The sequence below is a fragment of the Methyloversatilis sp. RAC08 genome (genome assembly GCF_001713355.1).
GTDB lineage: Bacteria > Pseudomonadota > Gammaproteobacteria > Burkholderiales > Rhodocyclaceae > Methyloversatilis.
In genome coordinates this window covers 2206944-2322286 of sequence record NZ_CP016448.1, presented here as the reverse complement: position 1 = coordinate 2322286, position 115343 = coordinate 2206944, and the positions used below count along the sequence as shown (strand labels likewise).

The 115343-nt window shown below is 65.2% G+C and carries 99 protein-coding genes, 3 tRNA genes and 4 pseudogenes (2 of these 106 cut by a window edge); 45 read left to right on the top strand and 61 right to left on the bottom strand.

What is annotated here, in order from left to right; all coding sequences use genetic code 11:
- The 4 genes in view from BSY238_RS10755 to BSY238_RS10740 are tightly spaced (at most 17 nt apart) and all read left to right on the top strand, a layout consistent with a single transcriptional unit that may run on beyond the window.
- Positions 1-2489, top strand: partial view of an efflux RND transporter permease subunit gene (locus tag BSY238_RS10755; RefSeq protein ID WP_069039140.1) — the 3' portion only. Its footprint begins 640 nt before the window's first position; 2489 of the gene's 3129 nt are visible here — the last part of the coding sequence; its start codon lies off the left edge, out of view; the stop codon is at positions 2487-2489.
- 17 nt (positions 2490-2506) lie between these two features.
- Entirely contained in the window at positions 2507-3160 is a 654-nt protein-coding gene (locus tag BSY238_RS10750) for a protein-L-isoaspartate O-methyltransferase family protein (protein ID WP_069039139.1), read from the top strand.
- Between the two features lie 10 nt (positions 3161-3170).
- On the top strand, positions 3171-3494 hold the full coding sequence (locus BSY238_RS10745; RefSeq protein ID WP_069039138.1) for a rhodanese-like domain-containing protein: 324 nt from the start codon (positions 3171-3173) through the stop codon (positions 3492-3494).
- Positions 3495-3498: 4 nt separating this feature from the next.
- Positions 3499-4842, top strand: a complete 1344-nt coding sequence (locus tag BSY238_RS10740; RefSeq protein WP_190295009.1) for a TolC family outer membrane protein — start codon at positions 3499-3501, stop codon at positions 4840-4842.
- Positions 4843-4858: 16 nt separating this feature from the next.
- Here the strand turns inward: BSY238_RS10740 and BSY238_RS10735 are convergent, their stop codons facing one another.
- The 13 genes from BSY238_RS10735 to BSY238_RS10675 all read right to left on the bottom strand — a co-directional run bounded on the left by BSY238_RS10735 (position 4859) and on the right by BSY238_RS10675 (position 15684).
- A complete protein-coding gene (locus BSY238_RS10735; RefSeq protein ID WP_069039137.1) occupies positions 4859-5245 on the bottom strand; it encodes a hypothetical protein in 387 nt (128 codons plus the stop codon).
- A gap of 2 nt (positions 5246-5247) precedes the next feature.
- A complete protein-coding gene (locus BSY238_RS10730; RefSeq protein WP_069039136.1) occupies positions 5248-7377 on the bottom strand; it encodes a protein kinase domain-containing protein in 2130 nt (709 codons plus the stop codon).
- A gap of 2 nt (positions 7378-7379) precedes the next feature.
- Complete coding sequence (locus tag BSY238_RS10725) at positions 7380-8252, bottom strand: Tll0287-like domain-containing protein (RefSeq protein ID WP_069039135.1); 873 nt, start codon at positions 8250-8252, stop codon at positions 7380-7382.
- Between the two features lie 191 nt (positions 8253-8443).
- Positions 8444-8830 (bottom strand): DUF1232 domain-containing protein, encoded by a 387-nt coding sequence (locus BSY238_RS10720; RefSeq protein WP_069039134.1) that lies wholly within the window; start codon positions 8828-8830, stop codon positions 8444-8446.
- A gap of 140 nt (positions 8831-8970) precedes the next feature.
- Entirely contained in the window at positions 8971-10425 is a 1455-nt protein-coding gene (gene rng / locus BSY238_RS10715) for a ribonuclease G (protein WP_069039133.1), read from the bottom strand.
- A gap of 52 nt (positions 10426-10477) precedes the next feature.
- On the bottom strand, positions 10478-11104 hold the full coding sequence (locus BSY238_RS10710) for a Maf family protein (protein ID WP_069039132.1): 627 nt from the start codon (positions 11102-11104) through the stop codon (positions 10478-10480).
- On the bottom strand, positions 11101-11571 hold the full coding sequence (rlmH, locus tag BSY238_RS10705) for a 23S rRNA (pseudouridine(1915)-N(3))-methyltransferase RlmH (RefSeq protein ID WP_069039131.1): 471 nt from the start codon (positions 11569-11571) through the stop codon (positions 11101-11103). Before rlmH ends, BSY238_RS10710 begins: the two co-directional genes overlap by 4 nt.
- Positions 11568-11963: a ribosome silencing factor gene (gene rsfS / locus BSY238_RS10700; protein ID WP_069039130.1), complete on the bottom strand. Its 396-nt coding sequence runs from the start codon at positions 11961-11963 to the stop codon at positions 11568-11570. Before rsfS ends, rlmH begins: the two co-directional genes overlap by 4 nt.
- 8 nt (positions 11964-11971) lie before the next feature.
- Positions 11972-12610, bottom strand: a complete 639-nt coding sequence (gene nadD, locus BSY238_RS10695; protein WP_223300096.1) for a nicotinate-nucleotide adenylyltransferase — start codon at positions 12608-12610, stop codon at positions 11972-11974.
- Positions 12611-12638: 28 nt separating this feature from the next.
- Positions 12639-13499, bottom strand: a complete 861-nt coding sequence (locus BSY238_RS10690) for a BPSS1780 family membrane protein (RefSeq protein WP_223300095.1) — start codon at positions 13497-13499, stop codon at positions 12639-12641.
- A complete protein-coding gene (locus BSY238_RS10685) occupies positions 13490-14446 on the bottom strand; it encodes a homoserine kinase (RefSeq protein ID WP_069039128.1) in 957 nt (318 codons plus the stop codon). The genes BSY238_RS10690 and BSY238_RS10685 overlap by 10 nt, the downstream gene beginning before the upstream one ends.
- Before the next feature lie 44 nt (positions 14447-14490).
- Complete coding sequence (locus BSY238_RS10680; RefSeq protein ID WP_069039127.1) at positions 14491-14850, bottom strand: DUF2782 domain-containing protein; 360 nt, start codon at positions 14848-14850, stop codon at positions 14491-14493.
- A gap of 105 nt (positions 14851-14955) precedes the next feature.
- Positions 14956-15684, bottom strand: coding sequence for a TIGR00730 family Rossman fold protein (locus BSY238_RS10675; RefSeq protein WP_069039126.1), 729 nt, complete (start codon positions 15682-15684; stop codon positions 14956-14958).
- Between the two features lie 53 nt (positions 15685-15737).
- Between BSY238_RS10675 and polA the strand changes: the two genes are divergently transcribed.
- The gene (gene polA / locus BSY238_RS10670) at positions 15738-18461 is read left to right on the top strand and encodes a DNA polymerase I (protein ID WP_069039125.1); all 2724 of its coding nucleotides are present in this window, start codon (positions 15738-15740) and stop codon (positions 18459-18461) included.
- A 108-nt stretch (positions 18462-18569) separates the two neighbouring features.
- On the opposite strand, the pseudogene BSY238_RS19070 reads toward polA, so the two are convergent.
- A pseudogene (locus BSY238_RS19070) lies at positions 18570-19389 on the bottom strand (IS110 family transposase).
- A gap of 400 nt (positions 19390-19789) precedes the next feature.
- Positions 19790-20680 (bottom strand): dienelactone hydrolase family protein, encoded by an 891-nt coding sequence (locus tag BSY238_RS10660; RefSeq protein ID WP_069039124.1) that lies wholly within the window; start codon positions 20678-20680, stop codon positions 19790-19792.
- A 204-nt stretch (positions 20681-20884) separates the two neighbouring features.
- Here BSY238_RS10660 and BSY238_RS10655 point away from each other — a divergent pair, with 204 nt between their 5' ends.
- Both BSY238_RS10655 and BSY238_RS10650 read left to right on the top strand, forming a co-directional pair.
- Positions 20885-21511: an outer membrane beta-barrel protein gene (locus BSY238_RS10655; RefSeq protein ID WP_069039123.1), complete on the top strand. Its 627-nt coding sequence runs from the start codon at positions 20885-20887 to the stop codon at positions 21509-21511.
- Positions 21512-21657: 146 nt separating this feature from the next.
- Positions 21658-22311, top strand: coding sequence for a pyridoxamine 5'-phosphate oxidase family protein (locus tag BSY238_RS10650; protein WP_069039122.1), 654 nt, complete (start codon positions 21658-21660; stop codon positions 22309-22311).
- 27 nt (positions 22312-22338) lie between these two features.
- On the opposite strand, the gene BSY238_RS10645 is transcribed toward BSY238_RS10650, so the two are convergent.
- From BSY238_RS10645 to BSY238_RS10635, 3 genes are all read right to left on the bottom strand, one after another.
- Positions 22339-22974 carry a hypothetical protein gene (locus tag BSY238_RS10645; RefSeq protein ID WP_069039121.1) on the bottom strand — a complete coding sequence of 212 codons (636 nt, stop codon included), beginning with the start codon at positions 22972-22974 and terminating at the stop codon, positions 22339-22341.
- A 66-nt stretch (positions 22975-23040) separates the two neighbouring features.
- A complete protein-coding gene (locus tag BSY238_RS10640) occupies positions 23041-24186 on the bottom strand; it encodes a hypothetical protein (protein WP_069039120.1) in 1146 nt (381 codons plus the stop codon).
- A 181-nt stretch (positions 24187-24367) separates the two neighbouring features.
- A tRNA-Arg gene (locus BSY238_RS10635) sits at positions 24368-24444 on the bottom strand.
- Positions 24445-24633: 189 nt separating this feature from the next.
- Between BSY238_RS10635 and BSY238_RS10630 the strand changes: the two genes are divergently transcribed.
- Positions 24634-25518: a c-type cytochrome gene (locus BSY238_RS10630; RefSeq protein ID WP_069040611.1), complete on the top strand. Its 885-nt coding sequence runs from the start codon at positions 24634-24636 to the stop codon at positions 25516-25518.
- Between the two features lie 87 nt (positions 25519-25605).
- Here BSY238_RS10630 and BSY238_RS10625 read toward each other — a convergent pair whose 3' ends face one another.
- The gene (locus BSY238_RS10625) at positions 25606-27612 is read right to left on the bottom strand and encodes a UvrD-helicase domain-containing protein (RefSeq protein ID WP_069039119.1); all 2007 of its coding nucleotides are present in this window, start codon (positions 27610-27612) and stop codon (positions 25606-25608) included.
- A 211-nt stretch (positions 27613-27823) separates the two neighbouring features.
- Between BSY238_RS10625 and BSY238_RS10620 the strand changes: the two are divergent.
- The 6 genes and pseudogenes from BSY238_RS10620 to BSY238_RS10600 form a co-directional block, all read left to right on the top strand.
- Positions 27824-28267: pseudogene (locus BSY238_RS10620) on the top strand (CHRD domain-containing protein); the annotation flags it as partial.
- A 54-nt stretch (positions 28268-28321) separates the two neighbouring features.
- Positions 28322-28423, top strand: a pseudogene (locus tag BSY238_RS19065) (PEP-CTERM sorting domain-containing protein); the annotation flags it as partial.
- Positions 28424-28539: 116 nt separating this feature from the next.
- Positions 28540-30867: a Tex family protein gene (locus BSY238_RS10615; protein ID WP_069039117.1), complete on the top strand. Its 2328-nt coding sequence runs from the start codon at positions 28540-28542 to the stop codon at positions 30865-30867.
- Between the two features lie 340 nt (positions 30868-31207).
- Entirely contained in the window at positions 31208-33808 is a 2601-nt protein-coding gene (locus tag BSY238_RS10610) for a TonB-dependent receptor (protein ID WP_069039116.1), read from the top strand.
- A 122-nt stretch (positions 33809-33930) separates the two neighbouring features.
- The gene (locus BSY238_RS10605; protein ID WP_069039115.1) at positions 33931-34794 is read left to right on the top strand and encodes a PEP-CTERM sorting domain-containing protein; all 864 of its coding nucleotides are present in this window, start codon (positions 33931-33933) and stop codon (positions 34792-34794) included.
- Between the two features lie 42 nt (positions 34795-34836).
- Entirely contained in the window at positions 34837-35610 is a 774-nt protein-coding gene (locus BSY238_RS10600; RefSeq protein ID WP_069039114.1) for an FxDxF family PEP-CTERM protein, read from the top strand.
- A gap of 120 nt (positions 35611-35730) precedes the next feature.
- Here BSY238_RS10600 and pqqE read toward each other — a convergent pair whose 3' ends face one another.
- The 7 genes from pqqE to BSY238_RS10570 form a co-directional block, all read right to left on the bottom strand.
- Entirely contained in the window at positions 35731-36888 is a 1158-nt protein-coding gene (pqqE, locus tag BSY238_RS10595; RefSeq protein WP_069039113.1) for a pyrroloquinoline quinone biosynthesis protein PqqE, read from the bottom strand.
- Entirely contained in the window at positions 36885-37157 is a 273-nt protein-coding gene (pqqD, locus tag BSY238_RS10590; protein ID WP_069040610.1) for a pyrroloquinoline quinone biosynthesis peptide chaperone PqqD, read from the bottom strand. Before pqqD ends, pqqE begins: the two co-directional genes overlap by 4 nt.
- Before the next feature lie 18 nt (positions 37158-37175).
- Positions 37176-37904: a pyrroloquinoline-quinone synthase PqqC gene (gene pqqC / locus BSY238_RS10585; RefSeq protein ID WP_069039112.1), complete on the bottom strand. Its 729-nt coding sequence runs from the start codon at positions 37902-37904 to the stop codon at positions 37176-37178.
- The gene (pqqB, locus tag BSY238_RS10580; RefSeq protein WP_069039111.1) at positions 37901-38818 is read right to left on the bottom strand and encodes a pyrroloquinoline quinone biosynthesis protein PqqB; all 918 of its coding nucleotides are present in this window, start codon (positions 38816-38818) and stop codon (positions 37901-37903) included. Before pqqB ends, pqqC begins: the two co-directional genes overlap by 4 nt.
- A gap of 163 nt (positions 38819-38981) precedes the next feature.
- Positions 38982-39056, bottom strand: a complete 75-nt coding sequence (pqqA, locus tag BSY238_RS18120; RefSeq protein WP_083224124.1) for a pyrroloquinoline quinone precursor peptide PqqA — start codon at positions 39054-39056, stop codon at positions 38982-38984.
- A gap of 123 nt (positions 39057-39179) precedes the next feature.
- The gene (locus BSY238_RS10575) at positions 39180-40049 is read right to left on the bottom strand and encodes a hypothetical protein (RefSeq protein ID WP_223300094.1); all 870 of its coding nucleotides are present in this window, start codon (positions 40047-40049) and stop codon (positions 39180-39182) included.
- Between the two features lie 12 nt (positions 40050-40061).
- On the bottom strand, positions 40062-40745 hold the full coding sequence (locus BSY238_RS10570) for a DUF4197 domain-containing protein (RefSeq protein ID WP_069040608.1): 684 nt from the start codon (positions 40743-40745) through the stop codon (positions 40062-40064).
- Between the two features lie 72 nt (positions 40746-40817).
- Between BSY238_RS10570 and BSY238_RS10565 the strand changes: the two genes are divergently transcribed.
- The 5 genes from BSY238_RS10565 to BSY238_RS10545 all read left to right on the top strand — a co-directional run bounded on the left by BSY238_RS10565 (position 40818) and on the right by BSY238_RS10545 (position 46676).
- Positions 40818-41306, top strand: a complete 489-nt coding sequence (locus BSY238_RS10565) for a TlpA family protein disulfide reductase (protein ID WP_223300093.1) — start codon at positions 40818-40820, stop codon at positions 41304-41306.
- 55 nt (positions 41307-41361) lie between these two features.
- Entirely contained in the window at positions 41362-42564 is a 1203-nt protein-coding gene (locus tag BSY238_RS10560; protein WP_069039109.1) for an efflux RND transporter periplasmic adaptor subunit, read from the top strand.
- Between the two features lie 64 nt (positions 42565-42628).
- The gene (locus BSY238_RS10555) at positions 42629-43852 is read left to right on the top strand and encodes an ABC transporter permease (RefSeq protein WP_069039108.1); all 1224 of its coding nucleotides are present in this window, start codon (positions 42629-42631) and stop codon (positions 43850-43852) included.
- Entirely contained in the window at positions 43849-44583 is a 735-nt protein-coding gene (locus tag BSY238_RS10550) for an ABC transporter ATP-binding protein (protein WP_069039107.1), read from the top strand. The genes BSY238_RS10555 and BSY238_RS10550 overlap by 4 nt, the downstream gene beginning before the upstream one ends.
- A 50-nt stretch (positions 44584-44633) precedes the next feature.
- On the top strand, positions 44634-46676 hold the full coding sequence (locus BSY238_RS10545; RefSeq protein ID WP_069039106.1) for a site-specific recombinase: 2043 nt from the start codon (positions 44634-44636) through the stop codon (positions 46674-46676).
- Positions 46677-46877: 201 nt separating this feature from the next.
- On the opposite strand, the gene BSY238_RS10540 is transcribed toward BSY238_RS10545, so the two are convergent.
- From BSY238_RS10540 to BSY238_RS10475, 13 genes are all read right to left on the bottom strand, one after another.
- Entirely contained in the window at positions 46878-49049 is a 2172-nt protein-coding gene (locus tag BSY238_RS10540) for a primosomal protein N' (RefSeq protein WP_223300092.1), read from the bottom strand.
- A gap of 363 nt (positions 49050-49412) precedes the next feature.
- Positions 49413-50489, bottom strand: coding sequence for a uroporphyrinogen decarboxylase (gene hemE, locus BSY238_RS10535; protein ID WP_069039104.1), 1077 nt, complete (start codon positions 50487-50489; stop codon positions 49413-49415).
- An 81-nt stretch (positions 50490-50570) separates the two neighbouring features.
- Positions 50571-52019 (bottom strand): TrkH family potassium uptake protein, encoded by a 1449-nt coding sequence (locus BSY238_RS10530; RefSeq protein WP_069039103.1) that lies wholly within the window; start codon positions 52017-52019, stop codon positions 50571-50573.
- Complete coding sequence (trkA, locus tag BSY238_RS10525) at positions 52019-53446, bottom strand: Trk system potassium transporter TrkA (protein ID WP_069039102.1); 1428 nt, start codon at positions 53444-53446, stop codon at positions 52019-52021. Before trkA ends, BSY238_RS10530 begins: the two co-directional genes overlap by 1 nt.
- 114 nt (positions 53447-53560) lie before the next feature.
- Positions 53561-54187 (bottom strand): urease accessory protein UreG, encoded by a 627-nt coding sequence (gene ureG, locus BSY238_RS10520; RefSeq protein WP_069039101.1) that lies wholly within the window; start codon positions 54185-54187, stop codon positions 53561-53563.
- Between the two features lie 230 nt (positions 54188-54417).
- The gene (locus BSY238_RS10510; RefSeq protein WP_069039099.1) at positions 54418-55095 is read right to left on the bottom strand and encodes an urease accessory protein UreF; all 678 of its coding nucleotides are present in this window, start codon (positions 55093-55095) and stop codon (positions 54418-54420) included.
- Positions 55092-55586 carry an urease accessory protein UreE gene (gene ureE / locus BSY238_RS10505; protein WP_069039098.1) on the bottom strand — a complete coding sequence of 165 codons (495 nt, stop codon included), beginning with the start codon at positions 55584-55586 and terminating at the stop codon, positions 55092-55094. The genes BSY238_RS10510 and ureE overlap by 4 nt, the downstream gene beginning before the upstream one ends.
- Before the next feature lie 43 nt (positions 55587-55629).
- Entirely contained in the window at positions 55630-57342 is a 1713-nt protein-coding gene (ureC, locus tag BSY238_RS10500; RefSeq protein ID WP_069039097.1) for an urease subunit alpha, read from the bottom strand.
- Positions 57343-57360: 18 nt separating this feature from the next.
- Positions 57361-57579, bottom strand: a complete 219-nt coding sequence (locus tag BSY238_RS10495; protein ID WP_069039096.1) for a hypothetical protein — start codon at positions 57577-57579, stop codon at positions 57361-57363.
- Positions 57576-57902: an urease subunit beta gene (locus BSY238_RS10490; RefSeq protein ID WP_069039095.1), complete on the bottom strand. Its 327-nt coding sequence runs from the start codon at positions 57900-57902 to the stop codon at positions 57576-57578. The genes BSY238_RS10495 and BSY238_RS10490 overlap by 4 nt, the downstream gene beginning before the upstream one ends.
- A gap of 187 nt (positions 57903-58089) precedes the next feature.
- Entirely contained in the window at positions 58090-58368 is a 279-nt protein-coding gene (locus tag BSY238_RS10485; RefSeq protein ID WP_069039094.1) for a hypothetical protein, read from the bottom strand.
- 9 nt (positions 58369-58377) lie between these two features.
- Entirely contained in the window at positions 58378-58680 is a 303-nt protein-coding gene (locus tag BSY238_RS10480; RefSeq protein WP_069039093.1) for an urease subunit gamma, read from the bottom strand.
- Between the two features lie 53 nt (positions 58681-58733).
- A complete protein-coding gene (locus tag BSY238_RS10475) occupies positions 58734-59579 on the bottom strand; it encodes an urease accessory protein UreD (protein WP_069040607.1) in 846 nt (281 codons plus the stop codon).
- Positions 59580-59767: 188 nt separating this feature from the next.
- Between BSY238_RS10475 and BSY238_RS10470 the strand changes: the two genes are divergently transcribed.
- A complete protein-coding gene (locus BSY238_RS10470) occupies positions 59768-60526 on the top strand; it encodes a S1 family peptidase (RefSeq protein ID WP_223300091.1) in 759 nt (252 codons plus the stop codon).
- A 128-nt stretch (positions 60527-60654) separates the two neighbouring features.
- Positions 60655-60981, top strand: coding sequence for a hypothetical protein (locus BSY238_RS10465; protein WP_150123935.1), 327 nt, complete (start codon positions 60655-60657; stop codon positions 60979-60981).
- 13 nt (positions 60982-60994) lie between these two features.
- On the opposite strand, the gene BSY238_RS10460 is transcribed toward BSY238_RS10465, so the two are convergent.
- The 6 genes from BSY238_RS10460 to BSY238_RS10435 form a co-directional block, all read right to left on the bottom strand.
- Positions 60995-62122, bottom strand: coding sequence for an HD-GYP domain-containing protein (locus BSY238_RS10460; protein ID WP_069039090.1), 1128 nt, complete (start codon positions 62120-62122; stop codon positions 60995-60997).
- A 362-nt stretch (positions 62123-62484) separates the two neighbouring features.
- Complete coding sequence (locus tag BSY238_RS10455) at positions 62485-63612, bottom strand: HD domain-containing phosphohydrolase (RefSeq protein WP_069039089.1); 1128 nt, start codon at positions 63610-63612, stop codon at positions 62485-62487.
- 177 nt (positions 63613-63789) lie between these two features.
- A complete protein-coding gene (locus BSY238_RS10450) occupies positions 63790-64362 on the bottom strand; it encodes a nucleotidyltransferase family protein (RefSeq protein WP_069039088.1) in 573 nt (190 codons plus the stop codon).
- 130 nt (positions 64363-64492) lie between these two features.
- Complete coding sequence (locus BSY238_RS10445; RefSeq protein WP_069039087.1) at positions 64493-65521, bottom strand: XdhC family protein; 1029 nt, start codon at positions 65519-65521, stop codon at positions 64493-64495.
- A gap of 253 nt (positions 65522-65774) precedes the next feature.
- Positions 65775-67991 (bottom strand): xanthine dehydrogenase family protein molybdopterin-binding subunit, encoded by a 2217-nt coding sequence (locus BSY238_RS10440; RefSeq protein ID WP_069039086.1) that lies wholly within the window; start codon positions 67989-67991, stop codon positions 65775-65777.
- Between the two features lie 11 nt (positions 67992-68002).
- Positions 68003-68461 carry a (2Fe-2S)-binding protein gene (locus BSY238_RS10435; protein ID WP_069039085.1) on the bottom strand — a complete coding sequence of 153 codons (459 nt, stop codon included), beginning with the start codon at positions 68459-68461 and terminating at the stop codon, positions 68003-68005.
- Between the two features lie 134 nt (positions 68462-68595).
- Between BSY238_RS10435 and BSY238_RS10430 the strand changes: the two genes are divergently transcribed.
- Complete coding sequence (locus BSY238_RS10430) at positions 68596-69510, top strand: LysR family transcriptional regulator (RefSeq protein ID WP_069039084.1); 915 nt, start codon at positions 68596-68598, stop codon at positions 69508-69510.
- Positions 69511-69528: 18 nt separating this feature from the next.
- On the opposite strand, the gene BSY238_RS10425 is transcribed toward BSY238_RS10430, so the two are convergent.
- From BSY238_RS10425 to BSY238_RS10415, 3 genes are read right to left on the bottom strand one after another with little or no spacing between them, the layout of a single operon-like run.
- On the bottom strand, positions 69529-71235 hold the full coding sequence (locus BSY238_RS10425; protein ID WP_069039083.1) for a nitric oxide reductase activation protein NorD: 1707 nt from the start codon (positions 71233-71235) through the stop codon (positions 69529-69531).
- Entirely contained in the window at positions 71219-72073 is an 855-nt protein-coding gene (locus BSY238_RS10420) for a CbbQ/NirQ/NorQ/GpvN family protein (RefSeq protein WP_442922948.1), read from the bottom strand. The genes BSY238_RS10425 and BSY238_RS10420 overlap by 17 nt, the downstream gene beginning before the upstream one ends.
- Positions 72070-73110, bottom strand: a complete 1041-nt coding sequence (locus BSY238_RS10415; protein WP_069039081.1) for an aliphatic amidase — start codon at positions 73108-73110, stop codon at positions 72070-72072. The genes BSY238_RS10420 and BSY238_RS10415 overlap by 4 nt, the downstream gene beginning before the upstream one ends.
- Positions 73111-73412: 302 nt before the next feature.
- Between BSY238_RS10415 and BSY238_RS10410 the strand changes: the two genes are divergently transcribed.
- Together BSY238_RS10410 and BSY238_RS10405 are read left to right on the top strand one after the other, a co-directional pair.
- Complete coding sequence (locus BSY238_RS10410; RefSeq protein ID WP_069039080.1) at positions 73413-75533, top strand: type IV secretory system conjugative DNA transfer family protein; 2121 nt, start codon at positions 73413-73415, stop codon at positions 75531-75533.
- A 37-nt stretch (positions 75534-75570) separates the two neighbouring features.
- On the top strand, positions 75571-76488 hold the full coding sequence (locus BSY238_RS10405; RefSeq protein ID WP_069039079.1) for a hypothetical protein: 918 nt from the start codon (positions 75571-75573) through the stop codon (positions 76486-76488).
- A 30-nt stretch (positions 76489-76518) separates the two neighbouring features.
- On the opposite strand, the gene BSY238_RS10400 is transcribed toward BSY238_RS10405, so the two are convergent.
- The 4 genes from BSY238_RS10400 to BSY238_RS10385 form a co-directional block, all read right to left on the bottom strand.
- A complete protein-coding gene (locus BSY238_RS10400; RefSeq protein ID WP_069039078.1) occupies positions 76519-78210 on the bottom strand; it encodes a SulP family inorganic anion transporter in 1692 nt (563 codons plus the stop codon).
- 175 nt (positions 78211-78385) lie between these two features.
- Positions 78386-79204, bottom strand: coding sequence for a spherulation-specific family 4 protein (locus BSY238_RS10395; protein WP_069039077.1), 819 nt, complete (start codon positions 79202-79204; stop codon positions 78386-78388).
- Between the two features lie 56 nt (positions 79205-79260).
- Positions 79261-82224 (bottom strand): bifunctional diguanylate cyclase/phosphodiesterase, encoded by a 2964-nt coding sequence (locus BSY238_RS10390; protein ID WP_083224013.1) that lies wholly within the window; start codon positions 82222-82224, stop codon positions 79261-79263.
- Between the two features lie 225 nt (positions 82225-82449).
- Positions 82450-83025, bottom strand: coding sequence for a TMEM165/GDT1 family protein (locus BSY238_RS10385; RefSeq protein WP_069039076.1), 576 nt, complete (start codon positions 83023-83025; stop codon positions 82450-82452).
- A gap of 110 nt (positions 83026-83135) precedes the next feature.
- Between BSY238_RS10385 and BSY238_RS10380 the strand changes: the two genes are divergently transcribed.
- Positions 83136-84074, top strand: coding sequence for a demethoxyubiquinone hydroxylase family protein (locus BSY238_RS10380; protein WP_223300090.1), 939 nt, complete (start codon positions 83136-83138; stop codon positions 84072-84074).
- Between the two features lie 18 nt (positions 84075-84092).
- Here BSY238_RS10380 and BSY238_RS10375 read toward each other — a convergent pair whose 3' ends face one another.
- Together BSY238_RS10375 and BSY238_RS10370 are read right to left on the bottom strand one after the other, a co-directional pair.
- Positions 84093-85187 carry a lipocalin-like domain-containing protein gene (locus BSY238_RS10375; protein ID WP_069039074.1) on the bottom strand — a complete coding sequence of 365 codons (1095 nt, stop codon included), beginning with the start codon at positions 85185-85187 and terminating at the stop codon, positions 84093-84095.
- Between the two features lie 40 nt (positions 85188-85227).
- Positions 85228-86469 carry a glycosyltransferase gene (locus BSY238_RS10370; protein ID WP_190295007.1) on the bottom strand — a complete coding sequence of 414 codons (1242 nt, stop codon included), beginning with the start codon at positions 86467-86469 and terminating at the stop codon, positions 85228-85230.
- 128 nt (positions 86470-86597) lie between these two features.
- On the opposite strand from BSY238_RS10370, the gene BSY238_RS10365 reads away from it, so the two are divergent.
- The 4 genes from BSY238_RS10365 to BSY238_RS10350 all read left to right on the top strand — a co-directional run bounded on the left by BSY238_RS10365 (position 86598) and on the right by BSY238_RS10350 (position 91826).
- Complete coding sequence (locus BSY238_RS10365) at positions 86598-87674, top strand: glycosyltransferase (RefSeq protein ID WP_069039073.1); 1077 nt, start codon at positions 86598-86600, stop codon at positions 87672-87674.
- A 124-nt stretch (positions 87675-87798) separates the two neighbouring features.
- Complete coding sequence (locus tag BSY238_RS18760) at positions 87799-88836, top strand: PEP-CTERM sorting domain-containing protein (RefSeq protein WP_069039072.1); 1038 nt, start codon at positions 87799-87801, stop codon at positions 88834-88836.
- Positions 88837-88908: 72 nt separating this feature from the next.
- Positions 88909-90105, top strand: coding sequence for a glycosyltransferase (locus BSY238_RS10355; RefSeq protein WP_069039071.1), 1197 nt, complete (start codon positions 88909-88911; stop codon positions 90103-90105).
- On the top strand, positions 90102-91826 hold the full coding sequence (locus tag BSY238_RS10350; protein WP_069039070.1) for a glycosyltransferase family 2 protein: 1725 nt from the start codon (positions 90102-90104) through the stop codon (positions 91824-91826). The genes BSY238_RS10355 and BSY238_RS10350 overlap by 4 nt, the downstream gene beginning before the upstream one ends.
- Here BSY238_RS10350 and BSY238_RS10345 read toward each other — a convergent pair whose 3' ends face one another.
- The 3 genes from BSY238_RS10345 to BSY238_RS10335 all read right to left on the bottom strand — a co-directional run bounded on the left by BSY238_RS10345 (position 91827) and on the right by BSY238_RS10335 (position 94560).
- The gene (locus tag BSY238_RS10345) at positions 91827-92603 is read right to left on the bottom strand and encodes a ferredoxin--NADP reductase (RefSeq protein ID WP_069039069.1); all 777 of its coding nucleotides are present in this window, start codon (positions 92601-92603) and stop codon (positions 91827-91829) included. It abuts the gene before it with no gap.
- 121 nt (positions 92604-92724) lie between these two features.
- On the bottom strand, positions 92725-93315 hold the full coding sequence (locus BSY238_RS10340) for a CBS domain-containing protein (protein WP_069039068.1): 591 nt from the start codon (positions 93313-93315) through the stop codon (positions 92725-92727).
- A 165-nt stretch (positions 93316-93480) separates the two neighbouring features.
- Positions 93481-94560 (bottom strand): glycosyltransferase family 4 protein, encoded by a 1080-nt coding sequence (locus tag BSY238_RS10335; protein WP_069039067.1) that lies wholly within the window; start codon positions 94558-94560, stop codon positions 93481-93483.
- A 70-nt stretch (positions 94561-94630) separates the two neighbouring features.
- Here BSY238_RS10335 and ilvD point away from each other — a divergent pair, with 70 nt between their 5' ends.
- The 13 genes from ilvD (at position 94631) to BSY238_RS10270 (ending at position 104744) form a co-directional block, all read left to right on the top strand.
- Complete coding sequence (ilvD, locus tag BSY238_RS10330; protein ID WP_069039066.1) at positions 94631-96496, top strand: dihydroxy-acid dehydratase; 1866 nt, start codon at positions 94631-94633, stop codon at positions 96494-96496.
- A gap of 75 nt (positions 96497-96571) precedes the next feature.
- Entirely contained in the window at positions 96572-97369 is a 798-nt protein-coding gene (locus BSY238_RS10325) for a DMT family transporter (RefSeq protein ID WP_069040604.1), read from the top strand.
- Positions 97370-97481: 112 nt separating this feature from the next.
- Positions 97482-97949: a tol-pal system-associated acyl-CoA thioesterase gene (ybgC, locus tag BSY238_RS10320; RefSeq protein WP_069039065.1), complete on the top strand. Its 468-nt coding sequence runs from the start codon at positions 97482-97484 to the stop codon at positions 97947-97949.
- A gap of 2 nt (positions 97950-97951) precedes the next feature.
- The gene (gene tolQ, locus BSY238_RS10315; RefSeq protein WP_069039064.1) at positions 97952-98641 is read left to right on the top strand and encodes a protein TolQ; all 690 of its coding nucleotides are present in this window, start codon (positions 97952-97954) and stop codon (positions 98639-98641) included.
- A gap of 14 nt (positions 98642-98655) precedes the next feature.
- Positions 98656-99066 carry an ExbD/TolR family protein gene (locus BSY238_RS10310; protein ID WP_083224143.1) on the top strand — a complete coding sequence of 137 codons (411 nt, stop codon included), beginning with the start codon at positions 98656-98658 and terminating at the stop codon, positions 99064-99066.
- On the top strand, positions 99066-99896 hold the full coding sequence (locus BSY238_RS10305) for an energy transducer TonB (RefSeq protein WP_069039062.1): 831 nt from the start codon (positions 99066-99068) through the stop codon (positions 99894-99896). Before BSY238_RS10310 ends, BSY238_RS10305 begins: the two co-directional genes overlap by 1 nt.
- Before the next feature lie 34 nt (positions 99897-99930).
- Positions 99931-101205, top strand: a complete 1275-nt coding sequence (gene tolB / locus BSY238_RS10300; RefSeq protein ID WP_069039061.1) for a Tol-Pal system beta propeller repeat protein TolB — start codon at positions 99931-99933, stop codon at positions 101203-101205.
- Positions 101206-101272: 67 nt separating this feature from the next.
- Positions 101273-101836 (top strand): peptidoglycan-associated lipoprotein Pal, encoded by a 564-nt coding sequence (gene pal, locus BSY238_RS10295; protein ID WP_069039060.1) that lies wholly within the window; start codon positions 101273-101275, stop codon positions 101834-101836.
- Entirely contained in the window at positions 101836-102600 is a 765-nt protein-coding gene (gene ybgF, locus BSY238_RS10290; RefSeq protein ID WP_069039059.1) for a tol-pal system protein YbgF, read from the top strand. The genes pal and ybgF overlap by 1 nt, the downstream gene beginning before the upstream one ends.
- A 23-nt stretch (positions 102601-102623) precedes the next feature.
- Complete coding sequence (gene queC, locus BSY238_RS10285; RefSeq protein ID WP_069039058.1) at positions 102624-103313, top strand: 7-cyano-7-deazaguanine synthase QueC; 690 nt, start codon at positions 102624-102626, stop codon at positions 103311-103313.
- A gap of 39 nt (positions 103314-103352) precedes the next feature.
- Positions 103353-104468, top strand: coding sequence for a YeeE/YedE family protein (locus BSY238_RS10280; RefSeq protein ID WP_069039057.1), 1116 nt, complete (start codon positions 103353-103355; stop codon positions 104466-104468).
- Between the two features lie 86 nt (positions 104469-104554).
- Positions 104555-104630, top strand: a tRNA-Lys gene (locus BSY238_RS10275).
- A gap of 38 nt (positions 104631-104668) precedes the next feature.
- Positions 104669-104744 (top strand) — tRNA-Lys (locus tag BSY238_RS10270).
- Between the two features lie 323 nt (positions 104745-105067).
- On the opposite strand, the pseudogene BSY238_RS18115 reads toward BSY238_RS10270, so the two are convergent.
- Positions 105068-105199, bottom strand: a pseudogene (locus BSY238_RS18115) (ATP-binding protein); the annotation flags it as partial.
- A 373-nt stretch (positions 105200-105572) separates the two neighbouring features.
- Here BSY238_RS18115 and BSY238_RS18110 point away from each other — a divergent pair.
- Genes BSY238_RS18110 through BSY238_RS10260 form a run of 3 tightly spaced genes read left to right on the top strand, consistent with a single transcriptional unit; the run spans position 105573 to position 110641 of the window.
- Positions 105573-106484 (top strand): DUF4007 family protein, encoded by a 912-nt coding sequence (locus BSY238_RS18110; protein WP_223300088.1) that lies wholly within the window; start codon positions 105573-105575, stop codon positions 106482-106484.
- Positions 106477-109806, top strand: a complete 3330-nt coding sequence (locus BSY238_RS10265; protein WP_069039056.1) for an ATP-binding protein — start codon at positions 106477-106479, stop codon at positions 109804-109806. Before BSY238_RS18110 ends, BSY238_RS10265 begins: the two co-directional genes overlap by 8 nt.
- Positions 109799-110641: a phosphoadenosine phosphosulfate reductase domain-containing protein gene (locus tag BSY238_RS10260; protein ID WP_069039055.1), complete on the top strand. Its 843-nt coding sequence runs from the start codon at positions 109799-109801 to the stop codon at positions 110639-110641. Before BSY238_RS10265 ends, BSY238_RS10260 begins: the two co-directional genes overlap by 8 nt.
- A gap of 9 nt (positions 110642-110650) precedes the next feature.
- On the opposite strand, the gene BSY238_RS10255 is transcribed toward BSY238_RS10260, so the two are convergent.
- The 3 genes in view from BSY238_RS10255 to BSY238_RS10245 are tightly spaced (at most 32 nt apart) and all read right to left on the bottom strand, a layout consistent with a single transcriptional unit that may run on beyond the window.
- On the bottom strand, positions 110651-112669 hold the full coding sequence (locus BSY238_RS10255; RefSeq protein WP_069039054.1) for a hypothetical protein: 2019 nt from the start codon (positions 112667-112669) through the stop codon (positions 110651-110653).
- A gap of 2 nt (positions 112670-112671) precedes the next feature.
- On the bottom strand, positions 112672-115035 hold the full coding sequence (locus tag BSY238_RS10250) for a sensor histidine kinase (protein WP_069039053.1): 2364 nt from the start codon (positions 115033-115035) through the stop codon (positions 112672-112674).
- A gap of 32 nt (positions 115036-115067) precedes the next feature.
- Positions 115068-115343, bottom strand: partial view of an FtsK/SpoIIIE domain-containing protein gene (locus BSY238_RS10245; protein ID WP_069039052.1) — the 3' portion only. It continues 5130 nt past the right edge of the window; the window shows 276 of its 5406 coding nt (coding positions 5131-5406); the start codon falls outside the window, past its right edge — the gene reads right to left on this strand; it ends in the stop codon at positions 115068-115070.

Genomic DNA, 115343 nt, shown 5'->3' with positions numbered 1-115343 from the left:
GCGACGTGTTTGCCGGCCGGCAGCGCGCCGGCGAGCAGGAATGGCTGGTGCGCGTGGTCGGCCAGGACGCCGATCCGGCCTGGCTGGCCGACGTCGGCGTCGCCGCGTCGACCCGGGGCGGCGCGATGGTGAAGCTCGACGAGGTGGCGGGCGTCGTGCGGGCGCGGGCGCGCCCGACCCAGATGGTGTCATCCGGCGGTCAGGCCAGCGTGCTTTTTTCGGTCAGCAAGAAGGCGGGCGTGAATACGCTGGCCATGGTCGAGCGCATCAACGACTACGTCGAACGCAAGAATGCGGTGCTGACTCCGCAGGGCCTGAAGCTCGAACTGATGGACGACCAGACCGTGCCGACGCGCGAAGCCATTTCCATCATGGAGTGGAATGCGCTGTTCGGCCTGATGTGCGTCATCGGCCTGTGCTGGATTTTTCTCGGCACGCGCATCGCGCTGCTGGTCGGTCTCGGCGTGCCGTTCTCGCTCGCCGGCACCTTTGCCGTGCTGTCGGCCACCGGCGACACGCTGAACATATCCGTGCTGCTGGGCGTGGTGATCGCGCTCGGCATGCTGGTGGACGATGCCGTGGTGGTGGTCGAGGCGATCTACTACCGGCTGCAGCGCGGCGCCTCGCCGATCGAAGCGGTCGCCGACGGCGTGCGCGAGGTGTGGACGCCGGTCGTCGCCTCCGTCGCCACGACGATGGCCGCCTTCCTGCCGCTGATGCTGCTGCCCGGCATCGTCGGCGACTTCATGTTCGTCATTCCATTCGTCGTGACCCTGGCGCTTGCGATCAGCCTGATCGAGGCGTTCTGGATGCTGCCGGCGCATGTGCTGTCGCTCGGCCCGGTGGCACGGGCGCCCGGCCGCGAACAGCGCGCGCGCATCGCCTTCACGCGCGTGCTGCGCCACCGCTACGCGCAGGCGCTGGCCTGGGCGGTGCGCCACTGGATCGTGCTGTGCCTGATCGTTGCCTCGCTGATCGCCGGCGCCATCGGCGCGGCCGCGACCGGCCTGATCAGGGTGCAGTTCTTCGCCTTCGACCCGATGCGCATCTTCTACGTCAATGTCGACATGCCGGCCGGCAGCCCGATCAGCGCCACGCTGGCGCGGGTCGAACAGCTCGAAACCGAAGTACGCCGGCAGATGCAGGACGGCGAGGCACGGCGCATCGCATCGATCGCCGGCGCCAAGTTCACCGACGCCGAAGCCCTGTTCGGCGATTCCTACGGTCAGGTGGTGGTCGCACTGCTGCCGCGTGCCGGGGACGGACGCGAAGTCGGCGACATGGTCGAAGGCATGCGCGCCGCCGTCACCGCCCTGCCCGGCCCCGGCACGATCAGCTTCACCCAGCTGTCGGGCGGGCCGCCGGTGCAGAAGCCGGTCAAGATCCGTGTGCGGGGCGACGACCTGGCCGAGTTGCGCGCCGCCACCGCCGAGGTGCGGCGCATCCTGGAATCAATGGATGGCACGCGCGACATCACCGACGACGACACGCCGGGCCGCCCGCAGCTGGCACTGCGGCTGGACCGCGATGCGCTGCGCGACGCGGGGCTCAGCGCGTCGCAGGTGGCGCGCGCGGTGCGCCTGCAGGTCGAAGGCGAAATCGTCGCCATCACCCGCGATCAGGGTGCAAAACTGGAGGTGCGCGTGGCAGCGGCCGGCGTGACCGACGACGACGTGATGCGGGTGCTCGACGCACCGATCGCACTGCCGAATGGGGGGGCCACCACGCTGCGCGCGCTGGTCGGCAGCGAATCGACGCGGGGCCCCGGCGTCATCAAGCACTACAACCTGCGCCGCACCATCACGCTGGAAGCCAACCTCGATACCGAAAAGCTCAATTCGATCGGCGTCGCCGAGTCGGTGCGCGTCGCGTGGGAAGCCCAGCGCACGCGCTTCCCGCGCACCGATCTCGACTTTTCCGGCGAACTGGAAGACGTGCAGGAAAGCCTGGACGCGATGAAGGTGCTGTTCCTGCTCGGCCTCGGCCTGATCTATCTGATCCTCGCCGCGCAGTTCCGCAGCTACTGGCAGCCGATGATGATTCTGGCCACCGTGCCGCTGGCGTTCACCGGCGTGGCGGTCGGCCTGCTGGTCAGCGGGTCGCCGCTGTCGCTCTACACGCTGTACGGCGTGATCGCGCTGACCGGCATCGTCGTCAATTCGGCCATCGTGCTGATCGACGCCGCCAACGAGCGCCTGAAGGCCGGCATGAGCGTGATGCACGCGGCGATCTACGCGGCGCGCCGGCGCGTCGTGCCCATCATCATCACGACCAGCACGACGGTCGGCGGCCTGTTTTCGCTGGCGGCCGGCATCGGCGGCTATTCGATGCTATGGGGGCCGGTGGCGGGCGCCATCGTGTGGGGACTGGGCGTGGCAACCGTGCTCACGCTGTTCGTGATGCCGGCGCTGTACATCGCCTGCATGCGGCGCAGCGTGCTGCTGCGCCGGGTCGCTGACGCAGCGCAGCAGGCTACAATCACGGCTTGACCGAGGGGATGGAAACAATGGATATCGAGCAGGCTCGCTTCAATATGGTGGAACAGCAGATCCGGCCGTGGGACGTGCTGGATCAGGACATTCTCGACCTGCTGTTCGTCGTCAGACGTGAAAACTTCGTGCCGGCCGCGTTGCGCGATCTGGCCTTCGTCGATACGCCGATTCCGCTCGGCCACGGCGCGGAAATGCTGGAACCCAAGATCGAAGCCCGCGTGCTGCAGGAACTGCACGTGCGCAGCACCGATACGGCGCTTGAGATCGGCACCGGCTCCGGCTACATGGCGGCACTGCTCGGCGCACGCGCCAGTCAGGTGACGACGGTCGAAATCGAACCGGCGCTGGCCGAGCGTGCGCGCGAAAACCTGATCGCCGCCGGCGCGCTGAACGTGCGTGTCGAAGTCGGCGATGCGGCGCAGGGCTGGCCGGTGCATGCGCCGTACGACGTGATCCTGGTGTCAGGCGGCCTGCCGGTGCTGCCGCAGGAACTGGTCGCGCAACTGCGTCCGGGCGGCCGGCTGATCGCTTTCATCGGCGAAGCACCGCTGATGAATGCCACGCTGGTGACGCTGAACGCCGACGGCAGCCAGACGCAGGAAATCCTGTTCGAAACGCTGTTGCCGACGCTGCGCAATGCGCGCGGCGCCCAGCGTTTCGTGTTCTGAGACGCCGTCGATGAAGCAGATGACGGTGGCCGAGCTGGCGGCGTGGCTGGCAGAACCGCAGGGCGAGAAGCCGCAGTTGCTCGATGTGCGCGAAGCGCACGAGTGGGCGATCTGCCGGGTCGAAGGCAGCCAGCACATTCCGATGGGCACCATCCCGTCGCGCCTCGATGCGCTCGATCCGGCGCGACCGCTGGTGTGCATCTGCCACCACGGCGGGCGGTCGATGCAGGTGGCGATCTTTCTTGAGCGCAACGGCTTCGGCGAGGTGTACAACCTGGCCGGGGGCGTCGACGCCTGGGCGCTGCAGGTCGATCCGTCGATGGCGCGGTACTGATGCAATGACCCTGTTGCGACGTCTGTCGCTGTACGCCGTGCTGTCGGCCGCGTTTCCAGCCAGTTTCGCAGTCATGCCGGCGGCGCACGCGGCCGACGATCTGGTCGCGATCGCGCGGGCGGCGCTCGCCAACGATGCGCAATACCAGTCGGCGCGCTCGCAAAGCCTGGCGACCTCCGAGAAGCTGCCGCAGGCGCGCGCCGGCCTGCTGCCCAGCCTGACCGTAAGCGGCACCACGCAATGGAACGACGTGACCGTGAAGCAGCCGGTCAATGCCGCCTCGCAGCACAACTCGCACAACTTCAACTTCCAGTTGACGCAACCGCTGTTCCGCTGGGCCAACTGGGTGCAGTTCGAACAGGGCAAGCTGCAGGTCGCGGCGGCCGAGGCGCAGCTGGCGCAGGCGCGGCAGGACGTGCTGCTGCGTGCTGCACAGGCCTACTTCGATCTGCTGTACGCGCACGACGTGCTGGCGTCGATCGAAGCCCAGAAGGACGCCGCATCGCAGCAGCTCGCACTGGCGCGCAAGAGCTTCGAAGTGGGCACCGTCACCATCACCGACGTGCATGAAGCGCAGTCGCGCTTCGATCTGGCGAACGCGCAGGGCATCGCGGCAGCGAGCGACATCGAAGTGAAGCGCCACGCGCTGTCGCTGATCACCGGTGGCGCACCGGCCGAGCTGCGCCGCATGCGGCGCGACGTCGCGTTCGCGATGCCGGAGCCGGCGCGCATGGACGACTGGGTGGAACGTGCGCAGACCGACGGACTGGCGGTGCTGACCCAGCTGGCGAATCAGGAGATCGCGGCGCGCGAAATCGAGCGCCAGCGTGCCGGCCACTATCCGAGCGTCGATCTGGTGGCGACCTATGGCCAGAACAAGAACGTGGTCACCTTCGCCGGCAACCCGATCTCGAACCAGACCGAAACCGCCACCGTTGGCGTGCAGGTGTCGGTGCCGATCTTCCAGGGTTTCGGGCAGGAATCGCGCGTGCGCGAGTCGGCCTACCTGCTCGACCGGGCGCGCGCCGAGGTCGATCTGGCGCGGCGCAACGCCGCTCTGCAGGCACGTCAGGCCTATCTGGGCGTGGCCAACGGCATCGCGCAGACAGCGGCCCTGCGCGCCGCGCAGGTGTCGTCGCAGTCCGCACTGGATTCGAACAAGCTGGGTTACGAGGTCGGCGTGCGCATCAATATCGATGTGCTCAACGCACAGCAGCAGTTGTTCGCCACGCGGCGCGACATGGCGAAGGCGCAATACGACACGATGCTTGCGCAGCTCAGGCTGAAAGCCGCCGCCGGCCAGCTCGGCGAAGAGGAAATCGCCGTGGTGAATGCGTTGCTCGAGTAGCGCGCGCCCGCGGCCTTCAGCTTGCGGTGCCGCGACTGAACCACCACCACGAAAAGCCGATCGCCATCAGCGCCACGACAGCGATGGCGATATTGCGCTGCATCGGGTAGCGCTCCAGCTTCACCAGCCCGGTGTGAAAGCTGATGTACAGAAAGCCGCCGACGAACAGCGCCAGCACGCCCAGCAGCGTCCACCGGTTGCCCAGACGGCCGGCCGCACGCAGCAGGGTGCCGCACACCAGAATCAGCACGAAGAACGACAGCAGCGACAGCGGCGTGATGCCGGTGCATGAGCGCCCGCCGCAGGCCGGGCAGATCGCCGGCGCCCTGGCGCGCGCCATCAGCTTGACCAGACGCGCAATCGTGTCCTGTCCGCAGTGCGGACAGCGCGAAAGTTTGGCCACCGCTATTTGCCCGCGACGAACGCGGCGCGCTGCACCGGATCGGGAATGTCGCGCGCCAGCTCTTCCAGCAGTGCCTGTTCGGTGCCGGTGCGCTTGAGCGCGCGACCCACCAGAATGCGCGCCACCGGACCGATCAGCCGCGCCAGACGGCGCTCGATGTCGGCGATCACCGCGTCGTCGAGCGGCCGCGGCGCGGACGATACGTAGCGGCTCGACGTGGCGGTCGACGGCAGGCTGCTGCGCGAGGTCGATATGGCACCGGAAGCCGCGGCACCGGACATCGACTGCGATGAGCGCGACGTCGTCGCGCCGGTCTGCACGACGTGGCGCTTCGCCTCGATCAGGAAGCCGGCGCGCTGCGCGTCGTTCGGAATGTGCGCCGCCAGCTGTTCGATCAACTGCGGCGCCGATGTTGCCTGCGGCGCGATGCGCGTCACCAGCACGCGTGCCATCGGCCCGATGTGGCGTGCCAGCAGCGATTCGAGCAGCGGCGTCAGCGCGTCCGGCGCCAGTACAGGTTGCGCGACGTCAGTGCGCCGTGTGATGCCGCTGCGGCTGTCGAGTTCGAACACCTCCTGGCTGCGCGACGCAATCTCGACCCGCTGGCCGGTGATGTGCAGGCCTTCCGGCGCACCGCTGCCCAGCGCCGACACGGTTTCGTAGTAAGCGCGCGACACCAGCACCTGGCCGGCATGCGCCAGACTGGCCAGCGCGCGAGCGGCGTCCAGACCGTCGCCATGCAGGTCGAGCGCACCGCTGCCGGAGCGCGACACGCGCACCGGGCCCAGATTGATGCCCTGCTTCAGACCCTGGCCCGTCGGGCCGCCGTCATCGGCGAAGTCGAGCTTGCGCAGATGCTGGGCGACGACGCAGGCGTCTTCCGGCTGGCCGAGCAGGCACAGCGCGGTGCCGTCCGGCGTGTCGAGAATGAGCCGGCTGTCGGCGTCGACCGAGCGCGCGGCACGCGCCAGCGCATCGTCGAGCTCCGACTTGCAGGCCAGCCGCTGCGCCGTGTCCAGCCGCTGGCTGTCTCCGATCTGCGCATACAGCACGCTGCACACGATGGTGCGCCGCTCTTCCGACGCGCCGATCGCGCGGACCGGCGCAGCGACGGGTGCCGATGCAGCGCCCGCCGCCAGCGGGCCGCGGGCGGTTGCCGGCGCGGCGGTAAACACCCGGCGGAAATCGGCGATGCTGCGCGGTCGCTTGGAATCGTGCGGCTCCAGCCCCCAGTCGATGGCGCGCAGCAGCGAGGCGCCGAACACCGAAGCGTCGGCCAGCCGCGACGCAGGAATCAGCGGGTCGTTCTGGATGCGCGCAGCCGATTCGATCGGACGCTGGCCGGTGACCAGCCAGTACATGACGGCCGACAGCGAATAGATGTCGGTCCACGGCCCCTGATTGCCGTGCGAGTGGTACTGCTCGAATGGCGCGAAGCCGGGCGTGACGATGGCCGTCAGTGTGTGCTCGGTGTCGTGATAGCGGCGGGCGGCGCCGAAATCGAGCAGCACCGGCGTACCGTCGTCGCGGATGCAGATATTGGGCGGCTTGATGTCGCGATGCAGGAAGCCGCCGTCGTGGATCACCTGCAGACCTTCGAGCAGCGGCCGTACGATGGCCAGCAGCGTGACGCGGTCGATGCGCGCGCCACGCTCGCGCACCCACTGGTTCAACGGCCGGCCCCGCTCGTAGTCCATCACCATGTAGGCGCTGCCATTCGCCTCGAAAAAACGGCTGACGCGCACGATGTGCGGATGACGGAAATTGGCCAGCGCGCGCGATTCATCGAGAAAGCGGCGCAGCCCCTGCTCGAACATTTCGACCGCCGGACCGCTGCGCGGCAGCACGCGCTGGCCGTCGCCGCGGATCGCGATGTCGGTCGGCAGGAATTCCTTGATGGCGACCTTGCAGTCGAGCAGCGTGTCGTGCGCCAGATAGGTCAGACCGAAGCCGCCGCCGCCGAGCAGCGATTCGATGCGGTATTCGTTCAGCGCCCAGCCGGCCGGCAGCGCGCCGGGGCTGGCGTTGGCAGTCGGCAGGAAGCCGCTGCCCGCCAGCACCTCGGCGTTCACGCTGTCTTCTGTGAACGACTCGTCCCCGTCACCCGACGGCGGCTGCAGACCGGTCGTCACGGTCAGCTGTCTATCATGCGCATCGCCGTTTCAAGGCTGCGCCGCATGCGGTTGAAGGACGCTCCGAGCACCGACACTTCGTCCTTGCCGGAATCGCGGAACTCGGGCACCGAAAAGTCGCCGGTGCTGATCTGGTCGGCCGCGGCCGACAGGCGCGCCACCGGACGGATGATCAGCCATTCGAGCATCAGGTTGAGCGCCACCATGACGAACACGAACACGCCGAGCAGCGACAGCATGAAGGTGTTGAAGGCACGGTCGGCGTTGGTTACCGGCAGCGTCATCGGCACCGACACCACCTGCGCGCCTATGATTTCATTCAGCTTCCAGCCGAAGCCATTCGCCTCGCCATACACCTTCACCATCGTCGGCGGCGCCGTGGCGGCCGTGTTGTGACAGGCCAGGCAGGCCGGATTGGTGATCTTGATCGGCCGTGCGATATACATGTGGCGGCCGGTCGGTGTTTCGCGCACGCCGGTCAGTTCCTTCGTGTCCTCGGCGTTGCGGAAGCTGGTGACGATGTCCGTTTCCCAGTCCGACGCGCGATCGCGCGGATTGGTCGGGTTCAGCGTCGCCTCCTTGTAGGCGTACTCGGGGTGGTTCTTGCGCAGCTCGTTGATCGTTTCGGTCGCGGCATAGGCCGGCACGGTCTGCGGCAGGAACTGCTCGGACAGCAGCGGATCGAGGTGCGGCTTGATCTGGCTGACCGTGTAGGCGCGAATGGCGAGCGCGGTTTCCATCATCAACCGCGCATTGCGCTCGACCTCGGCGCGCGCATTGTCGTGCAGCAACTGGTGCGACAACGCGGCGCAGGCCGCCAGACCGATAGCGAACACGCCGATCAGCACCAGGTTGAACTTGAGTCTGAGTCCCATCTTCGCAAGGCCTTTCGGTCAGGTGTGGGTGATTCGCAGCGCGTTCCCGGCACGCGCATCACCCACCCGCATTCGACCCGCGGACATGGCGACGCCGGATTGTAAAAGATTGACACCCGGGGAGTAAGGCCGCCGCCCGTCGATGGGCCACGGCAGGAAACAGAAGGCGGGCAGCGCCGCCCGGCTGCCGCTCAGCTATCTGCTTGACCGGCGCCCTGATGATTCATCCACCACCACACGATGGCCGCGATGCTGGCTGCCCACAGCAGCAGCACGATCACGCCGGCGATCCAGTTCGCCGGCAGCTTGCCTTCGCGTGCCCGCGCCCGCGCCGCCTCCATTACATCCGGCGGAATCATGCCGACCACGATCCAGACACCGATCGGCAGCAGGACGACCTCGTCGAGCAGACCGAGCACCGGGATGAAGTCAGGAATAAGGTCGATCGGGCTGGCCGCGTAGGCGAGCAGGAAAAGCAGAAGTATTTTCGCTCGCCGCGGCGTGCGCGTGTCCTGCGCTGCAATCGCAAGCGCCATCAATTCGAGCTTAATAGCGCGGATGCGGTCCTTGAGTCCCATGGCAACCAGGTTTTGTCAGTGTTTTGAGCCCGAATACGATCAAACCACAAAACACGCCCCGGCGTCAGCCATTGCGAGGTGGAATCGGTGACCGTCTGTCACGCATCGGGGCGATGGAGCGGCCGGAGACGTCCGGGGCCCTAGAGCAGCACGATGTCGAACTGCTCCTGCGAATAGCTCGATTCGGCGTGCAGCGAGATCGGCTTGCCGATGAAGTCCGACAGCATGGCCAGTGCCTGCGACTCTTCTTCCAGGAAGAGGTCGACCACCTTGGGGTGGGCGAGGATGCGGAATTCGCGGGCGCTGAACTGGCGCGCTTCGCGCAGCAGCTCGCGCAGGATGTCGAAACTCATGGTCTGCGCGGTCTTCACTTCGCCGCGGCCGCCGCAGGTCGGACAGGCTTCGCACAGCACATGGGCGATCGATTCGCGGGTGCGCTTGCGGGTCATTTCGACCAGACCGAGCGAGGTGAAGCCGCTGACCGAAATCTTGGTGTGGTCGCGCGACAGCGCCTTGTTCAGTTCGGCCAGCACCTGGGTGCGGTGCTCGTCGTTTTCCATGTCGATGAAATCGATCAGGATGATGCCGCCCAGATTGCGCAGCCGCAGGTGGCGCGCGATCTGATGCGCCGCTTCGAGGTTGGTCTTGAAGATGGTTTCGTCGAAGTTGCGCGAGCCGACGAAGCCGCCGGTGTTCACGTCGATGGTGGTCATCGCTTCGGTCTGATCGAAGATCAGGTAACCGCCCGACTTCAGGTCGACGCGGCGCGCCAGCGCCTTTTCGATTTCCTCTTCGACGCTGTGCAGTTCGAACAGCGGCCGCTCGCCGGTGTAGTGCTCCAGCAGCTTGGTCAGCTGCGGCATGTATTCCTCGGCGAAGGCGCGCAGCTTGACGTAGTTTTCGCGCGAGTCGACCTGGATGCTCTGCGTGTCGGCGCACACCAGGTCGCGCAGCACGCGCTGGCCCAGCGTCAGGTCTTCGAACACCAGTGACGGCGGCTTGGCGGTCTTGGCGCGGTTGCGGATTTCCTGCCATATCTTGCGCAGGTAGGCGATGTCGGCCGACAGCTCTTCATCACTTGCGCATTCGGCCATGGTGCGCACGATGTACCCGCCCGGATCTTCCTGTGGCAGCAGCGCCTGGATGCGCGTGCGCAGCGCCTCGCGCTCTTCGGTCACCTCGATGCGCTGCGAAATGCCGATGTGGCGGTCCTGCGGCAGATGCACAAGCAGCCGGCCGGCGATGCTGATCTGGGTCGACATGCGCGCGCCCTTGGTGCCGATCGGGTCTTTCAGCGCCTGCACCAGCACGCTCTGGCCTTCGGTCAGCAGGCGCTCGATCGGTTTCGGCGCGTCACCGTTCTGGCGCGCTTCCCAGATGTCGGCCACATGCAGGAAGGCGGTGCGTTCGAGCCCGACGTCGATGAAGGCCGACTGCATGCCGGGCAGCACGCGCACCACGCGGCCGAGATAGATATTGCCGACGATGCCGCGCGCGCTGCTGCGCTCGATGTGCAGCTCCTGCACGGCACCCTGCTGCAGCAGCGCCACCCGCGTTTCCTGCGGCGTGAAGTTGATGAGGAATTGATCGTTCATGACTGCACGGACCGGGAAGGGTGGGATGGCGGAATCTCGCTCGAAAATTCAGTCAGAAATGGAGGCCGAAGCGGCGCAGCAGCTGCCAGGTTTCATTCAGCGGCAGGCCGACGATGCCGGTGTAGGAGCCGTCGATGTGTTCGACGAACGCACCGGCGCGGCCCTGAATGCCATAGGCACCGGCCTTGTCCATCGGTTCGCCGGACGCGACATAACGTTCGATGTCGCGCGCGTCGAGCGCAGAAAATCGCACGGTGGAGATCGACAGCACGTGTTCGAGCCGGCGTCCGTCGCTGACCGCGACCGCGGTCAGCACGCGGTGACTGCGGCCCGACAGCAGCCCGAGCATGCGGGTGGCGTCGGCCGCGTCGGCCGGCTTGCCCAGTATTTCGCCATCGACTTCGACCGTGGTGTCGGCCGACAGCACCAGCCCGGAAGACAGACGCCGCCAGGACAGGCGCTGCTCGCCGCCAAGGGCCTTGGCGCGCGCCACGCGCACGACGTAGCCTTCCGCGTCTTCGCCGTCGCGCACATCTTCCAGTACGTCGATGTCTTCGCGCGGCAGGCCACGAAAGGGCAGTACGAGGAAGGGTGCGCCGATCTGGGTCAGCAATTCACGCCGGCGCGGGCTGCGCGATGCCAGATAAAGCGCGGGCGGTACGGTGGTCGACAGACTCATTCTCTGTGATACGGATGGTTGGATTCGAGGCTGGCTGCACGATACAACGCTTCCGCGAGCAACAGGCGGGCGAGTGCGTGCGGCAGGGTGAGGCTGGACAGGCGGATCAGCTCGTGGGCACGCGCCTTGAGCGCTGGCGCGAGGCCGTCCGGACCGCCGATCAGCAACGCCACGTCGTCACCGCCGTCACGCCAGCTGCGCAGCCGCTCGGCCAGCGCCACGGTGGTCAGGTCGTCGCCGCGTTCGTCGAGAGCGACGATGCGGGCGCGCGGCGGAATCGCCTGTTCGATGCGCACGCGCTCGGCGTCGAGGAGGGCCTCGACCGGCTTGCCCTGCGTTCTCGGCTCGGCCTTGATTTCGGTGACGACGAATGGCGACTCGCGCGGCATGCGGCGGGCAAATTCTTCGACGCCGGCATCGACCCAGCCGGGCATGCGGTGCCCGACACAGATCACCCGCAGCTTCAACGCGCGTCCGGTCCGCGACCGCGTACGCCCGGGCTGCGCGCGGCAGCGGCCGAACGATCGGACGGCTTGGCCGAGCCCGACCACAATTCTTCCAGGTTGTAATAGGCACGCACCGCCGGCTGCATGACATGCACCACCAGATCGCCCAGATCGACCAGCACCCACTCGCCGGTTTCTTCGCCTTCGACGCTGATCACGTGCGCGCCGGCTTCCCGGGCCTTGTCCTGCACGTGGCGCGCCAGTGCGCGCGTCTGCCGATTCGAGTCACCGCTGGCGATGACCAGCCGGTCGAACAGGGCATTGAAGTTCGAGGTATCGATCACTTCGATGTCCTTGCCCTTGATGTCTTCCAGCGCGTCGACCACCAGCGCCTGCAATGCATTGATTTCCATGAATTCTCTCAGTAAAGCCGGTGATGGCGGATGTAATCGAGCACGCCTGTCGGGGCAAGATAGCGGCAGCTGGCGCCGCGCGCCAGTCGTGCCCGCAGATCGGTGGCCGAAATGGCCAGTGCGGTCATGTCGAACGGTATAACGGCGCCGGCCGGTGCCGCGCACAGCGCCGCCGGGTCGCGCTGCAGACGGGCGGAAAGTTCGGTCGCCAGCGCGCCGTCGAGCGCGGCCGGATCGACCGCCTGCCCGGCACGCGTCGCCAGTCCGATGTGCGCCAGTTCGAACAGCGACTTCCAGCGCTGCCAGGTATGCAGCTGGCTGAACGCGTCGGCACCCAGGATGAGCACCAGCGGACGCTCAAGGCCCAGCTCGGCGCGCAGCGCCTGCAGCGTATCGGCCGTGTAGCCCGGTGCGCCAGCCTCCGCTTCGCGCGCATCGACCTCGAACGCGGGGTTGGACGCGGTGGCCAGTCGCACCATGGCGAGCCGATGCGCCGCGTCGGTGCGCAACGCATCGCGGTGCCAGGGCTGACCGGCCGGAATCCAGCGCACACGCTCGAGCTGCAGTGTTTCAAGCGCTTCTTCGGCCAGCCGCAGATGGCCCAGGTGCACCGGGTCGAACGACCCGCCGAAAATACCCAGAGGCATGCCGGAGCCTGCACCGGCCGGCCGTGGCTCACTCATCGGCGGCGTCTTTGCGCGGTCCGGAATCCGGCCCGGATCGGGCGTCGGGCTCGAGATCGGGCTCGGAATCGGCTTCTGCTTCTGCTTCGGGCTCAGGCTCCGGTTCGGGCAATTGCGCGAACACCTGCTGGAAGCTCACGTACAGGCTGGCTGCCAGCGTCGGCACCAGCACGAACAGCAACGTCATGCGCACGCCGATGCGCAACAGGCTGGCGATGCCTTCGTCGTTGCCGATCAGCTGGATCACCAGCACCGGCAGGCCGACGCCGAGAACCGCCGCGCCGGCGAAATACACGATGAAGGCACCGGCATTGCGCAGCACCGCAACTGCGCCGAAAAACAGCGCCTTGCCGAGCTTGATGCCCTGGGTCGCGATCAGATAGGGCGGAAACCACATGATCAGGATCAGCGGCAGCACCAGCGGCAGCAGTTGCATCAGCGTGCGCGTGAACGCCTCCTCGTCGGCTTCGGCCAGCGGCACGTCGGGCGCGGCGAACAACAGGGTATGGATCAGCACCACGACCAGCGAACCCGCCAGATGCACGAAGCCGAGCTGGACCAGCGGCCGTAGGTTCTCGGCCAGTCCGGTCTTGAGCACTTCGGTCGATACATCGAGCTGCTTGTCGAGCAGGCGGGCGCCGTTGAATACGATGACCGACATGACCGGCAGGCAGACAGCGACCAGCACCGGGCCGATCAACGGCACGATGTTCAGGAACACCATCACCAGCAGATAGCCCATGGTGAGCGCGGTCATCAGCGGCGGATTGCGGCGGAACAGCGCGAAGCCACCGCTGATCCAGGACCAGCCGGCCAGCGCCGGCAGCGCGCGTGCCTGCAGATTCACTGCCATGGCAGGGCGTCGCCGGCATGGATGCGGGCGCGCAGGATGTCGCGGAAGCGCTTCGGGTCGTGCTTGTGCACCATCTCTCCATCACGCGGCAGGTGGAAGTCATAAAGGCGCGACAGCCAGAAGCGCAGCGCGGCGGCGCGCAGCATCAGCGGCCACGCACCGTGTTCGGCGTCGGTCAGCGGACGCTCGTCGCGGTAGGCTTCAAGCATCGCTTCGGCGCGGTCGGCCACCAGTTCGCCGGACTCATCGGAGCACCAGTCATTCATCGTCACCGCGAGATCGAACAGCAGGAAGTCATCGCCGGCGAAGTAGAAATCGATGATGCCGCCGATGCGCTCGCCGTCCATCAGGCAGTTGTCGCGAAACAGGTCGGCGTGCACCACGCCGGCCGGCAGCCCGGCGCAGGCGCCCCCCTCGCGCGCCGCGATCTGGAACGCCATCTCGGATTCGAGCAGTGCGCGGTCATCGGCGTCGAGGAAACCCAGCAGCTGCGGCGCGGCGGCGCGCCACCAGTCGTAGCCGCGCGGATTGGCGAAGCGCCGCCCGTAGCTCTGGCCGGCCACATGCATCGTCGCCAGCATGCCGCCGACCGCAGCGCAGTGCGGCGCCTGCGGTGCCATCTGCGATTTCCCGGCCAGTCTTGTGGCGAGCATCGCCGGCTTGCCGTTGAGCGTGCCGAGGTATTCGTTGTCGCGATCGGCGATCGGCGCGGGGCACGGAATGCCGTGGCGCGACAGGTGCGCCATCAGGTGCACGTAGAACGGCAGTTCGGCGCGCGTCAGCTTTTCGAACAGCGTCAGCACGTAGCGACCGTTCGAAGTGTCGACGAAGTAATTGGTGTTTTCGATGCCGGCCGGAATTCCCTCCAGCGACAGCAGATGGCCGATGGAGTAATTCTTCAGCCAGTCGCGCATCTCGTCTGCGGTGACGGTGGTGAAGACAGACACGTATCAGTTTCGGAAGTTGGGCACGCGCCGACGGCGCATGCAGGTCAGTCGAACGAGAAAATGACCCATTTCGGGACGCGCAGACCCTGATCGAGATCGTCGTAGCGTGTCATCACGCCGCCACCGTTCTCGTCCATCAGGTAGTAGGGCACGCCGTGCGACGGCGTCACCTTGATCATGTAGAGCTTGCCGTTCATGCGGTACTCCTCGACCCGCTCGTCCGCCTTCTGGATGATGGTCACCTGCGGCTCGGTCGTCACGTCGCCGCCCTCGAGCGGCAGCGGCGGCGGCGGTGGTTCCGGAATGGGCTGCAGATCTGCCGGCCGGTCGGCCTGGGCGAAAACCGGCGGGGCAGCAAGCGCCAGCGAGGCGGCGATCAGGGCGGCAGATAGGAGCAGTCGCATCGAAAATCCTTTGTGATTCGGCAGTTTAACAGAGGCCCCCGCGCTTCCCGGTGACGCATGGACCGGCCCGTTGTTTCCTTGCATCTTTGATCCTGCGTCCTGAACCTACAGATTCAGCATGGCTTCATGCTCCTCAGGCAACGGCAGGAAGCTGCGGTTCTCGTAATGACGGAAGATCGCCTCGACCACCTCGGCCGGATCGTCGATCAGCTGCACCAGATCGATGTCGGACGCGGAAATCATGCCTTCGGTCACCAGCGTGCTGCGGAACCAGTCGATCAGCCCCTGCCAGAACGGTGTATGCACCAGGATGATGGGAATGCTGCGGCTCTTGCGGGTCTGGATCAGCGTCAGCGCTTCCATCAGCTCGTCCAGCGTGCCGAAACCGCCGGGCATCACGACATAGGCGGCGGCGAAGCGCACGAACATGTACTTGCGGGCAAAGAAGTGCTCGAAGGAATGCGAAATGTCCTGATAGACGTTCGCGCTCTGTTCCATCGGCAGCTGGATGTTCAGCCCGACACTGGGCGATTTGCCGTGGAAGGCGCCCTTGTTGGCGGCTTCCATGATGCCCGGGCCGCCACCGGAAATGACCGAAAAGCCGGCGTCCGACAACTGGCGCGCGATGCGCTCGGTCAGGTCGTAGTAGGGGTGCTCGCGCGGCGTGCGAGCGCTGCCGAAAATGCTGACCGCCGGGCGGATGGCCTGCAGCCTTTCGGTCGCCTCGACGAATTCGGCCATGATGCCGAAGATGCGCCAGGCCTCGCGCGCACTGCTGGCGCGTGCCGCGTCACCGGGGTCGATCATGCCGGGAAGTTTGTCTTTCGCGCTCATGGGGAGGGGGTCCGGGGTTGATAATGGCGCGCTGAGCAATCACGGAATCCGCCATGCCCACGCTGCTGCTTGTCGATGGTTCGTCCTACCTGTACCGCGCCTTCCACGCCATGCCCGACCTGCGCAATGCCCAGGGCGAGCCGACCGGCGCACTGCGCGGAGTCATCAACATGCTAAGGCGGCTGGCAAGCGACTACAAGGCGGACTACCGCGCCTGTGTGTTCGACGCCAAGGGTCCGACCTTCCGCGACGACTGGTATCCGGACTACAAGAGCCACCGCCCGCCGATGCCGGAAGAACTCGCGGCACAGATTGCACCCATCCACGACGCGGTGCGCGCGCTCGGCTGGCCGCTGCTGATGATCGACGGCGTGGAAGCCGACGACGTGATCGGCACCTTGTCGGCCCAGGCCACCACACGCGGCATCGACTGCGTCATTTCCACCGGCGACAAGGATCTGGCGCAGCTGGTGAACCGGCACGTGACGCTGGTGAACACGATGAGCGAGGAAAAGCTGGACGAAGCCGGCGTGCTGGCCAAGTTCGGCGTGACGCCGGCCGGCATCGTCGACTACCTCGCGCTGATCGGCGACAGCGTGGACAACGTGCCCGGCGTAGACAAGTGCGGTCCGAAGACCGCCGTGAAGTGGATGCAGCAGTACGGCTCGCTCGACGACATCGTCGCGCATGCCGACGAAATCAGCGGCAAGGTGGGCGAAAACCTGCGCGCCCACCTGGGCTTCCTGCCGCTGGCGCGCCGCCTGCTGACGGTGAAGTGCGACGTCGAACTGCCGCAGCCGCTCGAATCGCTGACCTCGGACGGCGAAAACGCCGACGCGCTGAGGCCGATCTACGAGCGCTACGGTTTCCGCGGCCTGCTGGAAGAACTGGCGAAGGGACCGAAGAAGACGATCAACGCGCCGGCGCCGGCCGCGGACGCCACGCCGTCCACCGAACCGGAAGGCAGCCACCGTACGCACTACGAAACGCTGCTCGACTGGCCGGCGCTCGAGCGCTGGCTGGCGCTGCTCGACGCTGCCGCGGTGGTGTCGCTGGACACCGAAACCACCAGCCTGGAGCCGATGGAGGCGCAACTGGTCGGCATGAGCTTCGCGCTGGAAGCAGGCGTCGCGGCCTATCTGCCGCTGGCGCACTGCTATCCGGACGCGCCGGAACAGCTGCCGCGCGACGAGGTGCTGGCAAAGCTCAAGCCCTGGCTGGAATCGGCTGCACACGGCAAGCTCGGACAGAACCTCAAGTACGACCGCCACGTATTCGCCAACCATGGCATCCGGCTGGCCGGCGTGGTCGATGACACGCTGCTGGAAAGCTATGTGCTCGATGCCGACCGCAGCCACAGCCTGGATGCGCTGGTCACCCGCCACCTCGGCATCAAGGTGATCAGCTACGACGAGGTGACCGGCAAGGGCGCGTCGCGCATCGGCTTCGATCAGGTCGCGGTCGACCGCGCCACCGACTATGCGGCCGAAGACGCCGACGTAACGCTGCGCGTGCACGCGGTGCTCGCGCCGCGCATCCAGTCCGACCCCAAGCTTGCCTATATATATAGAGACATCGAACTGCCGGTGTCGCAGATCCTGTTCGACATGGAGCGCACCGGCGTGCTGCTTGACGTCGGCTCGCTGGCCGCGCAGAGCAACGAGCTGGGTCAGAAGATGATCGATCTGGAAGCGCGCGCCCACGCGGCAGCGAAGCAGCCGTTCAACATCAACTCGCCGAAGCAGCTGGCGGAAATCCTGTTCGAGCGCGAAAAGCTGCCGGTGATCAAGAAGACGCCGAGCGGCACACCCTCGACCGACGAAGAAGTGCTGTCGCAACTGGCGCTCGACTACCCGCTGCCGGCGCTCATCCTCGAATACCGCAGCCTGGCCAAGCTCAAGGGTACTTACACCGACAAGCTGCCGCGCATGGTGCGCGCCGACACCGGCCGCGTGCACACCAGCTTCAGCCAGGCGGTCGCGGTGACCGGTCGGCTGTCGTCGGTCGACCCCAATCTGCAGAACATTCCGGTACGCACCGCGGAAGGCCGGCGCATCCGCTCCGCATTCATTGCGCCGCCCGGCCATGTACTGGTGAGCGCCGACTATTCGCAGATCGAGCTGCGCATCATGGCCCACCTGTCGCAGGACGCACGCCTGCTGCAGGCCTTCGCCGATGGCGAAGACGTGCACCGCGCGACCGCGTCGGAAGTGTTCGGCGTACCGCCGGGCGAGGTCAGCAGTGAACAGCGCCGCTACGCCAAGGTGATCAATTTCGGCCTGATCTACGGCATGAGCGCGCACGGGCTGGCGAAGAACCTGGGCATCGAACGCGCCGCGGCTGCGGGCTGGATCGACCGCTATTTCGCGCGCTACCCCGGCGTCGCACGCTACATGGACGAAACCCGTGCGCTGGCGCGGGAGCAGGGCTGGGTCGAAACGGTGTTCGGCCGCCGGCTGCAGCTGCCGGAAATCCGCGCCGCCCAGGTCGCCCGCCGACAGGGCGCCGAGCGGGCCGCGATCAATGCGCCGATGCAGGGTACGGCCGCCGACCTGATCAAGCTGGCGATGATCGCGGTATCAGGCTGGCTCGACCGCGAACAGCTCGGCACGCGGCTGGTGCTGCAGGTGCATGACGAACTGGTGCTCGAAGTGCCGGACGTCGAAATCGACCTCGTGCGCGAGCGCGTGCCGGCGCTGATGGAAGGCGTGGCCCAGCTGTCGGTGCCGCTGAAGGTCGAAGCCGGTGTCGGCCTGAACTGGGACGAGGCGCACTGAAGGGACCCGCCTGGCAGCAGCCAAGGAAGCCGCTGTCGTGACCGCAGAGGCGTTGAGCATAGCTCCGGCCATGGGAGCTCTTCTGTGGGAGCTCTTCTGTGGGAGATTCTATGTCTGAGCACAAGTGTTTTTGAGCCCTCCGGGTTGGTATTGAGTGCCGGTTTTCATCAGAGAGAAGGCAACGCGAGCGATCTTTCGTGCCAGGGCGACAAGGGCCTGGGTGCGGGAGAAGCCGCGGGCGATGAAGGCTTGGTAGGTAGGCTTCCAGGTGTCGGATCGGCTGGCTGCCATGGCGGCGTTGTGCAGGAGTCGGCGTAGCTCCGGGTCGCCCTTTTTGCTCAGGGTGCCGCGGGCGTGCTGGTTGCCCGATTGGCGCACGCACACATCGAGGCCGAGATAGGCGATGAAGGCGTCTGCACGGGTGAAGGCGCCCCGATGGAAGGTCGCGCACCTCGCGCTTGAAGCCGGGCAGATCGGACAGGCTCTGGCGCAAGATGACGGCGGTCCGGACCAGGGTGGCGCGACGACGCAGCAGTTGCTGCACGCGTTGCGTGGCCTCGGGCGGCAGCGTGTAGGGGCGCAGGTGCGTGCCCTCTTTGGCGACGTAGCGGGCGATGAGCCGGGCGTCGATCGGGTCGGTCTTGGCCCGCACGCTGGTGGCGCCGCGGTAGCGCGAGAGGCGGTAGCCGTCGATCAGGTAGAGCGGGTGCCCGGCCTTGATCACGGCGTCGCGCAGCGCGAGGTGGTAGGTGCCGGTGGCCTCGCAGCCGATGTGCAGCGGGCCGCTGGGCAAGGTGCGCAGCCAGGCCCGGATGGCTAGAGGGGTGTTGTCGATGCGCTGCACCGGGCCGTGCTCGCCCAGTGCGATATCGAGGCTGGCTTTGGATACGTCGATGCCGATGTGAATCGGCGAAGGCTGACTTGTCATGAACAGGCGCTCCCGACTAAGGTTTAGGGACTTGTCGGGACTCACCAGGCAATCGCTTGCAGGATATGGTCGATCAGGGCCGGCGAGGGCCGCGTCGATGGATTCCTCATGGGTGCTCGATGGTGAGGGGCGGGACGATATCTCCCACGGTCTGTGCAAAAGCCAGAAGCGGCGTTAGTCCCTCCACCCCGACAAGTTCTCACTACAACTTGCCGAGGCAGAACATACAAGCGGCGCCTGTGGGAGCGGCGGCCTCGCCGCGATTGATGCCGCGATGATCGTTGATCAACGCGCCGATCGCGGCGAGGCCGCCGCTCCCACAGGCCGCCGCTCCCACAGGCCGCCGCTCCCATAGGCCGCCGCTTCCGCAGTTGCCCACAGCCTCTGCATCCAGCCCTTTTCAGGTGCGCAAATGCTGCGCGAAGAAATCCAGCGTGCGCTGCCAGGCCAGTCTGGCGGCGCGCTCGTCGTAGCGGGGCGTGGTGTCGTTGTGGAAGCCGTGCAGCGTGCCCGGATAGACATAGGTCTGATACGCCTTGCCGGCAGTGACCAGCGCAGCGTCGTAGCGGGTGGCGCCGGCATTCACCTTTTCGTCCTGGTCGGCGTAGTGGATCAACAGCGGCGAACCAATCGCCGGCACGTCTTCCAGCGGGGGCTGGCTGCCGTAGAACGGCACCGCGGCATTCAGGTCGGGCAGTTTCGTCGCGAGGAAATTGGCGATGGCGCCGCCATAGCAGAAGCCGACCACCCCCAGCCTGCCGTTGCCGAGATCGTGCGCACGGAAGGCGAGCGCCAGTGACACGAAGTCTTCGCGCGTCTTCTTCTGGTCCAGCTGCTGGAACAGTTCGCGCGCCATGTCTTCATTGCCCGGATATCCCCCGAGCGGATGCAGCGCGTCGGGTGCCAGCGCGAGATAGCCCTCCAGCGCGAGCCGGCGCGTAACGTCTTCGATGTGCGGGTTCAGGCCGCGGTTTTCGTGCACCACGAGAACCGCCGGCAGCGGGCCGGTCGCCTGCGCCGGTTGTGCGAGGTAACCGCGCACCTTGCCGTAGCCGCCACGCGTGGCGTACTCGACGTAGTCGGTCTTCAGCGCCGGGTCGTCCGGTTTCACCTGCTGCGCCTGCGCGAAGTTCGGACTGAGCGCCTCGAGCAGCATCGACGCCGTCACGCCACCCACCGCGAAGCGCGCGGCGGCATCGAGAAAGCCGCGCCGGTCGATGGCGCCGTGCACATAGTGATCGAACAGCGCCATCACTTCGGGCGCGAAATCCTTGGCTGTCTTGCGTTTCATGCTGAATCTCCTGCGTAGCCGTGCGGTGTGGCCGGGGCACGATGCACCGGGCCGCCCGCGGGTGCAAGCGGGTATCGCGCTGATCGACATCGATGTGCCGCCGGAATTCCCCGGTGTTGCAGCAGCGACACATATTGTTATGCCGAAGTCATTTCTCATTGTCATATGTATATACTCCGCCGCTCCATTCCAAAGGAGTATTCGATGATGACCAAACCTTCGCTGCTGTGTGGTGCCCTGCTGTCGCTCGCCGCGTCGTCCACGCTGGCGGGCGACTTCTATGTCGGCGCCTCGATCGGCCGCTCGAACGTCGACATGGGTCGCAGCGAGACCGATGCAGCACTGGTATCGGCCGGTGCCACCGGTCTGCGTTCCAGCGTGGATGAGCACGACACGCACTACGGCGTGTCGCTCGGCTATCAGCTCAACCCCTATCTGGCATTCGAACTTGGTTACGCCGACTTCGGCAGCGCGCGCTACCGGGCCGGCTTCACCGGTGGCAGTGCGCGTGCGCAGATCGATGCCCATGGCTGGACCGCATCGGTACTGGGCATCCTGCCGGTGGGCGAGAAGTTTTCGGTATTCGGCCGGCTCGGCGGCATCCACGCCAAGGTCGAAGCCGATGTCGACGTAACCGGCCCCGGCGGTGCGGCCGCCGGCACGGGACAGGACCGCGACTGGAGCGGCCTGTATGGCCTGGGCGTGGGTTATGCGCTGACGCCATCGATCGGGCTGCGCGGCGAATTCACCCGCTACGACAGCCTTGGCGGCAGCAACACCGGCAGCGGTGACGTGGACACCTGGTCACTCGGCGCGCTCTTCCGCTTCTGATCCGCCCACCTTCCGGCAGCCAGCCCGCTCCCGCACCCGGCCCGCACGGCCGGGTGTTCCGCTGGGGTATCCTCCACCGGCGCCCGGGCACCGGATGCGCGCGACGGCTGACGCCGTACGCCGGAACACAGACCTCAGGAGGAGACATGGCTTCAATCTACGCCGACGAACACCGCGCGCTGCAGCAGGAATTCGGCACCACGAAACTGGCCGACATGCTGGACCAGAACTGGATCCACGAAACGATCACCGACGAGGAAAAAGCCTTCATCGAGGGGCGCGACATGTTTTTTCTGTCGACCGTCGATCCCGAAGGCAACCCGACCGTGTCGTACAAGGGCGGGCCGACCGGCGTCGTGAAGGTGATCGACGCACAGACACTGGTGTTCCCCGGCTACGACGGCAACGGCATGTTTTACTCGATGGGCAATATCGTCGGCCAGGCGCGCGTCGGCCTGCTGTTCATCGACTTCGAAACGCCGCACCGCGTGCGTGTTCAAGGCACCGCCGAATTTCTGCGTGACCATCCGCTGATGGCCGAATACACCGAAGCGAAGTATCTGGTGCGGGTGACCGTCACGAAGGTGTGGGTGAATTGCCCGCGCTACATTCATCGCTACAGGAAGCTGGATCAGTCGAAGTACGTGCCCAGGGCCGCCTGCGAAACGCCGCTCGCGCTGTGGAAGCGGCTCGACATGGTGCAGGACGTGCTGCCCGGACACGAGGTCGCGCGCGCTGAAAAGGAAGGCGTCATCACGCTTGAAGACTACGAAGCGAAGGTGGCGCGCGGCGACGGTTGAAAGGCCACCCGCCCGCACCGGGCGGCGTCACCGTGCGGGCGTGATCCGGGGCGTCGCACCCGGTGCGTCCGTGGCCCCGACCTCGGGCCTGAGCCACGCCGGCAACTGACCGTAACGCCGAATGAAGGCGTCGCGCTGTTCGTCTTCGGAAAACACGAAGTCCAGCATCAGCACCGACTGTTCGTCTTCCGACAGCAGCACCGTGATGCCCCGGGCGTCCCAGCTCCGGTAGAGTCTGACGCCGTCGTCCGACAACCCGCTCGCGTCCCACCGGCCGTATTTCGCGACCACGTCCTGCACCCGCAGCGGCGTGGCTGGCACCCATCTCACCCATCTCACGCGCAGCGCCTGGTCGTCGCGCTCGGCCGCGAGCAACTTCAGCGCATCGAGATCGTCGGCGAAGCCATCCGCGATTTCACGCCGGTAGTCCGGGCGCCCATCGATGAACAGCACGAGGAGCTGGCCCTGAAGCGCACCGCCGGTGAGCGAGAACAGCACCTGCGACTCGTCGGCCCAGTCTGGCGCCATACGCACGAACTGCGCATCCGGGAAACGCGCCCGTACCTCGCCCAGCGAATCGAGCGGCCGGATGCCCAGATGGGTTTCGGCCAGCACGCCGGTGCAGATGACACAGGCAACAGCGAAGTAAAGAAGTGACTTCACGGACTTGAATGATGAAGCGGCAAATTGCGGATTATCGATCACCGGGTCCGGCGCCCGCCGACGCTGTCAGAAGCGCTGCGTGAACCGGACGTAGACATCGTCGTCGACACGCTTCCGGGCCGCATCGGTTCGCTGCTCCAGATCGCGCCGCTGGCGCACCCGTGTCTCGATCGACTGCGTGGCGGACAGTTTCCACTGGTAGCGCAGTTCCAGCAGTTCCTGATTGTTGCCGAAATCGGGTGACAGCAGCCAGCCTCCGCCCGCCTGACCATAGACGAGCCCGACACCATGGCCGGGTGCGAAATCCACGAGATTGACCGAGGTCTGGAAAGCCAGCCCGCTCGCATCTCCGGAGCCCGACAGACGCAGCGCCGCTTCGGTCGATGTATTGGGCGCGAAGCCGGCTTCACCTGCCCAGACGAACCGCATCCCACCGGCGAGCCGCCATTGCAGCGCCATGCGGCCGGCGATGCCCAGATAATCGTCGATGCGACCGGCTGCGGTGCCGTCCGTGCGCAGCGCGCTGGGTATGTAGGTGATATCCCATCCGAGCTGCAGGAAGCGACCGTTCGGGTCCTTCCGTTCCATGCCGAAATAGTAAGTGGCGTGGCTGGCCGACTCCGTGAACGCCAGCGGACTGCGCCGAACGGTGGTGGGGCCGTCGTCCTCGCTGCGCTGGAGGATGACGTGGTAGTTCCAGCCTGCGGCGTCGACGTAGCGGGCGTGAATGCCGTCTGTCCACGTGATGTCGGTGTTGGGCGAATCGTTGCGGCTCAGCGATTTCTTCGCGATGCCCTCCAGTTCGAAGCTGGTCTGCATGCGACCCACCTTCACGTCCCAGTTGCCGGGCTTGTAACGCAGATGGAGCTCGTCGATGGTCGAATCGCCGAAGCCCAGGCCGTCGCTCTGCGGGATCGCGGTGAAGAATTCGTAGTGGTTGTCGTTGCTGTCGTCGGTCGAGTAGCGCCCCGCGAAGCGGGCCTTGGCGCTCAGTTCCGTGGTCACCTGCCAGAGGACACCGGGGCGAACCCGGATACGCCAGTCACTTTCGTCGCTGCGACTGCCGTTGCGATCTTCGCGCTCGCGACCGAAGTAGCCCAGCCGCGCGTCGCCGCTGAAGGCAAATTCGCCCGGTGCGGGGTCGGCAGCGCCTACGGCAAGTGGCAATGCGACGATAAGCGAAAGGGTCGATGCGAGCAGCGTGGATTTCATGAAGCCTTCGTCCCGCCTCTGTCGCGAGGCTGCAGGGTGTCTGGAAGAACAATGCGATTCATGTTGACGGCGCGAATCGTGGGGCGAATACGGAACGAATCCGCTGGTGGACATGACCGCCCGCGACACTGTTGAAAGACAAAAAGGGCCGGATCGCAAAGATCCGGCCCTTTCTTGAATCTGGCGCGCCTGGCGCGATTCGAACGCACGACCCCTGCCTTCGGAGGGCAGTACTCTATCCAGCTGAGCTACAGGCGCTTGGGTGTATCGGGGGCGGGGAGCCCCGGGGACCGACCGGAAAACACGATCAGAACGGTGCAAAGGATAGCGGCTTTGCCCGGACGCGTCCATGGCGCGCTGTTGCAGGTGAGGCGAAAGCGGCTCGCTGCCGCTATAATGGCGCGTTTTGTTTTCACCTGTCACAAGGTTTTCAAAGGAACGCACACCATGTCGGACGCGCACGAGGAACACGAGTCTTTCATCAAGACGCCGCAGCAGCTGGCGGCGGTCGTTGTACTGTCGTTTGTGGTGTTTGTGGGCATCGCAGTGCTGGTTGCCCAATTCGTGCTGTCGGGCTACAAGGGTCTTGACACGGCCAATCCGGAAATCATCGCGGCGGGTATCCAGCCGGTGGCGCGGGTCGAACTCGGTGAAGCGGATTCCGCCGCTGCAGGTCCGAAGACCGGTGTGCAGGTGTACAAGGCGGCCTGTGCGGCCTGTCATGACGCCGGTGCCGCAGGCGCGCCGAAGCTGGGCGACAACGCGGGCTGGGCCAGCCGCATCGCGACCGGTCTGGAAGCGCTGGTGCATTCGGCAGTGAATGGCAAGGGCGCGATGCCCGCCAAGGGCGGCAACGCTGCACTGACCGAAGCTGAAATCACCCGCGCGGTGGCCTACATGGCGAACGAATCGGGCGGCAAGTTTGCCGAGCCCGCGATGGAAGATGCCGCGCCAGCGGCTGCCGCACCGGCGCCCGAACCTGCGGCCGCGGCACCGGCCCCGACGCCGATCGAAGTGCCGGCGATCGCGGCCGCGGCCTACGACGACGCACCGGTTGCTGCCGCCGCACCTGCCGCTGCGCCGGCCGCCGGCATCGACGGTCAGGCGGTGTACAACAAGGCCTGCGCCGCCTGCCACGCGATGGGCGTGGCCGGTGCGCCGAAGTTCGGCGACAAGGGACAGTGGTCGGCGCGGCTCGCGACCGGACTTGATTCGATGGTTAACAACGCGATCAAGGGCAAGGGCGCGATGCCGGCCAAGGGTGGCAACGTGACGTTGAAGGATGCCGAGGTCAAGGCAGCCGTTGAAGTCATGGTGGCGGCCGTCAAGTAAGGCACCGCGCTTCCGGAAAAGCCCGCCGCGACCCGGCGGGCTTTTTTACGTCCATCCGGTGCCGGCGCTCCACGCCGTCGCGCCCACCTACGCCTTGGGCGGTGGCGTGCCGCCCAGCAAGGCCTTGAGCGATTCCAGCCGCGCCACGTTGGCGGCGCGCTGTTCGGCTTTGGGCGCGGCGTCGGTGTTCGGGCGCTGCACGTCTTCGCCCATTTCGGCGATGAAGCGCGACGGTTCGCAGTCGCGCGATTCGCGCCCGCTGCGCCGACGCTCGCAATGGCTCAGCGTCAGCGTGCGCCGGGCGCGCGTGATGCCGACATACATCAGCCGGCGCTCTTCCTCGATGCGCCCTTCCTCGATCGACTCGCGGTGCGGCAGGATGCCCTCCTCCAGCCCGACCAGGAACACGTGCGGGTATTCCAGCCCCTTGGACGCATGCAGTGTGGACAGCTGCACCGCGTCGCGCGCCTCGTCGTCGTCGCGCTTGTCGAGCATCGTGATCAGCGCGACGGTCTGCGTCAGTTCGAGCAAGGTCTTGCCGTCTTCCTCGCCCTTGCGCCCCATCCAGTCGACGAAATCGCGCACATTGTTCCAGCGCGTTTCCGCCTCCTTCGGTTCGAACTGCTCGAACAGCCAGGTTTCGTAGCCGATGCCGCGCAGCAGGTCTTCCAGCAACAGGCGCGGTGCTTCGGTGCGGGCACGCCATTCGAGACGGTTGATGAAGTCGCCGAATTCGCGCAGCGGCGTCAGCGCGCGCGCCGGCAGCGCGTGTTCGGCGCCGGTTTCGAACAGCGCGGCAAACAGGCTGATGTGGCGCTCGCCGGCATAGGTGCCGAGCGCTTCCAGGCTGGTGCCGCCGATGCCGCGGCGCGGCGTGGTCACCGCGCGGATGAAGGCCGGGTCGTCGTTGCTGTTGGCGACCAGTCGCAGATAGGCCATCACGTCCTTGATTTCGGCGCGATCGAAGAAGGACTGCCCGCCGCTGACCAGATACGGAATCTTCTGTTCGCGCAGCGCGGTTTCGATGACGCGCGCCTGATGGTTGCCGCGATACAGCACCGCGTAGTCGCCGAACTTGCCGCGGTGTTCGAACTTGTGCGCCGCGATGCGCATGGCGATGCATTCGGCTTCGTGCTCGGCGTCGCGCGCCACCATCAGCGTGATCGGGTCGCCGCGCCCCATGTCGGACCACAGCTTCTTCTCGAACAGCTTCTGGTTGCTGGAAATGAGCGTGTTCGCCGCTGCGAGGATGCGCTGCATCGAACGGTAGTTCTGTTCCAGCTTGATCACCTTGAGCTTGGGGTAGTCGGTCTGCAGCGTGCGCAGGTTTTCCACGTCGGCGCCGCGCCAGGCGTAGATGGCCTGATCGTCGTCGCCGACCGCGGTGAACGCGCCGCGGCTGCCGGCCAGCAGCTTCACGATCTGGTACTGACAGCGGTTGGTGTCCTGGTATTCGTCGATCAGCAGGTAGCGCAACCGCGACTGCCAGCGCGCCAGCAGGTCGGGGTCAGTTTCGAGCAGACGCGCCGGCAGACCGATCAGGTCGTCGAAATCGACCGCCTGATACGCGCGCAGCGTTCGTTCGTACTCTTCATAGACGCGCAGCGTGATCGCCTCCGCTTCGTTGGTGACGAGCGGCGCAACGGCCGCGGGGGTCAACAGCGCGTTCTTCCAGCCGGACATGCGCGACACCAGCGCACGCAGCCGCGCCTTGTCGGATTCCTTCGATATGTCCTGCACGACCGACAGCGCGTCGGACGCGTCCAGGATGGAAAACGCCGGCTTCAGTCCGGCCGCCTTGGCCTCGATGCGCAGCATCTTTGCACCCAGCGCATGGAAGGTCGATATGTTGAGCTGCCGGCCGGCGCGGCCGTCGAGCAGATGCGACGCGCGCTCCTGCATTTCCTTCGCCGCCTTGTTGGTGAAGGTGATGGCCGCGATGTGGCGCGGCTCGATGCCGCACTCGTTCACCAGATAGCCGATCTTGCGCGTGATGACGCGCGTCTTGCCCGAGCCGGCGCCGGCGAGCACCAGCAACGGACCGTCGAGGTATTTCACCGCCTCGCGTTGCGGTGCGTTCAGGTCGGACAGCATGGGGAGGTCGCGTCGGATGACGCTGGATACGGGGCGCCTTGATGTTAACCCGGTTATCCCGCCTCCCGGGTGCACGACTGCATCCATATACCGCTATCGCCCGTAACATTTTTGCACTATCCAGTAAGGACCGGATCCATGCAGGCCTGTCGGCACCCTGGGTCCGTTCATACCGTCTTCTGTCGTTTCACCCCTTCCGGAGGTCAGACCCATGAACAGGATTCGCGTTGTTGCCGCACTGCTTGCCGCCACCACCCTTGCATCGCCCGCCCTCGCCCAGGAAGTCGAATATTTCGCCACGCTCAGCGGCCCGGCAGAGGCGCCGCCCAATGAGTCGCCTGGGACCGGCAGCGTTACGCTGACACTGGATCTCGATCTGCGGATGATGACCATCGACGCCAGCTTCAGCGGATTGCTCGGTACGCTGACCGTGGCGCACATCCATTGCTGTACGGCCCTCGCCGGCGAAGGCACCGCAGGCGTTGCGACCCCGACGCCCACGTTTCCGGGGTTTCCGGCTGGCGTGACGTCCGGCAGCTACATGGAAACCTTCGACATGAAGCTGGCAACGAGCTACAACGCCGCTTTCATCACCGCGAACGGCGGCACAGCAGACAGCGCCTACAGCGCGCTGCTGGCCGGCCTCAACGACGGCAAGGCCTACCTGAACCTGCACAGTTCGGAATTCCCGGGCGGTGAAATCCGCGGCTTCCTTGCGCCGGTGCCAGAACCCGAAACGTACGCCCTCATGCTCGCCGGTCTTGGCCTGATCGGCTGGGCGGCGCGACGGGGCCCTCGCGCCGCGGCGTAGATGTCGGGACGGGGCGACCGTCAGGTCGCCCTGCCGCGGCGGCCGCTTCTCCGCTTGCAGCGTGCGGCTCGCTTGGGTAGGGTTCGCGCCTTCATCGCCGTTCCTGCCTGCCGCACATGCTCCCCTCGATCGAACACCGCCTCGCCGCCGAACTGGGCGCGCGCCCGCAACAGGTCAATGCCGCCGTCGCGCTGCTGGACGAAGGCGCCTCCGTGCCCTTCATTTCGCGCTACCGCAAGGAAGTGACCGGCGGGCTGGACGACACCCAGCTGCGTCTGCTCGAAGAACGCCTCTCGTACATGCGCGAACTGGAAGAGCGGCGCGCCGCCGTGATCGCCAGCATCGACGAACAGGGCAAGCTCACGCCGGCGCTGCGCGTCGAAGTCGAGAACGCCGACACCAAGCAGCGGCTGGAAGACCTCTACCTGCCGTACAAGCAGAAGCGCCGCACCAAGGCGCAGATCGCGCGCGAGGCGGGCATCGAACCGCTGGCCGATGAGCTGCTGGCCGATCCGACGCTGACGCCGGAGACCGAAGCCGCGGCTTACCTGAACGTCGAAGCAGGTTTCGCCGACACCAAGGCGGTGCTCGACGGCGCGCGCCAGATACTGATGGAACGCTTCGCCGAAAGCGCCGAACTGGTCGGCGCGCTGCGTGCGCACGTGGCCGAACACGGCATCGTGGTCGCGACGGTGGCCGACGGAAAGGAGAACGATGCCGACGCCGCGAAATTCCGCGACTACTTCGCCTACCGCGAAAAGCTGGCCGACATTCCGTCGCACCGCGCGCTGGCGCTGTTCCGCGGCCGCAACGAAGACGTGCTGCGGGTGAAGCTGGTGCTCGACACCGACCCGGAAGACGGCACGCGCAGCGCCGAACCCAACCCGTGCGAGCGGCGCGTGATGGTGCATGCCGGCATCCGCGACAACGGCCGGGCGGCCGACCGCTGGTTGGTCGAAACCGCGCGCTGGACCTGGAACGTGAAACTGTCGGTGCATGTCGAGCTCGACCTGATGAACGAGCTGCGCGCGCGCGCCGAACTCGAGGCGATCCGCGTGTTCGCCAAGAACCTGAAGGACCTGCTGCTCGCCGCGCCGGCCGGTCCGCGCGTGACCATGGGGCTGGACCCCGGCATCCGCACCGGCGTGAAGGTGGCGGTGGTGGACGCCACCGGCAAGCTGGTCGATACGGCGACGATCTACCCGCATGAGCCGCGGCGCGACTGGGACGGCTCGCTGCACGTGCTGTCCGGCCTCGCCACGAAGCACGGCGTGCAGCTGATCGCCATCGGCAACGGCACGGCCAGCCGCGAAACCGACAAGCTGGCGGCCGACCTGATGAAGCTCAAGCCCGAGCCCGGCATGACGAAGATCGTCGTGTCGGAAGCCGGCGCGTCGGTGTATTCGGCGTCCGAACTGGCGGCGAAGGAATTCCCCGGGCTGGACGTGAGCCTGCGCGGCGCGGTGTCGATTGCCCGCCGGCTGCAGGATCCGCTGGCCGAACTGGTGAAGATCGACCCGAAGGCGATCGGCGTCGGCCAGTATCAGCACGACGTGAGCCAGACCCGGCTCGCCCGCTCGCTCGACGCCGTGGTCGAGGATTGCGTGAATGCCGTCGGCGTCGACGTGAATACCGCGTCGGTGCCACTGCTCGCCCGCATTTCCGGCCTGAACGCCACATTGGCGCAGAACATCGTGGCACACCGCGACGCCCACGGCGCCTTCCCGTCGCGCAAGGCGCTGCTGTCGGTACCGCGGCTGGGCGACAAGACGTTCGAGCAGTGCGCCGGCTTCCTGCGCATCATGAACGGCGACAACCCGCTCGACGCCTCGGCGGTGCACCCGGAGGCCTATCCGGTGGTCGAACGCATCCTGGCCGACGTGAAGAAGAAGGCGCGCGAACTGATCGGCGACGCGGCGACCGTCAAGGCGCTGTCGGCACAGCAGTACGCCGACGAGCGCTTCGGGCTGCCCACGGTGCAGGACATCCTGCGCGAGCTGGAAAAGCCCGGTCGCGACCCGCGCCCGGAATTCCGCGCGGCGACCTTCCGCGACGGCATCGAACAACTGAAGGACCTCGAACCCGGCATGCTGCTCGAAGGCGTGGTGACCAACGTGACCAACTTCGGTGCCTTCGTCGACATCGGCGTGCATCAGGACGGTCTGGTGCATGTGTCAGCCATCGCCAACCGCTACGTGAAGGACCCGGCCGAGGTGGTGAAGGCCGGCGACATCGTCAAGGTGAAGGTGGTCGAGGTCGATATCGCCCGCAAGCGCATTGCGCTGACGATGCGCCTGGGCGACGAAGTGGCGCGCAAGCCGGCCGCGAAGGACGCCCGTCCGCCGGCACGGCAGGGCGACGGGCGACGCAGCGAGCGCGGGCAGGATGTCCCGTCCGCCAACAACGCATTGGCGGACGCGTTCGCGAAGGCAACGAAGCGCTGATCCGGACGCCTCCTGGCGCCCTGCCAGACGGAAAAATCGGGAAGCCCCGGCGCGTCGGGAGCCCCGCGCATTGCAGCAGCACAGCCCCCGCCACGCGGCGCGGCACCACGCTTTCAATTGTTGAAGAATGTGAAGTGCTGCGTGGGCTTTCGGCCCATCAACGCATTCGGCGGGGCGACTTATCGCCATACCCGTTCGATTAGCGCACGAATTATTCGGGAGATTTTCCCGACATTTTTCCGTCGGGAGTTTATCCCTGCCGTCACGCGCGGCCTGTCGGTAAAAGCGAGGGAAATAAACAGCTATCGATCGTGTAGGGAGCCGTCCTACACGCATTCCGATGAAACCCTCGCGCCCCCAGACATTTCGCCTGACCCCGGTCGCGCTCGCCCTGCTGAGCGCGAGTGCCGTCGTCTGCGCGCAGGAAGAACCGGTCAAGGAACTGCCGACGGTCGAGATCCGCGCACCGCGCATGATCACGCCGCTGCCAGGCGTGGTGTTCGACGAGCAGCAATCGACGTCGAACGTCCAGAGCCTCACCGGCGACGAACTGCAGCAGTCCGGCGCCGTATCGCTGACGGAAGCGATGAACCTGCAGTTCCAGTCGATCAATGTCAATGACTACGCGGGCAACCCGTTCCAGCAGGATCTGAATTTCCGCGGCTTTGCGGCGTCGCCGCTGATCGGCACGCCGCAGGGCCTTTCGGTATATCTCGACGGGGTGCGCATCAACGAAGCGTTTGGCGATGTCGTGAATTGGGACCTGATCCCCAATATCGCGATCCTGCGCATGGACCTCCTGCCCGGGTCCAATCCGATGTTCGGCCACAACACGCTGGGCGGTGCGATCTCGGTCAATACGAAATCGGGCTTTACCAGCCCGAAAGTGGAGTTTTCCGCTCTTGGCGGTGCGTTTGGCCGACGCCAGTACCAGCTTGCCGCGGGTGGCAATTCGGGCCCGCTGGCCGGATTCTTCGCGCTCAACAAGTTCGATGAAGATGGCTGGCGAACCAACTCGCCGACCAGCGTGCGTCAGTACTTCGGCCGTGTCGACATCCGCGGCAGGTCGACAGAAGCCACGCTGAGCCTGCTGAAGGCGGAGAACATTCTGGTCGGCAACGGCCTGATCCCGGAAGAACAGTGGCGTGAAAGCCCGAATTCGGTTTTCACGTCACCGGACGAGAACGTCAACGACCTGAACCACCTGACCGGTCGCATCCGTTTCGACGTCAGCGACTCATCCAGCATCGCCCTGCAGATGTATCGCCGTGACCTGAAGCAGAAAGGCACGGGTGGCGACGTGTGGGACGACTTCGACCAGGGTGCCAGCGCAAACCGGTTGGGCGTCAGTTGCCCGGACGGTTTCGGTTCGCCGAATGGCGCGCTGGACCAGAACATCGGGCCGACCTACCCGGGGTGTGCCGGGGTGGCGCCGAACGGGCTGTTCAATTTCAGCCGCTCGGATCAGCGCTCGGAAGGCGTCGCCCTGCAATTCACGCAGATCAGCGAAACGCACCAGATCGTCGTCGGCAGTTCCTTCGACTGGAGCGACGTCGACTTCCGGCAGAGCCAGCGGCTCGGCTTCATCGATTCCGAACGTTCCGTATTTCTCGATCCGTCGCGGGAAGCGGATCTGGGCCTGCTGGCACTGAGTCAGGACATCACGCGCAATAATCTGACCGGTTCGAGCCGAACGGCGGCGTTTTTCTTCAGTGACACGTGGACCGCTGCCCCCAACCTGTTCATCACCTACGGCGCACGGCTCAGTTACTCGCGGGTCAAGAACGAACTGCAGTCGGACAAACCGATTCCGCTCTATCAATTCACGTCCAATTTCTTCAACAGTCGAGAACCCGTGTGCGGGACCCTCTCGGACGTTGGCGCTCGATTTCTTTGTTCAACGGGCGACTACGGCTACCGGAGCCTGAATCCGTCGCTCGGTGTTTCATGGCTGCCGGCACAGGACCTGAACGTCTATGGCAACGTGAGTCGCGGTTCCCGCGTGCCGTCAGTCATCGAACTGGGCTGCGCTCGCGACAAGACGCTCGAGGATCCCAACGGGCTGAATGACGGCAAGAATCTCGGCTGCACGATTCCCACCTCGCTGACCTCCGACCCTTTCCTGCCTCAGGTCCGGTCGCTGACGACGGAGCTCGGTCTCAGGGGTACCAGTCTGAACGGCCAGCTGTCTTGGAGCGCCACGGCTTATCGGACCGAACTGACCGACGACATCCTGTTCGTGTCGCTCGGCCAGCGCAACCGCGGCGTGTTCGACACCTTCGGCAAAACCGAACGCGACGGTTTCGAACTCAATCTGAAAGGCAAATTCGGTCGCCATTCGCTGCGTGCCGGCTACAGCCGCCTGAACGCCACCTTCGAATCGAGCGCGACCATCGTCAATCAGTCGAACAGCTCGGCGGATCGTACCCAGGGGCGTGTGAACGACTTCGAAATCAATCCGGGCGACGTCATCCCGGGGCTTCCGAAGCATTCGTTCCGACTCGGCTGGAATATGGATGTCACCAGCAATTTCACCTTCGGATTCTCGATGGTGGCGCAATCCTTCGTGTTTGCACGCGGCAACGAAAACAACGAATCAGAGCCGGGTGGCACGGATCTGACTGGAAATTCGCAAATCCCCGGCCTTGGAAAACGCTACGTCGGCAAGGGCAGGACATCCGGCTTCGCGGTATTCAATTTCAATGCGAATTACCGCGTAGACAAAAATATTTCCCTGTTCTGCAAGGTCGACAACATTTTCGACCGCCGATACACCACCGCCGGTGACCTCGCGGTCAATCCATTCACATCCGGATCGTTCGGCGCGCGGGATTCCTCAGGATTCAATTACAACTCGTTCGACTGGACGCATTCGCTTTTCGTCGGCCCCGGTGCGCCGCGCGCCGTGTGGTTCGGCCTCAACTACGCATTCGGGTCATGAGCACCGGATCGCTTTCCATCGATCGGACAAGGATCGATTACAACAAGAGGCACAGCCGAATCCGTCATGTGTCCGCCGAGTCATCGCCTCACACTGAAACACTTCAAAAAGGAGATCGCATCATGAAATTAGTGCACGTCGCAGTCGCGACAGTATTGGTAGGCGCCAGCTTGGGCGCGGCAGCGGGTGATTTTGTTGAATTGAACAAATCATTTCCACTACGGCTCAGCGCATCCAACAACCAGCTGACCGACATCTATTACCTTGAAACTAACATCACAATGATGACGATAACGGAATCATTCCAAGATGTCAGAAACAGGAATATTCCGCTCATTGCAAGCAGCATCACCTATAACGCTCGCTCAACTGACACACTAGCAGTGACCGGAAGCGGCACTTTGTCGCTTCTTGAGTACAGGTTGAACGAGGACGTCCAACTCGCCGGACAGGCGATTGGTGATATCTACGATTTTGTTTACCGCGATTCACGTGACAACAAACTGGTGTTCGGTACTCGCGTCCTTCTGGGGCTTCCAGGGCAGCAGCAGAATGCCGAGCTGAATAACGTCTTCCGCTATGGTTTCGAGGAGGACGGCACCACATTCGACGCAGCAGCAGCGTGGTTATTTCTATCGAACTTCGATTTGCGCCTGTACAGTGCTGCGCGAAGCGATCAGGGTCTAAAGCAAATGGATGTCTTTGATCCGGACGCAGTGAGCTTCCAGTCAGACATCAATCTATCGGAAGGCAACCCATACAGCGGGTTGTATTTGATCAAAACCAACGCGACGTACTACACCTATGCCGACAACGCGATCGGCTACTTTCAGGCAGGCGAAGAAAGCCAACCGGTAGTCAAGGCGTTCACCGGCGGATTTATCCCGACGAACACCGCGCCGATTCCGGAGCCATCCACCTACGCAATGCTGCTCGCCGGCCTGGGCATGATCGGCGTGATCGCGCGTCGTCGCATGCGCGCGTGACACCCGAAGTTTTCTGCATCACTCAACAAAAAGGTCAACATCATGAGAATCAAAACCATCGCATTGTCGTTGATGCTGGGCCTGGGCGCCCACGCTGCGCACGCCTTTGTCGCCTTGCCGGAAAGCGGTACGCTACGCGTTGAAGGTGTCAACAATGCGGCTGCTGATCCGCTGTTTCTCGGCTTCGGCTGGAATCCGCTGAACGAAGGCTACACCCGCGCAGCGCGCCGCATCAGTTCGGTGATCTATGACGGTGTCGACCTCGGCACCTTCTATGATTTCGTCTATCGCAACACCATCGACAATACGCTGCTGTTTGCGTCGCGCTTCGAGATGGATATCGGCGAAATTTCGGTCGGCAATGTGGAATACGATGTCGAAATCAACGACATCCTGCGTCGCGGCTACGCCAACTATGACGTGTCGGTCGGCTGGTACGATTCGGGCACGAACAGCGACTTCCGCCTGCAATCGACGGCTCACACGTCGAACGGTGTGCGCACCCGCCCGACCAACCCGGTGGATGTGTTCGATGACAATGTGGTCGACTTCCGCACCGATATTTCGGTCGAAGAAGGCAATGCGACGACCGGCTGGTATGTACTGAAGACCAACGCGACGGAATTCACCTACCTGGTGGACGCGGTGACCATCCGCCAGGCACCGAGCATCGACGGCATGTCGCCGCCGCTGCGCACGGCGACTTTCGAAGGTTTCGCGCCGGTCACCGCCGTGCCGGAACCCGAGACCTACGCCATGCTGCTGGCCGGTCTGGGCCTGATCGGCTTCGCTGCCCGCCGTCGTACGAAGGTGTAATCGAAGCTGCAACGGAAGGCGGCGCGCGAGCGCCGCCGGCTGGAATTGAAACGGCCCCCTGCTTTGTCCGGCAGGGGGCCGTTTTTTTGCCTGTGCTTCAGCCGGTGCGCCCGGCTGATGTCAGAACGGTCGGTCGAGCTGCAGCGATTCCTTCGGGCCGCGGTAGATCAGCGGCTTCACCTGGGCCGCGTTGCCGGCGATCTGGGCACGGTCGACGACGTCGGTGATGCGGTGGTGCAGCGGCGATTTGTCGCACACCGGATCCGCGGCAGCCGGATCATTGGCGATCATGTAGGCCTGACAGCGGCAGCCGCCGTAGTCGTTTTCCTTTTCCGGACAGCTGGAACAGGGCTCCTTCATCCAGCCGGTGCCGCGGTAGCGGTTGAAGCCTTCGGATTCGTACCAGATTTCGCGGATGGACGACGTACGCACGTCCGGAAACTCCAGTCCGGGCAGCATGCGCGCGGTGTGGCAGGGTAGCGCCTTGCCGTCCGGCGTGATGGTCAGGAAGATGTTGCCCCAGCCATTCATGCACTTCTTCGGCCGCTTTTCGTAATAGTCGGGCACGACGAAAAACAGCTTCATCTTGTTGCCGTGCTTTTCGCGCCACTCGTTGGTGATGCGCTCGGCGCGTTCGAGCTGTTCGCGCGACGGCAGCAGCTGGTCGCGGTTCACTTGTGCCCAGCCGTAGTACTGCGTGTTGGCCAGTTCGACGTATTCGGCGTCGATGTCGGACGCAAGTTGCAGGATGGCTTCGATGTGGTCGATGTTGTGCCGGTGGATGGTGCAGTTCATCACCATCGGATAGCCGTGCGCCTTGATCATGTCGGCGGCGCGGCGCTTCAGGTCGAACGTGCGCGTAGAAGAGAGGAAGTCATTCATTTCGCGCGTCGAGTCCTGGAACGACAGCTGGATGTGGTCCAGCCCCGCTTCCTTCAGCGCGCCGATGCGCTTTTCGTTCAGCCCGACGCCCGATGTCAGCAGGTTGGTGTAGTAACCCAGGCGGTGCGCTTCGGCGACGATGACTTCGAGGTCATCGCGCAGCATGGGTTCGCCGCCGGAGAAGCCGCACTGCACCGAACCGAGTTCGCGCGCCTCGCGCAGCACCTTGAACCACTGTTCGGTCGTCAGTTCGTCTTCGGTCTTGGCGAAATCGACCGGGTTGTAGCAATACACGCAGTGCAGCGGACAGCGGTAGGTCAGTTCGGCCAGCAGCCACAGCGGCGGGCCGATCTGCGCGGTACCCTGCACGGCGGTGGCTTCGGAAAGATCGGTCATGTGAGGTCCACCCATTTCTGCTGCTCGGCCAGTTCGACGAAAGCGATCACGTCGGCTTCCAGCCCCTGCGCGTTGAAGGTCGCTTCCAGGTCGGCAATGATGGCGGCGACATTTGCCGCGCCATCGCAGCGCTTCAGGATTTCGCCGGCGCTCTGGTTCAGCTTCACCATGCCTTCCGGGTACAGCAGCACATAGGCGTCCTGCGCCGGTTCCCACTGGATGCGGAAATTGCGGCCCACCTTGGGCACGGTTGCGGTCGTGATCGCCATCGCTTCGCTCATCCGGGGTTACTTGTTGACGCCGTAGGCGTTGGCCATGGCGTCGTTCATCGTCCACAGCACATCGAGCTTGAACTGCAGGATGGTCAGCGCGCGTTCCTGCTCGGCGCGCGTCGTGAAGTGGTTCAGCGTGACCGCGAGGCCCTGTTCGACGTCGCGTCGCGCCTGCGACACGCGGTTGCGGAAGTACATCAGGCCGGACGACTCGATCCACGGATAGTGCTCGGGCCAGTTGGCGAGACGCTCCTTGTGGATCTTGGGCGCGAACAGCTCGGTCAGCGACGAGCAGACCGCTTCCTGCCAGGGCCGCTGGCGGGCGAAGTTGATGTAGGCGTCGACGGCGAACCTGACCCCGGGCACCACGTGGCGCAGGTCGACGATTTCCTCGCGCGTCAGGCCGGTCGCTTCGCCCAGCTTGATCCAGGCTTCGATGCCACCCTCGTCGCGCACCGTGGTGCCATCCGGCGCGGTGATTTCGTAGCCATCGTGATCGAGGATGCGCTGTATCCACTGACGACGGATTTCGCGGTCCGGCGTGTTCGACAGGATGGCCGCATCCTTCACCGGAATCGCGATCTGGTAGTAGAAACGGTTCGCCACCCAGCCGCGGATCTGCTCAGGCGTCGCCTTGCCGGTGTTCAGCATGACGTTGAACGGGTGGTGGATGTGATACGCACCCCCCTTGTCGCGCAGTTGCGCCTCGAATTCGGCGTGGTTCCAGGGTTGTTGCGTGCTCATACGGTGATGTCCATTCCGTCGTAAGCCACCTCGATGCCGCGCGATTCCAGTTCGCGCCGCTGCGCGCTGTCCTCGTTCAGGATCGGGTTGGTGTTGTTGATGTGAATCAGTATCTTGCGCGTGCTCTTCGGCAGCTTGTCGAGCCAGGCCATCATGCCGCTTTCGCCCGTCTGCGGCAGGTGACCCATGTCGCGTGCGTACTTCTTCGACGCGCCGAGCGCGATCATTTCGTCGTCGGTCCAGAACGTGCCATCGACCAGAACCACGTCGGCCGCCTGCATCGCCGCCCATACGTGCGGCTCGATGTCGACCAGACCCGGCGCGTAATAGATCTTCCGGCCGGTTGTCGTGTCTTCGATGGTCACGCCGACGTTGTCGCCCGGCACCGGCTTGTCGCGCCGCGGCGAGTAAGGCGGCGCGTTGCTGCGCAGATGGTGGGCGTGGAAGCGCAGGTTCGGTACGTGCCTCATCTCGAACACGCTTTCGTCGATCGGCAGCGCATTCCAGTTCACGCCACAGTAGTGCCCGAGCAGGCGGAACAGCGGATTGCCCTGCGTGAGGTCTTCCTGCACCGGCGGCGTGCACCAGATCTCATGCGGCTGGCGATGTTCGCGCAGCATGTACAAGCCGGTCGTGTGGTCGATCTGGCCGTCGATCAGCACGATGGCCTTGACCGCGGTGTCGCGCAGCGCGCGCGCCGGCTGAAGTTCGGGAAACTGCTGGAACTGGGTCAGGATGTCGGGCGACGCGTTGAAAAGCACCCAGTTCTCGTTGTCGCCGGTCACCGTGATCGACGACTGGGTGCGCGCGGTGGCGCGGATCGTGCCCTTGCGCAGGCCGTCGCAGTTGTGACAGTTGCAGTTCCACTGCGGGAAGCCGCCACCCGCGCCGGACCCCAGTACGTGCAGTCGCATGCCCCTCCTCCGGTATCCGTGTGCGGACACTCTGATTGAAATGCGACGCGCCCATTCAGGGCGCGTCACGGTATTCATGTTGTCCTGCCGTGTGGCGCGGACCGGTGTTTCGATGGCCCGGGAGCTACCACTCCCGGGCCCGGGTCAGATGACCCTGCCGACCTTAGCGGTTGGCGATGTACATCGTGATTTCGAAGCCGAAACGCAGATCGGTAGCCTTGGGGGTTTGCCAGTTCATGTTTGTCTCCTGTGGGTCGTTTGAAATAACTGCGTTGTGTCGCAACGCCCCTGCAGTATCGATCGCCCCGCTGCTTACCGCCTCGCCAGCGGAATTAAGCGCAGCTCAGGAAATTCATGAAGGTTACGGCACGACGTCGACCTTCACCCACAGCCTGCGCTGCGACTGCGCATCGCGCGTGCCGTAACGGGTGATGCCGCGCTCGCCGACCTGTTCGCTGTAGCCACTGCCGCCCAGTTCGATCCACTCGCCGAGCCGGCCGCGCACCGTGCTGACCAGCCGCGCGGTGCGGATTTCGCCGTACTGTGTTTCGGACAGCGATTCCTTCTGCGGCGAAATGTCCAGCGTCACCTGGTCGCCATTGACGCGCGGCATGGCGTAGAAGCCACTGCCGATGTCGCGGTACTCGGTGCCCTGCGAAATGGCGCCGCCGCGCGGACCGGCGATGATTTGCGTGAACGGCACCGGAATCGAGCTGCCGACCTGGATGAAGGCCGAGCCGCCTTCGACCACCTGTACCCGCTGCGACAGCCGGTCGGCCGAGTTGCCGCGGGTCGACCAGACGCGCGTCGCGACCCGACTGTCGCCGCCGCGACCTTCGATCACTGCGCCCTCGTTGCCGCCCACCTCGCCGCCGCCCGCGGCACCCACCGACACACCGCCCGCGCGCAGCTCGCCCGACACGGCGGCGCCTTCGCGCCGGATCGAGTCATCGTTGTCGTGCCGCACCGAAATCATCAGGCTGCGCAGCGGCGTGTCGATCGCCTCGATCGCCTGCCTGACGGCCAGCCGCGTCGCCGCGTCGGCGCGGATGAAGATGCGGTTGTTGGCGCCCGACAGCGCCGCGTCTTCGCCGACCAGCGGCTGCAGCGCCGGCAGCACCTGATCGGTCGTGCGGTGCTTCAGCGGGATGATGTCTAGCTTCACCTGCGCCCAGGACAACACCGGCGCGCACAGCGCCAGGCACAGCAGCAGGTGAAAAAAGCGCGACACCTGCGACCGCCCTTACCGGCCGAGCGCGCCGAACACCTTCTTCGCCAGACTGCCGGCGGCGCCGACCGGGTTCTTGCGGATCGCCTTCTCTTCTTCGGCCACCATCTTGAACAGGCCGTCGAGCGTCTTTTCGGTCACATAGTTGTCGAGATCGGCGTCTTCCTTGCTGATCACGCCATACTTCGCGCCCTTGGACGCGAACTTTTCGTAGCTCTTCGCCAGGCCGACCTTGTCCATCGCCTGCTGCACGATGGGCAGGAAGCGTTCCTTCAGCTGGGCCGAGGTCTTGCCCTTGAAGTACTCGGTGCCGGACGTTTCGCCGCCGGTCAGGATCTTTTTGGCGTCGTCCACACTCATGTCCTTCACCGCGCCGACCAGCAGTTGCTTCGCTTCCGGCACGGCGGCCTCGGCGGCACGGTTCATCGCGGTGATCAGTTCGTCGGCCTGTTTCTTCATGCCGAAGGTGCGCATCAGCTTTTCGGCTTGCTGCAGGCCGTCCGGCAGCGGAATCTTCACCGCCTTGTTCTTCAGGAAGCCGTCCTGCCTGCCCAGCATGTCGACCGCCTTGGCCGCGCCCTGGGTCAGCGCCTCCTTCAGGCCGCCGCCGGCGTCCTTGTCGGTGAGGTCGGACAGCGACAAGGCCCACACCTGCGCACACATGACAAGACAGGCCACAAAACCGACAATCACACGCATGATCGACATCCTTCTGATTGAACGAACAAACTGATAACCCGAAACACCTCAACGATTATGTCCCGCAAATGGATGTCACCGATAGTGCTGGCGGTGCTGCTCGGTCTGGTCTGGCTGCTGCGCGGCCAGGGCTTTCCGGATCAGGCGCCGGCCGTGCCGGTCGCGCTGCTCGACGGCGGTCGGGTCGATTTTTCGCAACCGCAGGGCCAGGTCAGGCTGGTCAGCTTCTGGTCGACCTCCTGTGCGCCGTGCATCCGCGGCATGCCTGCGCTGGCTGACACGCATCACCGCTATCAGGCACGCGGCCTCGACGTGGTCGCCGTGGCGATGAGCTACGACGCGCCCAGCCACGTGCAGGCCTTCACCCGTCGCGAGGCGCTGCCGTTTCGCGTAGGCTTCGACCCGGTCGGCGATGTGGCGCGCGGTTTTGGCGGCGTGAATGCCACACCGACCACGTACCTGATCGACCGGCAGGGCCAGGTGGTCAGGAAAATCATCGGCATTCCCGATCATGCGGCGCTTGATGCGCTGATCGAAAACCTGCTCGACGCACCATCCTGAATCTCCGTCCCTGAACCTTCGCCCTTGAGCGACCGCCCCTGACCTCTTCTTCCCGATGAAATCCCGCTATCTGATCGCACTGCTGGTGACTGCTGCAGTGCTCGTTGCGTGGCTGTTCTGGCCGCGCGGCATTGCGGTGGACACCGCCGCCGTGACCCGTGCAGCGCTGACCCAGAGCGTCGTGGCCACCGGCCGCATCGCCACGCCGGCGCGCATCGAGCTGGGCACCCAGGTCACCGCCATCATCGACGCCGTGGCGGTGCGCGAGGGCGCACAGGTGAAGGCCGGCGACGCACTGGTCATGCTGCGCGCCGCCGATGCCGAGGCGGCGGTCGAACAGGCGCGCACCCAGATACAGGAATCGCAGGCGCGGCTGCGCCAGACCGACGCCGTCACGCTGCCGGTGGCCGAGCAGGCAGTGCGTCAGGCCGAAGCCAATCTGAAGGTGGCCGACGCCGAGTACCAGCGCGCGCAGACGCTGGTGGCACAGCAGTTCTTTTCGCCGTCGAAGCTCGACGAGGCGGCGCGCCAGCTGGACAACGCGCGCGCCCAGCTGCGCACCGCGCAGGCACAGCGCGACGCCAGCCTGCCGCGCGGCGCCGAGCGCCAGGGCGCGCAGGCACGGCTGGCCCAGTCGCAGGCGGCACTGGCGTCGGCCCAGGCGCGGCGCGACCTGCTGACGCTGCGGGCGCCGGTCGACGCGCTGGTGGTGGCGCGCGACGCCGAGCCGGGCGACGTGGCACAGGCCGGGCGCGCGCTGCTGACGCTGGCGCAGTCGGGCGAAACCCGCATCTACGCCACTCTGGACGAAAAGAACCTGCGCCATCTGCAACTCGACGCACGTGCGCAGGCGGTGGCCGACGCCTTCCCCGGCCAGGCCTTCGAAGCCGTGGTCTATTACATCGCGCCGGCGATCGACGCCCAGCGCGGCACGGTCGAAGTGCGGCTGCGCGTGCCCGAACCGCCGGCCTTCCTTAAGCCGGACATGACGGTGTCGGTCGAAGTGGTGATCGGTCGCAGCGAATCGGCGTTGTCGCTGCCGCTCGAAGCGGTGCGCGACGTCGAAACACCGGAACCCTGGGTGCTGCTGGCGCGTGCGGACGAGGCAGTGAAGGTGCCGGTGAAGACCGGCCTGCGCGGCGTCGGCCGGATCGAGATCACCGAAGGCGTGGCCGAAGGCGACATCGCCATCCTGCCCGCCGGCGGCGCCCTCGACGGCGACCGCATACGGGTGAAGCAGAGGAAAGCTTCAAGATGAAAGATGCAAGTGAAAACCTCGCCGGTTCGAACTGCATCCTGCATCCTGCGCCTTGCGTCTAGCCATGGCGAGACCAAGACTGCCATTCGAATTTCTGGTCGCGCTGCGCTTCCTGCGCGAGGGGCGCATGCAGACGGCGCTCATCCTGCTTGGCGTGACCGGCGGTGTGGCGGTCATCGTTTTCCTGTCGCAACTGATCGCCCAGCTGCAATCCACCATCATCGACCGCGTGCTGGGTAGCCAGGCGCATGTCGTCGTGCGACCGCTGGAAGAGGTGAATCTGCGCGCCCGCATCGATGCGGCCAGCACCGCGGTGATCGAGCCACGCGCGCAGCGGCTGCGTTCGATCGACCAGTGGGAAGCCATCGTGAAACTGGCCGAGGACCAGTCCGGCGTGGTGGCTGTATCACCCGTGGTCAGCGGTCCGGCGTTTGCGCTGCGCGGGCGCGCCAGCAAGTCGGTTGCGCTGCTCGGCATCGAACCCGACCGCTATCGACGCATCGTCAAGATGGACACCTACATGGTGCGCGGCAAGTTCCAGGTCGAGGGTACGAACGCCATCATCGGCACCGAACTGGCGAAGGACCTCGGCGTGACGGTCGGCGACAAGGTGTTCCTGCGCGCCGCCGGCGGGCGCGACGAATTGCTGCAGGTGACAGGGCTGTTCGACATCGGCAACAAGGACCTGAACCGGCGCTGGGTGTTCACGACGATGAAGCTGGCGCAGTCGCTGCTTGATCTGCCCGGCGGCGTATCCAACATCGACATCACGGTGACCGACATTTTCGAGGCCAGCGAGGTGGCGGCGCGGCTGCAGGCGGGCAGCGGCATGACGGTGGACAGCTGGATGACGACCAATTCGCAGCTGCTGGCGGCGCTGCGCAACCAGTCGGTATCGAACAATCTGATCCGCAGCTTCGTCATCATCATCGTGGCGCTCGGCATTTCCAGCGTCCTCGTGGTGAGCGTGGTGCAGAAGCAGAAGGAGATCGGCATCCTGCGCGCCATGGGCACCAGTTCGAACCGCATCATGGGTGTCTTCCTGCTGCAGGGCGCGCTGGTTGGTTTCGTCGGTGCGCTGTCGGGGGTGGGGCTGGCCTGGGCCCTGCTGCAGATTTTCTCGACCATCTACCGCACCGGTGACGGCGCGCCCATCTTCGAGCCTCAGCTCGACACCGGCATCGCGCTGTCGGCCGCCGGCATCGCGCTGGCGGTCGGTGTGCTGGCGGCGCTGATTCCGGCGCGCCGCGCCGCCAAGATGGACCCTGTCCAGGCGATCCGGGCATGACGGGCGGCCTGAGCGCGGCCGCCGGCAAACCGGCCATCATTTCGATGCGCGGCCTGCGCAAGTCCTACGGCATCGGCACACCGGTGGAAACCGAAGTGCTGCACGGCATCGACGCCGAACTTGCGGAACGCGAATTCTGTGCGCTGATCGGCCCCAGCGGCTCGGGCAAAAGTACGCTGCTGAACCTGATCGGCCTGCTGGAGCCACCCACTGCGGGAGAACTATGGGTCGCCGGCCAGTCCACGACAGGGTTGAACGAACAGGCGCTGACGGTGTTGCGCGGCCGTCACATCGGCTTCGTATTCCAGTTCCATCATCTGCTGCCGGCCTTCACGGCGCTGGAAAACGTCATGATGCCGGCCATCATCGCGCACGGCGTGGCGACCGCTCAGGACGAGGCGGTGGCGCATGACCTGCTGGCGCGGGTGGGGCTTTCCAGCCATGAATACAAGAAGGCCGGTCAGCTGTCGGGCGGCCAGCAGCAGCGTGTGGCCATCGCGCGCGCGCTGTCACTGTCGCCACGCCTGATCCTGGCCGACGAGCCGACCGGCAATCTCGACACGCACACCGCGGATGATATCTTCGCGCTGTTGCGTGAATTCAACCGCGAGCGGGGCAGCGCCTGCCTCATCGTGACGCACGACCCGCGACTGGCCGCCCGCTGCGACCGTCGCATCGAACTGGTCGATGGCCGCCTCGCGGCTTCGACGTCTGTTGCCGAACCAGCCTGACCCCGCACGGCGGGGTTGTTTCGATCCGACTGTTTCCGCATGGATTTCGCATGACCTCTGCCAACAACGCTTACACGTCGGCCCTGCTGGCGCTGCTTGAAGACGCTGCGCGCCGCCCGGACGACAGCAGTGGTGACCGGCTGACCCGCCTGGTCGCGCTGATCCGCCCGCACGGCCGCGAAGGCCTGGCCGCTGCCGAATCGCGTTTTCACGGCCTGCTGCGCCTGCTCGCCAGCCGCCCGGAGCTCGCGAGCGCGTTGTCGCACTATCTGAAGACGGTGCTGGTATCGCGCATGCACCGCACGCTGTATTCCGAATCCGGCGTGCTGGCCAACCAGGGCTTCTTCAGCGGCCTCGTCAGCCGCGTGCTCGGCCGCATGCTGCCGCCGGCGATCAATGACGACTTCCTGCGCGATCTGTTCAGCGAAGTATTCGACGCTTCCGACGACGGCGAGTGGATGGTGGCCATTCCGCGCGAAGACTGGGAAACGCTGTTCGAGCGGCTGGATCTTGATGGCGAGGCCTTCGCCGCGGCGCGCCGGCAGTGCCGGCACGAACTGTTCGAAGCCATGCGCATGGCCTCGCACCGGCTGGCCGCACTCGGCATGGAACCGGCGCTGCTGCGCTACATGCCGGCGCTGGCGCGGCACGAATCGCCTTTTCTCGCGCAGAGCGACGAGGTGCGCGAACTGATCCGGCTGCATGCCGGCAGCGAAACGCCACAACCTTACGACGGTCATTTCGAGGTGCTGCTCGATCAGTGCAGCAGCTATCTCGACACGATCAGGCGGCGTTCGCGCGAAGCCGGTGTGGGCGTGAATCTGGTGTTTCTGCTGGCGCGCATCGAACAGATCGCCGACCGCCTGCGCCTGCTGCGCATCCTGGCGCTGCCCGATGCGGCCGATGACCGCTCGACCCTGCGCGCCCGCGCGATCGACTTCTTCCTGCGTCTGGTACAGCAGGAAAATCGCCGCAACAGCCTGCGTGACCTGTTCACCGGCACCACCCAGTTGCTGGCGCGGCGCGTGACCGAACAGGCCAGCCGCTCGGGCGAACACTATGTGACGGGCACGCGCAGCGAGTTTGTCGCCATGTTCCGCGCCGCGGCCGGTGCCGGCGTGATCATCGGCACCATGGCGTTGATCAAGATCCTGATTTCCAGACTCGGGCTGCCGCCGGTTTGGGAAGCCGTCGCCTACAGCCTCGACTACGGCCTGGGCTTCGTGCTGATCCACATCCTGCACCTGACCATCGCGACCAAGCAGCCGGCGATGACCGCAGCCACGCTGGCCGCGTCACTTGACGGCACGCAGAGCCGCGACGCGCGCCTGGGCGTGCTGGTCGAACTGGCGGCGCAGGTCAGCCGTACGCAGTGGATATCGATCGCCGGCAACGTCAGCATCGGCTTCATCATGGCGCTGTCCATCGCCATGACGGCGGGCCAGTTCATCGACTGGCATCCGGTAGATCCGGTCAAGGGCGCCCATCTGCTGCACGACCTGCACCCGTGGCAGAGCCTCGCCATCCTGCATGCGGCGATCGCCGGTGTGTTCCTGTTCCTCAGCGGCCTGATTTCCGGCTACTACGACAACCAGTCGCTGTACCACCGCGTGCCGGAACGCCTGCTGCGCGTGAAGTGGCTGCGCACCCTGCTCGGTGAAGCCAGGCTGGCCCGCTTCGCCCGCTACATCGAACTCAATCTGGGCGCGCTGGCCGGCAACTTCCTGTTCGGCTGCATGCTCGGCAGCACGCCGGTCATCGGCACCCTGCTCGGGCTGCCTCTGGACATCCGCCACGTCGCGTTCGCGTCCGCCAATCTCGCCTACGGCCTCGAAGCACTGAGCTTCGATGTCGACTGGCACGCCATCGCCATCGGTGCGCTCGGTGTCGTGCTGATCGGCCTGACCAACCTGACCGTGAGCTTCAGCCTCGCGATGCGGGTGGCACTGCGCTCGCGCGGCATCCAGCCGGAACACACGCGCGGCCTGTCGGTGAAGCTCGCCCGGCGCTTCCTGACCCGCCCGCGCGATTTCTTCTGGCCGCCGAAGGACCCGCCCGCCGAGACGCCGCAGATCACCGACGCCGCACGTTGATCGCCTGCGGGCCCCGTGTGACCGGCGGCCCCTGTGGGAGCGGCGCCGGTTTTGTGGGAGCGGCGGCCTCGCCGCGATAGGCGCGTTGATCAACGATCATCGCGGCATCAATCGCGGCGAGGCCGCCGCTCCCACAGGGGCCGCCGCTCCCACAAAAACCTCGCCATTTGCCCACCATCCGCAAGCACGCTCGCGCCGTGACTACACCTCCAGCGGATCGACGTCGATGTGCCAGCGCAGGCCACGCGCGAGGCGCAGGCGGTACAGGTTGTCGAGCCACGGAATGAGCAGCGCTCGCAGCGGCGGGCGGCTGCGCGATTCGACCACCAGCTGGGCGCGTTCGCGCCCGGCGCGGCGCACCATGCGCATCGGCACCACGTCGTACACCCGCACGCCACCGACGTCGAGCGCCAGCGCGGCGCGACGGGCGGCCGCGAGGAATTCGGTGGCCAGCGCCAGCTCGGGCGCGTCGGCGCTCAGCATGATCTGGAAGCCGTGCGGCGGCAGGCCGAGCTGGGCGCGTTCGGCCAGCTGGCTGCGCGCGAAGCCGTCGAAGTCGTGCGCGCGCAGCGCAGCGAACAGCGGATGGTCCGGCTGTGCCGTCTGGATCAGCACCTCGCCGGCTGTGCCGGCCCGGCCGGCGCGGCCGCCGACCTGCATCAGCTGCGCGAACAGCCGCTCCTGCGCGCGGAAGTCGGCGGCGTGCAGCGACGCATCGGCGCCGACCACGCCAACCAGCGTGATGCCGGGAAAATCGTGCCCCTTGGCGAGCAGTTGCGTGCCGACCACCAGATCGACCGCGCCCGAGCGGATCAGATCGAGCTGCTGCTGCCAGTGCTCGCGCCCGCGCACGTTGTCGCGGTCGATGCGCAGCAGGCGCGCCGCCGGGAAGCGGCTGGCCAGCGTTTCTTCCAGCCGCTGGGTGCCGCGGCCATAGCCCTGGATGTCCTGATTGCCGCAGGTCGGGCAGGCCCGGGGCACCGGACCTTCGGCGCCGCAGTGGTGACAGCGCAGCCGGCGATCCACCGCATGCAGCACCAGATGGGCCGAACACTGTGTGCAACTCGCCGCCCAGCCGCAGGCCGGGCAGCTCAGCACCGGCGCGTAACCGCGCCGGTTGATGAACAGCAGGCTCTGTTCGCCACGTTCCAGCCGCTGTTCGATGGCCTTGAGCATGGGTGTGCTGAGGCCTTCTTCGGCGCGCTGCACGCGCGTATCGATCAGTTTCACCGTCGGCAGACTGGCTTCACCGGCGCGCGTGGTGAGACGCAGCCAGCGATAGCGACCGTCGATGGCGTGGCGCAGCGATTCCAGCGACGGCGTCGCACTGCCCAGCACGATCGGCACGTTTTCCGCGCGCGCGCGCCATATCGCGACGTCGCGCGCCGAATAGCGCACGCCTTCTGTCTGCCGGAACGAGGCGTCGTGCTCCTCGTCGAGCACGATGCAACCCAGGCGCGGCAGCGGTACGAACACCGCCAGCCGCGTGCCGAGCACGATGTCCGCCTCGCCGGACTGCGCGGCCGCCCAGGCCATGGCGCGCGCGCCGTCGCTCATTTCGCTGTGCATCACGTGCAGGCAGGCACGCGGAAAACGCACCGCGACACGCGCCTGCAGCTGTGGCGTCAGCGCGATTTCGGGCACCAGCAGCAGGCTTTGCCGGCCGGCGGCGATCTGCGTCTCGATCAGCCGCAGATAGACCTCGGTCTTGCCGCTGCCGGTCACGCCATGCAGCAGGCTGACCGCGTAGCCGGGGCGCTCCAGCAGCGCCGCAAGCGCGCTGGCCTGGTCGGTGCCCAGCGCATGTCCCCCTTCGGCTGGCGCATCGGCCAGCGCGATTTCGATCAGGCCACGTTCGAGCAGGGTTTGCATCACTGCACCGGCGCGCGCAGACAGCGCACGCAGTTCGCCCTCGTTCAGCGAGCCGGCACTGATCAGCGCGGTGATGAGCTTGCGACCGACGTCGCGCGCCGGCAGGGCGTCGAGCGCGGCGCGGCCGGCGTCGGTGGCGCGCAACCGGCGCACCGCGCGCTGCGCGCGCGTGGCGCTGATCGCCGGTGGTGCCGCCATCGCGGCGACTTCGCCTATCGGCTGCTGGTAGTAGTGCGCGACGAAATCGACCAGCGCGCGCCAGCTGGCCGGAAGCGGCACGCTGCGCGTGTCGACGGCAAGCAGCGGCTTGATGCGCGCCGGGTCGAGGTCAGCGTCGGCACGCCAGCCCCAGGCGATGCCCCAGACTTCGCTGCGGCCGAACGGTACCCGGACACGACAGCCGGGTTCGACCTGCGGGAAGGCCGACGCGTCATAGTCGAACAGCGTCGGAATCGGGCGCGCCAGCGCCACCTGCAACAAGGAACCGGACGGTGGCCGCACCGCGCTATCCAAGGCCTGTCGGGCGCTATCAATGGATTCAGTCACTTGCGGCATATCGTTCAAGAAGACTGATCGATCCGGGCCGCAAGCCACTCAGGCGACACGGGTTTGAGGCGCGGAAAGGCTGTGGATAACTTTGTGGGAAACTTCGTTGCAATCAGTGACTTGACCGGACCGTTTTTCCACCAAATTTTTGAACAGGCGTCAAGAAAAAAAATTATCCATTAAAACCAATAACTTGGCCGTCAAGAAATAAATAGCTTGTCCGTCTGTGGCGTGCCGGCGCCTTGAGCGGCTGACTGTGCATAAGTCAACCCCTGCGGCACTTTTGCACGCCTTGCGCAAAGCGCCGCAGGACGCGGTTTATACGCCTGCAGCGGCGCGAATCGACCGGCTGTGGCGGTGTACGGCTTCCACCAGCGCGGAAACGTGCTCCGGAGGCGTGTGTTGCGAAATGCCGTGACCCAGATTGAACACATGGCCCGGGTGCGGACCGAAACTGTCGAGAATGCGCTCGGCTTCGCGCGCGATCGATGCCGGCTGCGCGAACAGCGCTGTCGGATCGAAATTGCCCTGCAGCGCGACCTTGTGGCCCACGCGTTGGCGCGCCAGCCCGATGTCGGTCGTCCAGTCGAGCCCGAGTGCGTCGGCGCCGGCCTCGGCCTGCGCTTCGAGCCACTGGCCGCCGCCCTTGGTGAACATGATGACCGGCACGCGCTCGCCGTCGTGCTCGCGCTTCAGACCGGCGATGATGCGCTGCATGTAAGCCAGCGAAAATTCGAGATAGCCGTGCGCCGACAGCGCGCCGCCCCAGGAATCAAAAATCATGACCGCCTGAGCGCCGGCTTCGATCTGCGCATTCAGGTAGTCGGTGACCGCCTGCGCGGTGACGCCCAGCAGGTGGTGCAGCAGATCGGGGCGGTCCAGCATCAGCGTCTTCAGGTGACGGTAGTCATCCGATGCCCCGCCTTCGACCATGTAGCTGGCCAGTGTCCACGGACTGCCCGAGAAGCCGATCAGCGGTACCGAGTTGTCGAGCGCGCGGCGTATTTCGCTGACGGCATCGACCACATAGCGCAGCTCGGCGTGCGGATCGGGCGCGCGCAGCGCATGGATGGCGGCTTCCGAGCGCACCGGACGCTCGAACTTCGGGCCTTCGCCGTCGGCAAAGTACAGGCCCAGCCCCATCGCGTCGGGCACGGTCAGAATGTCGGAAAACAGGATGGCGGCGTCTAGCGGGAAACGCTCAAGCGGCTGCAGCGTGACTTCGCAGGCCATGGCCGGCGACTTGCACAGTTGCAGGAAGCTGCCGGCGCGCCGACGTGTCGCGCAGTACTCCGGCAGGTAGCGGCCGGCCTGGCGCATCAGCCAGATCGGCGTGTGATCGGTCGGCTGGCGCAGCAGAGCGCGCAGGAAGGAGTCGTTGCGGGGAGCGGCCATGGTGAGTCCCGGAGGGTTGGTTCGAGCGGTTTTCGCAGGCAGCAAGGATAGCCGATGCGGCCGCCGGTCGGCGAGGCGGCACTACTTGCGCCAGAAGCCCGGCGTAAACAGGATGAGCAGCGAAAACACCTCAAGACGCCCGAGCAGCATGGCAAAGCTGCACACCCAGGTCTGAAAGTCTGTCAGCGACGAGAAATTGGTGGCCGGACCGACTTCCTGCAGACCGGGACCGATGTTGTTGATGCACGAGAACGCAGCCGTGAAGGCCGTCAGGAAATCGCCGCCGGACAGCAGCAACACGAAGGTCACGAGCACGATGCTCATGAAGTACACGAAGATGAAACCGAGCACCGCCTGCGCCACGCGATCCGACACCGGCGTGCGGCCGACGCGCAGCGGATGCACCGCCGCAGGATGGATCAGGCATACCATTTCACGCCGGCTCTGACCCATCAGCACCAGGGTGCGCATCATCTTGATGCCGCCGCCGGTCGAACCCGAACTTGCGGTGATCGCGCCCAGAAACAGCATCCACAGCGGTGCAAACAGCGGCCATGTTCCGTAGTCGGTGCTGGCGTACCCGCTGCTGGTCGCGATCGACACGAGGTTGAACGCCACGTGGCGCGCCGTCAGCAAAAAGTCCTCGTGCACATCCTGAAAGTGGATGTACAGCGTCAGCCCGATGAAACTGCCGCCCAGCACGAGCAGGATGGACTTGGCTTCGGCATCGCGCAGATAGGGCCCGATGGAGCGGCGCTGGAAGGCGATGAAGTGGGTCGCGAAGTTCATGCTCGCAAAGATCATGAACAGAATCAGCACTCCTTCGATGGCGACCGAATCGAAGGCTCCGATGCTCGCGTCCCGGGTCGAGAACCCACCCAGCCCGAGCGCGGAAAAGCCGTGGCAGATGGCGTCTATCCAGTCCATGCCGGCCAGCTTCAGCGCGAGGATGCACAGGATGGTCAGGCCGATGTACATCGAATACAGCGCCTTGGCGGTGTCGGTGATGCGGGCCGTCAGCTTGTTTTCCTTCATCGGACCGGGCATTTCGGCCTTGTACAGCTGCATGCCGCCGACACCGAGCAGCGGCAGGATGGCGACCGCGAACACGATGATGCCCATGCCGCCCAGCCACTGCAGCAGGTGGCGCCACAGGTTCAGCGCCGGCGGCAGCGTGTCGAGCCCGACCAGCGTGGTGGCGCCGGTCGTGGTCAGCGACGACATCGCCTCGAACAGCGCGTCGGTGAAGCTCAGCGAGTCGAGCGTCAGCATGAAGGGCACCGTGGCGATGACCGCCATGCACAGCCAGGCCGAACTGACCAGCATGAAGCCGTCGCGCGGCTTGAGTTCGGCGTAGCGGCCGCGCGTGCCCAGGTAGAGCAGCAGTCCGCTGATGGCACTGATCGCCATGCCGTCGACGAAGGGCATCGCCGAGCCGTCGTCATAGATCAGCGCACAGGCGATCGGCACGAGGTAGGCCGCGCTGAACACGATCAGCAGGCGACCCAGTACATTGATGACCGACCACATCAGAGAAACCCGAAGCCGACCTGGAACAGCCGTTCGACGCGTGACACCAGCTTCTGGCTGGAGCAGAACACGATCACGTGATCTTCCGGCTCGATCACCGTGTCGTGGTGCGGAATGATCACCACGTCGTGCGTCTCCTGCACCGCCTGATCGGACACGCCTATTGTGACCGGCCGGTCCGTGCGGCGCACGATGGCGGCGATCAGCGCACCTTCGGGCAGACCGATTTCCTCGATCCGCCGGCCGATCACCTTCGACGTCTTGCGGTCGCCATGCACCACCAGTTCAAGCGCCTCGGCGGCACCGCGGCGCAGGCTGTGCACCGCGACCACGTCGCCGCGGCGCACGTGGGCGAGCAGCGAACCGATAGACACCTGGGCCGGCGATATGGCGATGTCGATGGCGCCCGCCTGCACCAGGTCAACGTAGGCCTTGCGGTTGATCAGCGCGACGACGCGGCGCGCCCCCATGCGCTTGGCCATCAGACTGGACATGATGTTGTTCTCGTCGTCGTTGGTCAGCGCGAGATACAGGTCCATGTCGTCGATGTTCTCGGCTTCCAGCAACACCTCGTCGGTGGTATCGCCAGCCAGCACCAGCGTACTGCGCAGATGGGTGGACAGGAATTCCGCGCGTACCCGAGAGTGTTCGATCAGCTTGAGTTCGTAGTCCTTTTCCAGCGACGTGGCGAGCCGGAAACCGATGTTGCCGCCGCCGGCGATCATGATGCGGCGCATCGGCTTGTCGAGCCGGCGCAGCTCGGCCGTGACCGCGCGGATGTGTTCGCTGGCCGCCAGGCAGAACACCTCGTCGCCCGGTTCGATCACGGTGTTTCCGTCCGGAATGATGGCGTTGTTGCGCCGGTAGATTGCCGCGATGCGCGCGTCGATGCCCGGCAGGTGCTGGCGCAGCGCCTTCACCGGCCCGCCGACCAGCGGCCCGCCGCCGACCGCACGGACCGCCACCATGGTCACCCGGCCCTTGCCGAATTCGATCACCTGCAGCGCTTCCGGAAAGGCGACCAGCCGCTTCAGGTAGTCGGTGACTTCCTGTTCCGGACAGATCGAGAAATCGACCGCGAAGTTGTCGTCATCAAGCAACTGCGGGTAGTCGGCATAGTCGATCGAGCGCAGGCGGGCGATGCGGGTGGGCAGATTGAACAGCGTCTGCGCGATGCGGCAGGCGCACAGATTGGTCTGGTCGGACGCGGTGACCGCGATCAGCAGGTCGGCATCTTCGGCGCCGGCCTGGCGCATCACCAGCGGACTGGCCCCGTTGCCGAACACCACGCGCAGGTCCAGCCGGTCCTGCAACGCCTGCAGACGCTCCGCGTCGGTATCGACAACGGTGATGTCGTTCGCTTCCGACGCCAGATTTTCGGCGACCGACGAGCCGACCTGACCCGCGCCCAGAATGATGATCTTCACGCGCCCACCTTGCGAAAAAGTTGCGCGAGTGTAGCGGCAACGCGGCTATTGCGGTGCAGCAGCCCGGGGTTCAACCGGTGCTCACGCGAATATCACCCGGATCTCGTTCGGGTTTCAGACTTGGCCCAGCATGCCTTCGCGCTCGATGAAGGCGATGATGAAGTCGAGGTTGTGACCGGTCTTCATGTTCGAGAACACGAACGGCCGCTCGCCGCGCATCTTTTTCGCGTCGCGTTCCATCACCTCGAGCGAGGCGCCGACCATGGGCGCGAGGTCGATTTTGTTGATGATGAGCAGGTCGGACTTGCAGATGCCGGGCCCGCCCTTGCGCGGAATCTTGTCGCCCGCCGCCACGTCGATGACGTACAGCGTGAGATCGGACAGTTCAGGACTGAAGGTGGCCGCCAGATTGTCGCCGCCGGATTCGATCAGGATCACGTCCAGCCCGGAAAAGCGGGCGTTCAGGCGCGCCACCGCTTCCAGATTGATCGACGCGTCCTCGCGGATCGCCGTATGCGGGCAGCCGCCGGTTTCCACGCCGATGATGCGTTCCGGCGGCAGTGCCTGGTTGCGCACCAGAAACTGCGCGTCTTCCTCGGTGTAGATGTCGTTGGTCACCGCCGCGATGTTGTAGCGCTCACGCAGCGCAAGGCACAGCGCCAGCGTCAGCGCCGTCTTGCCCGAACCGACCGGGCCGCCGATGCCCACGCGCAGCGGCGGGCGGGGAGTGGGTGAAGTCATGATGTATACCTTTCGTCAGAGGGGCGATGGCGCAGCCGCTGTGGGCGTTGTCCATCTGGGAGCGGCGGCCTGTGGGAGCGGCGGCCTCGCCGCGATCGTGCCGCGATGGTCGCAGATCGAAGTGAGGATCGCGGCGAGGCCGCCGCTCCCACAGGGGCCGCTCCCACAGGCCGCCGCTCCCACAGGGCCGATGCCAATCGCGGCGAGCAAGCCTTTCCCACAGGCGCGCTTCATGATCTGAACAACCGCGAATACTGCGTTTCGTGCCGGCAGCTGGCGATCGCCAGACCGGGCGCGAAGTTGCTCCAGTCTGCGCGCGGCAGGTCGATGGCGGCGTCGACGCGCGACGGGATGGCCTCGCCCAGCATCATCAGCAGGCGCTGGCCGGCGGTCTGGCCGAGCGGCACCGCCTTGATCGCCGCCATCACCTGGTTCTCCGCCCAGGCCCAGGTCCAGGCGGTCAGCGCGGGCCCGACCGGTACATCGAGCGCCACCGCAGCGCCGGACCAGGCGGTGGGAAACGCCGGCTCGCGTATGTCCGCCAGCAAATCGGCGACGCCGCGACAGGCGTCGAGCGCCTTCAGCAACTGCGTGCACGAATAGCCCATCTGCACGGTTTCGGCGCGCAACTCGGACGCCTCGCGGCTGGCCAGATAGTCGTCGTTGAGTGCCGCAAGCGCTGCATGATCGGCCGTTGACCAGACGCGCATCAGCGTCGCCAGCAGCGGCAGTTCGAAGCGCGCGACACCGGCGTCGAGCACGGCCAGTATCCAGTCGCCGGCATCCGCCTCGTGACGGATCGCGCCGCAATCCACCTGCCATTCGAGCCCCTGCGAATAGCTGAACGCGCCGACCGGCAGCGTCGGGCTGGCCAGATGCAGCAGACGGACGAGCGCAAGGGGGGTCACGCAGAGCCACCGAACAGATGCAGCTTCGCGCCGGTTTCTTCCGCGTGGGCGTGCGTGTGGTGCGCCGGCTGGCCACCGTAAGCGCCGGCTTCCGGTTCGAACGGCGCGCGGGTTTCGCTCACGGCCAGTCCGAGACCAACCAGCATCTGCGCCAGCACATGGTCGGCCGCCAGCCGCAGCAGGCCGGGCTGCACCTCGACCGCGACATGGCGATTGCCGAGGTGATAGGCCGCCCGCGCAACGATCAGCGCATCGGCGCTGCGCGCCTCGGTCACCGTTTCGGCCGCGGCAATGACCTGCACGACACGGCCGTCGTTGCCGGCCAGCCGGTCGCCGCTGCGCAGTATCGTGCCGCGCGGCAGGAACAGTCCGACCTCCTCGCCCGAATCGAGGTGCGTGCGCAGCCGGCATTTGGCGCGCAGCTCGAACGACAGCGTCAGTGTTTCGGCCGGCACGGCGTCGGCCGGCGCGAAGGTTTCGATCAGCAGCATGTGGGTGTCTACCGCGGATGCGGCGGCAAGAAAACCATCCGCGTCAGAAAAGGAAATAGCGCTGGGCCATCGGCAGCACCTCGGCCGGCTCGCACACCAGCAGTTCGCCATCGGCGCGCACGGCGTAGGTTTCCGGATCGACGTCGATCTGCGGCTGCCAGCTGTTGAGCACCATGTCGGACTTGCGGATCGAACGCGTATTGCGCACCGGTTCGAGCCGCTTGGCGAGGCCCAGCGCAGCGACCTGCGGGTTGTGCAGCGCCGCCTGCGACACGAAGGTGAGCGAAGTACGCAGGCCGCCACCAAAGCTGCCGAACATCGGCCGGTAGTGCACCGGCTGCGGTGTCGGAATCGACGCGTTCGGGTCACCCATCGCGGCAGCGGCAATCATGCCGCCCTTCAGGATCAGACTGGGCTTGACGCCGAAGAAGGCCGGCTTCCACAGCACCAGGTCGGCCAGCTTGCCGGGCTCGATCGAGCCGACGATGTGGCCGATGCCGTGCGTGATGGCCGGGTTGATCGTGTACTTGGCGATGTAGCGGCGCACACGGAAATTGTCGGCCGCCGGCGAGGTGCCGGATGCGTCGCTCAATGCGCCGCGCTGCAGCTTCATCTTGTGCGCCGTCTGCCAGGTGCGGATGATCACTTCGCCGACCCGGCCCATGGCCTGCGAGTCGGACGACATCATCGAGAAGGCGCCCAGGTCATGCAGGATGTCCTCCGCGGCAATCGTTTCGCGCCGGATGCGGCTTTCGGCGAAGGCCACGTCTTCCGCGATGGCGGAATCGAGGTGGTGGCACACCATCAGCATGTCGAGATGCTCGTCGATGGTGTTGACCGTGTAAGGCATCGTCGGGTTGGTCGATGACGGCAGCACGTTGGGCATCGACGCCGCGCGCAGGATGTCCGGTGCATGGCCGCCGCCCGCGCCTTCGGTGTGGAAGGTGTGGATGGTGCGGTCCTTGAACGCGGCGATGGTGGTTTCGACGAAGCCGGATTCGTTCAGCGTGTCGGTGTGGATGGCGACCTGCACATCCATGTCTTCGGCCACCGACAGGCAGTTGTCGATGGCGGCCGGCGTGGTGCCCCAGTCTTCGTGCAGCTTGAGCCCGATCACGCCCGCTTCGACCTGTTCGCGCAGCGGACCGGGCAACGAGGCGTTGCCCTTGCCGAGAAAGCCGAGGTTCATCGGGAAGGCTTCGGCCGCGGCCAGCATGGAATGGATGTGCCACGGACCGGGCGTACAGGTGGTGGCATAGGTGCCGGTGGCCGGCCCGGTGCCGCCGCCCAGCATCGTCGTGACGCCGGACATCAGCGCCTCTTCGATCTGCTGCGGGCAGATGAAATGGATGTGGCTGTCGATGCCGCCCGCGGTGACGATCATGCCTTCGCCGGCGATGATTTCGGTGCCCGGGCCGATCACGATATCCACACCGGGCTGGATGTCCGGATTGCCGGCCTTGCCGATGGCGGCGATGAAGCCGTTCTTCAGGCCGATGTCGGCCTTCACGATGCCCCAGTGGTCGACGATGAGCGCATTGGTGATGACGGTGTCCATCACGTCGACGCTCATGCGCTGGCTCTGACCCATGCCGTCGCGGATCACCTTGCCGCCGCCGAACTTCACCTCTTCACCGTAGATCGTGTAGTCGCGTTCGACTTCGATCCACAGTCCGGTATCGGCCAGCCGCACCCGATCGCCGGTGGTCGGGCCGAACATTTCCGCATAGGCCTGCCGGCTGATCCGCGTACTCATCGGAACGTGATCACCAGCTCACTGCTTGCCGAACATGCGACGCCCCGCACGGGCACGCCGGCGCATCAGCATTGCACCGACGCCGCCAAGGATGGCCGCAGCGGCGATCATCGCGACATGATCGGGTTGGCTGACCAGATGCATCAGCGTGGCAAGCAGGCTGCCGTGATGTTCGCCATCGTGTGCCGAGGCCGCACTGCTCCAAAGCGCCACAAGCGCCACTGTCGTTCTGATCATGTCCTGTCTCCAAGGGGGTCAAGCGGGCCCTGAACGCGGCCCTGAAATCCGAAAACCCTGCGGTCGCCGGCCAGTGCGACCAGCTGCACGGTGCGCAGCTGGCCAGGTTCGAAACGCACCGCGGTGCCGGCCGCGATGTCCAGCCGAAAACCTCGCGCTGCAGCCCGGTCGAACTCGAGCCCATCGTTGGTTTCGGCGAAGTGGTAGTGCGAACCGACCTGTACCGGCCGGTCGCCGGTGTTGCGCACGTCGAGCGTGACCGTCGCGCGGCCGGCGTTAAGTTCGATGTCGCCGTCGGCGACCTGCATCTGTCCGGGAATCATGTGTTGTTCCTGACTGGCTTCATATCTGTCGTGCGGTTTTGCAGGCGGGGATGTTGGGCATCGCTTCGCTCACCCCAACCTACGAAACCCGTCGCGTACGGCGAGAACCCGTAGGTTGGGGTGAGCGCAGCGATGCCCAACAACGACTTCGCGCTGGCCGCTACGCAAGGCTTGCGCATCCGTCGCCTCATCCCGAGCGCGCACCAAAACGGTAATCACGCACGGCCTTGGTGCCCGCTTCGTCCTCCGCGCTGTCGCGCTTCCTCGACAGCAGGTCGCGCACCAGCAGCAGGTTCACCAGCAGTTCTTCGTCGTCGGTCAGTTCTTCGATTTCGGACAAGGTCCGGGTGCGGTAGTCGAGGTCGACCAGCAGCGCGTCGAGATTGACCGACACGCCGAGCGTACGACGCACGCTCAGCTTGAAGCGCGCCAGACGACGGGCCAGCTCGACTTCCTCATCGCTCACCGAAGCGCCTCACTGTATGGGTTGGTGGACGGTCACCAGCTTGGTGCCGTCGGGGAAAGTGGCTTCCACCTGTATGTCCGGAATCATTTCCGGCACGCCTTCCATGACGTCGTCACGGCCGAGCAGGGTCGTGCCGAAGCTCATCAGCTCGGCCACGCTGCGACCGTCGCGCGCACCTTCCATTATGGCGGCGCTGATCAATGCCACCGCTTCCGGGTAGTTCAGCTTCAGCCCGCGCGCGCGCCGGCGTTCGGCGAGCAGGGCCGCGGTGAAGATGAGCAGCTTGTCTTTTTCGCGTGGCGTCAGTTCCATCGTTGTTCTTTTCTTCCGCTTTCAGAGGTGTCGAACAGCTTGTCCATCGGCCATCAGGTCGCCCAGATCCGGGGCGGCTGCGCCGCTCGCCCGGTCATTGCCGGTCGCACCAGAGACCACAGATGCACGAACCATGCCCGGGCCGACTGGCTGCAGGCCCCGCGGTAACGCGCCACCAGCAGACCGGGCAAGCGGGTGACACCACCGTCGCCCTGGGCACAGGGCAGCGCACGGCAGGCGGCGAGCAAGGCGTCGTCGGCGTCGAAACCTGCGCACAGCAGCGTACCGAACACCGGCGCACCGGCCAGTCCGGCGGCCGACAGCAGCAGCGGCGCATCGCCATCCAGCCGCGCCTGCTCCAGCCACAGCGTCCTGCCGGCGCGCGTGATGCGGGTGTCGAGCTTCAGTTCGCCGCGGGAAAAGCGCTCGCCGCTGGCCGTGCGGCCGAGGCAATAGAGATCCAGACCGATGAAGTGCGCGCCGGCATCGAGCTCGATGCGGCTGGCGATGTGCGCCCGCGCGCCGTCGAACACGATGGCTTCCTGCGGCAGCCATTCGACGCAGGCACCGACGCCGACGTGCAGCGACAGGCCGGACTGCGCCGCCGGTCCGGCGCTGCGATACCACTTGGTCGCGCCCGGTGTGGTGATCAGCGCATGCGCGCAGTCGTCGGCGGTGATGTCCGTCTGCAGCGCGTCGCCGCCGGCGATGCCGCCCGGCGGATGCAGCAGCAGGGTGTGACATACCGCGTCGCCTTCCGGATAGAGCGCCTTCTGCACGCGCAGCGGACCGACGTGTTCGCGCCGCGCAAGCACGCTGCGGCCGCCGGACAGACGGTAGTCGAGGGCGATGCGGGCCTGCCAGCCGGTCAGGGCGTCCGGCGTCATTGGAGCAGTCATCAGCGTGGCGTTCATCGGCGGATGGTAAACGACTGAGGCGCGCGGGGCGGTAACGGAACCGTTGCCCGATTGGCGACACCAAGCGCTAGTGATCCGATCCAGCCATTGCAGGGGGTTCCATGAAGCGATTGTCGGCAGCAATCTGTCTCAGCGCGCTGTGTGCATGGGCCCCGGCCGATGACACGGCGGTGTCGAACGACGCCCTGTACGAGCGCGTGCCGGGCGCGGCCCGCACGGTATTCCAGCTGTACGCGAAAAGCGCACGCGGTACCTCGAGCGGATCGGCGGTCATGGTCGGCCCGGGCCTGCTGGCGACCAGCTGCCATGTGCTCGGCGAGGCGACGCATGGCGTCGTGGTGCAGACCGGCGAGGCGCTGACTGTCGATCTGGTCGCGGCCGACTACCGGCGCGACCTGTGCATCCTGAAGTCGGACCAGATCGGCACGCGCGCCGCGCCGCTGATTCCGTCCAGCCAGGTCAGCAAGCGCGACGTGGTGTTCAGCCTGGGCTTCACCGCAGGGCGCTTCGCCTACGACGTGGGCGAGGTGAAGCAGCTGTATGCGATGGATGGCAGCCGCGTGCTGCGCGGCAGCGCAGCCTTTGCCGCAGGGGCCTCCGGCGGTGGGCTGTTCGACCACGAGGGACGGCTCATCGGCATCCTGACCTTCTACAAGCTCAGTCCGGACAAAAGCATGTTCTTCGCCATCCCGGCCGACTGGGTACCCGAGGTACTGGCGGCAGGCATCAAGCCACGCCTGCCCGATCAGGCGCCGTTCTGGGCTGAGCCGGGCGCCACGCAAGCGCCCTTCCTTCGGGCGGTGCAGTTCGAGCACGAACAGCGCTGGGACGAACTGGCCCGACACTGCCGCGGCTGGTTGATGGCACAACCGGATTCGGTCGAGGCGCGCGACATGCTCGAACTTGCGCGGGCACAGGGCGGCGGCTGAATGTTGGGTACCATCGGCACCACGTCCAACCGACCCGTCGTCCGATGAACCCGAAACACCTGCTTGTCCTCGCTTCATTCGCCTGCGTGACGACCACGCAGGCCGCACCCCCCGCCGTCGGAGATACCGTGAAACTGCCTTTCGAGAGCATGGACGGCGTGCTCACGGTCAAACTTCCGCTGTTTCCACAGCCGGAAACAGGCAGTGAAACGATGCAGGAACGGCACAGCCTCACGCGGTCGATCCAGCAGCTGCAGTCATCGGTCTGCGCCTACAACCGCGAACAGCTCAGGGCGCTGCGCGGCCAGCAGATCGACAAGGAAGCATTCACGGTACTCGACCATCGCGAAACGCGATGGCCGCGCGAGCGCGGTGGCGCGCTCAAGCACTGGATGCTGGTGCGCAATGTGCACCGACCGGCCTGCGAAGGCTGGATCGACACGGGCTCGAATTAGCGTCTGCGCCCGGTCAGGCGGTCAGGCCGAATTTCTGCTGGATGCCCGTCACGCCGCCAGGCGAGCGGGCGAGTGCCGACACGCAGTGCGGATCGAGCTGGCCTGCGTCGGCCATGCGCCTCAGTTCGACCAGTGCTTCGTCGTTGCTGCACGGCGTGCGGTAAGGGCGTACCGACGTCAGCGCGTCGAAGATGTCGGCGGTCGCAACGATGCGCGCTTCCAGCGGTACCGCATCACCCGCAACGCGTTGCGGGTAGCCGCTGCCGTCCAGGAATTCGTGGTGGCAGCGCACGATGTTCTTCAGCACCTGGAAATACGGCGTTGAGACAATGCCGCCCTCCTGCATCATTTCTTCGATGAGCCGTGCCCCCAGTGCCACATGTTCCTGCATGGCGATGCGCTGTTCGTCGGTCAACGGCCCGGGCTTCAGCAGCACGTAGTCGGCGACACCCACCTTGCCGACGTCATGCAGCGGGGAAAACAGATATACGTGTTCGATGAACTCGTCGTCGCGCCCGAACTGCGGCGCGACGGCCTTCGCAATGAGGCGGCTGTAGCTCGACAGGCGGTCGAGGTGACGACCGGTCTCGATGTCGCGCAGGTGCGCCCTTGCGCCCGCGCTCGTCGCAATCCCGGCGACCGCCTGCGACAGGTTGAACATGTTGAGCACCGACAGTCGGCACCACTGAACGTACATCTGCAGTTCATGCAGCAACCGGCTGTCGAAGAGCCCCCGTCTGCGCGAATCGAAGAACAGGAAGCCGAGCAGCTTCGCCGACTGGTAGAGCGGCACCGTATAGCTGCTGCGGTAGCCATGCGACAGCAGCCACAGCGTGTGTTCGCCGTGCGGCTGCGGCAACTGCGCCATGTCGTCAATCACCCGCGCAGAGTGGTTGTGCGCCAGCTCGAACAGCGAAGGGACATCGGCCAGCGGGCGCTCGTACAGGGTCAGTCGGTCGGCCACGTCGCTGCTGTCGACATAGGTCTTCAGCGTGTCGTGCCGGCTGTCGTACAAGGCGATGGAGATGCGGTGCACCTGCGGATGATGATGACGCACCCGGGCATGCAGCCAGCGCATCTGCTCGGTCAGCGATGTACCGGGATCACCGGCAGGGGCTGCAGACGAATCGACGTTCGGCATCGCGCATACCTGACGAAACGAGTAGCGCGATTATGAACCTTTGCAGACCCGGGCGCGCCAGCAGCGACGGTCGGCGACACCTTGCGGGCATGGTCACACGGGTGTCACGCGCGCCCGCTGTCAGCGGGGAAGATGGGCGGGAAGATCGATGTCGCGCGCCGCATGCGCCAGTGCGCTGCCCATGCCGCCTTCGGCTTCACTGCTTACGGGAATGTGACAGCCGGCGTCGCGAAACTGCGCCGCCAGCTCGGTCTGACCCGGTCGGGTCGAAGCGCCGGCCTTAGCCGACTGGCTCGAGATGGGATCGCATTGGGACAGGCCGGTAGCGAGCAACTTACGCGTGCGACTTCCGCGTGCGCAGATCAGGCGTTCAGACCGAATTTCTGCTGGATCGCCCGCACTTCGTCGCCGCTGTCCTCCAGTGCGGCCACGCATCGAGGATCGAGCTTGCCGGCATCACGCATGCGATGCAGTTCAGCCAGCGCGTCCTCGTTGCTCCAGGGCTTCTTGTAGGGTCGTTCCGTCGTCAATGCGTCGAAGATGTCGGCGATCGTGACGATGCGTCCTTCCACAGGCAGGGCCTCACCGGACAGTCCACGCGGGTAGCCGCTGCCATCCATGAATTCGTGGTGGCAACGCACTACATTGCGCATCACCGAAACATATTCGGTCGAGCCCAGGCCGGCGTCCTGCATCACTTCGTCGACCAGTTGCACACCAAGATCGACATGCCCCTTCATGATTTCGCGTTCCTCGTCCGTGAGCTTGCCCGGCTTGAGCAGGATGCTGTCGGCGATGCCCACCTTGCCGATGTCGTGCAGTGGCGAGAACAGATAGACATGTTCGATGAACTCGTCGCCGAAGCCGAAATGATCCGATACGCCGCGTGCGATCAGACGGCTGTAGCTGGACATCCGGTCGAGATGACGACCGGTTTCGATGTCGCGCAGATGTGCCAGCCCGCGCGCGACCTTCACCATGCCTTCAACGGCATGCGACAGGTTGATCACGTTGAGCACCGACATCCGGCACAGTTGAACGTAGATCTGGAGATCCAGCGAAAGCGCGCCGTCGAAAGCGCCCGGCGCGCGCGAATCGAAAAAGACAAAGCCGAACAGCACGCCGGATTGGAACAGCGGTACCGTGAAACTGCTGCGATACCCGTGCTCGAGCAACCAGCGTGTGTGTTCGGCGTGCGGCTCGGGCAGGCTGGCCAGGTCACTGATCACCCGCGTGCTGTGGCGGGTGGCGAGTTCGGTCAGCGATGACGAGGCTGCAAGGGGTTTCTGGTAGAGCGACATCGGATGCTGCACGTCGCTGCTGTTGACATAGGTCTTGAGCAGTTCGTGGCGCGCGTCGTACAGGGCGATGGCGATCCGGTGCACTTCGGGATGTCGCAGCAGCGCGTGCTCGTGCAACCACTTCATCTGTTCGGACAGCGACGTGCCGTACGCGTTATCAGTCCCTTCGAAGACGTGCTGCTCGTTCATGGGATGATCTTTTCGTGGAGGTCGTGCTCCGACCCAGGCTACTCGATAACGTCCGGCGTTTCGTCTTCTTGAGCGGATTTCACCGGCTGAAGTCATGGCCCAGCAGGCATTTAACGCTTGCTCACCAACGGGGTGGCGATATGCACCGCACGGCGCGCAGGTCGTCCGGGCGCGCGTTCAGGCAGGCGGTGGCAGATCCGAGGGCAGGTCGATGTCGCGCAGCACGTCGGGAGTGCCGGTGTCGATCAGCAGCAGGTCGGTGCCGCGCAGCAGGTCGCGGGCGCCGCGGTCGCCGCTGAGGGTGGACAGCTCCTGCGCCCAATGCGCACCGAAGGCGACCGGGTGACCGCGTTGGCCATCGAATGCCGCAGCGGCGATGCGGTCCGGGGTGTCGATGGCGGCGGCCACGGCGCGGATGGCGGTGGCAGGCACCCAGGGCATGTCGGCCAGCGCGACGAGCCAGCCATCGGCGCCCCGCGTGTCGCGCACCGCATGGGCCAGCGCGCTGCCCATGCCGGCTTCGGCTTCACTGCTGTCGAGAAGGTGGCAGCCGGCGTCGCGCAGCTGCGCCGCCAGTTCCATCTGACCCGGCCGGATCACCGCAATGCTGCCGGGCAGCACCGCGCACAGCGTGCGCGCCGCCTGCGCAGCGACGGACCGACCATCGGGCAGCCGCGCCAGCAACTTGCTGGTCTGGCCACTCGGGTCGAAGCGCCGGCCGTAGCCCGCGGCGAGCAGGATGCCCTGCATCAGTGGATGTTCCGCGTCCGACGGGCACGCCCAGACCGCGGCGCGTCAGCCAGCCCGGCGCGCAGCGGAGGGGAGAGCGTCGTGACGGGGGGCCGGATACCGGGCCTGCGCGCGCCCATCGGAGCGGAACTCAGTGACGACCCGCCGCGCACGACGACAGCGTGTCCGCGGCGATGTCGAGTGCGGACTTGGCGTCGCGCACGTTCAATAACGTGTCGGCAGCGGCGCCGTTCTTCATCGCCACCAGTTCGGCCGCGATCGACACCGCGATTTCGGCTGGCGTGCGACTGCCGATGTACAGACCGGCCGGGCCGCGCAGACGATCGAGCTGTGCGTCGCTGACGTCGAATTCCTTCAGCCGCTCGCGCCGCGCATCATTGTTGCGGCGCGAACCGAGGGCGGCGACGTAGAAGGCGGGCGTCTTCAGTGCCTCCATCAGCGCCAGGTCATCCAGCTTCGGGTCGTGCGTCAGCGCGATGACCGCCATGCGGGCATCCGGCCGCATGGCGATCACCAGATCGTCCGGCATGTCGCGCGACAGCGTGCTGCCGGGCACCGCCCATTCGTCGCTGTATTCCTCGCGCGGGTCGCACACGGTGACCGCGAAATCGAGCGACTGCGCGATGCGCGCCAGGCTGGCCGACAGTTGGCCGGCACCGATCAGCAGCAGCCGGTAGCGCGGGCCGAACACGCTGATCAGCATGTGGCCGTCGAAATGCAGCGACTGATCGGCGTGTCCGGCGTGCAGCGTGGCGCGACCGCTGGCCAGATCGAGCCGGCGCGTCAGCAGATCGCCGCGTCCCAGTCGGGTCAGCAGTTCGTCGAGCGCCGCGGCGTCGGTCAGCGGTTCCAGCACCAGCTGCAGCGTGCCACCGCACGGCAGACCGAAGCGCCGCGCCTCGTCGGCGCTGACGCCATAGCTCACGACGTGGGCCGCGGCTGGCAGACCGTCACGCCGCAGCCGGAATATGAGGTCGTCCTCGATGCAGCCGCCGGACACCGAACCCACCGCCCGGCCGTCGTCGCGCAGTGCCAGCAGTGCACCGGGCGGGCGCGGCGACGAACCCCAGGTGCGCACCACGGTGGCCAGCATGACGCGATGACCGGCGCGCAGCCAGTCGCGCGCGCGGGTCAGAACTTCGAGATCGAGACTGTCCATGGTTTATCCGGACCTTTCCTGTCGGGGGTGATGTTGGGCATCGCTGCGCTCACCCCAACCTACGTTTCGTGCGTCTTGCCGTTGGTCGTGGTGCTGGGCATCGCTGCGCTCACTCCAACCTACGTTTCGTGCGTCTTGCCGTGGCCGTGGTGTTGGGCATCGCTGCGCTCACCCCAACCTACCTTGCACTTCGCACTGTCCAGGCCGTAGGTTGGGGTGAGCGCAGCGATGCCCAACATGCCACTTCCCCCGCCTATGCCGTCTGCAACTGTTCACCGATCGGTAGCGTGCGGATGCGCTTGCCGGTGGCGGCGTGCAGCGCGTTCACCAGCGCCGGCGCCAGCGGCGGCACACCCGGCTCGCCGACCCCGGTGGGCTTGGCGGCCGACTTCACGATATGCACCTCGACCTTCGGCATTTCGTTGATGCGCAGCACCGGGTGATCGCTGAAGTTCGACTGTTCGACCACGCCGTCCTTCAGCGTGATCGATCCGGTCAGCGCGGCCGACAGCGCGTAGCCGATGCCACCTTCCATCTGCGCGGCGATCACGTCCGGATTGACCGCGATGCCGCAATCGACCGCGCACACCACGCGGTCGACCTTGAACGTGCCGTCCTTCTGCACCGTCACCTCGACCACCTGGGCGACGAAGCTGGCGAACGATTCATGCACCGCCACGCCGCGGCCGCGCTTCGCGCCATCCTTCGACGGCGCCAGCGGCTTGTCCCAGCCGGCCTTGTCGGCCGCCAGCTTCAGCACGCCGGCATGGCGCGGATGCTTGTCGAGCAGGGCCATGCGGTAGGCCACCGGGTCCTTGCCGGCGGCGCCGGCCAGTTCGTCGATGAACACTTCGGTCGCGAAACCGGTGTGGGTCGAACCGACCGAACGCCACCACTGCACCGGCACCTTCACTTCGGCATTGGTGGTGTGCAGGTCGACATTCAGGTTCGGAATGGCATAGGGCAGCGTGGACGCACCCTCGACCGACAGCATGTCGATGCCTTCCTTAACCAGCATGCCTTCGAACGGCGAACCGGCGGCGATCGACTGGCCGACGATGCGCTGCTGCCAGGCGACCGGCATGCCCTTGGCGTCGAGCGCTGCGCGCACGCGGTGCAGGTAGATCGGCCGGTAGTAGCCGCCGCGCGTGTCGTCCTCGCGTGTCCATACCAGCTTGACCGGCGCGCGGCCCTTGATGGCCTGCACGATCTGCGCGGTTTCGAGCAGGTAGTCCGACTGCGGATTGGCGCGTCGGCCGAAACTGCCGCCGGCATACACCATGTTGAGCTTCACCTGCTCGAGCTTCAGGCCGAACATCTTGGCCAGCGCGAACTGGTCGCCGGTGTGCAGCTGTTCGCCGTTCCACACTTCGCAGCCGGCGGCGTCGAGCTTCATGACGCAGTTCAGCGGTTCCATCGACGCGTGGGCCAGGAAAGGGAAGGCGAATTCCGCCTCGATCACCTTGCCGGCCGCGCCGAGCGCCGCTTCGGCGTCGCCGTCCTTGCGTGCGGCCAGACCCGGCGTCTGCGCCAGTTCGCGGTAGCGGGCGACGATGGCGTCGCTGCTGCCGCGGTAGGCGGCGGATTCGTCCCACTCGATCTTCAGCGCGTCGCGGCCCTTCTTCGCGCTCCAGAAATCCTTCGCCAGCACGGCAACGCCATTCGGAATCGTGACCACGTCGGTCACGCCCGGGATGGCGCGCGCCGCCTTGTCGTCGACCGACGCGACCTTGCCGCCGAAGCGCGGCGGGTGGGCGACCACGGCGGTCAGCATGCCGGGCAGCTTCACGTCCTGCGTGAACACGGCGCGACCGGTGGTCTTGGACACGCTGTCGACGCGCGGTGCCGAGCGACCGATCAGCGTGAAATCCTTCGGGTCCTTCAATGTCACCTCGGCCGGCACCGTCTGCTTGCCGGCGGCTTCCGCCAGTTCGCCGAAGCCGGCCTTCTTTCCGCTGGCCGCGTGCGACACGACGCCCGCCTTCACGCTGATCTGGCTGGCCGGCACTTTCCACTGCTCCGCGGCTGCCGCCACCAGCATGGCGCGCGCGGTGGCGCCGGCGCGACGCATCTGTTCGAACGAATTGGCGATGGCGGTGCTGCCGCCGGTGCCCTGTGCCGGACCCCAGAACAGGTTGTTGTAGCGTTTGGCATCCGCCGGCGCGCCTTCGACCTTCACCTTCGACCAGTCGGCGTCCAGCTCTTCGGCCACCAGCGTGGCAAGCCCGGTGTAGACGCCCTGACCCATTTCGAGGTGCTTGGACACGATGGTCACCGTGCCGTCGGTGCCGATGCGGATGAAGGCACTGGGCGAGAACTCGCCGTCGACCATGGTGCTGCCGGCCAGACCGGGACCTGCTGCGGGGGTGTCAGCCATGACCGGCGTGACGATGGCCAGCGCCAGACCGGCACCGCCCTTCAGAAAACCGCGGCGGGTCGTCTGGAATGCATTTTCTATCCTGAAGTTCATGGGTGCGCTCCTCAAGCCAGTGTCTTGGCGGCTTCGTGGATGGCCGCACGGATGCGGACATAGGTGGCGCAGCGACACACGTTGCCGCTCATCGCGGCGTCGATGTCGGCGTCGCTCGGCTTAGGGTTGCTCGCCAGCAGCGCAGTGGCCGACATGATCTGGCCGGACTGGCAGTAGCCGCACTGCACCACGTCCAGCTTCTGCCAGGCGGCCTGCACGGCGGCCCCAACCTTCGCTTCGCCGACCGCTTCGATGGTGGTGATCTTCTTGCCGGCGACGGCCGACAACGGCGTGACACAGGAACGCGTCGGCTGGCCATCGACATGCACCGTACAGGCGCCGCACATGGCGATGCCGCAGCCGTACTTGGTGCCGGTCATGTCGAGGCCGTCGCGCAGCGCCCACAGCAGCGGGGTGTCGTCGGGCAGGTCGACCGCAACGTCGCGGCCATTCAGGTTGATCTTTGCCATGGGAATCCTCCGGGAAAGGCAGCAGCAGCGGCAGCGCTGCGCCGCAGACGCACGCGAATGACGCAGCGGTATGCAATGGACTGCACGGTATCCGCTTTGTTTTATTAGGTCGACTGGTTAATCTTGCAAGACCTATGAAGCCAGACTTAAAGATAGACGCAGCCATCCTGCCCGCGCTGACCGCCTTCGAATGCGTCGCACGGCACGTCAGTTTTTCGCGCGCGGCGGCCGAACTGGGCGTGTCGGCGTCGGCGCTGTCGCAGTCGGTACGCGGGCTGGAACAGCGGCTGGGCGTGCGCCTGCTCACCCGCACCACGCGCCGCGTCGCGCTGACCGAGGAGGGCGAACGCTTCTACGACGGCGTGCGCGTGGGTCTGGACGAACTGGGCAGTGCGCTCGAACTGCTGGCGCAATCGCGCGGCCAGGCCACGGGCACAGTGCGCATCAACATGCCGCGCGTCGCCTACGGCCTGCTGATCGCGCCGCATCTGGCCAGCTTCGCGGTGCGCCACCCCGAGGTCGGGCTCGAATTCGCGCTCGACGACGGGCTGGCCGACATCGTCGCCGCGCGCTTCGACGCCGGCATGCGGCTGGGCGAAAGCATCGAAGCCGACATGGTGGCGGTACGCATCGGCGGGGCACAACGCATGATCACCGTCGCCGCACCGGATTACCTCGCCCGGCGCCCGGCACCGCGCACGCCGGAAGACCTCGCCGCACACGAGTGCGTGCGCTACCGCTACCTGTCGAGCGGGCGCACCGCGCGCTGGGTGTTCCAGCGCGACGACCGCACGCTCGAAGTCGAGGTTGGCGGCCGCTTCATCGTGAATGACGCCGATGCGGAAATCGACCTCGCCTGCCGCGGCTTCGGGCTGGCGCAATCGCTCGAATCGCTGGTCGCCGCCGATCTGGCTGGCGGCCGGCTGGTGCGCGTGCTCGAACGCTTCGAAATGCCGCTGTCCGCCTTCCATCTGTATTTTCCGAGCCGCGCGCAGATGCCGGCACGGCTGCGCGTGTTCATCGACCACTTCCAGGCGGCCAATGGCTGAGATGCAAGGGGCTGCGCTTCAGGACTTGCCTCGTGCAGCCTGCATCTGCATCAGAAGCGTCTGCGCCAGTCGCGCGGCGCCGGGCAGCGCAACGTAGCTGCCGGAGTGGAACACCCGGCGCAACGCCGACGAGGCGCCATCGGGCGCGCTGTGCAGGCAGGCGACCGCAATGCCCGCGCGGCGCGCGTCGGCGAGCGCGTGCGCCAGGTCTTCGGTCAGGTAGCGCGGATCATGGATGTCGACGTCGTGCGGCTCGCCGTCGGTCAGCAGCAGGATGAGGCTGCGCGACCGTGCCGGCAGCTGTGCCGTGGCGTGGCGCAGCGCAGCGCCCATGCGGGTCGAGCCGGCGCTGACCAGCCCGCCGGCACGCGCCAGCACGGCCTCGTCGCAGGCCATTTCCTCGCGATCCTTGACGCGCTGCACGCGCACTCTGTGGCGCGTGTCGGATGCGAAGGCTTGAACCGTGCAGCGATGTCCGGTGGCTTCCAGTGCCGCGGCGGCGAGCAACGCCGCCTCGCGCAGCGCCTCCAGCACGGTGCGCCCTGACGGCAACGTAAGCGCGGTTGACGCCGACGTATCGATCAAAAGCAGCACGTCGATCACCTCGACGCGGGCCGCGCTGTCGCGGTACAGCCGGCGCTCCGGCTCGTGTCCGGCGCGCCGCGCGATGCCGGCATCGATCAGCGCGCCGGTGTGCAGCAGATCGCCGTCCTTGCTGCGCCCCTGTGTCGGCCGGCGATCCGACACGGCCGCCGCCTGCAGCAGGCGCACCGTGCGCGCGAGGTGGCGTTCAAGTCCGGCGCGCACGGCGGATGTCCGCGCCCGCGGTGCCGGTGTTTCGATCACGGTGCACCAGTCCGGGCGGGCGCGGCCGATCAGGCGATCCCATTCCGGATAGGTCACGGTGCGCAGCGCCGATTCGATCTGCAGCACGCTCGCGGCCGCGTCGCCGGCGTCGCTGCCCGGTGTGCCTTGCGGCGGCGGGCGTTCGAAGGTCGTATCGGCGTCGTCATCGCCCGACGCACCGTCCGCATCCGGCAGTTCCTGCTCCAGTGGCGTGGCCGACGGCGGCAGTTTTTCGTCGCGCACCCATAGATGGTGATTGTCATCCCGGTAAGCGACAGGTTCGACCTGCCAGCCGCCGGGGTTCAGGCGCAGCCGCATCTGGCCGACGTCATTGCCGAGCCGTGACGCGGCCTCGCGCAGCTGTGCCGGTGTTTCGAGCGCGAGCCCGCCCTGCGGCGTGAAGAACAGGCCGCGCACTTTCGCCATCCAGGCGTGGCCATCCTCATGCGCAGGATCGAACAGGCAGTGTGAAAGACGCGCCAGCAGGGCCTCTGCACCGTTGCCCCAGCTCGCGTCGGCGACGTGATGCGGCGCCCACAGACGGCGCAGACCGGGCAGCGCCTGCATGGCCAGCCATTCGACGCGCGCATCTTCCAGAATTTCGAGCAGGGCGCGTTGCACCGGCTTCAGCCGCGCGCGCTCGAAGGGTTCGCCACCGAAACTCAGGTGTGCCGCGGCGTGCGCCGCGCGGGCGCGCTGCAGCGCGTCATCGCCGAGCGCCGGCAGATGCAGCACCGGCCGGCTGCCTTCGATGCCGAGTATCGGGCGCGCCACGTCATTGGCGGCCGGCAACGTGGTCAGCCGGGGCGCCACATCCCACAGCGCGCGCAGATACAGCGACAGCGCTCGCGTGCCGGCGGGTTCAGGCGAAGCAGGCATCGATGGCCGCGATCAGCGCCGCCGCGACTTCGCGGTCGTCGGTCAGCGGGCCGGCCACGGCCTGCCGGCAGGCGGAACGTGCCGACAGGCCCTGCGCGATCAGCGCGCCGGCATGGATCAGCATGCGCGTACTGGCACCTTCGTCGAGTGCGTCGCCGGCCAGCCGGCGCGTGCGCTCGGCGAGCGCCACCAGCTGGCGCGCGGTGGCTTCGTCGATGCCGCTTTCGTGCATGACGATGGCGCATTCGTGCGCCGCGTCCGGGTAGCCGAATTCGAGCGCGGTGAAGCGCTGCCGGGTCGACGGCTTGAGCGTCTTGTGCACGCCGTGATAGCCCGGGTTGTACGACACGACCAGCCGGAAATCAGGGTGCGCGTGCAGCAGTTCGCCGGTCGCGGCCAGCGGCAACTGGCGCCGCGCATCGGTCAGCGGATGGATGAGCACGGTGGTGTCGGCGCGCGCTTCGACCACCTCATCGAGATAGCAGATCGCGCCGCAGCGCACCGCGCGCGTCAGCGGGCCGTCCTGCCAGCGCGTGCCTGAGGCGTCGAGCAGGAAGCGCCCGATCAGGTCGCCGGCGGTCAGGTCTTCGTGGCAGGCGACCGTGATAAGCGGCAGGCCGAGCTTCCACGCCATGTACTCGACGAAGCGTGTCTTGCCGCAGCCGGTCGGGCCCTTGAGCATGACCGGCAGGTGCCGCGCATGCGCTGCCTCGAAGGCCTCGACTTCGTCGCCAGCGGCCGAGTAATACGGCTCGTCGGCGACGCGCCAGTCTGCCAGCGGGCCCGCGCCCGCCGCACCGTCCGCCCGCCGCAGGTCGGCGGTCGCGGGCGCGTTCACTTGTGGCCGACGGTGGCCGGATTGGGCAGCCCTTCGATCGGACATTCCTCGGTGCCGACGGTGTCGCGCGTAAAGGCCTCGACCGCCTTGCGCGTGCCTTCCGGATCGTTGATCCACTTCGAGTAGAAGTCGTACGGGCAGGCCGCCACGCCCTTGTCGCCTTCGCGCGAATTGATCAGGCCGGTGTAGCCGCGGTGCAGCAGCTTGAACAGATGGTTCTCCGACTGGCCGTTCTTGCGGAAGTCGCGGATCAGGCTCTTGGACAGCGCGGCGTACTGCAGACCCATCTCTTCTTCGCCGCATTCGCCCAGCGTGCGGCCGTCGAAGCCGATGATGGCCGAGTGGCCGAAGTAGGAATACACGCCATCGAAGCCGGCCGCATTAGACACCGCGACATAGACGTTGTTGGCGAAGGCCATGGCCTTCGAAATCATGATCTGCTGTTCCTTGGCCGGATACATGTAGCCCTGGCAGCGCACGATCAGTTCGGCGCCCTTCATCGCGCAGTCGCGCCAGATTTCCGGGTAGTTGCCGTCGTCGCAGATGATCAGGCTGACCTTCAGGCCCTTCGGGCCTTCGGACACATAGGTGCAGTCGCCCGGGTACCAGCCCTCGATCGGCACCCAGGGCATGATCTTGCGGTACTTCTGCACCACCTCGCCCTGATCGTTCATCAGGATGAGCGTGTTGTACGGCGCCTTGTTCGGATGTTCCTCGTGCTGTTCGCCGGTCAGAGAAAAAACGCCCCACACCTTGGCCTTGCGGCAGGCGTCGGCAAAGATCGCCGTCTCGTCGCCGGGTACGGTGGTCGCCGTGTCATACATTTCCTTCGAGTCATACATGATCCCGTGCGTGCTGTATTCCGGGAAGATGACCAGATCGAGACCCGGCAGGCCGGCCTTCATGCCGATCAGCATGTCGGCGATCTTGCGTGCGTTGTCGAGTACTTCGGCCTTGGTGTGCAGGCGCGGCATCTTGTAATTGACGACCGCGACGCCGACCGTGTCCTTGCTGCTCGAAATGTCTCCGTGGTGCATGAAATCCTCGCTGGCAGAATGGAATCAACTGTCCATTGTGCGAACGATGGTTCGCGCGCCAATACGTCGATTGACGTATCGGGCGACCTGTCATCGTGCCTCGCGATCGGTCGATCGTGTGCCGCAAGCCTTGCGCGTGCGCGCCAGCACCCGCAAACTCCCCTTGGGGTGGTCAGCCCCGTTCGACAGCTCGATACAAAAAACTGGTGCATCCGCGCGCCGCAGAACGACGCGGCGCCGGAACGGACACGTCACCGTTTCCGGCCCGATGCGGAGTGCCGATCAACCGGGAGTCAGCACGCATGGAGTTCTTCTTCAGGCTGTTCAGCATTGGCATCTTTCTGGCCGGCTTTGTAGCGATCGGGTTCTTCTGGCACCGCAAGGCGCTGGCAGGCGCCCACTCGGCCACCGTGCCGGCGGACTTCGCCGCCTTCCTGCCGCAGTGGTTCAGACAGCACGTCGTCGCGATCATCGTGGGCGTCATCGCGACCTGGGTGCTCGATATCCTCGGCAGCGCCATCGTGCTCGGTTTCTGCGGCTGGCTGTGGTTCAAGCCCAAGGGCGCCGAAAAGGTGACCTACTCGAAGGAAAAGGATCTGAAGAAGAAGGCTGACGAAGCGGCCGAGCAATGGCTGCAAAGCCTCGGCCCGACCCATGCGGCGCGCGTGCCGGTCATCGATGCCTTGTTCACCGAGCGATCGCAGACGCTTGAAGTGAGCCACTACTGCACATGGCAGTACGCGGGCGAGGACGACCGCTGGAAGGACGCTTACTACTGGACAACCGTCAGCCGCAGCCTGGCGGCGATGGACAACAAGGAACGCGAGTTCCTGCGCATCGCCGAATTGCTGAACAGTTCGGCCGACGGCAAGGATGCACTCTACCGTGGCTGGCGATTTGCGCTCGTGTGGTCGCAGGGCAAGGGGACCAGCGGCGCGTCGCAGTGGAATCTGGGCAATGCAAACAACGAAGCCAAGACACCGCGTCAGGCGCTCGACCATGCCGTCGAGCGACTCCATTTTTCAGTCGACAACGTCATCACGAAAATCCTGAGCCATCTCGCCGAACTGAAGGGCAAGCCCGATCTGCCGGCCGGCATCCGCGAGCTCGTGCAGGACGCCAGCGATCAGCTGATCGGCGGCGGCAGCACCTGGTTGCGGCCGGCCGACATCGGCAAGACCGTATTCGCCGAGTCAGGCGGTTTCCCGCTGTATATCGGCTCGTTTGCCGACGGTACGCCGCTGACCTATTCCGGTGAAGGATCGATGGTCACCATCGCGCCGCCCGGGTCGGGCAAGACGCAGTGCAACGTATTTCCGAATCTGCTGGCGTGGCCGGGACCGGCAGTCGTGCTCGACGTGTCGGGCGACATCTACGAGAACACCAGCAAGTGGCGGGCCGAAAACGTCGGGCCGGTATTCCGTTTCAACCCACTCGAACCGGACCAGAGTCACCACTACAACCCGCTCGCCTTCGTGCGCAGTGCACCGGAATTCATCTGGGAAGATGCCCGCCTGCTGGCCGACATGATGATCGTGCCGAGCGGGGCAGCCGATCCGTTCTGGGAGAACGAGGCGCGCACCGTGCTGTGCGCCGCCATCGCCAACGTGTGCTACCAGAACCCGCCCGAAAAGCGTCCGATGCATGCGGTGCTTGACGTGATGTTCGGTGGCGAGGCGTGGGACACCATGATTCTCGAACTGAAGATCGCCGTGGATGTGCGCGTCATGATGCAGACCGCCACCGCACTCGGCGAAATGCCGGAGAAGACGCGTTCCAGCGTGCTGCAGACGGCACGTTCCAGCCTCAACGCATGGACCGGCGAGCGCGTGGCGCGCATCACCGATCGCTCCGACTGGAGCCCGGAAGATCTGCGCAGCGGCAGCAACCCGACCATCTACATCGTCGTGCCGCCGAATGCGGTCGAATCCTATCTGTCGCTGCTGCGCGTGTTCATCGGCCAGCACATCCGCATGCTGACCGGAGGCAAGGTGCCGGCGCGCGGTTCGGCACCGATCCTGATCATGCTCGACGAGTTGCCGCGCCTGAAGGAAATGCCGCCGGTCGACGAGGCACTCAACATCGGCCGCAAGTACGGCCTGCGGCTGTGGATGTTCGCGCAGAGCGTGGGACAGTTGCGCAATGCCTACAAGAACGCGGACGGCATGCTGGGCAGCTGCGCGGTACGCATCTTCATGAACCCGACCGGCGCCGACGGTCTGGCCGAACGGCTGTCGGACGAGATCGGTTTCGTCGACGCACTTGATGGTTCGCGCAAGAAGCTGGTCGAGGCGTCGGAACTGGCCGGCCCCAACTACCGCGAACAGCAGATCGTGCTCGGTCTGGCGACGCGTCCGGCCAAGGTCAGCAAGGACTATGCGTGGCGCAATGAAGACCTGAAGGCGCGCATGGGCAGCGTATGAATCCGGGCCACGTTGGCCAGCCATCCGGAGTGACCCCATGAGCAGTCCCGACTATCGGCTCGAACTGGAGCGTCTGGCGATACAGCGCGGCGTGCTGTTGAACGAACTTGCGATTGCACGGCAGGCTGCCGAACTGTCGCCGCACTCCGGCCACGACATCGTGCCGTCGTCACGCGCGCCGGAGGTAATCACGGTCGAGATCGCGCGGGTTGACGCGCAGATCGAACAGACGACGAAGGACCTGGCACTTGCCCGTCAGGAGTTGAATGATCTGGTCAGGATCGATGACGAACGGAAGCGGATCGAGAACTTTGCCGATCTGGCTCAGAACGCGGCGAAGATCATCGACCCGGATCTGCCTCCGACGCTGAATACCGAGGTGCAGATCGCACCGGGCATCAACACCGATCAGGCTTTTCAGGCCGCGGAAACACCCAGTCCGCTGGATGCGATGCTGATGATGGGGGCGCTTGCAGCGGGCGTGCTGACGTCGAAGCAGCAGGAAATCCAGGCGCCGGAAGCACCGCAGCCGGCGGAACGGGCGCTCGAACCGCTGCCGCAGCCCGCGGCGCCGCAGGAACGCAGCCTTGCCGAAACAGGCATTTATCAGCTGCCCGGTGGCGCAGCTTTTCCGGAACAGCCAGCCGCCATTCTCGCGATGTCGCAGCAGGTCCGGATGGATGTCGACCCGGCCATCGCAGCCATCGACGAGAAGTACGAACAGAAGAAGCAGGAACTCGACGGCAAGCTCGCCACGCTGCAGGAGAAGTTCGACGAGCGTCATGCCGACAAGAGCGCCGACGAGAAGCAGGCCCTTCAGGCCAAACTCGACCAGCAGTTCGACGAGTTGCGCGCGCAGCTGGAAAAGGCGCAGGAGCAGGAACGGCAGCGCGCGCTCGACGAGCAGACCCGACAGATGGCCGATCTCGCCAGGAACCGTGACGACGGTCGGTAGCGATGCAATCCGATCGAGTGGCTGGCGCTGTCAGACGTAGGACACGCCGGGGTTTCGGGGCATCACCGTCTGCGCGCGCAGCAGCGCATCGGTCAGATTGCCGGCGATGTTCTCCTCGCCCAGCCGGTCGGCGAAGCCCGAGCGGCGGATCAGCGAACCCGGCTGTTCGTTCAGGTCGCACAGGATGAGCGTGGCGCCGCGCCGAGCGAGGTTGCGCTGCAGCGTCTGCAGGATGTCCAGCCCAGTCGTGTCCACGCTGATCACCTTTTCCAGGTCGAGGATGACCGCGTCCGGGTGACCGTCCTGCATCAGCAGCAGATTTTCCAGCTTGTTGGCGGCGCCGAAGAACAGCGACCCGGTCAGCCGGTAGGCCAGGATGCGCGGTGTGCCGTCGGGCCGGGCAAGCGCCTCGACGCCGTAGAAGTCCTCGAGCGGCAGGCGCTCGATGCGCGTCAGGTCGGACATGCGGTAGATGAAGAACAGGCTGGCCAGCGCCATGCCCAGTTCGACCGCCAGCGTCAGGTCGAACACCACGGTGACGAAGAAGGTGGCCAGCAGGATGGTGCGGTAGGCGGTCGAGTAGCGCGCCAGTTCCTTCGGCGCGAAGGCGTGCCACTCGCCCATGTTGACCGCCACGACGACGACGATGGCCGACAGGGTGGCGAGCGGAATGTGGCTGGCCAGAGGCGCCAGCGCCAGCACGATGGTCAGCAGCACGCCGGCGTGGATGATGCCGGCCACCGGTGTGCGGCCGCCGGTGCGCACATTGGTCGCGGTGCGCGCGATGGCGCCGGTGGCGGCAAAACCGCCGAACAGCGGCGCCGCGACATTGGCGATGCCCTGCGCCATCAGTTCCTGGTTCGGGTCGTGCCGGTCGTCGATCTGGCTGTCGGCGATGCGCGCCGACAGCAGCGATTCGATGGCACCCAGCAGCGCGATGGTCAGTGCCGGCGCGATCAGCTTGCCGAGCAGGCCGAACGACAGCGCCGGCAGTCCGATGTCCGGCAGCTCGCGCGGGATGCCGCCGAAGCGGCTGCCTATGGTGTCGACCGGCAGCAGGATGAAGGCATTCACCGCGGTCGCGATGACCAGCACCGCGAGCGGGCCGGGCAGGCGACGCATCCATGCGACCTCCTTGGCCAGCCGGTTCCAGCCCAGCAGTACGGCGAGCGAGGCGCACGACAGCGCGAGCGTGGCGCCGTCGAGCGTCGGCAGCGCCCGGTAGAGCGCTTCCATCTTGCCGAAAAATTCGCCCGGCAGGCTGTCGACACGCAGACCGAGAAAATCCTTGATCTGCGATACGAAGATGACTACCGCGATGCCGTTGGTGAAGCCGATGACGACCGACAGCGGGATGAAGCGGATCATGCTGCCGAGCCGGAACGCGCCCATGGCCAGCAGCATGACGCCGGACATCATGGTGGCGATCAGCAGGTTCTGTACGCCGTAATCGACGACGATGGCGTAGATGATGGGAATGAAGGCGCCGGTCGGGCCGCCGATCTGCACCCGCGAGCCGCCGAGGGCGGAAATCAGGAAGCCGGCGACGATGGCGGTCCAGATGCCGGCGGTCGGCGACATGCCGCTGGCGATCGCAAACGCCATGGCCAGCGGGAGCGCGAGCACGCCGACCGTGATGCCGGCCGACAGGTCGCCGGAAAACTGCCCGCGGTCATAGCCGCGCAGCGTGTCAATCAGCTTGGGTCGGAACTGGATGTTCATGAAATCTCCGCATCGATAGTGAGTGCCATGCGATGTACGGAGAGGGGCGCCAGCGGGCGGCGCGCTGCCGGACGACCCAGCGACGGGTCGGTGTCAGTGGCACGGTATGGCGCCGGAAATGCTCATGGGGACATTGTCGGCTGCACTGCGGGTACCTGTCCAGCGCCTGCGCGCTTCAGCGCGCAGGCCGGCGCAGGCGAGCGGCGAGCAGCGCGAGGCCGGCGACGAAGCTGGCCCAGACCGATGGTTCCGGCACCGCTGCAGCGTAGGCGGTTTCGGCTGCCCAGTAGGTCGGCAGCGTGTCCCACGGGTTGTCGCCGCGATCGTCCGTGACATAGACGTGGCCGACGTTGTGCGCCCGCGCCGTATCGATGACGGTGCGCATCGCATCGGCATCCGCCACGTCATAGACCAGATGCGCGAAACGCGTGGCGTCCTGCGCTGCGGTCCACGCGTCCGGCTCGTAGCCGGCGTATTCGGCAGCCGGGCTTTCGAAGGTGACCAGCACGTCGGCGGTCGCCAGCCAGGCCTCCGGCGTCTGCGTGCCCGGGTTGGCGACGATGTGGTTCCGCGCGAAGCCGCCCTTGATGTAGGCGTGCAGCGACTGGTAGTAGCCGAGGTGCTGCGCGAGGTTCGACACCTCGTCGAGAAAGATGCCGTCCACGCCGTACTGCGCGTAGTAGCGGTCGATCTCGGCCTTCACCAGCGCTTCGCTGCGCGCGCCGTAGCCGGTGTACACATAGCCGATCAGGCGACCGCCGGCTGCCTGAAAGGTATTCGCCACCGCTGCATAGTCGCTGTCAAAGGCGGCACCGGGGCCGCTGTCCGGGTTCAGGATGGCGGTGATGGCCACGTCCGGCGCAGCCTCGGTCAGCGTCTGCCAGTAGGTGACGCCATCATCCACCGGATAGAAGTACGCCGGGACCAGCAGTTCGAGTGCGCTGACGGTGTGGCTGCTGAACATGAGTAAGGCACTGGCGATGAACTTGTTCATGACGACTCCGGATCGGGCGATGCGCGGATCATCCGGTCATTGTGCGGCGTTGTCGATCACAGCGGCTGCGGGGCGTCGGCGAGGAAGGCCTCGAACGCCTCGGCGGTAAGCGGGCGGGCGAACAGATAGCCTTGTGCATAGTCGCAGCCCGCCACGATCAGCAGGTCGCGCTGTTCGGCGGTTTCCACGCCTTCGGCAATCACCTTGATGCCCAGCTTGTGCGCCATGACGATCATCGCCTCGCACAGCGCCAGTTCGCTCGAATGCGGCGCCAGCCCCTGCACGAACGAGCGGTCGATCTTCAGATAATCGATGGCGAACTTGTTCAGGTAGGACAGCGACGAGTAGCCGGTACCGAAATCGTCCAGCGACACCTGTACGTGCGCTTCACGCATGCGATGCAGCTTGTCGAGCACCTGCGCATCGGCGTCGAGCAGCGTGCCTTCGGTGATTTCGACCGTGACCAGTTCGCCGGAGGCACCGGCCTGAAGCAACACCTGCACGATGTCGGGATACTGCGACTTCTTGTTGCGGAACTGCACCGGTGACTGATTCACGCTGATCTGCACCGGGGCGTCGAACTGCTGCTCGAGATAGAGCGCGAAGGCCAGCGCGGTGCGCGTAATCCAGTCACCCAGTTCCATGATGAGGCCGGTTTCTTCGGCAATCGGAATGAAATCGGCCGGCGACACGATGCCGCGCTCCGGGTGGTTCCAGCGGATCAGCGCTTCGGCCTTGCGTGTCTGCCCGGTCGCCAGATCGACGATGGGCTGATACACCATGTAGAACTGCTTTTTCGCGATGGCCTCGTGCATGTCACCGACCAGGCGCATGCGCTTTTCCGCACGCTGCTGCATCGACGGGGTGAAATAGCTCAGACGGTTGCGCCCCAGATGCTTGGCGTCGTACATCGCCTGATCGGCCTGCTTGAGCAGATCTTCGATGCAGCGCGCGTCATGCGGATAGAGCGTGATGCCGATCGAGGCCGTCACGTACACAAGTTCCGATTCGAGATGAAAAGGGCGCTGCAGGGCATCGAGGATGTTCTGCGCGATGCGCTCGGCCGTGTCCATGTCGTCGAGCCCTGACACGACGACCGTGAATTCGTCGCCGCCCAGTCGTGCCACGAGATCGGTATCCCGCAGACAGGACGACAGGCGCTGAGCCGCCAGTTGCAGCAGCAGGTCGCCGCGGTGGTGGCCGAGCGTGTCGTTGATTTCCTTGAAGTGGTCGAGGTCGATGAACATGACCGCCAGCGGCTGACCGGTGCGGCGAGACTGGCGTATTTCGTGATCGAGCCGGTCGAGCAGCATGAGCCGGTTGGGCAGCTGCGTCAGCGCATCGTAATTGGCTTGACGCCAGATGATGTCCTCGGTCTTCTTCTTCTCGCTGATGTTGCGCACGATGCCGAGCACCGCCGGTGCACCCTGGAACATGAAACGCGAAGCGATCAGTTCGATCCAGATGACCTCGGCACCCCCCTTGCGCAGAAACTTCGCCTCGTACTGACGCACCGGTTCGATGGCACCGCTGATGCGCTGAACGAAGCGCTCGGTCCACAGATCGAGAAAATCAGGATGTACGATCTGGTCGAAGCGCAGGCCGGTGAATTCATCCGGCGCATAGCCCAGCATGTGCGGCAGCGCCGGGTTGCTGAACACGAAGCGGAAGTCCTGCGACACGAACACGCCGTCGGCCATCGCGTTGAGCAATGCACGGTGGCCGAACTCCGCGGCTTCCAGCTCCATCAGCACGCGCCGGCGATCGGTCACGTCGGTGTGCGTACCGACCATGCGCAACGGCTCACCGGCTTCATCGTGGCTGACGACCTTGCCGCGATCGAGTATCCAGCGGTACGCACCGTCCTTGCATCGCACGCGGTGCTCGTTGATGTAGGTCGTGGTTTCGCCGCGTATGTGTGCCTGCACATCCGCCATCACCGACGACATGTCATCCGGATGCACACGCGATGTCCATTCCGTCAGATCCGAACCGATTTCGTGCTCTTCGAAGCCCAGCATGCTCTTCCAGCGCCGGCTGAAGAAGACTGTGCTGTCGGGGATGTTCCAGTCCCACAGCCCGTCTCCCGAACCTTCGATGGCAAATTTCCAGCGGATTTCGCTGTCGAGCAGCTTCTGCTCGGCAAGCCGTTGCGACGTCAGGTCGCGCCAGGTGGTGATGAACACCTGGCGGCCCTGCATAGTCAGCGCGGTGAGCAATACTTCGATGACCAGCGTGTCGCGGTACGGACTGCAGATGGCCCACTGGAAGCGGTGGCTGCCTTCGCGCGCAGCGATGGCATTCATTTCCAGGGCCTTCTCGGCCGAATCGCGCCCGTCCGGCTGCCGCCGCGGCGAAATGTCGGCCGGGCTGAGGGCACGGATTTCGTCCCGATTCGGATAACCGAGCATTTCCATCGCTGCCGGATTCCAGTCGATGAAAACGCCCGACGCCGCGTCGAGCAACAGCATCGGATCGGCGATCTTGTCGAACAGCAGCTTGAAGCGCCTGTCGTCTTCGGCGATCGAGGTGACCTGCCTGAGCGCGCGCATCAGCTCGAACTGGTCCATCACCATCCGGGCCAGCGCCTGCAGCTGGCCGATCGCGCGCGCGGCGAGCTGGCGGGGCTGACGATCGGCGATGCACAGCACACCGAGGGCGCGGCCGTCGTCTGCCCTGAGCGGAACGCCGGCGTAGAAGCGCAGGCCGAGCGGGCCGGTGACCAAGGGGTGGTCGCGCTCGACCGGCGACGCCCGGGCGTCTTCGACGATGTAGGCGCCGTCCTGCTGGATGGCGGACGAGCACAGCCCGTTGCAGCGCGGAATCTCGCGCACATCGAGACCGTGCGCCGACTTGAACCACAGACGGTCGGCATCCACCAGGGTGACCATGGCCAGCGGAACCTGCATGAGTTCGGCCGTCAGCGCGGTGATGTTGTCGAAACGTTCATCACGCGGCGTGTCGAGTATGTCGTAGCGCCTCAGTGTGTCGAGGCGCTTCGATTCCTCATCGATGGACATATCCCTGTCGTGCATGCCGAATGTGTCTTGCCTGCCCTTTTGTCTGGTTTTTCCTGCGCGCGCCGGGGCGATGCCGTCTGCGCCCCGTTGAAGGTTTCCGTGTCCCTTGGCGAACGCTGGAACCCAATATGCCAGCGCCGTCCCGGCGCGAAGCATCTCGTGCAGTCATTATCGGAAAAATGTCACGCTGCCTTGAACCGACTCGTCGGGAGGTGCGTGATGAAACTATCCGAGCAGGCGATCGACGCCAAGCAGGGTCAGCAGACCGAGTGCGGCGAAGATCGCGGCGGCAATGCCGTGCACGAGCTTCATCGGAATCTTCGCGCCGAAGCGGTCGCCGACGAATACCGCCGGCACATCGGCGATCAGCATGCCCAGCGTGGTACCCATCACGACCAGCAGCGGACTGGCGTAGTGCGCTGCCATGGCGATGGTGGCGATCTGCGTCTTGTCGCCCATTTCGGCCAGGAAGAAGGTGACCAGCGTGGCCCCGAACACGCCGAGACGCGCGGCGACCTTCGTTTCCTCGTCTTCGATCCGGTCCGGGATCAGCGTCCAGATGGCCATGCCGATGAAGGACAGGCCGAGCACCCAGCGCAACACCTCCGGGCTCAGCACCGAGGTGATCCAGCCGCCCAGCGCGCCCGCCAGACCGTGGTTGACCAGCGTCGCACACAGGATGCCGGCGATGATGGGCAGGGGTTTCCTGAAGCGTGCGGCCAGAATGAAGGCCAGCAGCTGGGTCTTGTCGCCGATCTCGGCCAGGGCGACCACGCCGGTCGACACGATGAAGGCTTCCATGATGCTTTACGGTTTGGCGGTCCGAGGGCGGGGCGTGAAATTAGCACGAAAGGTGAGCGCAGCCGGGTTGAACAATTGCCGTTCCGCCGCGTCTGAGCGTAGTCGTCGTCGTGTCTTTCTTCCCTTCCCTTCCATCGCTCGCCATGACCACGCCCGACATCGATCCCTGCAATGGCCTGACCGTGCTGTACGACGGCGACTGCCCGCTGTGCCGGCGCGAAGTCGGCGTCTATCAGGGCCTGCGCCCGCTGCGGCCGCTGCACTGGGTGGACGTCAGCGACACGCGGGTGCCACTGCCGGCAGCGGGCGACCGGGCGAGCTATCTGGCGCGGTTTCACGTGCGGCGCGACAACGGCGAGGTGCTCAGTGGCGCGCGCGCCTTCATCGCGCTGTGGGCGGCCCTGCCCGGCTGGCGCTGGCTGGCCCGGGCGGGTGCGTTGCCGGGCGTGGCCAGTCTGCTCGAAGTCGCCTACCGGGGCTTCCTGCGCGTGCGTCCATCCATGCAGCGCGTCGCGCGCGCACTCGATACGCCGGGCGTGCCGGATGACCTGATCGGCGAACTGCGTTCGGACCACGCCGGCGAAACCGGCGCGGTGTGGATCTACCGCGGCATCCTTGCCGTATCGCGCGACCCGGTGGTGCGCGAATTCGCGCAGCGCCATCTGGCAACGGAGCAGAAGCACCTCGAACTGATTTCGGCGCTGCTGCCGCCATTGCGTCGCAGTGTTCTGCTGCCCGGCTGGCGCGTCGCCGGCTTCACGACCGGCGCACTGCCGGCGCTGTTCGGCGCACGTGCCGTATTTGGCACCATCGGCGCAGTCGAAACCTTCGTCGACCAGCACTACCAGCAGCAGATCGACCGGCTGCCGGAGGATGCGGGCTACCCGGCCCTGCGCGCACTGCTGATCGAGTGCCAGGCCGACGAATGCGCCCACCGCGACGAGGCGCTGAGCCATGACGACCTGCCCGACGGCTGGCTGATGCGCAGCTGGTGCGGTCTGGTGGGCAGCGGGTCTGCGTTCGCAGTGACGATTGCGCGGCGGCTCTGAGCGCCGTCGCTGCCCGCGTCAGAGGCGCAGCGCGCCCGCGTAGCCGGTCAGCTCCAGATAGCCGCGTCCGACCGGCCGCCCCGCCTCCGATGCGCTGACCGCGCCTTCCCAGTAGATGGCGCCGCTGCTGGCGCGACTGTCCAGTTCCTGATCGTCCATCAACGGCTGCAGCGCAAAGCGACGATCGCCGACGCGGATGGTCAACGCAACCGGATAGCGGCCGCCGGTGCGCGGGCTGAGCCAGGTGCGCTGCACGGTGAATTCGATGTCCGACGGTGCGAACTGCCGCTCGCCGCTCGCCGCGCGCAGCGTCGCCGCCGCCCACATCGCGCGGCCCTCGCCATCGCGCATGCGGAACACCATCAAGGCGCCGCCATCATCCAGATTCAGCCCCAGCCAGTCCCAGCCGGTGGCGCCGTCCGGCATCAGCGCGCTGGACCATTCATGGTCCAGCCACGCGCGGCCGCGCACGCGCTGCCGGCGCTGGCCGATGCCCAGCGTGCCGGACACCGCGAGTTGCGGCCAGCTCAGGTAGTGACTGGCGTGCGCTGGATCGGCCGCCTTCTGGCTGAAACCGGCGTCGCCCTGCCAGAGCACCGGCTGTGTCGGCGTGAAATCAAGTGCATAGCCGAAGTCGGGTGCGGTGATGCGCGCCATCAGCCGCTCCGGCGCCGGTTCGCGGCGCAGGCTCCAGTCGTCGATGAACACGTCCAGATCGCTCACAGACGCCTCGGCCAGGCCGAAGCCGGCGCGCGCAATCTTCTGCGCATGCAGCAGGCGGCCGCGCGCGGCGTCCGACACCGCAGCATGCGCAAACAGGATCTGGCCCGGTGCGAAGCGGCTGGTACTGGCGTCGTGTGCGGGCTGGCGCACGCGGAAGAAGGTGAGCTGGAAGCCGACCGGCGCAGCACCATCGCGCTCCAGCCAGCCGGTGATGTACCACCACTCGATGCGGTGGCGCGGATGCGATCCATGATCCCGCGGCAGCATGAGGGGTGCGCCGCGCACGACCGGGTCGAACTCCGGACCGTGCGCCAGCGCCGGCAGGGCGGCGAGCAGCGGCAGCTTGAGCAGCAGGCGGCGCAGCAGAAGGTCTGCGTGAGGGGGCGTCATGCGCCTTGGACGCCGGCCGCGGCAGGGGTTCCGCTGCGGGTCACGAGGTGCCGAGCGCGAGACGCTGCGCCAGCGCGTCGACGACCTGTACCCCGGTATGGTCCGGTCGCACGCCGGCATGACGCCCGGCCAGCGCGAGCGCGGCCTCGGAGAATGCGGTGTCGTCGATCAGCCGGCGCAGCAGCGCCGGGTAGTCGGTGCCGCGGCTGCCCGGCTCGACCATCAGCCCGATGCCGGCTTCGACCACGCGGCGGCCCACCATGTACTGCTCCATGTGATTGGGCAGCACGAGTTGCACGCAGCCGGCCAGCGCGGCGGCGCTGACGGTGCCGACACTGGCGTGCGACAGCACGATGCGCGCCTGCGCAGTGGCCAGGTCCATGCGCACCGGCGCCGCTTCGAAACGGATGTTGGGCGCACCCAGTTCGCGCGCCGTGGCGGCGGAGAGCCCCTTCGCATGCACCACACTGCGCAGCCCGGGCTGGCGCAGGGCTGCCATCAACGGCGCGAAGTCGGCGTGCTCGGGCGACAGATAGGCGAACACGGGGATGCCTTCGCGATCATCCTTACCTTCATCCTTGGGCCACTGCGGCTGCGCGCCGGCGTCGTCGACGAAACTCGGGCCGACACGCACCACGCTGTCCGGATAGACCGGGTAATGCGCCAGCTCCGGCAGCGAAGCAACAATGCAAAGGATGTCGGCAAACAAGGCGGTGAGTCTGGGCAGACCGGGCTGACCCAGCGCCGCGAGCGCGGCATTGACCGCCCGCAGCACGGTGGCGTCGCTGGCCGCGCAGACTGCGGTGTCGGCCGCGTCCCAGTAATGCAGCGCCGGAAACACGTCGCCGAAGGCCGGCACTTCGAAACCGTTGCCGACCGCAGCGACTGGAAAGCGGCACGCGCGCGCCGCCAGCATCGCGGTCGGCGCGTGGTCGCACACCAGCAGATCAGGGCTGCACAGATCGAACAGCGTGCGCCAGCCGGACAGCAACCCGGCCAGTCCTGCCGGGTCGAGCCAGCCGGCCGACGCCAGCACCGCTGAAAAATTGACCAGACCGGGCGATTTGGCCATGCGCGGCAACCAGATCGGCGATTGCACCACCGAAAACCCTTCGCTGACCACGCGTCCGTGCGCGCGCGAAAGATCCTTCAGCGCAAACGTCACCTCATGACCGCGCCGGCGCAGTTCGCGCGCAGTCAGCAGCATGCGGTCGAGATGGCCCATGTTGGCGCCGAGCTCCCAGGCAAGCAGCACGCGGCTCACCGCGGTACGCCTGTGCAAGAATCGCGCGTCCATTCCGACCGAGCGCAGGGGTTTTCCATGGTGTCCGACCCATCCGGCAATGACATGATGCAGGCGCAGAGCATACGGGCGCCGCACGCGCCCTGTCACGCGCCGGGCAGTCGGCCATGACGGCGCGCCGGGTCGTCCTGTTCGTCACCCATGACCCGTTCTGGCGTCTGGGCGGCGGCGAGCGCACGCGCAATCTGGCGCTGGCCTGGATGCTCGGCCAGCTGTTCGACCTGCACCTGTTCTGCCTCGCGCCGGTCGGCGATGCGGACCACAAGCGGCTCGCCGCGCTGCGTGTGTCGGCCACGCTGCATGCCTGCGCCGATGCGGAACCGGCGGCCGCCTGCAGCCGACTGGCCGAAATCGTCGGCGCAATCGGCGCGCATGCCTGCATCCTTGCGCGCCTGCGGCTGGATTTTCTGGTCGATGCGCTGCCACCCGGCGTGCTGCGCATCCTGGACACGCATGATCTGGTCAGCGACAACGTGGCGTCGCGCGCGCGCGCCGGCCTTGCGCCCTGGGGTGGAATCGATCTGTCGTTCGACGAGGAAATGCAGCGGCTGGCCCGCTACGATCACGTTCTGCTGATCCAGCAGGATGATGCGCGGCGCGTGGCGGCCGCCATCGGGTCACGCGCGCTGTGCGTGCCGCACCCGGTGATGTTCGCCCGCCAGCCGGTGCGCGCACAGGGGCGCGTGCTGGGCTTTGTCGCCAGTGGCTGGCGCGGCAATGTCGATGCACTGGACTGGTTCGCCCATGAGGTGTGGCCGGCGCTGGAAGGCGTGACGGCCGAACTGCATGTATGGGGGTCGGTGTGCCAGATGTGGACACCGCCCACCGGGGTGGCCGCCATCGCGCACGGCTTCGTCGCGGACTACACCGCCATCTGGGGCCGCATCGACGTTGCCATCAATCCGGTGCGCTGGGGTTCGGGCCTGAAGATCAAGAACGTCGAGGCGCTCGGTCATGGCGTACCGCTGGTCACGACCATAGAAGGCGCACGCGGACTGGATGACGAGACCGGCCGCTGCTTCCGTGTTGCCGATGATCCGGAGGGCTTTGCGCGGCACTGTCGCGAACTGCTGGCCGACGCGACATTGCGCGACCAGATCGGCGCGCGCGCGCATGACTACGCAGCACTTCACTTTTCGCCGCAAACGTGTTTTGCGCCATTGATTCGTGCGCTTTTAATTTAGATTCCGTCAGATTTTTTAACACTTCGGTAATAGAGGCTGATCACGTCATTGATTATTTGACGATTTTTTTTGGGCCTCGTTTTTGCTTGAGAGCGTTCACACCTCAACCCAACCGGAGTAGCCCATGGAAGCCAGACTTCCCAACGCAAAAATCATCGCCCTGGCAATCGGTGCAGCCTTCAGCGCTCTGTCGCTTCAGGCACAGGCCAATCCGATCTCGGTCGACGCGCGCTACAGCCTCGGCGGCGGCTCGGAAATCACCGAACCGACGCTGACCGGCAGCAATGTTGACTACTACCTGTGGAAGGATGCCCCGGGCGGCAACTCCGTGTTCTTCCATACCTACGGCTACGAAAGCGGCGGTCAGGCCAATTTCGGCGCTCGTTCCTCCGGCGAAGGCATCTTCACGGCATGGAGCCGCGTCAGCTACAGCACGCTGGTGGATGTCACCGGCACCCAGGCCGTCAACTTCGACTTCCGCGTCGACAATACCGAACTGGCCTTCTACAACGCATTAATCGGCCAGACCGGCAGCACCCGGCTCGAGCTCGTCATCAGCATCGACGGCACCGAGCTGACGCGCGAAGACATTCGCCTTGATCTGGCTTCGACCGGCACCATCACTTGTACCGACGCCGGCACCGGTCAGCTCGACAGCTACATCGAATGCCCGCCCTCGGCACTGGCGAGCATCTCGCAGAACTCGCGTGACTTCTCTGCCGATCTGGGCATCCGCTCAGGTGACTTCACGCTGCAGTACGACATCATCGCCACCGTGTCCGGAAACATGCTGGGCGGCACCGATTGCAGCTCCTACGGCGAATTCGTCGAAGACGGCTACGGCAACGGCGCGATCCAGTTCGGTAACGTCGTCGAACAGCAGCCGCAGTTCGCGGCCGCGACGGTTGATGATGAAGAACCGATCCCGATCCCCAGTTTCGGCTGCAGCCCCGGCCAGGCGATCGCACGCAGTGGCGACCCCACCAACTTCTCGTTCGCCAATCCGGGCCCGCAGCAGCTGGTGATCCCGGCAAACAACGCCGCGCCGTTTGCCATCACGCAGCGCGACGTCGGCAACCCGGTACCCGAGCCCTCCAGCATCGCACTCGCCGGACTGGCGCTGGCCGGACTGGCCGCGGCACGACGACGCAAACCCGGCTGATTTCACGACAGCCTTCACACAACGGCACCTGCGGGTGCCGTTGTTGTTTGGGCAGCCGCTACCATCGCACCCATGGCGCGCATTCTTTTCTGCTGGGAACTGGGCGGGGACTACGGTCACCTGTCGCGGCTGCTGCCGATCGCCCTGGCGCTGCGCGCACGCGGGCATGAACCGGTGTTCGCCGTGCGCGATCTGCTCGGCGCGGAAGCGCTGCTGCATCGGCATCACCTGCGCTGGCTGCAGGCGCCGCTGTGGATCGGCCAGGTCACCGGCCTGCCGCCGCCGATCAGCCATGCCGAACTGCTGATGCGCTTCGGCTTCCTGAACACGCGTGCGCTGACCGGTATCGCGCGGGCCTGGCGGGCGATGATCGACCTCGTGCAACCCGACCTGCTGGTGATGGATCACGCCCCGACGGCGCTGCTCGCCTCCCGCGGGCTGGGCACCCCGCGCGTCAATCTGGGCGACGGCTTCTGCATTCCGCCAGCTGGCCGGCCGGTGCCGCCGTTCCGCTGGTGGCAGCAGGAAAACATGAAGCGGGTCGCCGACTCGGAAGCGCACGTCTGGAAAACCGCGAACGAGGTGCTGTTCGCGCTGGACGCGCCGCCACTGGCGAGCCTGTCTGAACTGACCGCCTGCGACGCCTCGCTGATGCTGGGTTTCGCCGAACTCGATCACTACCCCGATCACCCGGGCGCGCACTGGCTCGGACCACTGTTCAGCCTCGGCCAGGGCACTGACGTCGTCTGGCCGGAGGGCAGCGGCCCGCGTGTGTTCGCCTATCTGAAACCTGGTTATCCGGCGATCGATGCTGCACTGGGCGCGCTGGCAAAGCTGCCGGCGCGTGTGCTGGCCCATGTGCCCGGCGCCTCGGCGCAGACCGTCGCCACGTTTTCGCGCGCATCGATGCGCATCAGCGTCGAACCGCTGGACATGGAAGCGGCCCGGCGCGACTGCGATCTGGCGGTGTGCCATGGCGGCAACGGCACGGTGTCGGCGATGTTGCTGGCCGGCAAGCCGCTGATCGTGCTGCCGTCACAGATGGAACAGGTCATGACTGCCAAACGACTCGAAACCCTCGGTGTCGCCGCCGTGGTGATGCCCGATGCAGCCGCCGCCGTATCGGCACTGTTCCGGAAGGCCCTCGCAAACGCAGCCCTCGGTCAGGCTGCGCGCGCCTTCGCGCAGCGTCACGCCGGATACGATCCGCAGCAGACGATAGCGGCAGTAGCCGATCGCTGCGAAACCCTGCTGGAGCCGCATCGATGAGCACGCCGTCCGGCGCACCGTCCCGCGCACCGTCCTTCTCCATCGTCATCTGCAACTACAACTACGCGCAATTCGTCGGACAGGCGATCGACAGTGCGCTGGCGCAGCGCTACCCCGCCGACAAGGTCGAGGTGGTCGTCGTGGATGACGGGTCGACCGACGATTCGCTCGCCGTGCTGGCGCGCTACCGCGACCATCCGCAGGTGAAGCTGGTGCAGCAGCCCAACCGCGGCCAGACCGCCGCTTTCGACGCCGGCGTGCGGGTGGCCACCGGAGATCTGGTGTGCCTGCTCGATTCCGATGACCTGTGCCTGCCGGACAAGTTGTCCGGCGTGGCGGCCTGGATCGCCGCAAAGGCGATCGACACCGAGCGGCTGTTCCTGTGCCACGACCTCATCCTGCGGGACGAGCGCACCGGCGAATCGGCGCTCGACACCTGGTTCCAGATCGTCGGCATCGACAAGCTCGACGACATCTACGACCTCGACGGCAGGCCGATGTTCTTCCCGTTCTCGGTGCCGACCGGGCTGGTGTTCGGGCGCACGCTGGTCACCGAGTGCCTGGCCGCGATTCCGGCCTGGGCGTTTCCGCGCGGTGCCGACGGAGCGCTGTGCCCGGCGGCGCTGATCCGGAGCGGCTGCGTTCACTACCTGCGCCAGACCCTGGGCATCTATCGCATCCATTCGGCCAACGAATTCGGCAGCCTGCGCAACGGCCGCTATGCGCCGCGCATCGACCTGCGCGACCGCACGCCGCGCCAGCTGCACTTTCTCGACCAGTGGGTGGACATGGCCGATCTGGAACCGGCGCACCACGCCCGGGCCCGCAGCTACTTCCGGCGCTGGGAAAAGCTGCAGCGCATGCCGACCGGCGACCGCGGCGTTGCGGTGCCGCGCATCAGCATCGCGCTGATCGGGCGCGGCGATGCGGCCGCCGTGGCGGCGAGCCTCGCCTCGGCACTCGACCAGCGGCATCCGGCCTGCGAGGTGCTGCTGCCGGCCGGTCTGTCTTGTCCGGAGACGCCCGACGGCGCACAGAACTGCCGCTATGACGAAGGTCCTGCTGGCACCGATGCACTGACGCGCATGATCGCTGCGGCGCGTGCGGCGTCCGGTGAATCCATCGTGTTCCTGCCGGTGGGCGACCGCCTGGACCGCGATTTCGTCGAGCGCCATCTGTTCTATCGGCAGTACGGCGCGCTGGTCGGCGTGACCTGCAGCGACATCCGGCTGATGACGCCCGGCGGCGAACTGGTGCATCAGAACGCGTTCGCGCAAAGCGGCGCCTGGGCGCAGGCGGTGCAGCAGATTCCGCCGTTCGCGACCGGGCTGGCGCAATGGGTCGCGCCGCCGCTGGCGGCCTGCATGTTCCGGCGCGACCTGCTGGTCGAACTGTCCGGCACAACGGACGGTCTGCCGTGGCCGACGGACATGGCTGAAGCGGGAGGATGGTGGCCGGTGCAGCTGGCGCTGCACACGTCGGGCCTGCTGCGCTTTCGGGAAACGCTGTGCAGCGTGCGGCTGGCCAGCGGCACGCAGGCCAGCTACGGCTGGCTGTCGGCGCCGCACACGCCGGACGGTCGGGTGATCGAACCCGCCATCGCCGGCGTCGCGGACTGGCTGCGCCGCTGGCATGCCGGACACCGGGGCGCGCTCGCGGCGCGACTGCCGGACGCCTGGCAGCAACGGTTTGCAGTCTGGCTGGACGGCCAGCGCGGCTGATCAGCGCTCAACGAAAGCGCGTTCGATCACGTAGTCGCCCGGCTCGCCGACACCCGGCGACACGACGAAACCGCGCGCGTCGAGCAGATCAGCGGTGTCCTTGTTCATGCTCGGGCTGCCGCAGATCATCGCGCGGTCGGTGTCCGGGTTCAGCGGCGGCAGACCGAGGTCGTCGGTCATCTTGTTGCTGACGATGAGGTCGGTCAGCCGGCCGCGATTGCGGTAGGGCTCGCGCGTGACGCTCGGGTAGTACAGCAGCTTGTCGCGCACATATTCGCCGAGGAATTCGTCGTTCGGCAGTTCGCGCTCGATGTAGTCCTGATAGGCCAGCTCGTTCACATGGCGCACGCCATGGAACAGGATCACCTTGTCGAAGCGCTCATAGGCTTCCGGATCGCGGATCAGGCTCAGGAAGGGTGCCAGCCCGGTGCCGGTGCCGAACAGGTACAGATGTCTGCCCGGCTTGAGATCGTCGAGCACCAGCGTGCCGGTCGGCTTGCGCCCGACCAGGATTTCATCGCCTTCCTTCAGATGCTGCAGGCGCGAGGTCAACGGACCGTCCGGCACCTTGATGCTGAAGAACTCCAGATGCTCCTCGTAATTGGCGCTGGCGATGCTGTAGGCGCGCAGCAGCGGCTTGCCGCCGGTTTCCAGTCCGATCATGACGAAGTGACCGTTGCGGAAACGCAGACTCGGGTCACGTGTGGTCTTGAAGCTGAACAGCGTGTCGTTCCAGTGATGCACGCTGAGCACTTTTTCGGGGGCTACGGTGGCCATGGCAAGAATCAGGTTCGTTGGACAGTCTGCTTTATAGCGGGCGCGTTACCCATAACTCAAGAGGCGAACAACCAATGATTCGATAACCAAAGGTTATTCGCCTCGATGATGCAGCCTCGCGTCAGCCGCGCAGTGCGGTTGCGATCTCTGCGAAGGTCGCGGCGACTTCGACGGAATTCAACGGCGCGCCGAGCTGGCGCTCGACCTGCGCCGCGGAAAAGATGCCGCGGATGCGCGGCGGTGCGCCGCGCGTCGCCGCCTCGACCGCCAGCAGGTAGGCGTGGCCGTAGTGCTGCAGCGCCGCCACGACGCTGCCCACGGTGGCGCGCCCGAGCGCCTCGAAATCCACCGCATCGATGTCGCCCAGCGCCTGCATCACCTGCTTCACCGTCAGTTCGGCGCGAGTCAGACCCTGCGCCTGTATCAAGCGGATCGGCTTGCTGCCCTGCAGGTCGGACAGCGTGACGATGCCATCCACGCAGGGCATGTCGCTGATGACGAACAGCATGCGCACGCCGCTTTCGCGCATGCGCTGCTCGGCCGCGTCGAGCGAGGCCTGCGGGCCGATGCAGGCGGCGCGCACATTCACCAGATCGGTCATGACGGCAGTCGCGGGGCTGTCCAGCGACACGCGGGCCGCCTCCGGCGGCGTGGCCTGGGCGATGCAGGTGCCTTCGGCGAAACGGTAGGTCGACAATGCGGGATGTGACATGGCGAATCTCCTTTTCTGGTCAGGCGGTCGGTTCGGTATGTGACTGACGCGAGAGGCGTTGCGCAACGCGCAGGTCGCGCTGAACGTGTCGCGTACGTACTCCTGACTGTAGACCGCAGACCGGGTTCCGGCTCTGCCGGCCGCCGGACGCCCGCCGTCAGAGATTCATGAATTTCCCGACAGCCAGCTGAAGAACGGCCCGAAACACACGGCTGCGGACAGGTTCGCACCGGCCCAGCGGCGCGCCGCGACCGACACCGCGCGGCGTGCATCCGCGTCGTCGAGCAGCCGCAGGCAGGCGCCGGCAAAGGCGGCGGGATCGTCGGCCAGCAGGAAGGCCTCGCCGGCAAGATGTTCAACGCCGCGCGCGCCTTCGCGCGTGGTGACCAGCGGCAGGCCGGATGCCAGCGCCTCGACCGTCTTGATCTTCAGGCCGGAGCCCCAGCGCACCGGATTGATCGCCACATCGACGCCGGCCCACAGCGCATCGGGCGCCGGCACGACACCGCGTGCGCGCACCCCCGCGGGCAGGGGCTGCGGCAGCAACGCCGACAGCGGACCGGCCAGCTGCAGCTCGACCCGGTGTGCAGCCAGTTGCGGCCACACCTGCCCGAAGAACCACTGCAGACCGTGCCGATTGGCGGGCGAATGACTGGCCGCACAGCCGAGCACGCGCGAGCCCGGGCGCACCGGCTGCGCCGGCAGCTCGACCGGATGCGGCACGCACAGCGCCCGTTCGCCGAGTACGGCGGCGACCCGCGCATGATCGTCGGGCTGGATCAGCAGCACTCTGTCATAGCGGCGCAGGAAGGCGATCTCGCGCTCGAATTCGAGCGGCTCCTCGACCGCCACGCCGGCCTGCCCGCGCGACGCGGCGTTGTCGCTGACCAGATCGTGGGTGTCGATCACCAGCCTGGTGCCGGGCGGCACCGCCTGGCGCAGGAAATCCAGTTGCAGGCGCGACAGCAGCACGACGTCGGGCCGGGTCTGCCGGCACAGCTGTCGGACGGCCGCCAGCAACGCTTCACGCGCGGGCTTTGCATGACCGCCGACCGCCAGCCGGTAGCGGTGCTGACTGGCCGCCACGGCGGCCGCGGCGTCGGAATCGGCAGCTTCGAGGAAGAACACCGTCAGCTCGCACACGCCGGCCAGCGCCTCGACCAGCGTGCGCGTGCGGGTGGCCTCGCCGTTGCCGGCGTGCCAGTAGCGGCTGCGGGTGACGAACAGCACGCGCGGTCGGGTCATCAACAAGCGGGCCGGCAGGCCGAGGGACGGATAGAATCCCGCTTTTACCCGATTTCCAGCAGGAGCCGCCATGCCCGCCTACCGCTCACGTACCTCCACCCACGGCCGCAACATGGCCGGCGCCCGCGCGCTGTGGCGCGCCACCGGCATGAAGGACGGCGATTTCGGCAAGCCCATCATCGCCATTTCGAACAGCTTCACGCAATTCGTGCCGGGTCACGTGCACCTGAAGGATCTCGGCCAGATGGTCGCGCGCGAGATCGAAAGGGCCGGCGGCGTGGCGAAGGAATTCAACACCATCGCGGTCGACGACGGCATCGCGATGGGCCACGGCGGCATGCTGTATTCGCTGCCCAGCCGCGAACTGATCGCCGACAGCGTCGAATACATGGCGAACGCGCACTGCGCCGACGCGCTGGTGTGCATTTCGAACTGCGACAAGATCACCCCGGGCATGCTGATGGCCGCGCTCCGGCTCAACATCCCGACCGTGTTCGTGTCCGGCGGGCCGATGGAAGCGGGCAAGGTCGTGCTGCCCAGCCCCGGCGGCATGAAGATCATTGCGGTCGATCTGGTCGATGCCATGGTCAAGGGGGCCGACACCAACTGTTCCGACGAAGAGTCCGACGCCTACGAGCGCAGCGCCTGTCCGACCTGCGGCTCGTGCTCCGGCATGTTCACCGCCAATTCGATGAACTGCCTGACCGAGGCGCTCGGCCTGTCGCTGCCGGGCAATGGCTCGACGCTGGCCACGCACGCCGACCGCAAGGCGCTGTTCCTGCGCGCCGGCCAGTTGGCGGTCGAGCTGTGCCGCAAGTACTACGAGCAAGACGACGAATCGGTGCTGCCGCGCTCGATAGCCAGCTTCAAGGCATTCGAGAATGCGATGACGCTCGACGTGTCGATGGGAGGCTCGACCAATACCGTGCTGCACCTCTTGGCCGCGGCACACGAAGCCGGCGTCGATTTCACGATGGCCGACATCGACCGCATTTCGCGCGGCGTGCCTTGCCTGTCGAAGGTCGCGCCGGCCAAGTCCGACGTGCATATGGAAGACGTGCACCGCGCCGGCGGCATCATGGCCATCCTCGGCGAGCTGGACCGCGCAGGGCTGATCCACCGCGACCTGCCGACGGTGCACAGCGCCACATTGGGCGAAGCACTCGACAAGTACGACATCGTGCGCACCGAAGACGAAGCGGTGCGCACCTTCTACCGCGCGGCACCCGGCGGCATCCCGACCCAGGTCGCGTTCTCGCAGGACCGTCGCTACCCGACGCTCGACCTCGACCGCGAGAACGGCGTCATCCGCAACAAGGCGCACGCCTTCAGCCAGGACGGCGGTCTCGCCGTGCTGTACGGCAACATCGCCGAGCGCGGCTGCATCGTGAAGACGGCCGGCGTCGATGATTCGATCCTGAAGTTCTCTGGCACGGCCCGGGTGTATGAAAGCCAGGACGACGCGGTGACCGGCATCCTCGGTGACGAGGTCAAACCGGGCGAAGTGGTCGTGATCCGCTATGAAGGACCGAAGGGCGGCCCCGGCATGCAGGAGATGCTCTACCCGACGACCTATCTGAAGTCCAAGGATCTGGGCAAGGCGTGCGCGCTGCTGACCGACGGCCGCTTCTCGGGTGGCACCTCCGGCCTGTCGATCGGCCACGCATCGCCGGAAGCGGCGCAGGGCGGCCTGATTGCGCTGGTCAAGGACGGTGATGTGATCGAGATCGACATCCCGAACCGCACCATCCATCTGGTCATCGCGGACGACGAACTGGCGCATCGCCGGGCGGCGGAAGAAGCGCGCGGCGCCGACGCGTGGACGCCAAGGAACCGTGACCGTGTCGTGTCGCAGGCGCTGCAGGCCTATGCGCTGATGACCACCAGCGCCGATACCGGCGCCGTGCGCGATCTGAACCAGCTGCGCCGTCCGTAAGGCCGCGTTGCCGTCGCACCGGTCTTGACCGCGCCGCATTCCGCCGGCCGCATCGCCGCGCTGACCGCGCTTGCGATGCTGGCCTTTGCCGCCAATTCGGTGCTGAACCGGCTGGCGTTGGCCGATACCGCCATCGACGCCGCCAGCTTCACGCTGATCCGCCTGGCCGCGGGTGCGCTGGTGCTGTGGGCGCTGGTTCAACGCCAGGCCGGCGGCCGGCTGGCCGGCGACTGGCCGGGTGCGAGTGCGCTGTTCGTCTATGCCGCTGCTTTCTCGTTCGCCTATCGTGCGCTGTCGACCGGCACTGGTGCGCTGCTGCTGTTCGGCACCGTGCAGGTGAGCATGATTGCCGTCGGACTGTTCAAGGGCGAGCGCTTCCGGCCGCTGCAGATCGCCGGCTTTGTCGCCGCGCTGGGCGGGCTGGGTGTGTTGCTGGCACCCGGCGTCAGCGCGCCGCCGGTCGATGCGGCGCTGCTGATGGTGCTGGCCGGACTGGCCTGGGGCGTGTATTCGCTGCGCGGGCGCCACGCAAGCGGCACGCCGCTGGCCGTGACCGCCGGAAACTTCGTGCGCGCCGTACCGCTGGCGATCGGCCTGTCGATGGTGTCGGCCGCCGACGCGCAGATCGATCTTTCCGGCGCAGCGTATGCGGTGCTGTCCGGCGCGCTGGCATCGGGCGTCGGCTACGCCATCTGGTACAGCGCGCTGCGCGGGCTGACGGCGACGCAGGCGGCCACGGTACAGCTGAGCGTGCCGGTGATCGCCGCGCTCGGTGGCGCGCTGCTGCTGGCCGAACCGCTGACTGCACGGCTGGCGCTGGCGTCGGCCGCCACGCTGGGCGGCATCGCGCTGGTCGTGACCACCCGTCGCTGAACCCCGCCGCTTGCCCGCCTCCGCGCCGCCCATTCGCCTGTTACATCCCCTTGCGAGGCTTTTTGATGCCATGCAGCAAGCCGGGCCGGCCGCTCGGGTAAAATCGCGGCCCATGACTCCATCCGCGCAGCACGATGACGGCCCGCACGGCGACGGTTTTTCGTGGCCGGTTCGCGTTTATTACGAAGACACCGACAGTTATGGCGTCGTCTACTACGCAAACTACTTCCGCTTTCTCGAACGAGCGCGCACCGAATGGCTGCGCGCGCTCGGCTTCGATCAGGTCGACATGACCGCGCAAGGTCACGGCTTCGTCGTGCGCTCGGTCACCGGCGAATACCTGAAGCCGGCGCATTTCAATGACGCACTCGAAGTGCGCAGCACGATCGCCGGCGTCAGCCGGGTCGCGATCGACTTCGCGCAGCGGCTGTACCGCGGCGACACGCTGCTGTTCGACGGTCTGGTGCGGGTGATCTGCATCGATCCGGCGCGCGGCCGTCCGGTGTCGATTCCGCCCGCGCTGCGCGCACGACTCGTGCCGTCCTCCCCGCCTCCTCTTCTGCCACCGCTCACGAACTGACCATGAACCTTTCAGAAGACCTCTCGATCATTTCGCTCATCATGAACGCCAGCCTGCTGGTCAAGCTGGTGATGGCGCTGCTGATCGGCATTTCGTTCATGAGCTGGTACTGGATTTTCCGCAAATCCTTCGCCATCCGCGGCGCACGCAGCCGCACCGACAAGTTCGAGCTGGAGTTCTGGTCCGGCGGCGACCTGAACGCGCTGTTCCAGAGCGCGGCCAACGACCGCCACAACGCGGGCGGCATGGAACGCATCTTCGAAGCCGGCTACCGCGAGTTCACCAAGCTCAGGGGGCGGCAGAACATCGACACCGCCACCGCGGTCGATGGCGCCCGCCGCGCCATGCGCGCGACCTACCAGCGCGAGGTCGACGAACTCGAATCGCACCTCGCCTTTCTCGCCTCGACCGGTTCGGTCAGCCCCTACATCGGCCTGTTCGGCACCGTGTGGGGCATCATGAACGCCTTCCGCGGCCTGTCGAACGTCGGCCAGGCCACGCTGGCCCAGGTCGCGCCGGGCATCGCCGAGGCGCTGGTGGCGACCGCGATCGGCCTGTTCGCGGCGATTCCGGCGGTGGTGGCCTACAACCGCTTCGCACATGACATCGACCGCATTTCCATCCGCTGGGAAAGCTTCATGGAAGAGTTTTCCAACATCCTGCAACGTCAGGGCCCCGGTAAGGCGCAATGAGAAGAGAGCGCCGCCTGATGAACCAGATCAACGTCGTGCCGTATATCGACGTGATGCTGGTGCTGCTCGTCATCTTCATGGTGGCGCCGCAGGCCACGCCCACCGGCAGCATCGAACTGCCCAGCGTCGGTCAGGCGTCGCAGCCCCCGGCGCAGCCGATCGAAGTCATCGTGAAGGCCGACGGCAAGCTGGCACTGCGCGACCGTGACCGCGGCGGCAAGGAAGAAACCGTCACGCGCGACGCGCTGGTGACGCGCATCCGCGACCTGCAGGGCGCCAAACCCGACCGCGCCGTGGTGGTGGCCGGCGACAAGGCGGCGCGCTACGAAGAAATCCTGAAGGTGATGGACACGCTGCAGGGCAACGGCATCACCCGCATCGGTCTGCTGGTGCAGACCGGCCAGACGGCGAAACCGGCCCGCTGATGCGCGAGCACGCACTCAAACGCCCGGAACCCGGCAAATGGCAGTCGGCCGTGCTGGCTGCCGGCATGCATCTGCTGCTCGGGCTGTTCCTGTTCTACAGCGTGCGCTGGCAGACCAGCAAGCCGGCGGCGGTGCAGGTCGAGCTGATCAGCAGCATGCCGACGGTCGAAGCGCCGGTGCGCCCGCTGCCCCCGCCCCCCCCGGTGGTCGAGAAGCGGCCGGAACCGGTGGTCGAACCGCCACCCCCGCCGCCGCCGCCGCCGGCCAAGCCGGACATCGCGTTCAAGGAACCTCCGAAGCCGAAACCGGTTCCCAAGGTTGAGCCAAAGCCCGAACCCAAACCGGAGCCCAAGCCTAAACCCGAACCGAAACCGGTCGAGAAGAAGCCCGAACCCCAGCCGGCGCAACCGGACACGCGGCGTGAAATCGAAGCACAGGACAAAATGCTCAAGGAAGCCATGGCCCGCGAGAGCGCCGAACAGGCCAAGCGCGAAGCGTCGCGCGAGGCCGACCTGATCGCGCAGGCCGCCGCGGAAGGTGCGCGCCGCAGCGCCGCGAGCGCGTGGGGCGACAAGATCAGCGCCAGGATACGCAGCAACATCGTGCTGCCGCCGGGCGCCACCGGCAACCCGGAAGCGCTGGTCGCGATTGCGCTGCTGCCGGACGGTTCGGTGGTGGGCGAACCGCGCATGAAAAGATCAACCGGAAATCCGGCGCTCGATGACGCGATACTGCGTGCCATCGTGAAGTCTTCACCGCTGCCGAAGCCGGACGATCCGTCGGTTTTCGTGCGCAATCTGGATCTGGTGTTCCGGCCGCTCGGACAATAGCCGCCGACCCACCAATTCTCATCGAAAGGATCAGATGTTCAAGATATTCAGACTGATGGCTACCACGCTGCTGCTCGCAGCAACCGCCGCCCACGCGCAGCTCACGGTCGAAATCACCGGCGCCGGTGCCAACCGCATTCCGGTCGCGATCGCCAACTTTGCCGGCGACGGTCTGCTGCCGCAGGCGCTGACCGGCGTCGTGCGCGCCGACCTGGAGCGCAGCGGCCTGTTCAAGCTGGTCGATCCGGGCACCACGCCGGTACCGGAAAACGCCGCCATCGACCTGAACCAGTGGAAGGACCGCGGCGCCGATGCGCTGGCGCTGGCCAGCATCCTGCCAGCGCCGGGCGGCCGCTACGAAGTGCGCATGCGCCTCTACGACATCGCACGCCAGAACAAGCCGGACGGCATGATCTTTCTGTTCGGTGCGGCCACGGTGCGCGAGACCGGCCACCGCATCGCCGACTTCATCCACGAAAAGCTGACCGGCGAACGCGGTGTCTACTCGACCCGCATCGCCTACGTCGTCAAGACCGGCAAGAGCTACGAACTGAAGGTGGATGACGCCGACGGACAGAACCCGCGCACCGCGCTGCGTTCGAGCGAGCCCATCATTTCGCCGGCCTGGTCGCCGGACGGCACGCGCCTGGCCTATGTGTCGTTCCAGGCCAAGAAGCCCATCATCTACGTGCACTCGCTGGCGACCGGCGCGCAGACCGTCGTGGCGAACTTCAAGGGCTCGAATTCGGCGCCCGCGTGGGCGCCCGACGGCAAGCGGCTCGCCGTCGTGCTGACCAAGGACGGCAGTTCGCAGATCTACACCATCAACGCCGACGGCAGCGGGCTGACCCGCGTGGCCGGCTCGACCACCATCGACACCGAGCCGCAGTTCTCGCCCGACGGTCAGTACCTCTATTTCACGTCCGACCGCGGCGGCAGCCCGCAGATCTACCGCGTCGCGGCCACCGGCGGCACCGCCGAGCGCGTCACCTTCGAAGGCAGCTACAACGTGTCGCCCCGGCTGTCGCCGGACGGCAAGATGCTGGCCTACGTGTCGCGCAACGGCGGCCGGTTCCAGGTCACGGTGATGGACCTGGCCAGCCGGCAGATCCAGATCCTGACCGATTCGTCGCGCGACGAATCGCCGTCGTTCGCGCCCAACAGCCGCACCATCCTGTATGCGTCCGAAGTGGGTGGGCGCGGCGTGCTGTCGGCGGTGTCGTCAGACGGCCGCGTGAAGCAGAAACTGTCCGGACAGGCCGGCGGCGATGTCCGCGAACCGGCCTGGGGACCGTTCAATCAACCCTGACGCCGCACAGATCAAACCTTTAACTCACGTCACACTCCCCGTTCCGACCACTAGAAAGGCCCCAGCCATGCAAACGTCCGCCAGCAAGATCGCAATCGCCACCCTGACCCTCGCACTGCTCGCCGGTTGCTCGTCATCCGGTCCGGAGCAGCCCGCCGCCCCGACCGAAAGCAAGACGCCGGTTGCACCCGCTGGCCCGAGCGGCACGCCGGTTGCCCCGCCCGATGTCAGCGGCAAGACCATGACGCCGGAAGAGGCGCTGATGGCGTCGCTGAAGGACCCGAACAGCCCGCTGTCCAAGCGCATCATCTACTTCGACTACGACAGCTACGCCATCAAGGACAGCTACGCCAGCCTGATTTCGGCGCACGCCAAGGTGCTGGTTGCCAATCCGAAGCTGAAGATGCTGATCCAGGGCAATACCGACGAACGCGGTTCGCGCGAGTACAACCTGGCACTCGGCCAGAAGCGTGCCGAAGCCGTCAAGCGCGCGCTGATGCTGCTGGGCGTGCAGGAAGCGCAGATCGAGTCGGTCAGCCTGGGTGAAGAAAAGCCGCGCATGGAAGGCAGCGACGAAGCTGCCTATGCCGAGAACCGCCGCTCGGAAATGCTCTATTCGGGTGAGTTCTGATGCTGGCCCGTCGCGGCATCGCGACGGCGCTGGCCATGTTGTCCATCGGCAGCGCCCCGGCGTGGGCGCTGTTCGATGACGACGTGGCGCGTCAGCGCATCGAAACGCTGAAGCTGGAAACGACGACCCGGCTGGGCAAGCTCGACGCACAGGTGGAGCAGTCGCAGCGCGTGCAGCTCGACCTGACCAACCAGATCGAAGCCCTGCGCGCCGAAATCGCCAAGCTGCGCGGCCAGAACGAGGTGCTGACCTACGAACTGGAAGCCGCCACCAAGCGGCAGAAGGATTTCTACCTCGATCTGGACAACCGCCTGCGTGCGCTTGAAGCCGCGCCCGCCGCTGCTGCGGCGGCGGCACCGGCCGCCGATCCGGCCGCCGAGGCGCGCGACTATGAAGCGGCGCTCAATCTGCTCAAGGGCGGCAAGTTTGCCGACGCGCAGACCGCGTTCGAATCCTTCATCACCAGCTGGCCGCAGAGCAGCTTCCAGCCTGCGGCGCACTACTGGGCCGCCAGTTCGGGTTTCCAGGCCAAGAATTACGCACGTGCCGCCGAGCTGTACCAGACGGTTCATGCACAGTGGCCATCCGACGTGCGCGCACCCGAGGCCCTGCTCGGTCTGGCCAACACGCAGCAGATCCAGGGCGACACCAAGGGCGCAAAGAAGACGCTGGACACCGTGCTGGCCGAATACGGCAGCACGCCGGCGGCCGACGTCGCGCGTCAGCGCCTGAAGCAACTGGCCCCGCCGCCGAAAAAGAAGTAAAGAAGCAAGAAGGGGTACACGCAATGGGCAGTACGGTTTCTTCGCGGCCGGCCGTCGTGCTGCTGTCGGGCGGGCTCGACTCGGCCACCGTGCTGGCGATGGCGCGTGCGCAAGGGCACGACTGTCATTGCCTGTCGGTCGACTACGGCCAGCGCCACCGCGCCGAGCTGGTGGCCGCCGCGCGCGTGGCGAAGGCGCTCGGCGCCGCCAGTCACCGCACGCTGACGCTCGACCTGCGCGCCTTCGGCGGCTCGGCGCTGACCGACAGCGCGATCGAAGTGCCGGTCGACGGCGTGGCGCCCGGCATCCCGGTGACCTATGTGCCGGCACGCAACACCATCATGCTGTCGCTGGCTCTGGCCTGGGCCGAAGTGCTCGGCGCGCAGGACATCCACTGCGGCGTCAATGCGGTCGACTACTCCGGCTACCCCGACTGCCGACCGGAATACATCAAGGCCTTCGAAGCGATGGCCAATCTGGCCACGAAGGCTGCGGTGGAAGGCGCCCGACTGACCGTGCACGCACCGCTGATTGCATTGACCAAGGCGGGTATCATCCGCGCTGGCGCAGATCTGGGTGTCGATTACGGTCTCACCGTGTCGTGCTATCAGGCCGACGACAACGGCCGCGCCTGCGGCGTATGCGATGCGTGCCGTCTGCGCCGTGAAGGCTTCGCGGCGGCCGGCATCGCGGACCCGACGCCATATTTCTAGAGCCCCCGTGGGAGGGGCCGACAACCGGACCCGAACACGATGGACCTCAACATCCACACCGAAACGCTGGCCGCCGTGCTGGGGCTGTCGATCGCGCTCGGCGCGCTGACCTCGCGCACCAATTTCTGCACCATGGGTGCGGTGTCCGACTGGATCAACATCGGCGACCTCGGCCGCATGCGCTCGTGGATGCTCGCCATCGCCACGGCGATGGCCGGCCTGGTCGGCATGGAATCGGCCGGCATCATCGACCTCGCCACCACCTATCCGCCGTACCGCAGCCCGCAGCTCGCCTGGCTGCGCTATCTGGTCGGCGGCCTGCTGTTCGGCGTCGGCATGACGCTGGCCAGCGGCTGCGGCAACAAGACACTGGTGCGCATCGGCGGCGGCAATCTCAAGTCGGTGTTCGTGCTGGCGGTCGGCGCATTGTTCGCCTACCTGATGATCTTCACCGAGTTCTACGCGCTGGCGTTCGGCTGGATGGGCAGCTTCACGCTGTCGCTCGACGCGCGCGGCATCGACTCGCAGGCACTCGGCTCGGTCGTCGCCGGTACGGTCGGTGGCGACGCCGCCACATTGAACCGCGCGCTGGCCTGGCTGATCGCCGGCGCGCTCGCCGTCTGGGCCTTCGCGAATGCCGAGTTCCGGCGTGACCGGGACAACATCGCCGGCGGCATCGGCTTCGGTCTGGCCGTGCTGGCCGGCTGGTGGCTCACCGCTGGCCCGCGCGCCGCCGAATGGAAGGAGTGGGCCGAATTCGCCGACGTACTGCCCAGCCGCGTCGAAGCGCAGTCCTACACCTTCGTCGGCCCGATGGCCGACAGCGCGCGCTACCTGCTTGACCCGACCAACACCGCCCTGCTCAACTTCGGCGTCATGGCGCTGGTCGGCGTCATCGTCGGCGCCTTCCTGTACGCCATCGTGGCCGGAAAATTCCGCATCGAGTGGTTCCGCAGCAGCGCCGATCTGGTGCGCCACGGCATCGGCGGCGCGCTGATGGCCATCGGCGGCGTGCTCGCGTCCGGCTGCAGCGTGGGCCAGGGCATCACCGGCGTATCCACGCTGGCGCTCGGCTCGGCCATCGCGCTGCTGGCCATCATCATCGGCTCGGCGCTGACCATGAAGGCCTCGATGTGGTGGCTGATGCGCGAGTAGCCGGAACCCGCCCGCACGCCGCCGATGCCGGAAAGCCTTGACGCATCAAAACCCGCTTCCTATAATCCGCCCTCTTCGCAAGGCGAGGGTCGGTAGCTCAGTCGGTAGAGCAGCGGACTTTTAATCCGTTGGTCGCGAGTTCGAGTCTCGCCCGACCCACCACACGGTGGGCCGAAAAACAGGTAGTGCGAACCAGTTTCGGGTTGTTAGCTCAGTTGGTAGAGCAGCGGACTCTTAATCCGTAGGTCGAGTGTTCGAGCCACTCACAACCCACCAGTAAAATCAGTAAGTTAGGCCAGTTCTTTGGAACTGGCCTTTTTGTTTTCTGGGCCTGAGTAGCCATGGCGTAGCCCGTTTTCGAGGCTCCCTCTCGTGCCAGCTCGCCTGAGGGGAGACGAGCGTTCCTAACGCATCCGGCGCATCGCGTGTCGAAACCCTTCCGCTTTATTACGCCCGCAGCGCTGATACACACCGCGACCGGAACATCACCGGTCAGACTTTCGGAGAGGAAGCCTGATCCAACCAGACGGGCCCCTCATGTCAAACGACATCAGAAACCGACCCCCTGGCGCCATCAGGAATTGACCCCCGGTTGTTGATCAATCGGTTTGGGTTGCGGTGTTCGCGCTGGCCTGGTTAACCAGGCCAGCGCGGCGCTTCGCTTTAAGCCGGTAGCTGCCGCCGCGGATCGAGATGACATGGCTATGGTGTAGCAGCCGATCAAGGATGGCGGTGGCCACTACAGCGTCACCGAACACGCCGCCCCACGCGGCCACGGATCGACTTTTGTGAAAGCCCAACCTCTTCCACGGCAAAATTTTCTTGAAAGTTCTTTTTTATCAAATTCTTGCATCTAATAAGACAGGCTTAAATGTTCATTACGCCCCCCCCCTCTCTCCTGAAATTCACACGTGTGCTGATATCACCCAAGTGGACAACGCAATAATCTTTAAATCTGTTTGGCATTAAAAGTGGCGCGGGGTCGGCGATGGCGTCAGAAAATCTTGAGGCGAGTGACACATCATCCACAGGAGTAAGATGCGAACTGGAGGTTTCCACCAGTTCTTGCATTCATGCCACTACAAGATGCAAATGAGGACGGCTTTGAACACAGCTAATGCACACCACTTTTCCGGACATGAGACGTTTCCTCTCCGGCAAATGTGGCTAAAAAAGGTTTTTGATCAATCAGTTGCGGGCTATCGCGTTCCAAAAGCAGCGTTCTCCGATGAGAGCGCTATCGCAGCTTTTGGTGTCGGCAAAAACATGGTCAGCTCTATCCGCCATTGGGCACTAGCCTGCGATGTTTTACGTGACTCTAGTGACTCTCGATTTTTCGAGCTATCTCCTGTCGCTATCGAGGTCCTTTGCGATGGGGGCTTGGACCCATATGCCGAAAACCCAACAACCGCTTGGCATGCGCACTGGTGGCTCGCAGGAAAGGGAAACAGAGCCACGACCTGGCATTGGCTTTTCAATCATGTGACCTCACCAACCTTCACGCGACAGGAGCTCGAATCACCTTTGGAAAATTTCGCGCGTAAGCACGATCCAAAGCGACGGCTGTCGGCTTCCACCCTGTCACGTGATTTGGACACGTGCCTACGCAGCTACGCGCCGCGCTTTGCCGGTGGCTCGCCGGAAGACTTTGCTGAACCGCTGCTGGGCGAGCTCGGTTTGCTCCAAGAAATACACAAAGGCCAATACGCATTCCGAAGAGGCCCAAAAGGCACTCTTCACAACGCCCTTTTCGCCTATGCACTATTGGACTACTGGGAGAGATCGGAAGTCAGCATGAGCTCAATGGCATTTGAAACCATTGCCTACGGCGAGGGCTCACCGGGACGTGTATTCAAACTTGATGAGAATTCCATCGCTGAACGGCTGATGGGGCTGAACGATCTCACAAGTGGCTTTTTGGCATGGACGGACACAGCGGGTCTGCGCCAAGTGCATAAGCAAGCAGGAGACTCCAATGAAATGTGTCTCAACATGATTCGTAGAGCATATGACTGACGACAAAGGCCAATCACTCTCAGACTTCGTCCACATTGCGCGCCATTACCAACGCTCAATACGCGTGGACGCGGACTTGGGCCGTCTCGACGCTTTGGCAGGCTACATCTGCCACTCCACCGCGACCTCCATCTTGGAGAACATGGCTCGGCAGCTAACGGAAACCAACCAACGTTCATTCACTTGGACCGGCCCTTTCGGCGGAGGGAAGTCATCGCTTGCCGTGGCTCTAGCGAGCGCGTTGCATCCTGACAAGAAGCTACGGACCCACGCACGAAACGTACTCAAGCTCAGCGCGATGCCCGCCTTTGAAAAGGCATTCCCGACCCGCAACGGATGGCTTGTGTTACCCGTGGTAGGCAGGCGCGGAAATGTAGTCGCTGACCTGAATACCGCACTGCGCAAAGCCAAGGGCAAGAGCACCGACAACCGCAAAGTATCCCCAAGCAGCTTGATCAATGAGTTGTGTCAAACCGCTGAGGATCGCTCGCAAGACGGCGTACTAGTTATCCTTGATGAGATGGGCAAGTTTCTAGAGGCTTCGGCCTTGGGATACGGAGACGATGTCTTCTTCTTCCAAGAACTTGCCGAAGCTGCAGCACGTGCCAATGGCAGGCTAGTGATCGTTGGCGTACTGCACCAATCGTTCGCCCAATACGGCGCGCGCCTGGGCACCGAGACCCGTGACGAGTGGGCCAAGATTCAAGGCCGATACATCGATCTGCCCTTTGTCGCCGCGAGCGACGAAATGGTGGAGTTGATAGGTAAAGCCATCGAAGCAGGGCGCCGCCCGACTTGGGTGAAAGAAGCCTCCACAGCCATCGCTGATTCCATCCGTTTGCGCCGCCCCGTCGTTGGTGGCAAGTTTGCCGACGCGCTTGAAGCCTGCTGGCCGCTACATCCGGCCATGGCTGCACTACTCGGCCCGATCTCCAAGCGGCAGTTCGGCCAAAACGAGCGCAGCACATTCGGCTTTCTGGCATCGGTGGAGCCGCACGGCTTCCGCTCCTATCTCGAAACGACCCCCATCAAGTCGGCCACTTGGTATCGGCCGGACAATTATTGGGACTACCTACGCTCGAACCTTGAGCCCGCGATTCTCGCCTCTCCCGATGGCCATCGTTGGTCGCAAGCTGTCGAAGCCGTCGAGCGCACCGAGGCTAAGAACTGCAATCCGTTCTTGGTCGAACTGATCAAGAACATTGCGGTAATTGACTTGTTCCGCAATGGCTCCGGCCTGGCCGCCGACACGGCAGTCCTGGGCACAATCTTCTACAAGCAGCCCATCGCTGAGATTGAGAAGGGCCTTGAAGAGCTTTCGCGCATGCGTGTGGCTCTCTTCAAGAAGCACATCGGCGCTTGGTCGGTCTTCGAGGGCAGCGACTTCGACATCGACGCTGCCGTCGCCAAAACCTTGGCCGCCTCGCCAGGCGTCGACTACAACCACCTCGCCTACTTGATGGGCCTGCATCCAGTCGTGGCAAAGCGGCACTATCACGCGACAGGCACCATGCGGTGGATGAATCTCTCGTTGAGCAAGCTCGACGAGGCAGAACGCTTGGCCGAGAAATACGTTCCGGCCAAGGGCGAGTTCGGCCTGTTCGCTCTTGCCCTCCCCGGTCGCGGCGTTGGGCACAAGGTCGCGCAGCGTAGAGCGCAGGAGAGCTCGCGCCTGAGTCCCTGGCCGGTGCTGCTCGGCATCCCGCGTAACCATGCCCGTATCGAAGAGCTCGGTGCCGAGCTGGTGGCCCTCGAAGCCGTCAAGGAACGCCACGAACTCCAAGGTGACGCTGTCGCGAGGCGCGAAGTCCATGCGCGCATCGCCGCCGTCAACGCCACCCTTGAAGAGCAGCTCCAAGCCGCAGTTATCAACGTTCAGTGGTTCGATGGAAGCAACGAGTCCATCGAAGCCGGCGCGCGCCTCTCGCCCATCGCCTCCAACCTTGCCGACGAGCTCTATTCAAGCGCGCCGCTTGTCTGGAGCGAGCTGGTCAATCGCGACAGCGTATCGAGCAACAGCGTCAAGGCGCGCCGCGACCTACTGCACCGCATGCTTTCCCACGAGGGAATCGAGCACCTAGGCATCGAAGGTTTCCCCGCTGAGCGCGGCCTCTATGAGACGTTGCTACGCAGCACAGGAATCCACCGCGAAGTCAGCGAGGGGAACTGGCGCTTTGTGCAGCCCGACAGAGACGGCGAAGCCCGCTTCGCCGCGATCTGGCAGGCGACACGCGACATGTTCGTGGACTCGTCATCGCGCGTGAAAGCTACCGATATCCTCGAGCGATGGTCCGCCGCGCCCTTTGGGGTGAAGGCGGGCATCCAGCCAGTGCTCTTCGCCGCGTTCTTGCTCGCGCATCAATCCAATGTGGCCGTCTATAAGGATGGCATGTTCATTCCACGCCTGACGGACGCCGACATCGACGAATACCTTCAAGACGCTGGCCGCTTCTCGCTTCGTTGGGTGGTCATCGATGAGGAGAAGGCGCGCATCTTAGGTGGCATCGCCAATATCCTGACGGAAGTGGGACATGCCGCCGAGGCGCGCGACCCGCTGGAGGCTGCCCGCGGTTTGGTCGCCCTGATGTTTAACCTGCCAGTATGGACCCAGCGCACGCATCAACTCAGCGACAACGCCCGAGCCATCCGCGACACCTTGCTCAAAGCGAGCGACCCCCACAAGGTCTTGTTCGTCGACCTGGTGGCTCTGTTGGACACCAACGATGGCGACACCTATGTGGAAGCCCTGCGTGGCCCCATCGCCGAATTGGCGGGCGCATACGAAGCTATGCTCAAAAGCGTGGACTTGGCCATGCTCGAAGCCCTCGACGCCCCGCCGGCTCGCCTTGACCGTCTTAGGGCTCGCGCTGAGGCCGTTTCCGGAATCACCGGCGACCTAAGGCAAGACTCGTTCGCAACCCGCCTAGCCAAGCATGACGGCAGCACGGTGAGCATCGAGGGCATCCTGAGCTTAGCCGCCAACAAGCCGCCGCGTGACTGGACGGATCGCGACATCGACGCTGCGACGCTTGAGATCTCGAAGGTTGCCTTGCGGTTCCGGCAAGCCGAGGCGTTCGTCTCAGTCAAGGGCCGCAAACCCAACAGCGAAGCCTTTGCCGTGGTGATTGGCGCTGGCACAGGCGCCCGAATGATCTCGCGGTCCTTCGACATCACCGACCGGCATCGCCAGGCCGTGGAAACCAAGGCCGACGAGATCGCTGCCCAACTGCAAAAGGAAGGCCTGGAAACGGATGTGTTGCTTGCCATTCTGGCCAAGGCGGGCATGCGGCTGACGGCTGACGAGGAGCAAGACCATGGCTGATCGCCATGTTCTCGGACTGTCGGGGGGCAAAGACAGCGCTGCGCTGGCCGTGCACATGCGCCAGGCGCACCCCGAGCTGAACATAGAGTATTTTTTTACCGACACTGGGGAAGAGCTGCCAGAGGTGTATGAATTCCTTGGCCGCCTTGAGGGTTACCTCGGTAAGTCCATAGAGCGGCTCAACCCGAGACGCGACTTTGATTTTTGGCTGCGTGAATACAACCATTTCTTGCCCTCGCCACAAACTCGCTGGTGCACCCGCAAGCTCAAACTTACGCCGTTCGAGCAGTGGATCAAACCGATGATCGCCGCCGGCGACAAGGTCACTTCATACGTGGCCATCCGAGCAGACGAAGACTATCGCGAAGGCTACTCCTCCAAGCAGGACAACCTCAGCGTGTCCCTGCCCTTCCGCACGGCAGGCATCGACAAAGCCGGCGTGATGGACATCCTGGAATCGTCGGGCGTTGGCTATCCCAAGTACTACGAGTGGCGGTCACGCAGCGGCTGCACGTTTTGCTTCTTCCAGCAAAAGATCGAGTGGGTGCGCCTTAAAGAGCGCCACCCCGACAAGTTCCAAGCGGCCAAAGACTTGGAGAAAGACGCCTTGGAGCACGGCTCTCCGTTCACCTGGTCGTCAGGCGAATCGCTGGCTGAGTTGGAGCAGCCCGAGCGGATCGCCCAGATCGTGGCCGACTTTGAGAAGCGTCGGGAGCGCGCCCGCGCGGTGATCCCGATCAACCCGCTGCGCCCTGTCCGTTCATGCCCGGAAGACATCGACGATGTCTATGGCGAAGACGAGGGCAACGGGTCTTGTGTGATCTGCCACAAGTAGGCTTGGTCGTCAGGCGCTCCGCTCGACAACAACGGTCAGTTGCGGTTGGCCAGCAGCAGCCTCGGCGTGCACGAGGGCTTTGAACGCGGTGCCGAGAGCGTTATGACTCTTCACCCTGGTCATCAAGACCCCGGCAAGTTGCTTGTCGGCGCGCCAACCCTTGCGAAGCGCGGTGCAAAATAGGTCAGCATCCGAAGCTATGCCGAGCTTTTCCAATTCGTTCCTGAGCCACAGCGAAATCCAGACGCAAGCGTCATCCTGAAAGCTGTATTGATCACCTTCAAGCAATAGAGCGAAAATCTTCCCGGTTGTCGGATTCTCCAAAACAGTGGCGAACTTCCGATCCAGTGTCGGCTCCTGAAGGAACACCCTTGCTTTCATCATCGCCGGCCGAATCATTTTTTGGGAAGCCGAGCGCGAGATGTGATTGCTGGTGTCAGCGACCACATGCGTAGCGATATCGCCCCTTAGGCGCCCAATCACGCGAAGGCTCTGTTCACGCGCGCGTTGAACGACTTCGACCAACGGTAATGCCAAAACCTGGCCAACTTCGATGTCCAAGTCGAATTCACGTGGACCCGAGCCATCATCAAACTTCAAGTTTCGAGCAACCAACCGCGGCTTTGTTGAAGGATCCGGCTTCTCCCATGTCTGAAGTTCACGCGCCCGCGCGCGCGCAAAGATCAAGCAGCCGCTGACGTTCTCGTCTCGGCTTATGCCATTCAAGTCGCATTGTTGGGTAATATGAACGAGGCAGACCGAGTCGGTTTTCAACTCGGGGCCGGCCAGAACAGAGCCAAATGGCAAGCTTCGACTGATATTCTTTGCCGCTTCAACATCCGGCGCGATGAACGACATCGACGGAATCGCGCCGATCCATGTGAAGTGCGAGATTAAGTTTCGCATCGCGTGCACGTCGGAAGTGGGCGCGATCAGCCTGTTCTCAATTGCCTTCCCGTCGGCAGCCAGCAGTGCGCGAAAAATCTCGTCCAATTTAGACATACTCCTCGAGACACTCGCATCTTCTTCAATATGGACAAGATGCTCGCGCGCGAGCAACTCGTGAAGATGCTGGTCAAACGGGTCGTCATCGCTAACTGACGCAAAATGAATCTGCTGCATGGCCGATGCATCCAAATTCCAAAGCGTCGCAGATGCTTTCTTCTTGGCGGCATCGAGAGCCATAAGCCAATTGGCCATAAAAAGCCGCATCTCGCGAGCCGCCGGTCGCTGACGAGTCAATTGGTCAAACCCGAGACGCAAGCCTGGAGCGCCGAAAGCCTCAACCGTGATCTTCTGCTTGGGAAGAATCAACAGACCCGCCGCACTGATTTGTGACTTTTCGCTGAAACTCTGCTTGTTCTGCTCGAGTTCCTCGTGAGATGACATCAGCACAATGGGAGGAATTTCATTTCCAGCGGCGGCCTGAGAGACTGTTCGCATATAGGCAGCTAATCCATCGACGGGATTGGCTTCTCCATTCTCCAGAAACAAGTCTAAGAATAGAGCGTCGAACTGCAATACGTCCTGTGCCGGAGGACGAGGAGCAGATCGAATCTCGATCGCAAAATGCGAGGCGGGAAACGCTTCACGCACGGCGGCTTCTAACTTTTTAACGCGAGCCGCACGCTCAATGAAAGGATTCAGCAGCGCCTTCAAGTCCTCGTGGGCGCCTTGGGCGAATGCCTCACTCAAAATCAAATTTGAAACGGCATCGTCTGAACCAAAATACTCTGCTACATCATTAATGTCGCCAGCCATAAGCTCTGCAATTGACGCAACTGTGAGGCCCACCTGCCGCAGGTATTCAAATCGCGGATCGTTGACGTCAGAAATAACGTCATAGAAATCTGGAATTACTCCCCTGATGTGCTCACGACGCAAACCCGCCAGCTCGTCATCGACCACAAGTATCCTCTTGAGTGCAACAGCCTGCCCCTCGGAGGCCTGAACAGCCCGTGGGGGCGCATCAACGGCCACAAGGGCATTGGCCAGTACAGCTTCCAAGTTGATATTCTGTTCGTTCATTTTTAGCTTTCCTTGGGCAGCTCAAGCACAAAGGTTCTCAATCTCCCGTCAGCATCGCTCGTCGAATCGAGATACAGTTTTCCGCCGTGATATTCAACGAGCTCGCGAGCGATGTAGAGGCCCAACCCTTTGCCCCTTTTCCGGGTGGTGAAGTAGGGTTTGAAGACATCTTCGCGATACGCAGGATCGATTCCCGGCCCATTGTCGGATACGGAAATTGTGAAAGCCTTCGAGTCTATATCGACAGACATGCATCGAACAACGTCTGGCTCACGAAGGCTTTGCTGCACCCAATACACAGAATTGGTCAAAAGGTTCTCAAGAACTTGAGCTATCAGTCCCCTGACAAGCTGAACGTCGAGTCGTTTCCCAGCGGGATCTTCGCCATCAACGGTCAACTCGAATTCAATCAGATGGCGCTTGAACCTAGCGTCAAACCCTGCCAAGACAGTTTTTGCCTGAGATATGACATCGTAGCGCTCCTTACGATTGCGCCCAGACGGACTCATAACGTCAATTGATCGAATCCGCTTATTTGTGGCGGTGATCTGGGTCTGCAGGTTATCAACCAGTGACACCATTGCGGAACTCGTTCCCTCCGACTTTTTGAGATCAGAGAGCAATTCTCCCGTCTTCTGGGTCAGGCGTGTAAGTTCATGGACAACAATTTCAACGACTAAGCCAATATTGGCTAACTCAAGCAGCTCCACTCGCGTCTCGCGAGCAAGCTGAAGTGCATTTCGAATAGTTTCGACATACTCGACTTGACCCTGCAGAGCACGTCGAATTTCATCAAGCTTTGGCTTCGCGGCTGGAATCGACCGGCCTATTTCTTCGACATTTCGCAATGTCTGACGTAGCGAATCCTCAGACTTCTTAAGACTCTCATCCGTAGATTCCTCCTCGATGGCATGCTTTACTTCAAGTTGCTTCACAGCATCAATGTGCGCACGCAGGTCTTTGACAATCACGTCGCCAAGTAACGTGACAAGCAAATCCTGCTCTGGGCAGGAGACCAATCTCTCTCGATTTGCTGCATCGACAAGGTAAGGATTAGTCTCTGATGAAATATTGACGCTGCCCACGGTCTGATACCGATTGAGCGTAAAACCTTTGGTTCGGAGAGCTTTGGCATCCCATTCAAGCCAGTCGTCATCCATCCCACCTGTTTGGCCGACACGAAATCCGTCACGGTAGATTGCAAACCCTCCGCACCAAACATTTAGCTCATCGATTATCTTCTTCTTCGAGTGTTCAATGCTGCCGTGGATAAGCGATCTATTAAACCAAAGGCAACTCACTGAGAATGGTCCCAAGCGCCGGCAGATTTCTATGGGTACGCTCGCCTCGCGTGAAATTTCCTCAAGCGTCCAGCTTCTGGACTCGGCGCTAGTAGCGCTTCTCCAAGTGAGATCGCGTCTTAGTGCCACGGAGGTAGCTGAGTCTCCGGGCATGTATGTGATTTCAGTCTTGAACTGCGCACACTCTGTTAGCCAGCGCGGCAACGGTACGACGGGCAGCCTGTGTCCGTTTAAAAGAACATCTATGGGGTAAGGCCGCCTGCGCGAAGAGACTGGATCTTGTAATCTGCGAATGAACTTATTGAGAAATGCTTGCACCTTGGTGGCTGACCAATTAGCAATAAGTCCTCGTATCGTGATGACCGTTCCATGAGCATCGGGGGTGTCGTTTTGCCCGCGAACAACGTGAAACTTTACTTCTCCGAGATATGCAGCCGGATCGTCAAATTTTCGCCAATCGAAAGTGATCGAATGCCAACACCGTTCGCCTTCGGTCTTGGATTCGACGATTGCGATATCGCCCAGCTTCATCATGGATAGACGACCAATTCCCTTTTCGCCCAAAACCAGATGCTCTCTCTCTTTCCTGGTTTTCTTTTCCAAGAGTTTGTTGGGCGTCCCAACAACCATGAATCTATTCTGGAGATTCGAAGCCGACATTCCTTCGCCGCTGTCGCTTATCTGAATCCAATAGTCGTCAAGAAGAAATTCTTCGATGCATTTTGCCAAGTCACCGCGCGTGGCGGAATTTTCCTTGAAGAGGTCCAATACTTGGGCTCGCTGATCCAAATCCAAATCAACGGAGATCGCTTTTTCGAGCCTTTCTAGCGCGGCGACCTTGGAAAGTTTTTCGGATAAGAGCTGTTCACGAACAAGCGCGACGGCGCCTGCATCCGCTGGCGCTGATATTGCCACCTTCGCCCTAGGCGAGCGGGCATCAAAAGCATTCTTAATTAACTCATAGAGCGCCATCTCATCAGACGTGATCAGTTCAGCGCCGAGCTGCCTCATGGCGCGCGCCGCTATTCGAAAAGGCTGGCCTTCTTCATCAATTGAATTTGTCATACTTAATTTCCTTGGGACATCAGCCGACCCAACTATGTCATGTTCAAACTTGAGGCGCGAATCGCTGTAACCGCCAAGGCAATATCGTCGTCAGACAGGAACGGCGCCTGAGCGAAAACAATTCCTTGCTCGCCATTGAGCTTTGCAGCCATATGGCCCCGTCCGAGCAGCAGTTCGGCGCCTGGACGATCAAGCGCAATCTTTGACGTGGCCTCGCTGGCAACCTTTAGGATCAGCCGGTTGCCGAGGTTCTCGCGCAACTGCATGGGCATCACGTCTTTGTCGGGCCGCTGCGCTGCGAAGGTCAA

Bases quoted from the DNA above. Each gene is read 5' to 3' on its own strand.
- BSY238_RS10480 (WP_069039093.1), bottom strand. From the start codon at position 58,680: ATGGAACTGACGCCACGCGAAAAAGACAAGCTGCTCATCTTCACCGCG.
- BSY238_RS10385 (WP_069039076.1), bottom strand. From the start codon at position 83,025: ATGGAAGCCTTCATCGTGTCGACCGGCGTGGTCGCCCTGGCCGAGATC.
- BSY238_RS10660 (WP_069039124.1), bottom strand. From the start codon at position 20,680: ATGAAACGCAAGACAGCCAAGGATTTCGCGCCCGAAGTGATGGCGCTG.
- BSY238_RS10440 (WP_069039086.1), bottom strand. From the start codon at position 67,991: ATGAACTTCAGGATAGAAAATGCATTCCAGACGACCCGCCGCGGTTTT.
- pqqD (WP_069040610.1), bottom strand. From the start codon at position 37,157: ATGGCGATCACGACCGCAACCGTGCCCAAGGTGGGCCGCAATTTCCGC.
- BSY238_RS10415 (WP_069039081.1), bottom strand. From the start codon at position 73,110: ATGCACCACGGAGACATTTCGAGCAGCAAGGACACGGTCGGCGTCGCG.
- BSY238_RS10405 (WP_069039079.1), top strand. From the start codon at position 75,571: ATGAGCAGTCCCGACTATCGGCTCGAACTGGAGCGTCTGGCGATACAG.
- BSY238_RS10340 (WP_069039068.1), bottom strand. From the start codon at position 93,315: ATGTCACATCCCGCATTGTCGACCTACCGTTTCGCCGAAGGCACCTGC.
- BSY238_RS10395 (WP_069039077.1), bottom strand. From the start codon at position 79,204: ATGAACAAGTTCATCGCCAGTGCCTTACTCATGTTCAGCAGCCACACC.
- BSY238_RS10650 (WP_069039122.1), top strand. From the start codon at position 21,658: ATGGCTTCAATCTACGCCGACGAACACCGCGCGCTGCAGCAGGAATTC.
- BSY238_RS10345 (WP_069039069.1), bottom strand. From the start codon at position 92,603: ATGGCCACCGTAGCCCCCGAAAAAGTGCTCAGCGTGCATCACTGGAAC.
- BSY238_RS10495 (WP_069039096.1), bottom strand. From the start codon at position 57,579: ATGATCAGAACGACAGTGGCGCTTGTGGCGCTTTGGAGCAGTGCGGCC.
- BSY238_RS10375 (WP_069039074.1), bottom strand. From the start codon at position 85,187: ATGACGCCCCCTCACGCAGACCTTCTGCTGCGCCGCCTGCTGCTCAAG.
- BSY238_RS10555 (WP_069039108.1), top strand. From the start codon at position 42,629: ATGGCGAGACCAAGACTGCCATTCGAATTTCTGGTCGCGCTGCGCTTC.
- BSY238_RS10390 (WP_083224013.1), bottom strand. From the start codon at position 82,224: ATGTCCATCGATGAGGAATCGAAGCGCCTCGACACACTGAGGCGCTAC.
- pqqC (WP_069039112.1), bottom strand. From the start codon at position 37,904: ATGAGCACGCAACAACCCTGGAACCACGCCGAATTCGAGGCGCAACTG.
- BSY238_RS10690 (WP_223300095.1), bottom strand. From the start codon at position 13,499: ATGGCAGTGAATCTGCAGGCACGCGCGCTGCCGGCGCTGGCCGGCTGG.
- pqqE (WP_069039113.1), bottom strand. From the start codon at position 36,888: ATGACCGATCTTTCCGAAGCCACCGCCGTGCAGGGTACCGCGCAGATC.
- BSY238_RS10745 (WP_069039138.1), top strand. From the start codon at position 3,171: ATGAAGCAGATGACGGTGGCCGAGCTGGCGGCGTGGCTGGCAGAACCG.
- BSY238_RS10265 (WP_069039056.1), top strand. From the start codon at position 106,477: ATGACTGACGACAAAGGCCAATCACTCTCAGACTTCGTCCACATTGCG.
- BSY238_RS10355 (WP_069039071.1), top strand. From the start codon at position 88,909: ATGGCGCGCATTCTTTTCTGCTGGGAACTGGGCGGGGACTACGGTCAC.
- ureG (WP_069039101.1), bottom strand. From the start codon at position 54,187: ATGACTTCACCCACTCCCCGCCCGCCGCTGCGCGTGGGCATCGGCGGC.
- BSY238_RS10445 (WP_069039087.1), bottom strand. From the start codon at position 65,521: ATGGACAGTCTCGATCTCGAAGTTCTGACCCGCGCGCGCGACTGGCTG.
- BSY238_RS10475 (WP_069040607.1), bottom strand. From the start codon at position 59,579: ATGACTGCTCCAATGACGCCGGACGCCCTGACCGGCTGGCAGGCCCGC.
- BSY238_RS10570 (WP_069040608.1), bottom strand. From the start codon at position 40,745: ATGCGTGTGATTGTCGGTTTTGTGGCCTGTCTTGTCATGTGTGCGCAG.
- BSY238_RS10560 (WP_069039109.1), top strand. From the start codon at position 41,362: ATGAAATCCCGCTATCTGATCGCACTGCTGGTGACTGCTGCAGTGCTC.
- BSY238_RS10630 (WP_069040611.1), top strand. From the start codon at position 24,634: ATGTCGGACGCGCACGAGGAACACGAGTCTTTCATCAAGACGCCGCAG.
- tolQ (WP_069039064.1), top strand. From the start codon at position 97,952: ATGAACCTTTCAGAAGACCTCTCGATCATTTCGCTCATCATGAACGCC.
- BSY238_RS10460 (WP_069039090.1), bottom strand. From the start codon at position 62,122: ATGCCGAACGTCGATTCGTCTGCAGCCCCTGCCGGTGATCCCGGTACA.
- BSY238_RS10600 (WP_069039114.1), top strand. From the start codon at position 34,837: ATGAGAATCAAAACCATCGCATTGTCGTTGATGCTGGGCCTGGGCGCC.
- BSY238_RS10255 (WP_069039054.1), bottom strand. From the start codon at position 112,669: ATGAACGAACAGAATATCAACTTGGAAGCTGTACTGGCCAATGCCCTT.
- BSY238_RS10740 (WP_190295009.1), top strand. From the start codon at position 3,499: ATGACCCTGTTGCGACGTCTGTCGCTGTACGCCGTGCTGTCGGCCGCG.
- ureE (WP_069039098.1), bottom strand. From the start codon at position 55,586: ATGCTGCTGATCGAAACCTTCGCGCCGGCCGACGCCGTGCCGGCCGAA.
- BSY238_RS10610 (WP_069039116.1), top strand. From the start codon at position 31,208: ATGAAACCCTCGCGCCCCCAGACATTTCGCCTGACCCCGGTCGCGCTC.
- BSY238_RS10450 (WP_069039088.1), bottom strand. From the start codon at position 64,362: ATGCAGGGCATCCTGCTCGCCGCGGGCTACGGCCGGCGCTTCGACCCG.
- rsfS (WP_069039130.1), bottom strand. From the start codon at position 11,963: ATGGAAATCAATGCATTGCAGGCGCTGGTGGTCGACGCGCTGGAAGAC.
- BSY238_RS10260 (WP_069039055.1), top strand. From the start codon at position 109,799: ATGGCTGATCGCCATGTTCTCGGACTGTCGGGGGGCAAAGACAGCGCT.
- ureC (WP_069039097.1), bottom strand. From the start codon at position 57,342: ATGAGTACGCGGATCAGCCGGCAGGCCTATGCGGAAATGTTCGGCCCG.
- BSY238_RS10410 (WP_069039080.1), top strand. From the start codon at position 73,413: ATGGAGTTCTTCTTCAGGCTGTTCAGCATTGGCATCTTTCTGGCCGGC.
- BSY238_RS10655 (WP_069039123.1), top strand. From the start codon at position 20,885: ATGATGACCAAACCTTCGCTGCTGTGTGGTGCCCTGCTGTCGCTCGCC.
- BSY238_RS10335 (WP_069039067.1), bottom strand. From the start codon at position 94,560: ATGACCCGACCGCGCGTGCTGTTCGTCACCCGCAGCCGCTACTGGCAC.
- pqqB (WP_069039111.1), bottom strand. From the start codon at position 38,818: ATGCGACTGCACGTACTGGGGTCCGGCGCGGGTGGCGGCTTCCCGCAG.
- BSY238_RS10675 (WP_069039126.1), bottom strand. From the start codon at position 15,684: ATGAGCGCGAAAGACAAACTTCCCGGCATGATCGACCCCGGTGACGCG.
- BSY238_RS10615 (WP_069039117.1), top strand. From the start codon at position 28,540: ATGCTCCCCTCGATCGAACACCGCCTCGCCGCCGAACTGGGCGCGCGC.
- BSY238_RS10605 (WP_069039115.1), top strand. From the start codon at position 33,931: ATGAAATTAGTGCACGTCGCAGTCGCGACAGTATTGGTAGGCGCCAGC.
- BSY238_RS10750 (WP_069039139.1), top strand. From the start codon at position 2,507: ATGGATATCGAGCAGGCTCGCTTCAATATGGTGGAACAGCAGATCCGG.
- BSY238_RS10430 (WP_069039084.1), top strand. From the start codon at position 68,596: ATGAAGCCAGACTTAAAGATAGACGCAGCCATCCTGCCCGCGCTGACC.
- hemE (WP_069039104.1), bottom strand. From the start codon at position 50,489: ATGGCCGCTCCCCGCAACGACTCCTTCCTGCGCGCTCTGCTGCGCCAG.
- BSY238_RS10640 (WP_069039120.1), bottom strand. From the start codon at position 24,186: ATGAAATCCACGCTGCTCGCATCGACCCTTTCGCTTATCGTCGCATTG.
- BSY238_RS10365 (WP_069039073.1), top strand. From the start codon at position 86,598: ATGACGGCGCGCCGGGTCGTCCTGTTCGTCACCCATGACCCGTTCTGG.
- BSY238_RS10545 (WP_069039106.1), top strand. From the start codon at position 44,634: ATGACCTCTGCCAACAACGCTTACACGTCGGCCCTGCTGGCGCTGCTT.
- BSY238_RS10435 (WP_069039085.1), bottom strand. From the start codon at position 68,461: ATGGCAAAGATCAACCTGAATGGCCGCGACGTTGCGGTCGACCTGCCC.
- pal (WP_069039060.1), top strand. From the start codon at position 101,273: ATGCAAACGTCCGCCAGCAAGATCGCAATCGCCACCCTGACCCTCGCA.
- BSY238_RS10550 (WP_069039107.1), top strand. From the start codon at position 43,849: ATGACGGGCGGCCTGAGCGCGGCCGCCGGCAAACCGGCCATCATTTCG.
- BSY238_RS10720 (WP_069039134.1), bottom strand. From the start codon at position 8,830: ATGGGACTCAAGGACCGCATCCGCGCTATTAAGCTCGAATTGATGGCG.
- BSY238_RS10350 (WP_069039070.1), top strand. From the start codon at position 90,102: ATGAGCACGCCGTCCGGCGCACCGTCCCGCGCACCGTCCTTCTCCATC.
- BSY238_RS10400 (WP_069039078.1), bottom strand. From the start codon at position 78,210: ATGAACATCCAGTTCCGACCCAAGCTGATTGACACGCTGCGCGGCTAT.
- BSY238_RS10710 (WP_069039132.1), bottom strand. From the start codon at position 11,104: ATGAGTCTGTCGACCACCGTACCGCCCGCGCTTTATCTGGCATCGCGC.
- BSY238_RS10725 (WP_069039135.1), bottom strand. From the start codon at position 8,252: ATGGGACTCAGACTCAAGTTCAACCTGGTGCTGATCGGCGTGTTCGCT.
- ybgC (WP_069039065.1), top strand. From the start codon at position 97,482: ATGACTCCATCCGCGCAGCACGATGACGGCCCGCACGGCGACGGTTTT.
- tolB (WP_069039061.1), top strand. From the start codon at position 99,931: ATGTTCAAGATATTCAGACTGATGGCTACCACGCTGCTGCTCGCAGCA.
- BSY238_RS10280 (WP_069039057.1), top strand. From the start codon at position 103,353: ATGGACCTCAACATCCACACCGAAACGCTGGCCGCCGTGCTGGGGCTG.
- nadD (WP_223300096.1), bottom strand. From the start codon at position 12,610: ATGCCTCTGGGTATTTTCGGCGGGTCGTTCGACCCGGTGCACCTGGGC.
- BSY238_RS10530 (WP_069039103.1), bottom strand. From the start codon at position 52,019: ATGTGGTCGGTCATCAATGTACTGGGTCGCCTGCTGATCGTGTTCAGC.
- ilvD (WP_069039066.1), top strand. From the start codon at position 94,631: ATGCCCGCCTACCGCTCACGTACCTCCACCCACGGCCGCAACATGGCC.
- polA (WP_069039125.1), top strand. From the start codon at position 15,738: ATGCCCACGCTGCTGCTTGTCGATGGTTCGTCCTACCTGTACCGCGCC.
- BSY238_RS10425 (WP_069039083.1), bottom strand. From the start codon at position 71,235: ATGCCTGCTTCGCCTGAACCCGCCGGCACGCGAGCGCTGTCGCTGTAT.
- BSY238_RS10305 (WP_069039062.1), top strand. From the start codon at position 99,066: ATGCGCGAGCACGCACTCAAACGCCCGGAACCCGGCAAATGGCAGTCG.
- rng (WP_069039133.1), bottom strand. From the start codon at position 10,425: ATGAACGATCAATTCCTCATCAACTTCACGCCGCAGGAAACGCGGGTG.
- ybgF (WP_069039059.1), top strand. From the start codon at position 101,836: ATGCTGGCCCGTCGCGGCATCGCGACGGCGCTGGCCATGTTGTCCATC.
- BSY238_RS10250 (WP_069039053.1), bottom strand. From the start codon at position 115,035: ATGACAAATTCAATTGATGAAGAAGGCCAGCCTTTTCGAATAGCGGCG.
- BSY238_RS10680 (WP_069039127.1), bottom strand. From the start codon at position 14,850: ATGCGACTGCTCCTATCTGCCGCCCTGATCGCCGCCTCGCTGGCGCTT.
- queC (WP_069039058.1), top strand. From the start codon at position 102,624: ATGGGCAGTACGGTTTCTTCGCGGCCGGCCGTCGTGCTGCTGTCGGGC.
- BSY238_RS10325 (WP_069040604.1), top strand. From the start codon at position 96,572: ATGCTGGCCTTTGCCGCCAATTCGGTGCTGAACCGGCTGGCGTTGGCC.
- BSY238_RS10625 (WP_069039119.1), bottom strand. From the start codon at position 27,612: ATGCTGTCCGACCTGAACGCACCGCAACGCGAGGCGGTGAAATACCTC.
- BSY238_RS10455 (WP_069039089.1), bottom strand. From the start codon at position 63,612: ATGAACGAGCAGCACGTCTTCGAAGGGACTGATAACGCGTACGGCACG.
- BSY238_RS10490 (WP_069039095.1), bottom strand. From the start codon at position 57,902: ATGATTCCCGGACAGATGCAGGTCGCCGACGGCGACATCGAACTTAAC.
- BSY238_RS18760 (WP_069039072.1), top strand. From the start codon at position 87,799: ATGGAAGCCAGACTTCCCAACGCAAAAATCATCGCCCTGGCAATCGGT.
- BSY238_RS10565 (WP_223300093.1), top strand. From the start codon at position 40,818: ATGTCACCGATAGTGCTGGCGGTGCTGCTCGGTCTGGTCTGGCTGCTG.